Genomic DNA, 115,343 nt, shown 5'->3' with positions numbered 1-115,343 from the left:
GCGCTGATGGCCGTGCTGCTCGTGGTCTACATCGTGCTGATCGGCGTGCGCGCGGTGGCGTTCATCGCGACGGGGCTCGGCATCGGCATCGCGATCGGCGTCGCCCTGATCGTCGTCGCCGTGATCGGGGCGCTGCTGCTCGTGCTCGAGGTGCGGTTCGGGCTGCGCATCACCCGCCTCGGCGCCCGGCTCGAGCGGGAGGGCGGCACGCCGGACGACGTCGTCGAGGTCCGGCCGTCAGGACGCCCCACCCGCGCGGCGGCGGACGCGCTCTTCCCGGAGTACCGGGCCGCGGTCGAGGCCGCACCGGACGACTGGCGCGCCTGGTTCCGGCTCGGCGTCGTGTACGACGCGGCGGGGGACCGGAAGCGGGCGCGGGCGGCGATGCGGACGGCGCTCGCGCACGCTCGGTAGGCGCGCCCGGTCGGGACAGCGCTCGCGCGCGCCCGGTCCGGACGGCGCTCGCGCGCCCGTCAGAACGCCGCGTCGACCGCCGCCTCGGCGCGCGTTGCCCGGAAGGCGTACCCGGACTCGAGGAGCTTCGTCGGCACCATCTGCTGGCTCGACAGGAGCATCTCGTCCGCGGCGTCCCGGAGCAGGGCCTTCAGGGCGAACGCCGGGATCCGGAACAGGTACGGCCGGTGCAGGTCCTCGGCGACGCGCCGGGTGATCCGCTCGGCCACGGCGGGTTCCGGACCGGCGAGGTTGACCGGGCCGGACACCGCTGCGGCACCATCGGCCGTCGCGAGGTGCACGATCGCGCCGACCTCGTCCTCGAGCGCGATCCACGGCCAGAACTGACCGCCCGTGCCGAGCCGGCCGCCGAGTCCGGCCTTCGTCAGCGGCACGAGGGGTGCGAGCGCGCCGCCGCCCTTGCCGACGACGATGCCCGTGCGGAGCGTGACGACGCGCACGCCGTCGGGGGCCCGGTTCGCGGCGGCCTCCCACGCGGTGCAGACCTCGGCGAGGAACCCGGTGCCGGGTGCCGCGTCGTCCTCGAGCACGTCGGACGGGCGGTCCCCGTAGACGCCGGACGCCGACCCGGACAGGAACAGCCGCGGCGGGGTGCTCGCATGCCGCATCGCCTCGACCAGGGTGTCCGTCGCGTCGATCCGGGAACGACGGATCTCCTGCCGGTAGCCGTCCGTCCAGGGCAGCTTGCCGATGTTCGCGCCCGCCAGGTTGACGACCACGTCCGCGCCGTCCAGGACGGCCGGGTCGAGCGGTCGGCTCCCCGGTGCCCAGCGGAACTCGGTCGGTGTGTGCGGCTCCCGCCGCACCAGGGTGGAGACGTGGTGTCCGGCGTCACGGAGTGCGCGCACGAGCGGCGTTCCGATGAAGCCGGACGCACCGGCGATGAGGATCGAGAGCGGTTGTTCCGTCATGCTGCCAACGCTACTCAGCAGGCCGACGCCAGGCCCGGTACCGCCCCGTCGGTCGGGTCGCCGACGTCGGTGGAGGCGTCTAGGCTCGTCGTCGTGACCGACACCGCCACCACCGTTGCCACCCCGTACGAAGACCTGCTCCGCCGCGTCCTCGACGAGGGTGCCCCCAAGGGGGACCGCACCGGGACCGGTACGCGCAGCCTGTTCGGCGCGCAGCTCCGGTTCGACCTGTCGCAGGGGTTCCCGCTCATCACGACCAAGCGGGTGCACTTCAAGTCGATCGCGTACGAACTCCTCTGGTTCCTCCGCGGTGACGGCAACGCCACCTGGCTGCAGGAGCACGGCGTCCGGATCTGGAACGAGTGGGCCGACGAGTCCGGCGACCTCGGCCCGGTCTACGGCGTGCAGTGGCGCTCGTGGCCGACGCCGTCGGGGGAGCACGTCGACCAGATCGCCCAGGTGATCGAGCAGATCCGGACGAACCCGGACTCCCGTCGGCTCATCGTGTCGGCCTGGAACGTCGCGGACATCCCGGACATGGCGCTCGCCCCCTGCCACGCCTTCTTCCAGTTCCACGTGAACGACGGCAAGCTGTCGTGCCAGCTGTACCAGCGGAGCGCCGACATGTTCCTCGGGGTGCCCTTCAACATCGCCTCGTACGCACTGCTGACGCACATGGTCGCGGCGCAGACCGGGCTCGAGGTCGGCGACTTCGTCTGGACCGGCGGGGACTGCCACATCTACGACAACCACGTCGACCAGGTGCGCGAACAGCTCTCGCGGTCGGCGTACCCGCTGCCGACGATCGAGCTCGCGCCGCGCGACTCCATCGACGACTACCGGTACGAGGACTTCACGGTCGTCGGCTACCAGCACCACCCGGCGATCTCCGGCACGGTCGCGGTCTGATGCCGGACGGCGCCGCCTGGGTCCCGCTGGGCCGCGGTGTCGGCATGGTCTGGGCGCGCTCGACGTCCGGCGTGATCGGCGCCGACGGCGGGATGCCCTGGCACGTCCCCGAGGACCTCGCCCACTTCCGGCAGGTCACCGGCGAGGGCACCGTGGTGATGGGACGGCGCACGTGGGAGTCGCTGCCGGCGCGGTTCCGACCGCTGCCGGGGCGCCGGAACGTCGTGCTCACGCGCGACCCCGACTGGTCCGCCGACGGTGCCGTCGTCGTGCACGACCTCGCGACGGCGCTCGACACCGACGAGCCGGTGTGGGTCATCGGCGGTGGCCAGGTCTACGCCGCCGCCCTGCCGTTCGCGGACCGGGTGGCCGAGACCGTGATCGACAGCGACGTCGCCGGGGACACCGTCGCGCCGGACCTCGACGGCGCCTGGGAGCTCGTCGACGAGGGGCCGTGGCAGGCGTCCCGCGCCGACGGGATCCGCTACCGCTTCGTCGAGTGGCGCCGGCGCGCCTGAGCCGCACTGGGCCTCCCGGCAGGCCACCGTCCGCGCGGACGGCGGAACCGGCGCGCATCCCCGGTACGCTGGTGGCCGTGTCCCCGCGTGAGAATCCCTTCGGCCAGGTCCTCGTCGCCCTCGTGACCCCCTTCACCGCCGACGGTGAGGTCGACTGGCCGGGTGTCGAGCAGCACATCGACGACTGCATCACCGCCGGCGCCGACGGCATCGTCGTCACCGGCACGACGGGTGAGACGTCGACGCTCACCGACCCCGAGAAGCTCCGACTGGTCGAGGTCGGCAAGTCCGTCGCCGCCGGCCGCGCGAAGATCATCACGGGCGGCGGCTCGAACGAGACCGCGCACGCGATCCACCTGTACAAGCAGAGCGAGCGGGCCGGCGCGGACGGCGTGATGATCGTCACGCCCTACTACAACAAGCCCACGCAGGCCGGCGTGCTCACCCACTTCCGGATGATCGCGGACGCCACCGACCTGCCGGTCATCCTCTACGACATCCCCGGGCGCACCGGCATCCCGATCACGTACGAGACCATCGTGCGTGCCTCGAAGCACCCGAACATCCTCGCCGTGAAGGACGCCAAGGGCGACTTCGCCGAGGTGTCCCGGGTGCTCAACAACACCGACCTCATGTACTTCTCCGGGGACGACACGAACGTCCTCCCGCACCTGTCCATCGGTGCGACGGGACTGATCGGCGTCACCGCCAACATCACGAGCACGCCGTACCGCACCATCGTGGACGCCGTGAACGCGGGCGACCTCGCGACGGCGACCGCGGAGCACAAGCGCGTCGAGCCGCTCGTCCGCGCGGTGATGACGCACGTCCCCGGCACCGTCGCAGCGAAGTACATCCTGCACGGGCTCGGGCGCATCGGCAGCCCGCGCGTGCGCCTGCCGCTCGTCGGCCCGGAGGACTCCGAGGCCTACGCCATCGAGACCTCCCTCGAAGCGGTGCACGGGATCCCCGGCGCCGACTTCTCCAACTTCCGACCGGACCGCAACGCCGCGGCCGGCGGTGCGCTTCCGAAGGTGCCAGGCACCACCCGTTGATCGACCGCGGCGCGCAGGTGCGCGCCGCCGAAGCAGTCAGGACCGAATGCCCACGCAAGTCTCCGAACCCCAGCCCCTCGAGCCGGGCACCCTCCGCGTCACGCCGATCGGCGGCCTCGGCGAGATCGGTCGCAACATGACCGTCTACGAGTACGAGGGCAAGCTCCTCATCGTCGACGCCGGCGTGCTCTTCCCCGAGGAGCACCAGCCGGGCGTGGACCTGATCCTGCCCGACTTCGCGCCGATCCGGCACCGGCTCGACGACGTGCTCGGCGTGGTGCTCACCCACGGCCACGAGGACCACATCGGTGCCGTGCCGTACCTGCTGAAGCTCCGCGCGGACATCCCGCTCATCGGCTCCACGCTGACGCTGGCGCTCGTCGAGGCCAAGCTCAAGGAACACCGGATCAAGCCGTACACGCTCGTCGTGGCCGAGGACCAGACCGAGCAGATGGGTCCGTTCCACCTCGAGTTCGTCGCCGTGAACCACTCCATCCCGGACGCCCTCGCCGTGGCGATCACGACCCCGGCCGGCCGCGTGCTGCACACGGGCGACTTCAAGATGGACCAGCTGCCGCTCGACGACCGCATCACCGACCTCCGCGCCTTCGCGCGACTCGGCGAGGCCGGCGTGGACCTGTTCCTGCCGGACTCCACCAACGCCGACGTCCCCGGGTTCACCGCCCCGGAGCGCGACATCGGCCCGGTCCTGGAGAACATCATCATGCGGGCGCGCAAGAAGGTCGTCGTCGCGAGCTTCTCCTCGCACGTGCACCGCGTGCAGCAGGTCCTCGACGCCGCGGCCGCCGCCGACCGCAAGGTGGCGTTCATGGGCCGGTCGATGATCCGGAACATGACGATCGCCGCCGAGCTCGGGTACCTGCGGGTGCCGGAGAACGTGCTAATCGACACGAAGAAGGCCAAGAACGTCCCGGACGACCAGATCGTCTACATGTCGACGGGGTCCCAGGGCGAGCCGATGGCCGTCCTGGCACGCATGGCGAACCTCGAGCACCAGATCGAGATCGGCGAGGGCGACACCGTCATCCTCGCGTCCTCGCTCATCCCGGGCAACGAGAACGCGGTCTACCGCGTCATCGACGGCCTGACGAAGCTCGGCGCCAAAGTCGTGCACAAGGGCAACGCGAAGGTGCACGTCTCCGGGCACGCCTCCGCCGGCGAGCTCCTCTACTGCTACAACATCCTGCGCCCGCGCAACGTGCTCCCCGTGCACGGCGAGCACCGGCACCTCTACGCGAACGCCGACCTCGCGATCCAGACGGGTGTCCCGCCGCGGAACGTCATCCTCGGTCAGGACGGCATCGTCGTCGACCTCAAGGACGGCCTCGCCTCCGTCGTCGGGCAGCTCGACATCGGCTACGTCTACGTCGACGGGTCGACGGTGGGCGAGATCACCGACGCCGACCTCAAGGACCGCCGCGTGCTCGCCGAAGAGGGCTTCATCTCCGTCTTCTGCGCGGTCGACTTCGCGACGGGTCAGTGCGTGATCGGCCCGGAGATCCAGTCCCGCGGCTTCGCCGAGGACGACTCGGTGTTCGACGACGTCCGCCCGCAGATCGCGCGGGCGCTCGCCGACGCGGCCGGCAACGGCACCCGCGACCAGCACGCGTTCAGCCAGGTGGTCCGCCGCACGGTCGGCCGCTGGGTCAACACGAAGCACCGTCGTCGCCCGATGATCGTCCCGGTGATCATCGAGGCCTAGCCGCCACCAGAGCCGGCCAGGAGGCTCGGTGCAGGTCCGTGACGGACCCGCACCGAGCCTCCTGGCCGTCCAGGGCCGCGAGCGCGCCTCCGCCTGGTTGTCCGGGGAGCGGGCTAGGGTTCTGCCCATGGCCGGAGGCACCAAGTCGACCACGCGCTCGCGCGCGTCCACGTCGTCCCGCGGAGGTGGGACGCGCGGAACGTCGCGCACCCAGGCCACCACGAAGAAGCTCCCGCAGGCGCCTGCGGTCGAGTTCGGCGGCCCGAACCCCCTCGTGAGCGCCTGGATGGGCATGGCGCACGGCGTCGGGGCGATGTTCCGGCTGCTCGGCAAGGAGACGCTCGAGAAGGACCAGCGCCGCGACGGGTTCCCGTTCTTCCTCTTCGTCCTCGCCATCGCCGGCGCGGTCGTGGAGTGGCTGAACCCGACCAACGCGGTCTCGATCGCGCTCGACGCGTACACGTTCGGCGGCCTGTTCGGGCGGCTGGCGTTCGCGCTGCCCGTCATCATGGTCGTCTTCGCGGGGTGGTTGTTCCGCCACCCGGCGTCCGTGCACGACAACACCCGGATCGGGATCGGGCTCGGGCTGCTGCTCGTCTCCATCGCCTCGCTCTGCCACGTCTTCGGCGGCCAGCCGAGCGCATCCGACGGCATGCCGGCCCTCGCGTCGGCCGGCGGGGTCATCGGCTGGGTCGTGATCGGGTGGCTCGTGGCGGTCGCCACCGCGTGGATCGCGGTCCCCGTCGCGATCGTGCTGCTCGTGCTGTCGCTGTTCATCATCACCAAGACCCCGCCGAACAAGCTCGGGCGTCGGCTGCACGAGCTGTACGCGTACCTCTTCGGTGCCCCGGCGCCCGCCCCGGTCGACGACGACGCCGTGGCCGCCGAGCCGACGAAGCCCGTGCGCCGTGGCGGCAAGGGCAGGACCGACTCGCAGGGGCTGCAGCTCTTCGACGACCTCGGGTTCGCCGAGGACCAGCCCGACGGCGACGGCGACGAGCACATCCCGTGGTGGCGGCGCAACAAGTCCGGGCGTGAAGAAGACCCGGCGTACGACAGCCCGGTCATCCCCGCGGCCGGGACCGCTCCCGTCTCCCCGGCGCCCGCACCGAGTGCGGCGGCGTCGCCGAACGCCGGTGCCGCGGCCGGCCTCGTCGACCACACACCCGCCGAGCCCGCCTCGGTCAACCTCAACGACTCCGTCGAGCAGGACGTCGCCGCCGACCTCGACCGCGCCGAGCAGGCGCTCCGCGACTTCGGTGCCCCGGCGCCTGCGGCGACGGGGCCCGCCGGGCGGGACGAGCCCGCGGTGGTCGAGCCGATCCTCCCGGCAGCGGCCGCCGAGCCCGTCGACGACGCGGCGGACGCGTTCGTGCCGGAGCCCGCGGACGACCCGTCGAAGCCGTACCGCCTGCCGGCCGCGACCACGCTGAGTGCCGGGACGCCCTCCGTCGCGCGCAGCCAGGCCAACGACGACATCGTCGCGGCGATCACCGGCGTCCTCACCGAGTTCAAGGTCGACGCGAAGGTGACCGGGTTCTCCCGCGGCCCGACGGTCACCCGCTACGAGATCGAGCTCGGGCCGGGTGTCAAGGTCGAACGCGTCACGGCGCTGTCGAAGAACCTGTCGTACGCCGTGGCCTCGAACGAGGTCCGCATCCTCTCGCCGATCCCGGGCAAGAGCGCGATCGGCGTCGAGATCCCGAACTCCGACCGCGAGATCGTGTCCCTCGGCGACGTGCTCCGGTCGAGTGCGGCGACGAAGTCGAAGCACCCGATGACGATCGGCGTCGGCAAGGACGTCGAGGGCGGGTTCGTGGTCGCGAACCTCGCGAAGATGCCGCACCTGCTCGTCGCCGGGTCCACCGGTTCCGGCAAGTCGGTGTTCATCAACTCGATGATCACGTCGCTGCTGATGCGTGCGAAGCCGTCCGAGGTCCGCATGGTCCTCGTCGACCCGAAGCGCGTCGAGCTGTCGATCTACGCCGGTGTCCCGCACCTGATCACGCCCATCATCACGAACCCGAAGAAGGCGGCCGAGGCGCTGCAGTGGGTCGTGAAGGAGATGGACATGCGGTACGACGACCTGGCGTCGTTCGGCTTCCGCCACGTCGACGACTTCAACAAGGCCGTGCAGAACGACGAGATCGTGCTGCCCGCCGGCAGCGAGCGGAAGCTCAAGCCGTACCCGTACCTGCTCGTCGTGGTGGACGAGCTCGCCGACCTGATGCTCGTCGCCCCGCGGGACGTCGAGGAGTCGATCGTCCGCATCACGCAGCTGGCCCGTGCCGCCGGCATCCACCTGGTGCTCGCGACCCAGCGTCCCTCGGTGGACGTCATCACCGGGCTGATCAAGGCGAACGTCCCGTCGCGCATCGCCTTCGCGGTGACGAGCGTGACCGACTCCCGCGTCATCCTCGACCAGCCCGGAGCCGACAAGCTCATCGGGCAGGGCGACGGGTTGTTCCTGCCGATGGGCTCCTCGAAGGCCGTCCGCGTGCAGGGCGCCTGGGTACAGGAGAGCGAGGTCGCCGAGGTCGTGCAGCACGTCACCCGGCAGGCCCAGCCCGAGTACCGGCAGGACGTCGCCGCCGTGGTCGAGCGCAAGGAGATCGACGCCGACATCGGTGACGACCTCGAGCTCCTGCTGGCCGCCGTCGAGCAGGTCGTCTCCACGCAGTTCGGGTCGACGTCGATGCTGCAGCGCAAGCTCCGCGTCGGGTTCGCGAAGGCCGGCCGTCTGATGGACCTGATGGAGTCGCGCGACATCGTCGGTCCGTCCGAGGGCTCGAAGGCGCGCGACGTGCTCGTCACCGCCGACCAGCTGCCGAGCGTGCTCGCGAAGCTCCGCGGCGAGGAGCCCCCGGCGGCTCCCGCTGCCACCGGTGGCCAGGGCGCAGGACCCACGGAGGGCGGGCCGGCGTCCGCCACCGACGACGGCGACCGGTACGGCGCCGACCCGGTGGGAGACATGACGCGCGGGTACGATCAGGTCGAGGACGAACCGGACGAGGACGCCTGGGGCCTCACGGGCAGGGAGTGACACGATGACCGCCTCGGAAGGCACCAAGACGAACCGGTTCCCCTGGCGGGGACGGCTCGTGCGCAAGGGACCAGGACCGGCGTCGACGGCGAACATCGCCAACGTCATCACGGTCATCCGGATCCTGATGGCCCCGCTGTTCTTCGTGTTGCTGCTGGCCGACGCCGGGCACGACGGACCGACCCGCATCTGGGCAGCTGTCCTGTTCGTCGTGGCGATCGTCACCGACAGCGCCGACGGCATCATCGCCCGGCGCCAGGGACTCGTGACGGACTTCGGCAAGCTCGTCGACCCGATCGCCGACAAGGTCCTCATCGGCGGGGCGCTCGTCGCCCTCTCGATCCTCGGCGAGCTGCCGTGGTACGTGACCGTCCTGATCATGGTCCGCGAGATCGGCATCACGGTGTTCCGGTTCGCGGTGCTCTCCGACCGGGTGATCCCGGCGAGCCGCGGCGGCAAGATCAAGACCGTCCTGCAGGCCGTGGCGATCACGCTGGCGCTGTTCCCGTGGTGGAACATCGCCGGGGACGTCGCGCACTGGACGAACGGCATCCTGATGACCGCCGCCGTCATCGCCACGGTCTGGAGCGGCCTCGACTACCTGTGGCAGGCGTGGAAGCACAACCGGACCGCGGCGTGAGCCTCGCCACCGCCACGGTCGAGCTGCTCGCCGGACGGGGAGAGACCGTCGCGGTCGCCGAGTCACTCACGGGCGGGCTCGTCGTGGCGACCCTCGTGGGTGTGCCCGGTGCGAGCGCGGTCGTGCACGGTGGTGTGGTGGCGTACGCCACGCCCGTGAAGGCCAGCGTGCTCGGCGTCTCGGGGGAGCTGCTCGCGGCCAACGGCGCCGTCGACCCCACGGTCGCCGAACAGATGGCGAGCGGGGTCCGGACGGTGCTCGCGGTCGACGGTGTGCCCGCCACCTGGGGGATCTCCACGACGGGTGTGGCCGGGCCGGACCCGCAGGACGGCAAGCCGGTGGGCACCGTGTTCGTCGGGATCGCCTCGGCGACGACGGCCCGCTCGTTCGCGCTGCACCTCGACGGGGACCGACAGGCAATCCGTCAGGCCGCCGTCTCCGAACTCCTGACACGACTGATCGACCGGCTCGGAGCCGGGGAATAGCCCCGGTTTCCACTGGGTTACATCTCACGCAATCTCCAGCAGGACGGCAGCCCAGGTGGCTAGCATGCTGCAACCGGCAACGCTCATGTTGCCGAACCCGAACCAGTCAGCCCGACCGGTCCGGCGCGGAGACGACAGGAAGGAGGAGTTCTCATGGTTCTCGTTCGTCAGGAAATCGGCGACGTTCTGCGGGACTTCCGCTTGCAGAAGGGCCGGACCCTCCGTCAGGTCGCGTCCAAGGCCAGCGTCGCGCTCGGGTACCTCAGTGAGGTCGAGCGCGGGCAGAAGGAAGCCAGCTCGGAGATCCTCGCGTCCGTCGCGGACGCGCTGGACACCCCGATCTCCACGATCATGCGCGAGGTGGGCGACCGTCTCGCCGTGGTCGAGGGTCTCACCCCGGTCCCGGACACGCTCCCGGACGAGCTCGTCGCCGAGTTCGACAACGACCTCGCGGTGCGCTGAGCCGCACTGCACACGAACGCCCTCGTCGGTCCGCCGACGGGGGCGTTCGCCGTTCGTGACGACGCTTAGGGTGGTCTGATGCGTGTGAGTGAGTTCTGGCGGGCGGTCGACCAGGTCTTCGGTGCGGCCTACGGCGCCGTCGTGTCGCGCGACGTCGTGCTCGAGGAACTCGGCGGTCGTTCTGCCGCCGAGGCCCTGGCGGCCGGCGTCGACACCCGGAAGGTGTGGGACGCCCTGTGCGAGTCGCAGGACGTGCCACAGGACCGGCGACACGGCAAGGGACTGCTCGAGCCCCACGACTGAACTCGGTCCCCACCCGAACACGTGTTCGGCGTGTCGCTCGAACGCGTGTTCGAGGGGTGGTAGCTTCCTGCACAGCGGCGTGATCGACGGTTTCCTCCACAGACAGCGCGGCGACCGGCAGTGATGTCGGTGGCCCGCCCTAGGTTCGAAGCCATCGGGAACACGCCCGAAGCCTTGTCGAAGAACCAGCGGCCCTGCACCATCGGCCGCCGGGGGCGGGACAGCCTACAGGCGGCCGACATCGAGCACGAAGGAGCACACCATGCCATCCCCCGCAGACCGCGAGAAGTCCCTCGAGACCGCACTCGCGCAGATCGACCGGCAGTTCGGCAAGGGTGCGGTCATGCGCCTCGGCTCGGACGAGCGCGCCCCGGTCGCCACCATCCCGACCGGTTCCGTCGCCCTCGACGTCGCGCTCGGCATCGGCGGGCTCCCGCGTGGTCGCATCATCGAGATCTACGGCCCGGAGTCCTCCGGCAAGACGACCCTGACGATCCACGCCATCGCGAATGCGCAGCGCAACGGTGGCATCGCCGCCTTCATCGACGCCGAGCACGCGCTCGACCCCGAGTACGCCAAGAAGCTCGGCGTGGACATCGACGCCCTCCTCGTGTCGCAGCCCGACACCGCAGAGCAGGCACTCGAGATCGCGGACATGCTCGTCCGTTCCGGCTCGATCGACCTCATCGTGATCGACTCCGTCGCGGCGCTGGTGCCCCGCGCCGAGATCGAGGGCGAGATGGGTGACTCGCACGTCGGTCTCCAGGCACGCCTCATGTCCCAGGCGCTCCGCAAGCTCGCCGGTGGGCTGAACCAGACCCAGACCACGATGATCTTCATCAACCAGCTGCGCGAGAAGATCGGCGTGTTCTTCGGCTCGCCGGAGACCACGTCCGGTGGTAAGGCGCTGAAGTTCTACGCCTCTGTCCGACTCGACATCCGTCGCATCGAGACGCTCAAGAGCGGGACCGACGCCGTCGGCAACCGCACCCGCGTCAAGGTGGTCAAGAACAAGATGGCGCCGCCCTTCAAGCAGGCGGAGTTCGACATCCTCTACGGGGTCGGCATCTCGCGTGAAGGCTCGCTGCTCGACTTCGGCGTCGACCACGGCATCGTCAAGAAGTCGGGTGCCTGGTACACCTACGACGGCGACCAGCTCGGGCAGGGCAAGGAGAACTCCCGCACCTTCCTGATCCAGAACCCGGAGGTCGCTGCCGAGATCGAGGGCAAGATCCTCGCCAAGCTCGGCATCGGTGGTGCCAAGGCCGACGCGGCACCGGCGCCGGTCGAGTCCCTCGAGCCCAAGCTCGCCGCGCGCAAGGGCGCGTGACGGACCGCAACGACGGCGACGACCTCGCACCGGTCACCGACCTGTTCGGTGCGAGGTCCCGTCGTCGTGCGGCCGCGTCCGCACCTGACCCCGATCCGTCGGGGCGTCCGGCTTCGGCCCCTGAGTCGGAGCGTGCTGACGACGGCCGTGCTGATGATGGCCGTGCTGACGAAGGCCTCGACGCGGACGCCGGTCTCGACGCCGACGCCCCGGTTCCGCTGCACGGCACCCGGTCCGAGTCCAGCTGGCTGTCGCCGGTCGTCGGTGACGGCAGTGGGCGGAGTGCGCGAGCCGAGCAGGCCGGCTACGACGAGGAGCAGGCCGACGCCACGACCGCGTCGGTGTTCTCCATCGTCGGCGGTGACGAGATCGACCCGTCGGACGCACCGAGGCCCCTCGACGAGCAGCGTGCCGACGCCGAACGGCTCAGCATGCGGGCCCTCGGACGTCGGGGTGTGAGCGAGTCGGAGATGCGGACGATGCTCGCGGGCAACGACCTCGACCTCGGGGTCGTCGAGGACGAAGTCGAGCGGCTCACGCGGGTCGGTCTGCTCGACGACGTCGCCCTCGCGACGGACCTCGTCGACCGGCTGCACGACCGCAAGGGTCTCGGTCGGCAGGGTGTCGTCGCCGAACTACGGCGCCGCGGCATCGACCAGGCGGCGATCGACGCCGCGCTCGACGCTGCTGCCGACGACGAGGACGACGAGTTCGTCCGGGCGATCGAGCTCGCGCAGAAGCGCGCCGGGCAACTCCGCGGACTGGACCGGGCAACGGCCGAACGGCGGCTGTCCGGGTTCCTGATGCGGAAGGGCTACAACGGCGGCGTGGTGCGGGTCGCGGTGGAACGTGCGCTCGGCGGCGGACCACGGAACGGCCCTCCGCGCGGCACCGTGCGGTTCGAGTAGCGATCTACACTGGGACGACCATGGGAACCGTCGCAGCGAAGCCCCGCACCTACGAAGTCCGCACCTACGGCTGCCAGATGAACGTGCACGACTCGGAGCGGCTGAGCGGGTCGCTACAGGCCGCCGGGTACGTCGCCGCGGACGGCGACCAGGCGGACGTCGTGGTCATCAACACCTGTGCGGTCCGGGAGAACGCCGACAACCGTCTGTACGGCAACCTCGGGCAGCTCGCGGGCATCAAGCGCGAGCACCCGGGCATGCAGATCGCGGTCGGCGGCTGTCTGGCGCAGAAGGACAAGAACGTCATCCTCGAGAAGGCGCCGTGGGTCGACGTCGTGTTCGGCACGCACAACATGGGGTCGCTCCCGACGCTGCTCGAGCGGGCGCGGCACAACGGCGAGGCACAGCTCGAGATCCTCGAGGCGCTGGACGTCTTCCCGTCGACCCTGCCGACCAAGCGTGACTCCACGCACAGCGGCTGGGTGTCCATCTCCGTCGGGTGCAACAACACCTGCACGTTCTGCATCGTCCCGTCGCTCCGGGGCAAGGAGAAGGACCGCCGTCCGGGGGACGTCCTCGCCGAGATCCAGGCACTCGTCGACGACGGTGCGATCGAGGTCACCCTCCTCGGGCAGAACGTGAACTCCTACGGCGTCGAGTTCGGCGACCGTCAGGCGTTCGGCAAGCTCCTCCGCGCTGCGGGCCAGATCGAGGGCCTCGAGCGCATCCGGTTCACGAGCCCGCACCCGGCGGCGTTCACGGACGACGTCATCGACGCGATGGCGGAGACGCCGAACGTCATGCCGCAGCTGCACATGCCGCTGCAGTCGGGGTCCGATCGCGTGCTCAAGGCGATGCGTCGGAGCTACCGCAGCGAGCGCTTCCTCGGCATCCTCGACCGGGTCCGAGCGGCGATCCCGCACGCGGCGATCTCGACCGACATCATCGTGGGGTTCCCCGGCGAGACCGACGACGACTTCGAGGACACGCTGCGCGTCGTCGAACAGGCGCGCTTCGCGTCGGCGTTCACCTTCCAGTACTCCATCCGTCCCGGCACCCCGGCCGCGACGATGGGCGACCAGCTCCCCAAGGAGGTCGTCCAGGCACGGTACGAGCGGCTCGTCGCGCTGCAGGAGCGCATCACCGACGAGGAGAACCAGCGGCAGGTCGGACGGACCGTGGAGGTCCTGGTCGCCACGGGTGAGGGCAAGAAGGACGACACCACGCACCGGTTGTCCGGACGCGCGGAGGACTCGCGCCTGGTGCACTTCTCGGTCCCGATCGGGTCCGACGTCCCGCGTCCGGGCGACGTCGTGACCGTCGAGGTCACCCGCGCCGCGCCGCACTTCCTCATCGCCGACGGTGACGCTCCGCTCCGGATCCGACGGACCCGTGCCGGCGACGCCTGGGACCGTGCGCAGGCAGAGTCGTGCGGTGTCCCGACCCCCGCGGTACCCGGGTCCGGGCCGAAGCCGGTGTCGCTCGGGCTGCCCACCCTCCGTGTCGGGCGCTGACGCCGACCGCGTGGACGATCCCGCACTGATCGCCGTCGTCGGGGCCACCGGCACGGGGAAGTCCGACCTCGCGATCGCGATCGCCGACCGGTTCCGCGCGCACGGTCGGAACGCGGAGATCGTCAACGCCGACGCCATGCAGTTCTACCGCGGCATGGACATCGGCACGGCGAAGGTCCCGCCGGGTGAGCGACACGGCATCCCGCACCATCAGCTCGACGTCCTGGACGTCACCGACGAGGCCAGTGTCGCCGCGTACCAGCGCGACGCCCGTGCGACGATCGACGGGATCGTGGCGGACGGCGGTGTCGCCGTCCTCGTCGGGGGGAGCGGGCTGTACGTGTCGGCCGTGCTCCACGACCTGGACTTCCCCGGGACGGACCCGGAACTCCGCGCCGCCCTCGAGCGTGAGCACGCGGAGCACGGCTCCGGCGTGCTCCTGGCACGGCTGCGCGAACTCGACCCGGCGGCGGCCGCGGCGATCGACGCACGCAACCCGCGCCGGTTGATCCGAGCCGTCGAGATCGCGAGCCGGTCGGACCGCGTGACCCCGAGCCTCCCGTCCGCGCCGCGCGCATGGCGCCCGGCCCGGGTTCTGCACCTGCGTCGGGACCGCGCGCAGCTCGTGGCGTCCCTCCACGACCGGGCCAGCACGATGTTCCGGGCCGGACTCGTCGACGAGGTCGCCGCGCTCCGCGAGCGTGGGCTGGAGCAGGGACGGACTGCTCGGGCGGCGATCGGCTACGCGCAGGCGCTCGAGGTGCTGCGCGGCGACGCGACGCTCCCCGACGCCGTCGAGGCGACCGCGGTGGCGACGCGGAAGTACGCGCGTCGGCAGGTGTCGTGGTTCAAGCGGTACGGCGAGGCCGAGGACCTCGACGTGACCGGGGTCGACCGGCCGGGACTGGCGACGGTGGCCCGTAGGATCGTCCCGTGACCGAGCTGCACTTCACCAAGGGCCAGGGGACCGGCAACGACTTCGTCCTGTTCGCCGACCCCGACGCCACGGTCGACCTGACCCCCGAGCGGATCCGCGCGATCGCCGACCGCCGCTTCGGTGTCGGTGCCGACGGCGTCATCCGCGCGGTGCGGAGTGCGGCGATCCCGGAGGGACGGGCGATCCTCGCGGAGGACCCGGCGGCGACGTGGTTCATGGACTACCACAACGCCGACGGCACGGTCGCGGAGATGTGCGGGAACGGCATCCGGGTGTTCGCGCGGTACCTGACGGAGTCCGGTCTGGTCGAGCTCGGCGCTGGGGAGACGCTGTCGGTCGGCAGCCGGAAGGGCATCGTCGACATCCAGCGCCAGACGAACGGCTTCTCCGCGGACCTGGGCCGATGGGGTCTCGGCATCGAGGGCGGCGGATCGGACGACGTGCTGGTCCGGGCGAAGAACCTCGACCGCGCTCGGCCGGGGCTCGGCATCGACGTCGGCAACCCGCACGTGGTCGTCGCCGTCGCCACCGAGGACGAACTCGCCGATCTCGACCTGACCTACGTCCCCGTGCTCGATCCGGCGCCCGCTGCTGGTGCGAACGTGGAGTTCGTGCTGCCGGGGGACCCGCTCGTGCAGGACGGGATCGGTCAGATCACCATGCGCGTGCACGAGCGCGGGAGCGGCGAGACGCTGTCGTGCGGTACCGGGGCGGTCGCCGCGGCGCTCGCGACGCGGTACTGGGCCGGGGCGAGCGCGCCGGACACGTGGCGGGTGCGGGTGCCGGGCGGTGTCGTCACGGTGCGGATGTTCGCGGCGGAGGACGGCGAGCACGTGTCGCTCGCGGGGCCGGCGGAGCTGGTGTTCTCGGGGGACCTGACGGTCTGACGCTGCGGGGGCGCTGGGCGGGGGCGTGGGCGCGCGGGTGGGGCGCTCGCGCTGGGTGGGGCGTGGTAGGGCGGGGGCGTGGTGCGAGGTTGTTCGCGCGGTGCGGTGCTGCTGCGGCGCACGGGGCGATCTACCTCGCACCGCTTGAGCAACGGCGCACCGTGCGGAGGGCGGGCGAGCGGCGCGGGCGGGCCTTCACGTGGTGCGAGCTTGTTCGCGTGGTGCGGTGCTGCTCCGGTGCACGGGGCGATCTACATCGCACCGCTTGAGCGTCGGCGCACGGTGCGGAGGGCGGGCGAGCGGCGCGGGCGGGCCATCACGTAGTGCGAGCTTGTTCGCGTGGTGCGGCGCTGCTCCGGTGCACGGGGCGATCTACATCGCACCGCTTGAGCAACGGCGCACCGTGCGGGCGGCGGGGCGAGGGATGCTGGGGGCCTTCACGTGGTGCGGGCTTCTTCGCGTGGTGCGGTGCTGCTCCGGTGCACGGGGCGATCTACATCGCACCGCTTGAGCAACGACGCACCGTGCGGGCGGCGGGCGACGGCGTGCGCGCACCCGAGCGGGCGCGGCCGAGCGCACCCTGACTCCGGTGGTGCGGAGAAGCTGGCGTCGTGCCCGTTTGTTGCCGGGCACGGGGCGATCAACCGCGCACGGAGTGTGGAACCGCGCACGGTGCGCCGCGCCGCGCCGCGCCGCGCCGCGCCGCGCCGCGCCGCGCCGCCGCGCAGCGCCTCGGCAGCGCCGCCGCGGCAGCGGACCCCGTACCGTGCGGAAGCGCCCGCGCGCTACTCCGCCACGCGGTGCACCCGCAGGACGCGGAACCCCTTGTCCGTCGACGCCCGCGTGACGTGGAACGCCGTCCCGAGCGCCTCGTGGAGCCACCGCTGCAACGAGTCACCACCGAGGTCCTTCGACACGACGAGCCAGGCGTCGCCGTCCACCTCGAGCCGGGGGAGCCAGGTCAGCAGGATGTCGTGCAGCTCGTCCTTGCCGACCCGGATCGGCGGGTTCGACCAGATCGTCCGGAAGCGCAGGGCTGCCGGGACCTCCGACGGCAGCACGATCGACACGTTGGGTGCTCCGGCGGTGGCAGCGTTCTGCCGTGCCAGGTCGAGCACCCGCTCGTTGACGTCGACCCCCCATACCTGCGCCTCGGGGGACTGCAGCGCCATCGTGATCGCGATCGGACCCCAGCCGCACCCGACGTCGAGCAGGGCGCCGTCGTGCGCGGGCGGCGGCACGGAGTTCAGGAGCACACGGGTGCCGCGGTCGAGGCCGTCCGGGCTGAAGACCCCCGCGGCGGTGGTCAGCGACAGCGAACGACCAGCCAGGGTCACGGCGATCTGCCGCGGACGCGCCTGGCTCTCCGGAGTGGCCGAGAAGTAATGGTCGTTCGCCATGGAAGAACCGTACCGGCACACCCGTGTGTCCAGGACGCGCCGGAGGTACCCTGTGGACAGCATGACGGAACCCAACAACCAAGCTGAAGGCGACGGCGTCGTCGAGCGCGTGCTGCGCAACGCCGACTCGCGGGCCAGCTCGTCCATCTTCGCGCCGGCACAGGCGATCCAGACCCGCTCGGTCGACGAGCACGGCTGGGCCGGTGACGGCGACCAGTACGACCGCGACGACCGCGCAGCGCTGCGCCGCGTCGCCGGCCTCTCCACCGAACTCGAGGACGTCACCGAGGTCGAGTACCGGCAACTCCGGCTCGAACAGGTCGTCCTGATCGGCGTCTACGCCCAGGGCGACGCCGCCGATGCCGAGAACTCCCTCCGCGAGCTGTCCGCGCTCGCCGAGACCGCGGGCGCCGTGGTCCTCGACGGGCTGCTGCAGCGCCGACCCCACCCGGACCCGTCGACGTACCTCGGCAAGGGCAAGGCCGAGGAGCTCGCGATGGTCGTCAAGGCGACCGGCGCCGACACCGTGATCGCGGACACCGAGCTCGCACCGTCCCAGCGTCGTGCGCTCGAGGACGTGGTCAAGGTGAAGGTGATCGACCGCACGGCCGTGATCCTCGACATCTTCAGTCAGCACGCGAAGAGCCGCGAGGGCAAGGCGCAGGTCGAACTCGCGCAGCTCGAGTACCTCCTCCCACGCCTCCGCGGCTGGGGTGAGTCGATGTCCCGCCAGGCCGGTGGTCAGGTCTCCGGCGGTGCCGGCATGGGCTCCCGTGGTCCCGGTGAGACGAAGATCGAGCTCGACCGCCGCCGCATCCACACCCGGATGGCCAAGCTGCGTCGCCAGATCGCCGGCTTCCGCCCCGCGCGGGAGGCCAAGCGTGCCGACCGACACCGCAACGACGTGCCGAGCGTGGCGATCGCCGGGTACACGAACGCCGGCAAGTCCTCGCTCCTGAACCGCCTGACGAGTGCGGGCGTGCTCGTGCAGAACCAGCTGTTCGCGACGCTGGACTCCACCATCCGGAGGACGAACACCGGCAAGGGCCGCGAGTACACCTTCGCGGACACCGTCGGCTTCGTCCGCAACCTGCCGCACCAGCTCGTCGAGGCGTTCCGCTCCACGCTCGAGGAGGTCGGCGAGGCCGACGTCATCGTGCACGTGGTCGACGGGTCCCACCCGGACCCGGCAGCGCAGCTCGCCACCGTGCGGGAGGTCATCGGCGACGTCGGTGCACGCGACATCCCGGAGATCGTCGCCTTCAACAAGGCCGACCTGATCGACGAGGCGCAGCGGCTCGTGCTCGTCGGCCTCGCGCCCGACGCGGTGTTCGTGTCCGCACGCACCGGCGAGGGCATCCCGGCGCTCCTCGAGGCGATCGAGGCGCGTCTGCCGGAACCGGACGTCGACCTCACCGTGGTGATCCCGTACGACCGCGGCGACCTGGTGTCGTCCCTGCACGACGCCGGAGCCGTCGAGTCGGTCGACTACGTCGAGGCGGGCACCCGCCTGCACGTCCGGGTCTTCCAGCGGCAGGTCGCGGAACTCGACCCCTTCGTGGTCGCGCCCGTCTCCGCGTAGTCCCCACGGGCCTCCAGTCCGGTCCGTCGGCCTGGAGGCCCGGCTCGGTCCCGCCACGCGGCTCCGCCCGGGTGGGCGGTGCCGTTCGCATCCGCGGGAACCGCAAGCGGCCCGCACCACCTGCGCAGGTGGTGCGGGCCGCTTCGCCGTGCGATCGGTCGGCGGTCTGGCGCGTCAGATGCTGCGGAGGACGGCCACGACCTTGCCGAGCACCGTCGCGGCGTCACCGAGGATCGGCTCGAACGCGGAGTTCCGCGGGAGCAGCCAGGTGTGGCCGTCGCGCTGCCGGAAGACCTTGACGGTCGCTTCCTCGTCGAGCATCGCGGCGACCACGTCACCGTTCTCCGCGGTCTGCTGGGAACGGACGACGACCCAGTCGCCGTCGCAGATCGCCGCGTCGATCATCGACTCGCCGACGACCTTGAGCATGAAGAGGTCCCCGGTGCCGACGAGCTGTCGGGGGAGTGGGATGATCTCGTCGACGTGCTGTTCCGCGGTGATCGGGACACCGGCGGCGATGCGGCCGACGAGCGGCACGAGGGTGGTCGCGTCGACGTCGGGGCCGTCCGACTCCGGTGACGGTTCGTCGACGAGGACCTCGAGCGCACGCGGGCGGTTCGGGTCGCGACGGATCCAGCCACCGAGCTCGAGCTGGCCGAGCTGGTGGGAGACGCTCGACAGGGACGAGAGCCCGGCGGCGTCGCCGATCTCCCGCATGCTCGGCGGGTACCCGCGGCTGGCGATGGACGCACGGATCGCGTCGAGGATCGCCTGCTGCTTCGGCGTCAGCGGTTTCTGTCCCCGCAGTTCGTCCACCACGTCGTCTCGCCTCCTGGTCGGGACGCGGCACTGCGGGAATGTCGGTGGTCCCCGTCAGGCTTGTCCCAGTCAGTCGAAACAGTATCCGACCGCATTGCACCGGACAAACACCTGTTCGAGCGTGTCGCGCTGAAATCCCCCGGAAATCACTCCTGGGGGGTTGCGCGCCCAGCCGTTCGAACGTATGTTCGGTACATCGCTTCGGTTCACTCGAGCAGGAAGGCACCACGACATGAGCACCATCGCCATCGCAGACGTGCAGGGCACCGCTGTCCGCAGCCGGCTCCGCCTCACCCGTCGCGGCCGCGCCGTCTTCACGACCCTCGCCGCGCTCCCGCTCCTGGTCGCCGTCGGTCTCTTCGCGTTGAACGGTGGTCAGGCCTCGGCCGGCAACACCGCCGCGGACGTGCACTTCCAGACCGTGACGATCCAGCCCGGGGAGACCCTCTGGCAGCTCGCCGAGCAGACTGCTCCGAACGCCGACCCGCGTGACTTCGTCGCCGACGTCGTGAGCCTCAACGCGCTCGACGGATCCGGTGTGCAGGCCGGCGAGCAGATCGCCATCCCGGCCAAGTACGCCCCGACGAAGTAGTCAGCGGCCACCAGCGGTCCGATGCTGACGAGTGGCATAGCGCCCACCAGCGTGCGTGTCCCCAGGAGTGGTCCTGCGTCTCGCAGCCTCCGACGGGTGGCCTCGGCGGACACCGTCCGGACGGCCGGTCCGGTGGCGGCCCCACCGCTCTACGATGGATCGGTGGCATTCACGCTCGAAGACCTCCCGATCCGAGACGACCTGCGCGGGCAGAGCCCCTACGGCGCCCCGCAGAAGCACGTCCGCGTGCAGCTCAACGTCAACGAGAACACGCATCCCGTGCCGCAGGACGTCGCCGACGACATCGTCGCCTCGATCCGCCAGGCGCTCGTCACCGTGAACCGCTACCCCGACCGGGAGTTCACCGAGCTGCGGGCATCGCTCGCCGGCTACCTCGGGCACGACCTCACCCCCGAGCACATCTGGGCGGCGAACGGCTCGAACGAGGTCATCCAGCAGTTGCTGCAGGCCTTCGGCGGTCCGGGGCGGAGCGTCCTCGGGTTCCCGCCCACCTACTCGATGCACTCGATCATCGCCTCGGGCACCGGTACGCGGTGGATCGCCGCCGAGCGTGACGCGGAGTTCCGGATCTCGCCGGAGACGGCCGCTGCGGCCGTCCACGAGCACCGCCCGGACATCGTCTTCCTGTGCGGGCCGAACAACCCCACGGGGACGCCGCTCGACCTCGCGACGATCGAGGCCGTCTACGACGCCACCGACGGCATCGTCATGGTCGACGAGGCCTACGCCGAGTTCATGCCCGTCGGTCAGCCGACCGCGTTGACGCTGCTGCCGGGCCGCGAACGGCTCGTCGTCTCGCGGACGATGAGCAAGGCCTTCGCCTTCGCCGGTGCGCGGGTCGGGTACCTCGCCGCGCACCCTGCCGTGGTCGATGCCCTCCGGCTCGTGCGCCTCCCGTACCACCTGTCGGCGCTGACGCAGGCCGCCGCGGTCGCCGCGCTCCGGCACGCGCCGGAGATGCTCGCGATGGTCGACGACATCCGCGGGCAGCGCGACCGCATGGTGGCCGGGCTCCGCGAGATGGGCTACGCGCCGCACGACACGTGGTCGAACTTCGTCCTCTTCGGCGGGGTCGCCGATCCCCGTGCGGCGTTCGAGTCCCTGCTGGCGCGCGACGTGATCGTCCGCGACCTCGGGATCCCGAACCACCTGCGGGTGAGCGCCGGGACCGCCGAGGAGACGACCGCCTTCCTCGACGCCATGCGCGAGGTCGCCGCCGAACAGCCGCCGGTTAGGGTTGCAGCATGACCGCGCGCACCGCCACGATCAGCCGTACGACCAGCGAGTCGAGCATCGAACTCGAACTCGACCTGGACGGCTCGGGTTCGTCCGACATCGACACCAGCGTGCCGTTCTTCGACCACATGCTGACCGCGTTCAGCAAGCACTCGCTGATCGACCTCCGTGTGCGGTCCACCGGTGACACGCACATCGACGTGCACCACACCGTCGAGGACACCGGCATCGTGCTCGGGCAGGCCCTCAAGCAGGCCCTCGGTGACCGCGCCGGCATCGGCCGCTACGGCGACGCCCTCGTCCCGCTCGACGAGGCACTCGCGCAGGCCGTGGTCGACGTGTCCGGTCGTCCCTACCTCGTGCACTCCGGCGAGCCCGAGGGCTTCGCCTTCCACCGCATCGGAGGGCACTTCACCGGGTCGATGGTCCGCCACGTGTTCGAGGCGATCACCGTGAACGCCGGCATCACCGTGCACGTCCGCGTGCTCGCCGGCCGAGACCCGCACCACATCGCCGAGGCCGAGTTCAAGGCCTTCGCTCGGGCGATGCGCCGCGCGGTGGAGCTCGACCCCCGCGTGGACGGCATCCCCTCGACCAAGGGCGCACTGTGACCGCGCGGCCGAACGTCGTCGTCCTCGACTACGGGTCCGGCAACGTGCACTCGGCAGCGAAGGCCCTCGAACGCGCCGGGGCGGACGTGACGCTGTCCGCGGACAAGCGGACCGCGCTCGACGCCGACGGACTCCTGGTACCGGGCGTCGGGGCGTTCGGCGCCGTCATCGACCAGCTCGAGGGCGTCCAGGGCGGGGAGATCGTCGACCACCGGCTCGCTGGCGGCCGTCCGGTGCTCGGCATCTGCGTCGGCATGCAGGTGCTGTTCTCCCGCGGTGTCGAGCGGGGCGCGGACGTCGAGGGGCTCGGTCAGTGGCCGGGCACCGTCGAGCAGATCGACGCGCCGGTCCTGCCGCACATGGGGTGGAACACGATCGAGGCGCCGGAGGACTCGGTGCTCTTCGACGGTCTGCACGACGAGCGGTTCTACTTCGTGCACTCCTACGGCGTGACCGACTTCCCGCTCGAGGCGTACGGACCCTTCCGCGCGCCGAAGCTCACGTGGGCCGAACACGGGCAGCGGTTCATCGCGGCCGTCGAGAACGGTCCCCTCACCGCGACCCAGTTCCACCCCGAGAAGTCGGGTGAGCCGGGCATCCGGATGCTCCGCAACTGGGTCGGGTCACTCTGACCCGCACCGCACACCGCACCACGCGCACGACCGACACCGGCGGACGGAGCCGAGCCGAGCCTCCCGTCCGGCCACCGCACCACGCAACGAAACCGACAGGACCATGACCGACCTGAGCTCGACCCCGCCCCTCGTCCTGCTGCCTGCCGTCGACGTCGTCGACGGGCAGGCGGTCCGCCTCACCCAGGGGGAAGCCGGCAGTGAGACCGCGTACGGCGACCCGGTCACCGCGGCACGCACCTGGCGTGAGCAGGGCGCGGAGTGGATCCACCTCGTCGACCTCGACGCGGCGTTCGGGCGCGGCGACAACCGCCGCGTGATCGCGCAGGCCATCCGCGAGGTCGAGGGCGTCTCGGTCGAGCTCTCCGGCGGCATCCGCGACGACGCTTCCCTCGAGGCAGCGCTCGCGACGGGGGCTGCCCGCGTCAACCTCGGCACCGCGGCGCTCGAGAACCCGTCCTGGGCGGCACGGGTCATCGGTGAGTACGGCGAGCAGATCGCCGTCGGGCTCGACGTCCGGGGGACCACGCTGGCGAGCCGCGGCTGGACCGAGGACGCCGGCGACCTCTGGGAGGTACTCGACCGTCTCGAGGACGCGGGGTGCGCGCGGTACGTCGTGACCGACGTGACGAAGGACGGCACCCTGCAGGGGCCGAACGTCGACCTGCTCCGCCAGGTCTGTGACCGGACGGACCAGCCCGTCGTGGCGTCCGGCGGGATCTCGACGCTCGACGACCTCGTGGCGCTCCGGGAGCTCGTGCCGCACGGGCTCGAGGGCGCGATCATCGGCAAGGCGCTGTACTCGGGCGCGTTCACCCTGCCGGCCGCCCTCGACGTCGCATCCGCGTAGTCCGGTGGCGGGCATCTCGAACGGCCGGGGCTCCGGGCCGACCGACGCGGAACCGGCGCACGCGCACGCGACCGACTCGGCCGGGTTCCCCTGGGCCGGCCGGACGTTCGACGCGCACGACGACGCCTTCGCGGACGACGACGGCCTGGCCGACCCCGCACTCATCGCCGCCATCGCCGCCCTGCCGTCCGGCGCCTCCCAGGGAGAGGTCGTGGCGGCGCTCCGCACGGCCCGCCTCCTCGTCCCGCTCGTCGCCGAGGCGGGTGAGGTCGGTACGACCCCGGATGGCCGGCTCGTCGACAAGACGCAGGAGCTCTCGATCGTGACGGTCGCCGGCCCCGACGGCCGCACCGTGATGCCGGCGTTCACCTCCGTGGCCGCGATGCAGGCCTGGGACGTCACCGCGCGACCGATCCCCGTCGAGTCCCGCCGGGTCGCGATGGCGGCCGCGAGCGAGGACACGCAACTCGTCGTGCTCGACCCGACGTCGTCGAGCGAGTTCGTCCTGCGTCGACCGGCCGTCTGGGCGATCGGGCAGGACCTGCCGTGGACGCCCTGCTTCGAGGACCCGTCCGTCGCGGAGGCGTTCGCCGCGTCGGTCGACGGCGAGCCCGCCGTCGCACGGGTCGAGCTCGAACCGGGGGATCCGCTCGGACGCTTCGCCGGACCGGAGCTGACGGTGGGGCTCGCGCTGCGACCCGGCCTCGACCGTGAGCAGATCGGCGTGCTCGTCGGCCGACTGCAGCAGCGGTGGTCGACCGACCCGGTCATCGCCGAGCGGGTCGACAGCATGCGCGTCGCGCTCCGCGCCGCCTGACGGGTCCGTCCCGCCGGTCACCCGGCTCGGCGGTGCGACCCGGCCCGCGCCTCCACCGCCGGTACGATGACCAGGTGAGCACCAACCCGACGACACAGCCCGGCACCGGCGAGACCACCTACGGTCCGACCGGCCGGCCCGTTCGGGCGTTCCCCGTGCCGGAGGAGCTCGACGGTCACGGGCCCGCACGCATCATCGCCCTCTGCAACCAGAAGGGCGGGGTCGGCAAGACCACCACCTCGATCAACCTCGGCGCCGCGCTCGCGGAGTACGGGCGCAAGGTCCTCGCGGTCGACTTCGATCCGCAGGGCGCGCTCTCCGCGGGGCTCGGGGTCCGCACCCACGACATCCCCACCGTGTACGACCTGCTGATGGGCGCCATCAAGGACCCGAACCAGGTCATCCAGCCGACGAACACCCCCGGGCTGGACGTGATCCCGGCGAACATCGACCTGTCGGCGGCCGAGGTCCACCTGGTCAACGAGGTCGCGCGCGAGCAGATCCTCGCGAGCGTGCTGCGCAAGGTCGCCGGGGACTACGACGTGATCCTCGTCGACTGCCAGCCGTCGCTCGGCCTGCTCACCGTGAACGCCCTCACCGCGGCGCACGGCGTGCTGATCCCGCTCGAGTGCGAGTTCTTCGCCCTCCGCGGCGTCGCGCTCCTCATCGAGACGATCGACAAGGTGCGCGACCGGCTCAACCCGGCGCTGCAGCTCGACGGCATCCTCGCCACGATGTACGACTCCAGGACCCTGCACTCCCGCGAGGTCATGGAGCGCGTCGTCGACACCTTCGACGAGCGGGTGCTCGACACCGTGATCGGGCGGACCGTGAAGTTCCCGGACGCCACCGTTTCGGCCCGGCCGATCACGCATACCGCGCCGGACCACGCCGCGGCACACGCCTACCGGCAGCTCGCACGGGAGCTCGTCCAGCGTGGCGCCGTCGCCTGACGCCCCCACGCCGGAGCCGGCAGCGCCGGAGTCGGCAGCACTGTCGGCGTCGCCGAGCAGCGACCCGGCAGCCTCGGAGCCGGCAGCGCCGGAGCCGGCAGCACTGTCGGCGTCGCCGAGCAGCGACCCGGCAGCCCCCGAGTCGACGGGCTTCCGGGTCCGACTCCGGAACTTCGACGGTCCGTTCGACCTCCTGCTCTCCCTCATCACGAAGCACGAGATGGACATCACCGAGGTGTCCCTCGGCGCCGTCACCGGGGAGTTCATCGCCTACGTCCGCCAGGCGGAGTCCGCCGACGAACTCGACGAGGCGAGCGAGTTCCTCGTCGTCGCCGCGACCCTGCTCGACCTGAAGATCGTCGGGCTCCTGCCGCAGGGGGAGCTCGTCGACGCCGAGGACGTCGCGCTCCTCGAGGCACGCGACCTGCTCTTCGCCCGACTCCTGCAGTACCGCGCGTTCAAGCAGGCCGCCGACTGGTTCGGCGCGCGCTGGACCACCGAGTCGCGGCGCCACGTCCGGAGCGTCCGCCTCGAGGAACGGTTCCGTGCCCGCACACCCGAGCTCGTCTGGACACTGTCGGTGCAGGACTTCGCCGCGCTGGCGACCCTCGCGTTCGCCCCGCGGGAGATCCCGACCGTCGGACTCGACCACCTGCACGCCCCCCTGGTCAGCATCCGGGAGCAGGCAGCCGTCGTCGTGTCGATCCTCCGGACCCGGGCCGAGTCCGGTGATCCCGACGTCTCGTTCCGCGAGCTGGTCGCCGGGGTCGCGATCACGGGTATCGTGGTGGCTCGTTTCCTCGCGATCCTCGAGCTCTACCGGAACGCGTCGATCACCTTCGCGCAGGACGAACCGCTCGGGGAGCTCACCCTGCGGTGGACCGCGGAGCACTGGACCGACGAGAGCCTCGCCAACCTTGGAGCCGACTATGACGGATGACGTCCACGACGTGTCGAGCGCCGAACCCGGTGGCGCCGACGAGGTCGCCGACGCGCGCGCCGTCGAACAGGCCATCCGGGCCGACGCGGCCGCGTCCGCGTCGGCCGCGTCCGACGTGCCGGTCGACCGGCAGCTCGAGGCCATCCTGATGATCGCCGACGAGCCGCAGTCCCTCGTGGCCCTCGGGGCAGCGGTCGGCGCTCCCGTGCCCGTCGTCCGACAGGCCGTCGAACGGCTCGTCGCCGACTTCGACGGGGTCGACGGGACCGTCCGTCGCGGCTTCGAACTCCGCGAGGTCGGCGGCGGCTGGCGCTTCTACGTCCGCGCCGAACTCGACGACGTGGTCGAGCAGTTCGTCGAGTCCGAACGGCCGTCGAGGCTCTCCCAGGCCGCACTCGAGACGCTGGCCGTCATCGCCTACAAGCAACCGATCACCCGCTCCCAGATCGCCGCGATCCGGGCCGTCAACGTCGACGGGGTCGTCCGCACCCTGGTGGCGCGCGGACTCATCGAGGAGTCGTTCACCGACTCCGAGACCGGCGCCGTCAACTACGTCACGTCCGGGCTGCTCCTGCAGCAGCTCGGCATCAACTCGCTCGAGGAACTCCCGCTCATCTCGCCCCTCCTGGACGACGGTGCTGACGGGTTCGAGCAGAACGAAGGGATCCCCGATGGCCGCGTATGAGGACGGACGACACGGCGGCGCCGGTCGCGGGGGAGCAGGCGGCCGAGACGCCGGCCGATCCGGCGGCGGACGGACTGGAGGCTCGGGTCGCCCGGGCGGTGCCGGTCGCGGCGACGACGGGTACGGGAACCGCTCCGGGTCGGACCGCGGGTACGGTGCGCGGTCCGGTGGCTCGGACCGCGGCGGTGCAGACCGCGGTGGGTACGGAGACCGCTCCGGCTCGGACCGTGGCGCCGGTGGCCGGTCCGGCGCATCGGACCGTGGCGGGTACAGCGGCCGGTCCGGTGGGTCGGACCGTGGTGGGTACAGCGGCCGGTCCGGTGGGTCGGACCGCGGCGGGTGGGGCGGGCGTCCCACCGGGGGACAGCGTGACGACCGCGGCGGAGCTCGCCGTGACGACCGTGGCGGTCCCGACCGCGGGTACGGTCGTCGTGACGACGACCGGAGCGCCCCGCGGCGTGACGACCGTGGTGCCGGGGACCGTTCGTACGGTCGTCGTGACGACCGTGGGTCGGATCGTCCGTACGGTCGTCGTGACGACGACCGGAGCGCCCCGCGCCGTGACGACCGTGGTGCCGGGGACCGTTCGTACGGTCGTCGTGACGACCGTGGGTCGGATCGTCCGTACGGTCGTCGTGACGACGACCGGAGCGCCTCGCGTCGTGACGACCGTGGTGCCGGTGACCGTTCGTACGGTCGTCGTGACGACCGCGGGTCGGATCGTCCGTACGGTCGTCGTGACGACGACCGGAGCGCCTCGCGTCGTGACGACCGTGGTGCGGGGGACCGTTCGTACGGCCGCCGTGACGACCGCGGTGCCGGCGGGCGTGGGTACGGCCGTCCGGACGGCGACCGCGGGTACGGCCGTCGCGACGACGACCGCGCCGCACGACCGCGGCAGGACGACCGGGCGACGGGCGACCGCGCGTACGGCCGCCGCGACGACGACCGACGTCCGGCACCGACCGGCGACCGCAGGACCGACCGTCCCCGGTGGAGCAACGCCGAGCGGGACCAGCGGGACCGCCGTGACGACCGTCGTGACGGTGGCCGGCGGGACGGTGGACGCCGCAACGACGCCCGCGACGAAGCCCGCGGTGACGGGCAGGCGAGCCGCGTCTGGCACAACGGCCGCCGCTACGTCGGCGGGACGGCCACGGTCCGGAACCGTGCGACGACGCCTCGACCCGAGGGTGAGCGCGACGCTGCCGGGACGCCCGTCGAGGGCACACCCGAGCGCCCGATCATCCCCGACTGGGACGCTGCCGACGGTGCCGCCGCGACGCCGGCCGACCTCCAGCAGGAGGGCGAACGCCTGCAGAAGGTGATGGCCGCCGCGGGAGTCGCGTCCCGACGGGTCGCCGAGAACCTCATCGCCGAGGGCCGCGTGACGGTCAACGGCGCGGTCGTCGATGCGCTCGGCCGCCGGGTCGATCCCGAGCACGACGCGATCGCCGTGGACGGTGTCCCCGTCCAGGTGGACACGTCACGCCGCTACGTGCTGCTCAACAAGCCGACGGGCGTCGTCTCGAGCATGCTCGACGAGCGCGGGCGCGCGGACCTGTCCCAGTACGTCGAGAAGTACGAGGAGCGGCTGTTCAACGTCGGCCGCCTCGACGCCGAGACGTCGGGCCTGCTCCTGCTGACGAACGACGGGGCGCTCGCCCACGTGCTCGCGCACCCGTCCTTCGGCGTGACCAAGACCTACATCGCGAAGGTCGCCGGCAACGTCAACCCGGCGACGGTCCAGCAGCTCCTCGACGGCATCGACCTGGAGGACGGGCCGATCGCCGCCGACAAGGTCCGACTGCTCGAGTCGTCCCGCGGCGAGTCCCTCGTCGAGATCACGCTGCACTCGGGCCGGAACCGGATCGTCCGCCGCATGCTCGACGCGGTCGACCACCCGGTGCAGGAGCTGGTGCGCCGCTCCTTCGGTCCGCTGCACCTCGGGAGCCTGCCGAGCGGGCGCACCCGGGAGCTCAGCAACGTCGAGCTCGGCAAGCTGCTCGGCATCGCCCGGGGCGCGACGGCCCCGACCGGCCCCGACTCCGCGGAGACCAGCGACTGAGCACGGCCCTCATGGACGCTGGGCGGCGCGGTAGGCCTCGGCCCCCGCGCGCCAGCGTTCGGCCTCGACGTCGAAGTCCGGCACTCCGTCGAGGTCCGGCCCGCCGGCGGCGAAGTGCTCGGCGATCGCGTCGTTCGCTGCTCGACCGATTCCGGCACCGCGTGCGGTCATGATCTGCTCGTACCCACGCAGCGCTTCGTCGGTGTCGGTGCCGTCCCGGAGCGCGCGGACGACGGCGCCGGCGAGTTCGGCGCCGTCGAGCAGCGCGAGGTTCACGCCGTTCCCGCCGAACGGGGACATCACGTGCGCGGCGTCACCGAGCAGCGTGATCCCGGGGACGCGCGCCCACGAGGTGGGCGTCGGCAGCGCCGTGATCGGCCGGTTGGCCAGGGGTCCATCGCTCTCGTCGACCAGTCGGAGGAGCTCCGGGGCGAAGTCCGCGAAGCGTCGACGCAGTTCTGTCCGGACTCGTTCGGTGTCCGTCGCCTGCGTGGCGTCGGCGTCGAGTCCGGGACTGCCGACGAGCAGACCCCCACGGCCGTCGGCTGTCCCGAGGCCCGCCTCGGCGAGCCAGTCGAGGCCGATGCGCATGCCGAGGTAGCCCCGGATCACGTCGTCGCTGTTCCGCTGCAGGATGATCGTGCGGCCGTCGCCGTTGGCCCAGAGGTGTCCGTCGCCGACGAGCCGGGCGACCTCCGGGTGCTCCGTCGACGCGCGCTCGAAGAGCAGTTCCACGAAGCTCACGCCGGTGTAGCGGGGGAGCACGTCGGTCAGCGCTGCACGGACCCGTGACCAGGCGCCGTCGGCACCGACGACGACGTCCGCCTGTTCCACGAGGCCGTCGGCGAAGACGAGTTCGTGCGGCGTGCCGGGGACGACGTGGACGAGCCGGTGACCCCATCGGATCGTGCCCGGTCGGAGCGAATCGGCGAGCATCCCGCGGAGCTGAGCTCGGTCGATCTCGGGAGCGGCGAACTCGTCCGCCGCCGCGACGTGCTCCATCAGCATCGTGCCGTCCGGCGCGACCATCCGCTTCGACTGCCCCTCTGGCCGTGCGAGTGCCGCGAACTCGGCGACGAGGCCGGCGTCCTCGATCGCGATCTGTCCGCTGTCGGCGTGCAGGTCGAGTGTGCCGCCCTGGTTCCTGGCGGTGCTGGAGGCGTCGGCGTCGTACACGGTGACGTCGACCCCGGCGCGCTGCAGGACACGGGCGCAGAGGAGGCCTCCCGGCCCCGCCCCGACGACCGCGATGCGTGGTTGCTCGTTCATGGTGGTTCCTTCCATCGTTGCCGAACGATCGTTCGGTCAGCGGGAGCGTAGCTACCGAACGATCGTTCGGCAAGTAGGATGGTCGCCGTGCCCACCGAACCGCCGAGCCGTCGTCCTGGGAGCGAGACCCGTGCCGAGATCCTGCGCGTCGCGCTCGAGCTGTTCACCGCTCGCGGGTACGAGGGCACGTCCATCCGCGACATCGCCGAGGCGCTGGGGATCACCAAGTCCTCGCTCTACTACCACTTCGCCGGCAAGGAGGCGATCATCCGGGCGCTGGTCGACGACCGCCGGGACGAGCTCGACGCGCTGCTCGCCTGGATCGACGAGCAGCCACCGGGTCCCGACCTGCTGCGCCGCACCGCCCTGCGCTGGGTCGACGCGACCTCACCGCAGCGGATCCGCGGGATGCGGTTCGCCCACGCCAACCGGCCGATGATGCAGAAGCTCGCGGACGAGGGCGGCGACATCCGCACGTGGTTCGACGAGGTGGTCGCCCGCCTCGTCCCCGCCGACGCGCCCCGCACCGAGACGTTGCGAGCACGGATGGCGTTCGACACCGTCAGCGCGGCCCTCTTCGCCGCGCTCGGCACGGACGCGACCGAGGCGGAGGTACTTCAGGCCGCACGCGCGGCGACCATCGCCCTGACCGAACCGCGCTGAGCGCGTCGACGGCCGCGGGCGGCACCGCCCGCTCCGGCCCGGTCGGTAGGCTGACCGGGTGACCCAGACGCACCTCGCCGGCAGCACGTCGGAGCCCGACCGCCGGCTCCACGGCCCCGTGCGCGTCGTCGGCACCGGCCTCCTCGGGGCGTCGATCGGTCTCGGGCTCCGGCAGCGCGGCGTCGAGGTGATCCTCGACGACGTGTCGCCAGCAGCCCTGGCGCTCGCTGTCGACTACGGCGCAGGCCGACGCCCGGCGGCCGGCGACGCCCCCGAGCTCGTCGTCGTCGCGGTCCCGCCCGACGTCACCGCGCAGGTCGTCGAACGCGAACTCGCCGACCACCCCGACGCGGTCGTCACGGACGTCGCGAGCGTGAAGTCCGTCCCGCTCGACCAGCTCCGCGCCGTCGGCGCCGACGTCGCGCGGTACATCGGTTCCCACCCCATGGCCGGGCGGGAGCGCAGCGGTCCGACGGCGGCGCGTGCCGACCTGTTCATCGGGCGACCATGGGTCGTCGCCGGGCACGACGCCATCACCCACCGTCGGGCCGCCGTGGTCGAGGCGCTCGCGCTCGACCTCGGAGCGACCGTCGTGCCGATGGAGCCGGGTCCCCACGACCGCGCGGTCGCGATCATGTCGCACGTGCCGCAGCTCGTGTCCACGCTCATGGCCTCGCGGCTCCGCGACGCACCGGAGGAGGCGCTCGGGCTCGCGGGCGGGGGCATCCGGGACGTCACCCGGGTCGCCGCGAGCGACCCCGGCCTCTGGGTGCAGATCATCGGCGCCAACGCGGCCCACATCCGACCGGTGCTCGACGACCTGCGGGACGAGCTCACGCGGGTCATCGACGCCCTGGCCGACCCGGCAGCGCCCGGCGCGCCGCGCACGATCGCCGAGACGATGGCATCGGGCAACCGCGGGGTGGAGCGGCTCCCCGGCAAGCACGGCACCACCAGGCGGTACGCGCAGGTCGTCGTCCTGGTGGACGACCGGCCGGGGCAGATCGCCGAACTCCTGACGACCATCGGCGAGATCGGCATCAACCTCGAGGACATGCGCCTCGAACACTCACCAGGGGCACCGATCGGCATCGTCGAGGTGTCGGTCGTCCCGGAGCAGGAACAGCGACTCGTCGAGGAACTCGAGAGCCGCGGATGGAGGATCGCAGCAGCATGGGCGTGAACGACGACTCGGGCGTGAACGAGGACTCCGGCGTGACCGGCGGACCCGACGGTCCCGACACGGGGCTGCCGACCCCGGAGGGGCAGTCCGGCCCGATCGGCGCCGGCGCCGGCGGGCTCGACGGCGACGGCGGCGGTGAGCCCGGCATGACCCGCGACCCGATCCCCGCGGGCCTGACCGACGGCGCGTACGTCGCGAAGTTCGTGATCGCGGTCGACGGTCCCGCCGGCAGCGGCAAGTCGAGCGTCTCCAGGGCAGCCGCCCGGGCACTCGGGTTCGGCTACCAGGACACCGGTGCCGCCTACCGTGCGCTGGCATGGCACGCGCTGCAGCAGGGCGTGGACCTCGACGACGCCGACGCCGTCCTGGCGAGCTGGGACACCTTCGACTACGCGATCGGCACCGACCCGGACGCGTACTTCGTCCGGGTCGGGGACACGGACGTCACGGACGCGATCCGGACGCCGGACGTCACCGCGGCGGTCGCGCACATCGCGAAGCTCCCGGACGTCCGGCACCGGCTCGTCCAGCTGTTCCGGAACGTGATGCGACGGACCGACGCGCAGGGGATCATCACCGAGGGGCGTGACATCACGACCGTCGTCGCCCCCGACGCCGACGTCCGGATCCTGCTGACCGCCGACGAGCAGGTTAGAATGGCCCGACGCTCGGCAGAGGTCACGACCCAGTCGGCCGCCGAGACCTCGGCAGCCCTCGCCCGGCGGGACGCAGCCGACGCGAAGGTCGTCGACTTCATGAACGCCGCTGACGGCGTGACGACGCTCGACTCCACCGATCTCGACTTCGACCAGACCGTGCAGGCGGTCGTCGACCTGGCCCGCGCGGCCGGACACTGACAGCGGCCCCGACGGGCCCGGACACACGCGGCCGCAGGGCCGCCGGCAAGGAACCCACCATGGCGCAGCTGGACAACGGACCAGAGCACGACGACTTCCCGGAGTACGACGACGCCCTCGGCGACCGTCTGGCGAGTCTCGACGAGCAGGAGGCGGAGCAGCGGGCGACCGCGCTCCGCGCCGGCCTCGAGGACTACGACCTCGACGACGAGGACGTCGCGCTCCTCGAAGCGGGACAGCTCGGCGAGGACGGCGTCGCCTACCTGCCGGCGCTCCCGGTGCTGGCGATCGTCGGCCGGCCGAACGTCGGCAAGTCGGCACTCGTCAACCGCATCATCGGCCGCCGTGAAGCCGTCGTGCAGGACGTCCCCGGCGTCACCCGCGACCGCGTCAGCTACAAGGCCGAGTGGAACGACAAGCGCTTCACCCTCGTCGACACCGGCGGCTGGGAGCCCGACGCGAAGGGCATCAACGCCTCCGTCGCACTCCAGGCCGAGGTCGCGATCGACCTCGCCGACGCCGTCCTCTTCGTCGTCGACGTGACGGTGGGCATCACCGCGACCGACGAGCACGTCGTGAAGATGCTCCGCGGCACCGACAAGCCGGTCATCGTCGTCGCGAACAAGTCCGACGACGACCGCCGCGACCTCGACGCCTACGAGCTGTGGAACCTCGGCCTCGGCGAGCCGCACCCGGTGTCGGCCCTGCACGGCCGCGGTGTCGCGGACCTCCTCGACCTCATCATCACCACGCTGCCCGACGTGTCCGCGGTCGCCAAGCAGGAGATCGGCGGCCCCCGCCGCGTCGCCATCCTCGGGCGTCCGAACGTCGGCAAGAGCTCCCTGCTCAACAAGGCCGCCGGTGAGGAGCGCGTCGTCGTCAACGAGCTCGCCGGCACCACCCGTGACCCGGTGGACGAGCAGGTCGAGCTCGGCGGGCGCGTCTGGCGCTTCGTCGACACCGCCGGCATCCGCAAGCGCGTGCACCTCCAGCAGGGCGCCGACTTCTACGCCTCCCTCCGCACGACCGCCGCGCTCGAGAAGGCCGAGGTCGCCGTGGTCGTCCTCGACGTCACCGAGCCGATCTCGGTGCAGGACCTCCGCATCATCGACCTCGTCCTCGAGTCCGGCCGTGCCCTCGTGCTGGCCTACAACAAGTGGGACCTCCTCGACGACGAGCGTCGCCGCTACCTCGAGCGCGAGATCGAACAGGACCTCGCGCACGTCGCCTGGGCTCCGCGGGTGAACATCTCCGCGCGCACCGGCCGGCACCTGGAGCGGCTCGTCCCTGCCCTCGAGACCGCGCTCGAGTCGTGGGACACCCGCATCCCCACCGGCAAGGTCAACGCCTTCATCGCCGAACTCGTGCAGGAGCACCCGCACCCGGTCCGCGGTGGTCGACAGCCGCGCATCCTGTTCGGCACGCAGGCCGCGAGCCAGCCGCCGACGTTCGTCCTCTTCACGACGCAGTTCCTCGACCCGCAGTACCGCCGGTTCATCACCCGGCGCCTCCGCGAGGTCTGGGGCTTCGCGGGGACCCCGATCACCGTCAACATGCGTGTCCGCGAGCGCCGGAAGCGCACCTGATCCCACGCCGGGCGCTGTACGCTCCCGGCATGTCGCCCGGACACGGGACCACCCGCACGGGGTGGGTCGTCGTCGGAGCGGCCGCCGCCGTCTGTGCGGTGGCCGCTTCCTCGTGGGCGCTCGCGACGCCACCGGTGACCCACACCGCGACGAGCCCGACGCGGTCGGACGCCGCGACGCCGGCGCACACCGCGTCGGGCCCGCCGGCGGTCGAGCTGCCCTGGTACCGCACCGGGCCGCCCGTGGACGGCACGATCGTGCCGATCGGCGCCGACACGACCGGGCACGTCACGGTGGTGCGCTCCTGGGACCGATCGCTCCGCGTGACGATCACCGGGTTCCACACCGACCTGACGGACGCCGACATCCGTGTGCAGCTCACCGGCGGAGACGTCGTCGGCTCCGGGCCGCACACCACCTGGATCCCGGACGGCGACCCCGTCGAGGTCGGGACGATCCCGCACGGTGCCACCGCGGCGGTGATCGACGTTGGCATCCCGCAGATCCTGCCGCACGAGGTGCACTCGCTCGTCGTCCTCGACTGGAACACCACCACCATCATGGGTGGTGCGGAACTGCTGCCAGCCGGGTGACGCCCGAGACGCGACGGACGGGCCGCGAGACGGAACCGCCGGAGGCGACCCGTGCCTCCCGGGAGGCCCGTGGCGCGTGACGGGCGTCGGATGCGGCACCATGGACGGGTGACGCAGCACTCCCTGGCGGACCGGGCCGACCGGCTCTGGTGCCGCCTCCGGCTCGACCGACTGGCCGGCGGCCGCCAGGCCGACTACGTGATCCGCGAGGACATGCTCGCCCACCCCGCGACGGTGCGGTCGTTCCGCTGGATCCGGTGGCTGCTCGTGGCGGAGACCGTCGTCGGGCTCGCGGCCATCGTCGTGGCCACGCTGCTCACCCACGCCGGCGAGACCGTGCCGTGGGCCGTGTGGTTCCGTGCCACCGTGGTCCTGCTCATCACCCTCACGCTCTACGTCTTCGCCTGGCGCGCGCAGCTCGGGTACTACTGGGCGTACCAGCGGCTGCGGCTGTTCAGCCGGATCTTCCCCGTCGTGACCCTCGTCATCGCGGCGATCCCCGGGCTGTACCCGTTCTGGATGGTGATCGAGCAGATCGTGTTCTCGCTGCTGATGATCGGCATCGGCGACGTGCTGACGTCCGACCACATGCGCCAGACCTTCCCGCGACCGGTGCGTCCCACCGCCGGCTGACACCGCGGATTCCGGGACCGGCAGACCCAGGGACGGGCAGGTCCTGGCACCGTCAGGCGCGGCGGAGGATCGTGGGAGGCATGACCAACACGACGCTCCCCGGCGGCACCTTCCGCCTCGCCGACGACCTCGAACTCACGCGCGTCGGGTACGGCGCGATGCAGCTGTCCGGCCCGCACGTCTTCGGACCGCCCGCCGACCGCGACGAAGCCGTCCGGGTCCTCCGGACGGTCGTCGAGCTCGGCATCACCCACATCGACACCTCCGACTACTACGGCCCGCACGTCACGAACGAGCTCATCCGCGAGGCACTGCACCCCTACCCGGAGGACCTCCGCATCGTCACCAAGGTCGGTGCCCGACGCGACGAGCAGGGCGGCTGGCCGAACGCCCGCGAGCCCCACGAGCTCGTCGAGCAGGTGCACGGCAACCTCGAGCGCCTCGGTGTCGAGCGGCTCGACGTCGTCAACCTGCGGATGGGCGGGTTCGACGCGCCGCAGGCCGGCTCGATCGCGCCGCAGTTCGAGGCGCTCGCCGAACTCCAGCAGCAGGGCCTGATCAACCACCTCGGGCTCTCCACGGTCTCCGCCGAGCAGCTCGCCGAGGCGCAGACCATCGCCCCGGTCGTCTGCGTCCAGAACCTCTACAACGTCGCACGGCGCGAGGACGACGCCCTCGTCGAGCTCACGGCCTCGCAGGGCATCGCCTACGTGCCGTACTTCCCGCTCGGTGGCTTCTCGCCGCTGCAGTCCGACGCGCTCGACGCCGTCGCCGCCCGGCTCGAGGTCTCCCGCCTGACCGTCGCGCTGGCCTGGCTGCTGCAGCGGTCGCCCAACATGCTGCTCATCCCCGGGACGTCGTCGGTCGCGCACCTGCGCGACAACGTCGCGTCCGCCGGGTACGAGCTGCCGGCCGACGCGGTCGCGGAGCTGGACGCGATCGGCTCGGCCGCGTAGTCCGCACCGCCGGTCGGGTGCCGGACGGGAGGCTCGTGGCGGCGTCGCCACGAGCCTCCCGTCCGGCGGTCCCCGCCCTGGGACGGACTGTGGGGTCCCGTCCGTAGGCTCAGCGCATGACGATGCTCGGTGGTGTGCGGTTCGACCCGGAGGACCTCCCGGGGTTCGCGGGGGAGCTGTACGACCGGACCCGTTCCGGGGGGACGGTGCCGCGACCGGGCGAGCCGGCGTTCGCCGAGGCGGTGTCGGCGCTCGCCGGGTCCGCCGGGGGCGCGGTCGACCCGGAGGTGTTCGACCCCGCCGAGCTGCTCGGGTACGTGCTCGGGCTGGTCGGGGCCGAGGTGGCCCTGCCCGACGCCGCGTTCACGGAGCCGGTGGACGACCGGGAACGTCGCTCCCGTGTGGAGGAAGCGGTGCGCCGTCTGGTCGGGTACCGCTCCTAGTCACCGGTCCGGTGCGGGTCGTCCGCTCGGGACCGCTCCTGGTCAGGGACGCGCTCCGGTCGCAGCTGTCGCGCGCGGGCGATCGCCGCGGCCGCTCCTGCCGCGACCGAGACCGCGATCGGGAAGTCGATCGTCGGCGCGCCGGCCCACACGAGCGCGATGACCGTGGCGGTCAGGGCGCCCAGCACGCCGGCCAGCAGTGCGTGCGTCGTCACGTGGACCGCTCGCGACCCGGACTGCTGCAGCGCGAGGCCCGCGACGTGCGTGAACGGGAGCGCGACGACCGCACCGCCCATCGTGACGAGGCCGGCAACGACGACGACGATCGCCACCCACAGCACCACGGCGTTGCCCAGGACGGCGAACGCATCGGCACCGTTGCCGGCCCGCACCGCCCCGAGCAGGGTGATCCCGTACCAGGCGACCCCCGTCGCCGGCGTGGTGACCGCAGCCATCCACAGGTAGCTGCTGACCACGAGCCGACACGTCTCGGCGAACGTCCACGATCCCCTCATGCGGACCATCATCGCCTGATCGGCGGCGATCGTGCGTGCACACGGCCCCGTCAGCGGAACGCGACCGTCCACGGACGGGCCTGGAGCGGCCTCCTGGCGGGTGCCTAGGATGGGCGCCGGGGGGTGACCGGTGAAACTCAAGTTGACCATCGGCGACACGGCCGGAGCCGATCGCGACGTCGTGCTGACCGCGGACGTGACCGCGACGATCGGGAGCCTCGCGAACCGACTCGCCACCGGCAACCCGACGTCGGGTGCGCCGCTCACGCTCCGGGCGCAGTTCCCCGACCGAGCCCAGGCGCGCCTGCTCAACCCCTCGGCCACCGTCCACGAGTCGTCCCTGCGGTCCGGCTGCCGGATCGAGGTCGTCCCCGTGACCGAGCGTCGACGCGGGGACGACGTGGAGGACGCCCCGGCCGCGGTCGTCCAGGTCATCGACGGGCCGGAGGCCGGCAACGAGTACACGCTGTCCGAGGGGGTCAACCTCATCGGGCGCGACCAGATGGCGCAGGTCTACCTCGCCTCCGACGACCAGGTGTCCCGACGGCACGCCTCCGTGGTGGTGGGGGAGACCATCGAGGTCGTCGACGGCAACTCGGCGAACGGCGTCGCGGTCGACGGACGACTCGTCGCGCGGGCCTTCGTCGAGCCCACGACCACGATCCAGGTCGGGCAGTCGCGCCTGCGGATCGTGCCGCTCGCCCGCACCGGAGTCCCGGCGGTACCAGGTACCCCGGGTGCCGCGGGGGTGCCGAGCCACGACGCCTTCTCCCGGTCCCCGCGCGTCGACCCGGCGTACCGCGGGAAGTCGTCCACGCTGCCCGAGATCCCGGTGCCGGGGGAGAAGCCGCGACTGCCGATCCTGGCGATCCTGGCCCCGATCGTGCTCGGTGCCGTGCTCTTCCTGGTGACGAGACAGCCGTACACGCTGATCTTCATCGCCCTCTCCCCGGTCATCATGATCGGCACCTGGATCGACCAGCGGGTCCAGGTCAAGCGGCGGAAGCGCGACGAACGGCAGCGGTTCGAGGCGTCGCTCGCCGACGTCCGGACCCGGCTCGCCGCCGAGCGCGAGCGCGAGGTCGAGGCCCGCCTGACCGAGTCACCGGCGTCGGCCGTCGTCACCGCGGCGATGCGGGACCGCTCGGCACTGCTGTGGACGCGCAAGCCCGAGCACACGACGTTCCTCGAGGTCCGCTTCGGCACCGGGACGCAGCCGTCCCGGTCCACGATCACGATGCCGTCGAAGAACTCCGGCAGCGTCGACGACTGGAACCGCGCCGAGGAACTCGCCGACGAGTACCGCTCGGTCGGCCCGGTCCCGGTCATCGAGACCCTGGAACGCGCCGGGGCGATCGGTGTCGCCGGCACCGGGCTGGCCGCGGACGACGTCGCCCGCTCGCTCGTCGTGCAGCTCGCCGGGCTGCACAGCCCCGCCGACCTCGTCGTCACCGCGTTCGCCGGCGGGACGACCACCGACCAGTGGGGCTGGCTCAAGTGGCTGCCGCACGTCGACTCCCCGTACAGCCCCCTGCGGTCCGGCGGCCTCGTCCGCGACTTCGCCGGCGCCTCCACCCTGCTGGCCGAACTCGAGGGACTCGTGGCGCGGCGTCGGGACGCCGGCGCCGGCCGCGGGGAACAGGTCCGATCCCGGATCGACGAGCACCGCGCGCTCGACGAGGACCACGGCGAGTCCGTGGACCGCCTCCCCGCCGTGCCGGCGGTCCTCGTCGTCGTCACGGCCGAGGCCCCGGCGGACCGAGCGCGGCTCGTGGCGCTCGCCGAGGAGGGCCCGGACTTCGGCGTCTTCGTGCTCTGGCTCGCGCCGACGCTGCAGGCGCTGCCCGTCGTCTGCCGGACCTACGTCGCCCTGGACCGGTCGACCGGCACCGCCACGGTCGGCTTCGTGCGTTCCGGTCAGGCCGTCGTCCTCGAGGCGCTGGAGCGCGTCGACGGCATCGAGGCGGCGACGGCGGCGCGGGCCGTCGCGCCGGTGCAGGACTCCGGCGCGCGGGTGCTCGACGAGACCGACCTGCCGCACAGCGTGGCGTTCGTGGACCTGTACGAGGGCGACGTCGCGGACGACCCCGACGCGGTGGTCAGCCGCTGGGTCAAGAACGACAGCCTCGTGGCGGACTGGGTCCCCGGATCGGGGCGTGAGTCCAGCGGCATCCGAGCCGTCGTCGGGCAGGGGCCGAGCGAGCCGCTCGCCCTCGACCTCCGCGCGCACGGTCCGCACGCGCTCGTCGGCGGGACCACGGGGTCGGGCAAGAGCGAGTTCCTGCAGACCTGGATCATGGGCATCGCCGCGGAGTACGCCCCGGACCGGGTGACGTTCCTGCTCGTGGACTACAAGGGCGGGGCCGCGTTCGCCGAGTGCGTCGCACTCCCGCACACCGTCGGGCTCGTCACCGACCTCGGTCCGCACCTGGTCCGTCGGGCGCTGACGTCGCTCCGCGCGGAACTGCGGTACCGGGAGCACCTGCTCAACGAGCGCGGTGCCAAGGACCTCGTGACGCTGGAGCAGCGCGGCGATGCGGCAGCCCCGCCGTCCCTCGTCATCGTGATCGACGAGTTCGCGGCGCTCGCGACCGAGATCCCGGAGTTCATCGACGGCGTCATCGACGTGGCCCAGCGCGGCCGCTCGCTCGGACTCCACCTCGTCATGGCGACGCAGCGCCCGAGCGGCGTCATCAAGGACTCCCTGCGCGCGAACACGAACCTCCGCATCGCGCTCCGCGTGGCCGACGAGGTGGACAGCGCCGACGTGCTCGGCGTGCCGGACGCCGCGTGGTTCGACCCGGGGACGCCGGGGCGCGCCGCCGCGAAGACCGGACCCGGTCGGGTGACCGACTTCCAGACCGCCTACCTCGGCGGCCGTTCGGAGGACGTGGCGCACGAGCCCGACGTCGAGGTGCAGGACTTCCCGTTCGGCCCTGGTCCGATATGGCCGAGCGCACCGCGCCCGCCGCGCGACACCGCCCGGGCAAAGGACATCGAGCGGCTCGCCCGCACCATCGCCGCCGCTGCCGACCGGCGGTCCCTCGCGGTGCCGCGCCGCCCCTGGCTCGACCAGCTCGGCGCCGGGATCGACCTCGCCGACCTACCGACGTCCGGTGGCTCGGCGCTCGCCGTCGGCACGATAGACCTCCCCGAGGAACAGCGGCAGCAGCCGTACCTGCTCGACCTCGACGTCGTCGGCAACGTCGCGGTGCTCGGAACCGGTGGTGCCGGCAAGTCCGCGGCGCTCCGGACCGTCGCGATCGCCGCGTCCTCCGTCGCCGACCGACACCCGGTCCAGATCCACGCGCTCGACTTCGGTGGCGGCGGACTGGCGATGCTCGAGGGCCTGCCCACCGTCGGCTCGGTGATCAGCGGCCCCGACGACGAACGCATCACCCGGCTGCTCGTCGAGCTCGAGGGCGTGCTCGCCGACCGGTCCGTCCGGTTCGCCGCGGCACGGACCGCCACCCTGAGCGAGTACCGCGCCGTCACCGGGGCCGCTGAGCCTCGGATCATCGTGCTCGTCGACGGCATGGGCGCCTTCCGGAACGAGTACGAGTTCCGTCCCGGGTCGCTGCAGCTGTTCGACCAGGTCCTCGCGCTGGCGTCGACGGGACGCGCGCTCGGCGTGCACCTGGTGATGTCCGCCGACCGGGTGGGGGCGTTCCCCACGGGTCTGCAGGCCAGCATCGGCGAGCGGGTCGTCCTCCGTCTCGCCAGTGACATCGAGTACAACGCCGCGGACGTGCCGTCGGACGTCCTCGTCGAGGCGGTGCCCGGTCGCGGCCTCGTCGGTGAGCACGAGGTCCAGGTGGCGGTCCCCGCGGGCAGCGCCGACCTCGTCGTGCAGGCCGCCGCCGTCGATGCGCTCTCCCGGTCGCTCGTCGCCCGCGGCGTCCCGGCGACCCCGGAGATCCGGCGACTGCCGACGTCCGTCCCGGCCTCCACCCTGCCGAGCTCCGTCGCGGGCCGCCCGACGATCGGGCTCGCCGACGACACGCTGCTCCCCGTCGGCATCCCGACCGACGGCCTGTTCGTCGTGACCGGGCCGTTCGGCTCCGGACGCACCACCACCATGCGCACCCTCATCGACTCCGTCACGGCGACCTTCCCGGACCGCCCCGCCTACCTGGTGGTCGGGCGGCGGAGCGCGCTCCGCGACGCCACCGACTGGGCGGAGGTCGCGACGGACTCCGACAGCGCGGACGCGCTCGCCGGGCGCCTGGTGTCGACGCTCGAGTCGGGCAGCGGGACGGGGCCGGAACCGGTGATCGTCATCGAGAACGTCGGGGACTTCGAGGGGCTGCCAGCCGAGACCCAGGTCGCGCGCCTGATCAAGGCAGCACGTCGCGCCGGTGTGTTCGTGCTCGCCGAGGCCGACACCGTGACGGCGCCGAGCGCGTGGCAGCTCTTCGCGGAGCTCAAGACCGCCCGCGCCGGGATCGCCCTGCAGCCGGAGGAGACCGACGGACTGACGCTGTTCCGAACCGCGTTCCCGCGCTGCACGCGGTCGGACTTCCCGCTCGGGCGGGGGTTCATGGTCGACTCCGGGCGGGTCACACGCGTGCAGGTCGCGGAGGCCGTCCACAGCGGTTTGCCTCACGGTGGTGAGGAAAATACGCGTCTGTTAGCGTGACCAACGGGGTCGTCGGAGGGGCTGACGGCCGAGATCCACAACGAGGGGAAACACCATGCCGAACATCAACGTGTCCTACCAGGAGCTCAACAGCAACGCGGATCGGCTGCTGGCTGGTCGTGACGAGATCAACGCGACGCTGTCGAAGTTGCAGGCACAGATCGCCTCGCTCACGCGGGCGGGGTTCCAGACGGACCGCTCGTCGGGTGCGTACAACGACGCGTACCAGCGGTTCACGACGGGGGCGCAGAACGCCATCGGTGGGTTGGACGACCTGGCGCAGTTCCTGCGGACCACGGCGACCACGCTGGGTGACGTCGACCAGCAGCTGGCGTCGAAGCTCGGGCGCTGACCGTTCCGCTGTGGCCCGTGGACGGACCCGCTTCCGGCGCCGTCCACGGGAACGGGCGATGAACTCATCCTGGGGGTGACAGGTGAGCGGTGAGCTCAAGGTCGTCTACGCCGCGTTGGACGCGGCGTCGGCCAAGGTCTCCGCGGCAGCGGACGACGTTCAGATCGGTGCGCGCATCCGGCATGGCTCCGGCAACGCAGAGCTGGGATCCAGTGCGGTCGCGTCGGCGCTCTCGGCAGCGACGGCGCAGCAGGTGCAGCGTTCCGACCTGGTGGCGGACAACGTGCGCGTAGCGGCGAAGTTCCCGACGCAGGCGAAGCAGTCGTACGCCGAGCAGGACTCGGCGTTGGCCGGTGCGGCGGCGAAGTGATGACGTGGACGAAGGACGACCCGGCGCAGGGGAGCCCCGCCGCGATCCAGGGCCTCGCGCAGTTGCGGAGCGCACGTGCTGCCAAGATCCGGGATGCTCAGCAGTCGCTGCACGCGGCTGCTACGAGCTCTGGCGAGGAGTGGAAGGCGATGAGCCAGCCAGCGTTCGCCGCGAAGCTGTCGGCGGATGCGGCGGACGTGGAGTTGCTCGCGACCGGACTCGAGGCGCAGGCCTCGGCGTTGCAGACGTACGCGGGGCAGCTGTCTGAGCTCAAGGACCGTCAGCGCGTCCTCGAGCAGCAGCGCTCCAGCGCTCAGATGGACTTCGGGCTGACGCGGCTGCAGGTCGCCGCTTCCGATTCGGAACTCCCGCCGTTGTTGCGCGCCGAGTCGCCGGACCCGGACGTCATGAGCGCTGCGAAGCGGAAGGCCGCAGCGGCCCGGACCGCGCTCGAGGGAGCCGAGGCGAAGATGCGCGGGATCGACGCGCAATGGGACCAGCTCGTGGCAGACCGGCGGACCATCGATTCGACGTGCGTGGCGGCGCTCCAGGGAGACCAGGTCCTCGGCAAGCTCGCTGGTGTGACCAGCTCGACCATCGCTGGCAGCACGCCTGCGGCGCTGATGGCGCTGGTCGCGGGGATGAGTGCCATCGACCTCAAGATCTTGTTGCAGCAGCATCCCGAGCTGGCGCGTGCGCTCGACGAGGCGGCACCGTCGGACGTGGCGCAGTGGTGGGGGTCGCTTCCGCAGAGCGCGCAGGATGCGCTCGTCACGGGGCTCCCGGCGGTCATCGGAGCGCTCAACGGGATACCTGCGCTGGTACGCGTTGCTGCGAACAAGATCAATGCGCAGGCGCGCCTCGCCGCCATCGACGACGAGCTCGCCCGCCAGCGAAAGCTGGCTTCTGACACCGGCTCTCCGCAGCGCTTCGAAGAAAAGATCGCCGCGTTGGAAGACGAACGTGACTACCTTCGACTCGCGGTCGGCGCGCATCCCTCGGTACAGCTGTATCTGTACGACCAGGCGAAGGACCGGATCGTCGAGATGGAGGGCACCCCTTCTGCATCTACGACGACCGTCATCACGTACGTCCCAGGCACTTTTGCCTCCATGGACGGCTTCTTCAGCGGTGAGACCCAGAAGGTCGCAACGTACCTGCACCAGCACGACAAGAACGGCACGGTCGCGTTCGTCTACAAAGATGGTACGTTCCCGCAGAGTATTGGTGAAGCGAACGACGAGAGTTTCGGGCTGGCGGCAGGAGAGCGTCTTGCGCGATTCGAAGCCGGCTTGCAGGCTCAGTCGGATTTGAGCCAAGCACAGAGCGTCGGAATGGGGCATAGTTGGGGACTCGCCAATGTGACTTCATCAGAAACCGCCGGTGCGCACTACGCCAAGGTCTTGTCCTTGTCCGGAGCCGGCGCCCCACGTGCGTGGTCGAAAGCTCCAGGCACGGAATACAGGGATTTCTCGTACGACGACATCTTGCAGGACGCGCAGCACGTCTGGGGAGGTCATGTTTGGGAAGGGCGGAACCCACGTGAGATCGGTTTCGCGCATGGAGACTATTATCCGGCACCTTCGAGTATGCAAGATTTTCCCTTGAATGGAGTTGTGCCTTCGCTGCAGAATGGGATGGATCTCCACAACTTGATCGCAAATGATAGTGTTGATAATCGGCAGGCCTTGCGAGACATGCAGCAATTCATCCAGAGCGGCGTGAAGTGAAAGCATTAAAAATTGTCTCAGTCGTGACTGCGGCTGCTCTTTTGACAGGATGTGCTATGAAATCCACCGACGAGCCAAAGGATCCCAAGCAGCGCGTAGCAGCGGCGAAGGCGCGAACGCAAGAATTTGAACGGCGTATTGTGGCGTTCGTTCCGGAAGAGGAGGTGACCGGGGTCTCGCAACTGCAAAGTGGCTCGCTGCAGTCTTGCGCGTCGGGTGACATGTGGGCTGGCGGTGTGACGATCGAGTTAGAATCTAACGCTCGGCCAAAGGCTGCTTTATCCGCGCTCGGAGAGAAGGCTGAAGCCGCCGGCCTGGAAGTTGAGAGGGGCAAGTCCTACAATGGAAACGAGCGTTTGACTGTTACTGACGCTGCCGGAGTCTCGATTTTGCTTGACAGTGCTGATCATGCTATCGAGGGTGGATCGTTCTCCGAGTGTTTTTCTCTTCCACGAGACTTCTACAAAGGTGGGGAATTCTGAGTTTGTCGGACCCCGTTCATCTGAAAGTATTTACGAGCACTGCAGGTGAACCTGGGAATTTGTAGCCCTTAGATTCCAGGCGTCATGGTGCGCGAGAGGCAAGCCTTGATAACGACGTTCAGCTCGACAGGTAGGCGTTGGGTGGCATGGAGTTGTCTGAGGCGGTCGGAATAGTCGCTTCATGCGGTTTGACCACGACGACTACTATAAGGCTTCAACCGGTTGGAAAGACCTTGACGAGACTGCAGTTAGGCTTGGGCGTTCAGGCTGGCCTCCGGTGTCGACTCGCGCAACTTGGTGGCATCTGTCGACGAAGCGAACGTGCCTTGCTAGACGACCTGAGTAACTACATCTATAGGGCGAGCGAGAGATGAACTTCAAGAGCGTGCTCGCCGTGGTGGCCGTCTTGAGCTTGATGACTGGATGTGCGATGAGTGAGCAACAGCCGAAAGTCTCGCCAACGCAGTTGGCCGATGCAAAACACCTGACGCAGCGTTCTGAAGTGCAACTGGTCGATCTCCTCCCTGAAGAAGACGTTAGCGGTGTTGAACAGCTGTCCGAGGGAACAGTGCTGCGCTGCGGCGACGGTTTTCAGTGGAGCGGGAGAATCCGCGCCACTTTGAGCGACGGCGTCAACGCCGACACCGCACAGGAGCAGATTGCTGAAGCGGCGACCAGTCGCGGTGATGTTGTCAGTGAGGACAGAGTCTCGACCGGCGGGCGCAGGTACTCGATCAGGACCAAGGATGAGGTGGTCTTGCTCGTGACCGTCTGGGATAACGGCACAATGGTGAACATCACCTCCGCCTCCCCGTGCTTCCGATTGCCCGACAACTCGAAACGGCCACGATCTTAATGATGATCGGTTCGCACCTGGGTAATCGGGCGCTTCTGAGCAGGACTCCACGAGGACGCCCAGGGGATCGACCTCGTGCAGGCCGCCGACGACGCAGGCATGTCCGGAGTGGATCGGATCGGCACCGTGACGTCGCGCTTCGTGGTGTCGTCCTCGATGCTGCAGGAAGAGTTCGGCGACTGGCCGGGGCGGCCGTGAACTGATCAGGCGACCGTGGCGAGCGCGAACGGCAGCACGGCTGACGCCCCCGCCCGACGGAGTTCGCGTCCGGCGACGGTCATCGTCCAGCGGCTGTCGACGAGGTCGTCCACGAGCAGCACCGGCCCCTCGTGCTCCTGCAGCGCGGCGCCGAGCGATGGCCCGACCACGAAGCTGTCCCACACCCCGGCGAGCCGGTAGGCGCTGTTCGTCGCACCGTCGCCGCGCGAGGTGCCACCGTTCCGGTCGAGTGTCCCGAGGAACTGCAGCTTGCCGATCGACGCCAGCGCCTGGGCGACCGAGGCGACGAGCTGCGGCCGGGAGGCCGACGGCATCGCCACGACCCCGGTGGGCCGGATCTCCCACGGCCAGTCGCGCAGCGCGCGGATGCAGCCGTCGAGGAGCTCACGGGACACCGGCGCATCGGCAACGCCCGGCGCGAAGAGCGCCCGGAGCGGGCCACCCCACCCGAGGTCGGTCAAGCGGGCGACGGCGCGGCCTGCGGCCACGGTCTCGCCGGCGGGCAGTTTGCCCTTCACGGGTACGTCGAGCGCACTCATCCCGGAGGGCCACTGCGCCCGCGGCGGGATCTCGACGCCGACCTGGTCGAGGGCCGAAGCCGCCCCGGACGATGCTCCCTCCGGCACGTCGACCGGGTACCAGACGCCGGCGCAGTTGTCGCACCGTCCGCACGGCTCGGCCGACGGGTCGTCGAGGTCCTGCTGCAACAGCTGCATGCGGCACGCGGAGGTCGACTCGTAGTCGAGCATCGCCGCGGCCTCGGCGGCGCGAGCGGCAGCGACGCGTTCGTAGCGGGCGGCGTCGTACTCCCACGGCGTCCCGGTGGCGACCCAGCCGCCGGCGACGCGGCGGACGGCACCGTCGACGTCGAGCACCTTGAGCAACAGCTCGAGCGTGGATCGCTTGATGTCCACGAGCCCCTCGAGTGCGACGGTGGACATCGCGGAGTCCGTCGACAGCGCACCGAGCACGGCTTCGGCACGCGACGCGGTCGGCATCGAGGCGCTCGCGAAGTACTTCCAGATCTCCTGGTCCTCGTACCCGGGGAGCAACAGCACGTCGGCGTTGTCGGTGGCACGTCCGGCGCGGCCGATCTGCTGGTAGTAGGCCACCGGGGACGACGGGGCACCGACGTGCACGACGAAGCCGAGGTCGGGCTTGTCGAACCCCATGCCGAGGGCACTGGTGGCGACGAGGGCCTTCAGCTCGTTGCCCTTGAGCTGGTGCTCCAGCTGCTCGCGTTCCTCGGTGTCGGTCCGCCCGGTGTACGCCCGGACCGTGTACCCGCTCTCGCGGAGGAGCCGTGCGATGTCCTCGGCCGCCGAGACCGTCAGCGTGTAGATGATGCCGCTGCCCGGGAGGTCACCGAGGTGCGCCAGGAGCCAACCCAGTCGCGCGCGGGCGTCGGGCAGCGTCAGCACACCGAGCCGCAGCGACGCCCGGGCGAGGGAGCCGCGGATCGTGAACACCGGGTCAGCTGGGCCGGCGGTGAGCTGTTCGGCGACGTCCTCGACCACACGCTCGTTCGCCGTGGCGGTCGTCGCGAGCACGGGCACGCCGTGCGGCAGGGAGCGGATGAGTTCGGCCAGGCGTCGGTAGTCCGGCCGGAAGTCGTGCCCCCAGTCGGAGATGCAGTGCGCTTCGTCGACCACGAGCATCCCCATGCGTGCGATCAGCGCCGGGAGCTGTTCGTCGCGGAACTTCGGGTTGTTCAGGCGTTCGGGGGAGACGAGGAGCACGTCGACCTCGTCGCGGGCGAGAGCCGCCTGCGTCTCCGTCCACTCGTGCGCGTTCGCCGAGTTGATCGAGACCGCTCGGACACCGGCCCGCGCGGCAGCGGCCACCTGGTCGCGCATGAGCGCCAGCAGCGGCGACACGAGCACCGTCGGACCCCCACCCCGGCGACGGAGGAGCAGCGTCGCGAGGAAGTACACCGCCGACTTGCCCCACCCGGTGCGCTGCACGACGAGGGCACGCTGCCGGTGCTCCACGAGCGCGGAGATCGCCTCGAGCTGACCCGGGTGGAAGACGGCGTCGGGACGCCCCGTGAGCGCAGCGAGCGCCTCCTGCGCCTCGGCGGCGATCGCCGCCGACGGCGGAGCCGGAGCGACGGCCGGGGTGGACGGGTCAGAGCCGAGCACGGGGGTGGACATGTCCCCATGGTGTCAGCACCGACCGACGGAACGGGGGTCGCGCCTCCAGTCTGTGGAGAACGCGACGTGACCCGCTACTGGTAGGTGACGAGCGACGGCGTCGGCGAGACGTCCCGCATCGTCTGCTCCGGGGTGAGCATCGGGGTGTCCTCGTCGAAGAAGTTCTTCCAGCCCCAGTGCACGCCGGCCGGCGCGTCGACGTGCAGCGCCTTCCACGTCGCCTGCTTGTCCGGCTGCGACCCCTGTCCGTCCACGTGGATCAGCATGTCGAGCTCCGGGTGCGCCTCCAACGTCGCACGGTGCTGGATCATCGACAGCCGGAACTGGTGCAGCACGAGCGCCTTCGGCGGCAGCCCCTCGGACCGCACCAGCCCGGCGAGCCACGAGGACACCGCGTTCACCTCCGCGGCCTCGACGCTCCCGATCTGCTCGAGCGGCACCTGGTCCGCCGCGAGCCGCCACTCCGGGTCGAGCGCCAGCCACACGCCCGGGCGCTTCAGCAGCGACTCGTACCGCTTGGCCTGGGTCAGGAAGTCCGTCCGGCCCGGCTGCAGGTCGAGGATGACCGGCATGCCAGCGTCGTGTGCGGCATCGACGTAGGGTTCGAGCGTCGCGACCGGCAACTCGTTCGAGTAGTCGCCGTCAGCGCCGGGGGAGCCGGCGGCGACGGACGCGATCACCTCGAACGCGGGCGTCACCGGCTCGTCGGACACGCCGTCGTAGGACGACGCGAGCTGCCGGACGCGGGCAACCGACGCCGCTGGGTCCTGCTCACCGAGCACACCGAGCGACGGCGCGCCCGGGGCGCCGTACATCGCGACGTACCGATGGCCCGCGAACGGCCGCTGCCCGCCGTGCGGCAGCTGGAACCCGGTCTCCGCGGCGCGGACGGTCCACTGCGGATCCGGTAGCGCACCGAACGCGGACCCCACGAGCAGCGTCGAGGCGTCCCGGTGGTCGTGCAGGGCCGTCACGACGTCCGGAGCCGCCGCCGGGTCGGTCACGCCCTCCGGCATGGTCACCACGGGCGCGCCCGCCGCCTCCGCGGTCGCCACCGGAGCAGCATCTGCCGTCGCGTCCGCCACCACCACGGTCGCCGGCCGGGAGGCCCGGGTCGTCTCCGGCGCTCGTTCCGCCTCCGGTGCAGATCGCCGCCGGACGTCCGTGTCGACCCGGACGTCGCCCTCCGCCTGGTACCAGGTCGCGCCGAGACGGTCGAGTTCGCGGGCCACGGGATCCGTGGTGCTGTCGGTGCGGGTGCCCGTGGTCCTGGTCGTCAGCAGCAGGGGGACGTGGGACCGGCTGGCGGCGCTCGCCGCGTCGCGGATCACGTCGGCGTCCCCGGCCGGGGCGACGACGGCACCGGGGGCGGTGGCGAAGAGGGCACGACTCGCCCGGATCGACCGTTCGGCCGGGTCCTGCTGCGCGGCGACGACCACGGTGTCCCCGGCGGCCTTCGTGAGCGTCGGTCGGGAGTCCTGCTGCGCCGGGCCGGTGCACCCGGCGGCCCCGAGCACGAGTCCGGAGGCCACGATCGCGACGAGGGCACGGGTGGTTCGGGGACGCATCGGGCCACCCTACGAGGGTGCTTCTGGACGCCTCGTGATCGGGTGGTGGCGCGGCGGGGGTCCGGCGTCCGCTATGCTGGTCGGGCTGCTCCGCACTCGGTCGGGTGCGGGTGGCGGAGTCCTCCGGGACTCCGAGTTCTCCGGAGCTCGCGGGCTGTGGCGCAGCTTGGTAGCGCACTTGACTGGGGGTCAAGGGGTCGCAGGTTCAAATCCTGTCAGCCCGACCGAAGGGGCGAGTTAGTAATCGTCTCAAGAACTGTGCACAACGAAGAAGCCCACCGAGAATTTCGGTGGGCTTCTTCGTTGTCGTCGGGCTCGTGTTGGGATGCGCGGCACTTGTCGTTGCTGTTTCGCAACGCGCGAGGCGCACGCTCTCGGTCCCAGGCGCGACAAGTATCGCCACGTCCACATGGCATCGGCTGCGGCAACGCCGTCACGCTGTGCGACGCGTCTCGTGAGCCGTAACGACGGCACCCGCTCCAGCGGAAGGGGCCAGCGTAGGCAGCTCAGTGATCAGCCGTGTGTCCGACGTTAGCGAGCGGTGGCCATCGCCGATCGGATGGGCGTACCTCGCGGCAGTCTGCAGGAACGCTGAGGGAGGTCTTGCCTACGTCCGCTTCTTGACGGTGCGTGTTGCGCGTTGCGCTGTGCGAGCCGCCTTCTCTGCGGCTTTTTGCTGTCTGAGTTCGAGGTCCGGTGCGCCGCCGGGGAGGGTCCCCGTGTATGTGTTCGCGAATTCTCGGTCTCGTCGCTTCTGAACGGGAACGTTGCGTGGCGCCTTGCCGGCCTTCTCGCGTGCTTCTTCTCGCTCGAGTTTGCGGACGAAGTCGCAGATCATGCGGATGTTCATTGCAGCGAGCAAGAACGTCATGAAGATCTGGGCGGCCGCGAACCCTCGGACCTGGCGGCGGGAGTCGTCGTGGAGGCTGCCGTACTTGGTGCTCTTCGCCATGGAGTTTCCGCCCTCAGAGAGGTTGCGGGCGTAGCCGTGGAAGTTGCGCCATTCCTTGGACTTGTAGCGCAGCGCCTGCTGGACCGGGGGCATGTCGTCCTGCGTGAACAGCACGGAGTGCTGGCGGCAGATATCGGGGAGGTCGTCGCCGATCGGGAACCCGTCTTCGGCAGGGTCGACTTCGTCAAGCGTGCGCTTCTTCGCTTCGGAGACGCGTCGGCTGATCTGCTTGAGTGGGCAGATGATGGTGGGGCTGTCGCCGGACGCGGGGCACATCATCGGAACGCGGCCCTGCTCGTCGGGTCGAGCCTTCGGACGGGCCGCGTAGTCTTCCCGGGCGTCGTTGCGGACGTTGTAGGTCGCCTCGTCGATCTTGCCCTCCAGCACGTCCTTGCTGGCTGACTTGTACCTGCTGGGCATCGCGGGGCAGTAAATGCCACCTTCGACGAAGATGAGGCCGGCGTGTCCGCCGGCGGGGCCGAGGTTGTCGATGCGGTACTCGGTGCTGGCTTCCCAGCCGAGCTTGCGTGCTGGCTTGTAGAGCCGCTCTGGAAGTGCGTTGGCCCAGTACTCCTTGTCGGCATCCGCGATGCCGGGCAGGTGGCCCGCACCGACGATCGAGGCGAGGACGGCTGCCGCTGCTTCGGCGGTCCCGATACCCGGCATGCTCAGCGTTGCGGCCATGATGAGCTGCGGTGCAGACTTTCGGTCGCATTCTTCGAGGAAGACGCGTCGGGCCAGGGTCGCATTCCAACCCCAAAAGTACTCAGTTTCCTTGACGTACTGCGGTGCTTTGCCTGGTGCTGCGTCGAGACGCTTCTCGGTCTCTTTGACGTACCAGCCGGCGTGCGGTTCGACGGGGCCCGGGCGCGGCTTTCCTGCTGCCGCTTCTGAGCGCTCCTTTTCGATGCGCGCTTTGAGCTTGGTCTCGTTGTGGGTCATGCCCTTCTTTAGGGGCGAGGTGACGTGGGTGCCATCGAATGCGACGTCGATGTTCTTGCGCTTCGGCGCCCGACGCACTCGCCGGGGCTGCATGTAGAAGGTCATCTCAAGGAAGCGCGTTGTGAAGCGGTCGAGGCGCTCCATGCCGAGCTGCTCGCGGTCGAGGTCACGCTCGTCCCAGATCTTCTTGTTGATCTCGATGCTCTTCGCCTTGTACCGGTCAGTTGGTGTGCGCCCGATCTCGTCGGGTGTCGTCGGCTCCTTGATCGTGGGGTAGGGGTCGTAGGTCTTCAAGAAGCGGCGGAAGGCGTTGCCGACGTTCTGCTCCCAGTTCTCGATCTTCATAAGGGACGGCTTGCTCGAAGGATGCGGCAAGTTGAGGAGCTCCCGTGCGTCGTCGTCGAGGCCGCCATAGAACAGGGAACCCAGCTCGACCATGAGTTGGGGTTGATTCGCCATTGTCGCGAGCATCATGCCGGTGAGCAGAGCCAGCGGGGTGATCATTGCCGGAGCGCCACCGCGTCCCGGGTGCCAACCGTCGACGCGGACGTAGGCCTCGTAATCGTCGAGGACACCAGAGGCGAGGACTCGAGCTCGAGCGATCCAGGTGGTCTCGAAGTCGAAACGTCGGAAGCCCGAACGTGGGTCCGCGATCTCCTTGCCGCGAAGCGCGATGCCGGCAGCAAGGCGCTCGCGGGTGAGGATGTAGAGATCCCACTGCTCGACCGGTTCCTGCTTTGTGCGGCCGTCCCTCTTGACGTAGTCGGCTGCTGCACCGTTCGAGATGCCGTACTCGCTCATCGGGTCACCGCCTGGCGGCCGGCGCCGGTGATCGCCGCGAGGTTCGCCTCGATGGAGGTTGGACGGGCGTGATGGTAGTAGCGGGCGACGGTGCGCACGTGAATGCCAGCGAGGCGTGCGATGAGGTTGTCCGGCACACCTTCATCGATGAGCTTGACGATCCATCCGGAACGGAGGCGCTGCGGGGTCAGACGAACCTTTGCCGGGTGCGCCGTGACGAACGACGTGATGGGTCGGGGCGGGTACTCATCGAACTCGTAACCGTGGAAGAGCAAGCCATCGCGGCTCTCGCAAGCAAGGTCGAGTACCGGAACCCATTCGCGGCGGACGGGGACGCTTCGGGCCCGTTCGCCGCGCACGGAGACGAAACGGTCGCCTTCCGCGGTGTGAGTGATGTCCTGACGTTCGACGGCGATGAGCTCTGCCGGGTTCAGACCGGCGCCTGCGCCGAGGGAGAGGAGAACGGCGGCATTGCGACGGCTGAGTTCGGTTGGAAGACCCGTCCGCCAGCTGTTGAGTTCCGCGAGCTCGGCGCTGCTGTAGGGGGCCTTCGGGGGGCCGGCCTGGAGCGTGAGCCGGTGCGTCGGCTCACCCGTGAGCTTCGTGGTGAGGGTGCCCAAGATGCGTGTGACGTCGAATCGGGTGGACGGTGCGAGATGGCGGAGTTCGGTGGCGACGTACTTGCTGATGAGCTTGTCGCGGAGTACTCGTTCCGGAGACAAGTCGCAGCCGGAGCGCATCCACTCCCAGATGACGAAGCGGCTCACGAAGGTCAGCAGACGGCGGGTGTTCTCGAAGGTGGTGGGTTCCGCTGAGCGCACGAGCTCGCGAACGAAGGGTCCGACGACCGCGAAGGCGGCGCGGTTCTTGTCAGGCAGGAAGTTGGTGATGGCGGTGTCGATCTCGGCGGCGATGGCTGGGGTCGGGGTCTTGCGTCGATGGGGCTTACCGGTGATGGCGTGCTGTAAGCGGTTCGTGGTCCTGGTCACGATGGAGCTATGCCGGACCACCAAGGCGAGGCGGGAGCAGAGGCCCGCTTCCGCTAGGACACGGGCAACCTCCGCTAGGACACGTGCAAGAAGCTCCGGTACCGGTCGAGTGCGGCGTAGGTCTGCAGCCCGGACTGCGCAAGGAGGGCATCGACCGCAATGTCCTGCTCGAGGCGCTGACACAACCAGGTCGACCGCATCCTCGCTGGCCTGATGTCGAGGTCCGTGGCGGTGCGGCGCACGAAGTCCGCCACCTGACCAGAGCTTGCTGAGTGACGTCCCGGCCTGAACGCCCAGTCGTCGGGGTCGTGCTCATCCAGCGCCCGCCGGAGCACCGCCTGCCAATGATCGTTCACCGGAACTGTTCTGCGTCGCGCGTCACGCACTCGAACGGCGCTCCCATCGTCCGCGACGTCTCGCCGTCGCACTGCGAGGAGTTCGCGGGTGGCAAGTCCGGCGCCGAACCCCAGCGCGAGAAGCACCGCGGCATCGCGGCGGCCGGCGTCGGTCCCGCGGGTCCTGGACCAGGAGTACAGCTCTGCCCGCTGCTTGGCGTTGTAGGGCGGGGTCGGTGTCGACCTGCCGATGCCATGAAGCGGCGTCGTCGGTAACTCGGTGACAAGCACTTCGCTAACGCGAAGCAGCTTGCCGCGCACCGTGTTCTTCGTTCCCCGGCTCAGTCCCGGCATGCCATTGATGACGAAGCTCTCGATGCGGCTGCGGCGGAACATCGTCTGCCTGTCCAGGTCGAGCGCCTTCGTCTGCCAACACCAGAGCACGAACGGTGTCAGGAACGGGTACAGCGACCGAGGGGCGACGCCGAGTTCCGCACTTACATCATCCACCAACGCGGTGAGGAACGGTCCGATCGTGTCCCACCACGGCAACGCGAGCAGCGGTGTGTAGGTCGTGGGTGCGGGGGAGTCAGAGGTCACGAGCGTGCGCCTTTCATGATGAGACCTCCGGAACGGTAGTGATCCAGACAGCGCAAGTCGTCCTGTTTCTGGCCTCGGTTCAGCGCGCAGCGGGGTGGCAACACGAAACGTAGTTCGTCCGCGCATAGGCGTCCCGAGGCCGACATCCGGCCCCGGGAAGGAACCCCGTGCCGGAATACAACAGCGCGCTCGAGCAGCTGCACGCCCGATGGAGAGCATTTGCCGCTCTACCCGCAGCCAAGCTCACGACGGATCAGCGGCGAAGCGTGGACTTCTACCTTGCCGACATCCAGCGGGGCGACAGCGCCGAATCGCATGTGCGCCGCTGGATCACGATGGCCCACGAGCTCGACGAGTTCACCAGATCTCACGGGCGACTACCCCTGGCGAGCGCCTTGCGACCTCGGCCGCGAACGCCTGAGCAGCAACTTGTCGATCAACTCGCGTACCAGCGGCGCCCCTCGGCGCGTGCGGCGATGGTCGAGTATCAACGCGCACGCCTCGAAGCCCTCCCGGACTTTCGCTGGGAACCGCAGAACGATCGCTGGGATGCCTGGCTCGAGCAGCATCAAGCATTCTGGAACCGAGAGCAGCGGCCTCCTCGTCGACGAGCGTCCAACCCTCAGGAGGCGAGCATCGCGCGCTGGGTTGCACACCAGCGCGCATCGGACCGAGCAGGCACCCTGCCCGCCGAGCGACGTGCACGCCTCCTATCAGCACAGTTCAGAGTGTTGTGAGTCGAGTAGGTAGGGCAGCGTGGACGAGGTCAACACTTTCCTGGCGAGAGCCAGGAACGACCGCACACTGTGTCGGGCCGCCCGTCCGGATAGCGCCCGGTCAGCGCGACGATCAGCGGACTAGGTATGTGAGACGACTCTCGTACCGCGTCTCCCGCTGCATGAAGTGTCCGATCGCGAGTCCGGTCGGCGACCGGCTATCGGGCACCCACTGGCCACTGGCCTCGAGACACGCCCACGTCGGACTACCGCATTGCTCTCGCGGCCGCTCGTCTGAGCTTCGAGCCGCTGGCGTGGCGCAACGTCTACGCCTTCACGCGTACCGACAGGACCCTGATGCGGCTCGATATCAGTCGTGGGGAACCGACTACTCGCGGGCGGACGCCGAGCGTCTCGTCGGCGGCCAGCGCGAGGGCAAGCTTGCGTCGGCAGGAGATTTGCTGCAGCTCGCGGTGCGCGAGACCACTTCGGGAACGCTCCTCTGGGATCTCACACTGCATCGCCTCGACGAGCAGCCGCGTACTTTCGAGCTCGGCGTCACCCTAGCGCGAGTGTCGCAGGGTCAACGCGTCGCCTCGGAGGCGCTGACCGCGCGACTGGACTTCGTCTTCGACCATGAGGAGGCCCATCGAGTAGTGGCCTTCCAAGATTCGCACAACGGATCGGTCGCACGACTGCTCACGCGTGTTGGGTCCGACATGAGGCGCGGCAGGTCGACGCCGACTGGTTCGAGGGCGAATGGAGCACCCTCGACGGCTGGGCCCTGCTCGCCGGCGATCGGAACCCAACACGCTTCCAGTAGACGATGCGTGAACGCGCCGGAGACCGGCAATCGCCATGGGTGCGCGCCGATCACCTCTGGAGACAGGGAGTATCGCGCTTGTCCCGGTGCATTGCATCGGTCCCGTCGACGTGATCACACGAGCGGGGCGGTATGAACTAGCGCTGACACCAATACTGCGGATCAGGCGAGGAAGGCCCCGATTCAATGCTTCGGGGCCTTCATCGCTGTGCTAGAACTAGTCGCCCCAGGCGTCTGCCACGTCCTGCGCGTCGTTTGCCTTGCGGGCCGTGTCGACCTTTTTGGCCGCGGTGTTAGTGGCCATAGTGGCGCGGGTGAGAGCGGCAATCATGTCAGTGTGGTCCTCAGTGCGCGCAAGTTGTTCAGACGGGAACGGTTCCGGATGGGTGTTGAACCCTGCGTCTCGCATTGGCGCTTGTAGCTTGCTCTTCTCGGGGTATCCGAACAGCCCTTCTAGAGCTGAGGTGACGGCGTAGTTGCTCGTACCGAAGCTCTGCGCATAGCTTCCCCGCCACGGGGTCCCAGATTGGTCGCGCATCTGACCGGCGACTTCCTCGGCTGCCGAACGCAACGAGGCTCGTAGCTTCTGCATACCCTCGCTGCCAAGCTTGCGCACCTGATCAGGGTTCTTGTCGACGGCTTTGCGGGCGAGCGCTTCGACTCGTGCGGGTAGGGCTTCTGCTACGGCATCAATCAGCGCGCGCCCGACGGATCGTTCCGCCTGGTCTGCTTCGTCGTACTCGCGCTGTGCAGCATCCACAGCCTGTCGTGTTTCTTCGCTCATGGTCGCAGTCTAGGAAACACGAGCGACAGTCACACTGTGAGGAAGGAGGGCCAGGGACCCCGGTGACGGTGTCAGTGCCCCGATGGTCCGGAACCGTTACCGCGACCGCACCGCGAACGGACGAAAACCTGTGCCCCATGAGCAAGCTCATACTGAATGGACGGCACGCTCGCTGCAACTTCGACGCGACGGAAGCGCTCCCTCGGAAGGGTTGATCAGATGCCGGCCGGATCTCGCCGCACTCGCACCAGTAGCGGCCCTCCCGCAGATCAGCGATCTCCAGCGCCCGCACCCGACCGGTGGTTATGCTGCGCTGCACCGCAGGCAGGTTGGCGCCAGCGGGTCCGGGCACATCACATAGTTGCCACTCGGCGCCGGCAGTGACGGTTGCACCCCTTCGACAGCGGCCAAGAGCGTCCAGCACCTGCCACAACGAGCCGCACCCGGCCGTAGCGGCGCCGCTCACCTACGGCGTTGCAGGCTGCGCCGCCACCGCTTTATGGTGCGCGATTCCGACGGTTACTGCGCCCTACCTCTCCAGTCAGTACGACAGCTGTATTGCGTCCCCATCCGGAAGACCGGTGTTCATCAGGTCCTCGGCGTCAAGGATCAGCTCTGCGGAACGGTCAGTGATGAACTCGTGCCAGTTGTCCGTAAAAAGAGCATCCGGCAGCACTTGTGACTGCAGGATTAGCGGGAGCGGGCTTCCCATGAGCGCCTTATAGCCCGACGGGGCTTTGTCTGAGATTTCTCGATTCTCCGCCCTGTTGAGAAAGGCGAAGTTGGCCAAGCAATCGAGCCGATACCCGCCGAGGTCCACCTCGTTGTTTACGAGGTACGCCTTCGGGAAGCAGTGATGATACTCACGCCGGTTGGGTTCCGAGAGCACTTTGTCCAAATCTACCGGCGACCCACTCATGAAGCTGCGCGGATGATGACCAGCAAGCTGGAGGAGGAACGCCTTCGTGGCAACTGTGCCCGTATTGAAGGCGCGGTCACTGTAAAAATGACCATCCATAGTGGTTGGGACGTTGTCGAGTTCGCTTGGCTCTCCATCACGCAGCTTAAGAGCTTCCACGACGTCACTCTTGACGTTTCGCGAGGGATTGCCGCTGTATCGATGAGTGAACGACGTTCGCCAGAACCAGCGGAGCAGCGCATCTCGGTCCGCCGAGGGTACCGACTGCCCTTGCTTTTTTGAGAAGTAGGCAGTGAGGGGAATCAGTAACGCCGAATAGGGCAAGAAACGAAGATGGCGAACATGGAGGTTGCTGCGAAGGAAATCAATCGCTCCTTCCAGTGCCTTGCCGACCGTATCGAAGGCGCTTCGCACCTCGCCGCCGTTCACGTCGATGAGTGCTGTAGGAGACGGATCACCTCGAAGGACTGTGGCTGCGCAACGCAACATGAGGTCATTGTCTTCGCCAACTTCATGAAACCCGAACTCGTCGAAGCGCTCGGACAAATCCTCGAACTTGGTCTGTAGATCAAACTCCTCGCTCCAGGTCCAGGCCGTAAGGAGTTGGAACGTATCCAGCTTGATACCGAGCCGATTAACCCGCTCGAAGACGATGGCAACACTTGCCCTATCCTCTTCCGCAAAAGTTTCAACTGGGATGAGCGTGCCGGAGAATCGAGACTGCACCTTCACGATTTCTTCGAGCTTCGCGTCATCGTCGAGCGCCCGTTGAGCGCGCGAAAATCCCACCGGGTCGAAGAAACTCCTTAGTGCGAAGTGTCGGTTCGGGTCCACGGCGTCTTTCGCGAGGGCGACAAACTTGGAGTCTTGCGCGTCGGTCTGAGCCTCGAAATCGTAATAAATCGGCAACCAGACAGCAGGATCCTCGGCCTGCTCAGCAAGCTCGGTCTGGAACGTCGCGAAGATTGATGTAATGCGTTGCTGACCGTCGAGCACATAGTCGATTGGGTAGTCCTGCGCCGGAGCTGGCAGCTCAAAACCACCGAGGCTCTTCTCAGTCTTCAGAACACTCTTCGTGCGCCACAGCAGGATGGACCCGAAAGGGTAGCCCTTGTAGATGGAGTCCATCAGTAGGGCGGCCCGGTCAGGGTCCCAGACAAACGAACGCTGAAAGCCGGGCACCCGGATCTGTCCTTGCAATACCCGGGAAATCAGGTTTTGAATTTGCACTGGCTCGCTCATGCGTCCCCCTAGTCGTCGTCGATCAGTGCGACTCTATCCGAAGGATCCCCCTCTCCGCAGTCGTTTCGATGGCCGATCGGCTACGCGGCAGCAGGAAGCAGGCAGCTACGCCTCACTGTCATCGCGTCGACCTGGTTGGGTGGAGCCTATGTGGATGCCCGGACTCATCGCTGGGCCGGCAATGGTTGCGGTAGCGGTAACCGCGTTCTTTCGTCGGGACCCGATCGCGCAGTAGGAGGCTGCTCTCGATGGTCACCGAAGGCCGGCAGGTCCCGATGCGCTCAGCCGTCCCGCAGACCGGCGAGCAGGAGGAGTACGCAACCTTCCGCCGGCCGGTGAACCGCGGCGACATGCATACGATCCTCATCGCACCAGGCGTGGTGCAGGGCGATCCGGAGACACTCCGCACCTGACGGAAGCACCATAAGCGTCGTCTTCTATGCGGACGGTCTTCAGTGCAGCCGCGCGGTCATGAAGCGTCTCAGTAGACGATCGGCTATCGAGACGGGCGGAACGATGATCGGCCGCCGATTTTGAGGAGTTGCATGCGAGCATGCTGTCTCGGCTTCCGCCTCGCGTATTCGGCCTTGCGATTGGCGCGGGGGCGTTGACAGCAGGCCTCGTCATGACCCTTCTCGGCGTCGGCCTCGGTGAGGACTACCTCGGACTCGTGGCGGCCGGGTTGGTCATCGCTCCTTTTGGGTTGGTGGTCGCGGTCGCGGGAGCGATCGGCTTCGCACTTCATGGGCCCGTCCGGCCTAGACGTGAGTGATCGAAACGAACGCCCATGGCCGATAGCGGCCAGTAGAGGATCGGCTATCGCACGATCCGCAGTGCCCGAAGTTGGTCGATGAGGCCCGCGACATCGGGAGACATCGATTCGAAGATGCGGTAGAGGGTCTCGGATCGGTCGACAGGTCCGACCGCCCAGCACCGCTTCCCGAGGCCGAAGGCAATCCCCGCCTCGATGTGCGCAGCAGCGCCGGCCGGCAGCACCAGCACGAAGTGTTCGGCCGCGCGCAATGCGGCGAGGTCCTGTTCGAAGAGCTTCCGCACCGGCATCGAGTCGAGAGCGGCGTCATCCGCACCGCCCGGGACCGCGAGAACGGTGGCATCCTCGTCGTACTCCGCTCGCACGAAGGAGTACGAGGCAGCATCGGCCCGGTCGAGCGCCTCGACGACGTTGAGTACGGCTGCCCGGTTACGCCAGCTACCCGCGATGAAGAACTCACTCATGGCTCGACGGTAGTGCGCCAACCACGGTCTCAGCGTCCGTGCGAGAATCGTTCATTGGGGTGGATCAACGCTTTTCGGCGGGCCGGCGTCGGAGGCGGCGGTAGGAGTGACCCAGCTTTCCTGCGACCACGTGCCCGACTCGATCATCCCGATTACCGCCTCCAGGTGCGGCACGAGTGTCGATTGCAGGAAGGTCATGGGGATGGTGTGGCGGTCGTACCTCACTGCGGCATGCAGGTCGAAGTGACCTAAGGCATCAACACTCGGTCCTGAGTCGATGACGGCGCCGAAGCTGAATTCAGCGAAGGGCTCGCCGGCGGCGGGTGGAGCACCTACGACATCGTGCAGGAAACGCAAGTAGCCCCCTTCCTCCGTTGGCTGCCCGAGACGCACGTCAAGTTTTTCGAGAGCGAGGCTTTCCCCGGTTGGAACAGCAGTTACTGAGCCGCGATGCTTGTGGTCGTTGTCGAGGCGCGCAAGCAGCAGCAGCCAGTGGACAGCGTCCTCGCCCTGCGGAGGTTCGACCCATGGTTGCACTGTTCGGATTCGGTCCAGGAACTCGTCGGGCACAGACTCGAGGTTCTTTACGGCTTTCGCCCAAGCTCCTTCGGTTCTAGTGATCGGGAAGCCGACCAGGTTCGGCGCCCGGGGCACCGCGCCGTCTAGGTGCGCGAGGTCCCAGGTGACCGCGTCGAGTGCGGCTCTGGCGTTGTGGAGCGCGTCGCCGAGGAGTAGCGCCCACTCATCAGTGGGAACCATTAGGCCAGCTGGCGTCAAGAACTGGATCTCTGTGCGGCTATCAGAGACGCGGATGGGGGCGTTAATCCCGCTCGTCGAGTTCCAGATGTCTACCCGATTGATGAGCTCGTTGAAGAGCCACCACGATCGCTTCAACTTCAGCGTCGCCCACTTGCTCCGGGACACTCGCCGGCCGCCAGTTGATCCTTGCGAGAAACTTAACCGCATCGTCCCCTGTTCCATGGGGTCATGATCGCGCGATCGAGTGTCATTTGCTGTGAGGTCGTCGGTAAGCCGTCTCAGTAGCCGGTCCTTCGCCGGACGTGCGGACGAGACTGCCCGCGCTCCGCCGTCACGTGTCTCAGATGTGTGGGCAGCTTCGCTCCGTGTCGTCGGAATCGCTTCCTTCGGTGTCGGGACGTCGCGGGTGCGCGACACGGCCCGCGTGACTTGGGGTTCGGGTGCATAATGGTGGTGTCTTCGGACCCGGTAGTGGGGCTTGCCGGACCCAACCTCGACAGTTGTCGACAACAGTCCCTATCTCAGCTGGTCGCGCTTCTGCGCGCCTGAGGTAGGGAGTGTCATGACAGCACCAATCGGTTCCGGACCGGTCGTCGTCGGCGTCCTGCCCGGCCTCGCTCCGGGGGTCATCGAGGTTGCGTCGTCTATCGCGCGGCGCTTCGGTACGACGCTGGTGTGCGTCAGCGTGGATGCATCGCTCTTCGATGCCGGTACGCGCTCGGACGGGTCGGTGATGGTGGAACCGATCGACCCTGACACCGCTGACACGACACCGCAGGGCTTGTCGGACAGTGACAAGGCGGCAGTACGTGCTGCCGCAACGACCTACGGCGTCGACGTCACGTTCGTCCCGGGTGTCGGGGATCCGAGCCGGGCACTGTCGCAGGTGGCCGAAGACCGCGACGCGGCGATGCTGGTCGTCGGGGCCAGGACGGGAGCGGGTCGAATCGCGGAGTTCTTCACGGGGTCGGTCGCGGTACGGCTGACCCATCAGCAGCACCGTTCAGTGCTCGTAGTGCCCGTTGATCCGGTCGGGTTCGACGCCCCACTGCCGTGGGACACCCCGTGACCGGCCAGCTTGTTCTGCTCCGCCACGGACAGAGCACTGCGAACGCTGCCGGTACCTTCACCGGCTTGCGAGACGTCGCGCTGACCGAACAGGGCAGCGCCGAAGCGAATCGGACTGGGTTGCTACTTCTGCATGCCGGCATCCGACCGGACCTCGTGCTCACGTCGACGCTCGAGCGGGCGCTCCACACGGCGGAGCTCGTCACCGACGTCCTCGGACGTGATGCGCCGATCGAGTCGACGTGGCGGTTGAACGAGCGGAACTACGGCGCCCTCACCGGCATGTCCAAGCAGAATGCGCAAGCGGCGTTGGGGGCGGAGCAGTTCTTCGCTGTTCGTCGGACCCGCACGGGACGGCCACCACGCATGTCGATCCGCGCGTGGCTGGCGCTCCGGCGGACGCCGGCGCTTCGTGGACTGCCGTGGGCGGCACTTCGTCGAACCGAAACACTCTCCGACGTCATCCGCCGGGTCCAACCCGTCCTGTCGCACAGCATCACCCCGGCACTCCGCGACGGGCAGACAGTGCTCGTCGTCGCGCACGGCAACTCACTGCGGGCACTGTGTGCCTGCATGGACGGCCTAACTGACGGTGAGCTCGCGGACCTGAACCTCCCCACGGGCGAACCCCTGATCTACCGGTTCGACGGCGACGGTGGGTTCTGTCCGCGGGGTGGGGAGTACCTGCATCCGGCAGCACGAGCAGCAGCGGCAGCGGTCGCTGCGGAAGGTGGAACATGACCTCCCGAACGGACACGCACCTGCCCGATGGGCAGCTCCCGCCCGACCCAGACATCGACGCCAACGACCCGGAACGTATCGACCGGCCAGTGCATCTGCGGTGGCGGTACCTCGGTGTCGTCGCACTCGGCGGCGCCATCGGTACCGCCGCACGCGACGGACTCAGCACCGCGTTCCCCGCTCAGCAGGAGGTGTCCTGGGCGATCTTCTGGATCAACATCGCCGGCGCGCTCCTACTGGGTGTGCTGCTGGAACACCTCGCGCATCGCGGACCTGACGAGGGTCGCCGCCGGACACTGCGCCTGCTTCTGGGAACCGGTGTCCTCGGCGGGTTCACCACCTACAGCACCCTCGCGACCAGCACCGCGGTGTTGTTCCTCGCTGGCCGCGGGTTGGCCGGCACCGGGTACGCGCTCCTGACGGTCCTCGCCGGCGCGATCGCCACCGGTAGCGGCCTCGCGATCGCGGGTTTGGTCCGACCGAACGGGGCCACATCATGAGCGCCCTGGCCTTCCTCAGCGTCGCGGTCGCTGGCGGTGTCGGCGCGGCCGCACGGTTCTTCGTGGATGGTGCGATCAACCGGGGTCGGCAGTTCCGGCTCCCGGTCGGGACGCTGACGATCAACATCACCGGCTCGTTCCTGCTGGGCTTGATCACCGGCGCCGCCGGTCACCTCGGCGCCACCCCCGTCGCGGTGCTCGGAACAGGGCTCATGGGTGGCTACACCACGTTCAGCACCGCCAGCTTCGAGACCGTCCGCCTCGCACGCACTGGCCGCACCACCGCGGCTGCCGTGAACGGGCTCGGGATGCTCGTCGTCTCCGTCGCCGCAGCCGCCGGGGGCGTCACCCTCGGCACCCTCACTTGACCATCCGACTGGGAGACGAACAGCTCATGCACTTCGACATCACGATCGAGATCCCCCGCGGCAGCGGCAACAAGTACGAGGTCGACCACGCCACCGGACGGATCCGCCTGGACCGGGCGGTGTTCACCAGCATGGTGTTCCCGCAGGACTACGGCTCGATCGACGACACTCTCGGCGATGACGGCGACCCCCTCGACGCGCTCGTGCTGCTGCCCCGGCCCACGTTCCCCGGCGTCGTCATCGACGTCCGCCCGGTCGGGATGCTCCGCATGGTCGACGAGAACGGCGGCGATGACAAGATCCTCACCGTCCCCGCCGGAGACGTCCGCTTCGACCACGTCCAGGACATCTCCGACGTCGCCGAGCCGGTCCTGGCGGAGATCGAGCACTTCTTCGCCCACTACAAGGAGATCGAGCACGGCAAGCACGTCACCACCAACGGGTGGGCGAACCGTGTCGACGCCGAAGCCATCATCCGCGCCGCACAGGAACGGTTCACCCCGCACCCCTGACCGGCACCCGCGCACCCGACACCATCCAGTGCGCGCCCTGAACCGCCGTGGGGAGGCAACTGGCGCCCAGTGATCGCCAGGAGGTCGTCCCTCCGCCTCCCCGCGGCCCACACCCGCACGACCAACCCGAAAGGCGACAACCGCCGTGAACGACTACATCAGCAACGTCCACCACACCACCCACCATCAGGGCGAGTACGTGACCCACACCAGCCGCCCCGTCACCATCAGCAGCCTGCACGGCTCCCGGATCCTCGACTCCCGCGGCTACCCGACGATCCAGGTGCGTCTCGAGCTCGAGGACGGCACCGTCGTCACCGGTGACGCCCCCGCAGGCGCATCCACTGGCGCGCATGAGGCTGTCGAGCTTCGCGACGGCGGCAGCAGCTACGGCGGCCGCGACGTGAGCCAGGCACTGCACCTCATCACGACGGACGTCGCACCGATGATCACCGGCCAGTCGTGGACCTCGATCGGGCAGGCCGACGCCGCCCTCGCTGCCCTCGACGGCACCCCGAACCACCGCCGGCTCGGCGCGAACAGTGTCGTCGCGACCTCGATCGCGATGGCACGCGCTCTCGCCGCCGCAGCGGAGCTGCCGCTCTGGCGTTGGATCGCAGACGTCACCGGCAGCACGCCCCGCCTGCCCGTCCCGCACTTCAACGTGCTCAACGGCGGAGCGCACGCAGCGAACGCGCTCGACTTCCAGGAGTTCATGATCGCCCCGGTGAACGCCGAGACCATGACCGACGCGGTTCGGATCGGATCGGACGTCTACCACGCGCTGGCGGCACTGGTCCGGGAACGGTTCGGCAGTCTCGGTCTCGGGGACGAAGGCGGCTTCGCCCCGTCGATCGCCGCGCCCGAGGAGGCCCTCGACCTCCTCGTCGCCGCGATCAGTGCCGCCGGTTACGAGCCCGGCGTGGACACCGTCGCGATCGCACTCGACCCGGCGGCGAACGAGTTCGCGCTCGGTGACGGTAGCTACCGGGTCGTGGACCGCCGGCTCGACCGCGCAGGCATGGTCGACTACTACCGCGACCTCATCAGCCGGTATCCGATCCGGAGCATCGAAGACGGCTTCTCCGAAGATGACCACGGCGGCTGGAAGGCGATGTCGTTCGCGCTCGGCGACATGCTCCAGATCGTCGGCGATGATCTCTACGTCACCGATCCGCAGCGCATCCGCGACGGTGGGAAGGACGGGCTCTCGAACGCGGCGCTCATCAAGCCGAACCAGATCGGCACCGTCTCCCAGACCCTCGACGCGATCGGCGTCGCACGCTCGCTCGGGATGCGGAGCATGGTGTCGCACCGGTCCGGCGAGACCACCGACACGTTCATCGCGGACCTCGTCGTCGGCACCGGAACCGGACAGATCAAGTCCGGCGCACCCGCCCGCGGAGAACGCGTCGCCAAGTACAACCGGCTCACCGAGATCGCGGAGAACAATCCGGAGCTGCCCTACGGGCTGCGCTGACCCCGACCGGTCACCTCGTGGGCGACGCGCAGGAAAGCAGAACCAGCTGGCTGAGGCTCTCCCGACCAGATCGCCCGCAACGGCCGGGCAAGTGGCGGCCCAGCGAGCGGGACCCGCACCAGCGACCCGTCGTTGATGTCGGCGGCGACCGTGCGAAGGCTCATCACCGCCGGTGCAATTCCAGCCTGCGCGTTCGCCCGGATGATGCTCGTGGTCTCCAGCACCGCGGCCGGAACCGACATGCTCAAACCGGCCTCCCTGAGCCATGCGGCGAGGGTCGCGCGAGTTCCGGAACCTTCTTCCCGCAGGAGCAGAGCCGTCGCCGCCAGGACCTCCGCAGTGATCCCGGTCGACCGAGCCCAGGGATGTTCCGGCGCAACGACGACCGCGAGCTCATCGTCCGCGATCACCTGCGCGGACACACCTGCCGCCGTCACCGGGGTCTCCGTGAACCCGAGGTTCGCGCCACCCGACTGCACGAGGTCCGTCACCGCGGCGGAGTTGCCCGCGATCAGGCGCACCCGCACGTCGGGTTCGCGGCGGCGGAATTCGAGCAGCCAGCCCGGCAGCAGCAGCTCCGCGATCGTCTGTGACGCTGCGACGACGAGCGAACCCGTGGGAGTCCGCAGCGCAGCCACTCCTGCTTCGAGGTGGCGAGACGCGTCGAGGACCGGTCCGGCCAGCCCGACGACGAGCCTGCCGGTCTCGGTCAGCACCGACCCCGTGGTCGAGCGGTGCACCAACAAGTGACCGACCATGCGCTCGGCGACCCGGATCCGAGCAGACACTGCCTGTTGCGTGACGCCGAGCGCTCCAGCGGCAGCGGAGAGGGAGCCGGTCTCGGCGACGCGTGCGAGCACGTCGAGTGTGTCGAGGTCGAGGGTTCGGTCCGTGAGTCGCCGTAGTGCCACAATCATTGATTGTGCCCTGCCAAGAGGTTCCGGGTACCGCCAGAGGCAGGATTCGCGCAGGCTTGGCCCATGACAACGCTCCGCACGGACCCTGCACCCGCGAACGGTAGCCAGCTGCCCCAACGGCCGCAGACGGCGTTGTTCCGTGACCTGGAGCGGCCAGGCCTGATCGTGTCGAATCTCACACCGAACTGGTTCGCGTCGATCATGGGCACGGGGATCGTCGCTGTCGCAGCTGCGTCACTGCCGCTGCAGTTCCCCGGGCTGCGCCTCGCGGCGACGGTCGTGTGGGCGATCGCCGCGGTGCTCCTCGTCGCCCTCACGACCGCGACGGTGCTGCACTGGATCCGCTACCGGAGCACTGCAGCCGGGCACCAGCTCAACCCGGTGATCTCGCACTTCTACGGCGCACCACCGATGGCGTTCCTCACCGTCGGCGCCGGGACACTCCTGCTCGGCAAGGACTGGGTCGGCCTGCCCGCCGCCGTCACCATCGACTGGGTCCTGTGGACCATCGGCACCATCGGAGGACTGCTCACGGCAGTGCTCGTGCCGTACCTGGCGTTCACCCGCCACGAGAACAAGCCCGACTCCGCGTTCGGCGGCTGGCTGATGCCGATCGTCCCGCCGATGGTGTCCGCCTCCACCGGTGCGCTCCTGCTGCCGTACGCCCCCGCCGGGCAGGCGCGGGAGACGCTGCTGTGGTCCTGCTACGGCTTCTTCGGCCTCAGCCTCATCACGTCGCTGGTCGTGATCACGCTGATCTGGAACCGTCTCGCGCAGCACAAGGTCGGGGCCGCCGGCATGGTCCCGACTCTGTGGATCGTCCTCGGGCCGGTCGGACAGTCGATCACCGCGGTGAACCTCCTCGCATCGAACGCCCCCACCGTTGTCGATGCGAGTACCGCGCATGCCCTGCTGGTCGTGGCGCTGGTGTACGGGTTCGCGATGCTCGGCTTCGCGCTGCTGTGGACCGTCATCGCCCTCGCGATCACCATCCGCACTGCCCGCGAACACTTGCCGTTCGGCCTGACTTGGTGGTCCTTCACGTTCCCCGTCGGGACCTGCGTCACCGGCCTGAACGGGCTCGCCCTGCACTCAGGCCTGACCGTCGTTGCCGTCCTCGCCGTCATCTACTACGCCGGCCTCGTCGCCGCATGGATCACCGTTGCCCTTCGCACCTTTCACGGATCCGTCATCCGTGGCACCCTGCTGGCACCGCCACAGCCGGCATGAGTACCCCCGAGGAACTCGCTGACGTTCGATCGCTGAACGGTCTCGCGGAGACGTGGCGGACCGCGCCCGACGGCAGCCGACGGTTCGTCCCGAGCTTCGACCCACGATCCGGCGGCAGATTCAGCCGTGTCCTGGTCCTGATGCAGTCGCCTGGCCCCCAGACCATCGCCGCAGCGCACGCAGCGATCTGCAGCGAGGACAACCCGGGCCCGACCGCGGCCGCGTTCCGAGCAGCCCGTATCGAGTCCGGACTCGCACGCGGCGAGTACGTCCGCTGGAACCTTGTCCCATGGGAACTGCCCGACCGCGTGCGACTCGAGGACATCGACGAGGGGCGGCATGCCCTCGCCACACTGCTCGCGGCCCTCCCCGCTCTCACTGCGATCGTCACGTACGGGGCCGTTGCCCTCGACGGCGTCATGCGACACTTCACCCTGGACGAGCACCCCCGACTCCTTCCGGTCATCGCAGGACCACATCCGTCTCCCGCCAACGGCCGCCACCGATCGGAACAACACCTCCGTTCCGTGCAAGCACTCCGGCTCGCCGCGCGAGCGCGGCAGACGTAACAAATACGAACGATTCCGCTACAACTATCCGTACCGGCGCTCAGTCCGGGTGCGAGGCGCCGTGTCTTGTAGCGGAACCCAGTCCCAGAATCTACGTGCCGCCACTACCCCTCCTGGTCGAGTTTCGCTACGTTCTCTTCATGGGTCACCTTCTCGGGTATGCGCGCGTGTCCACCACAGACCAGGACGCGTCGCTGCAGATCGACGCGCTCAACGCCGCTGGCTGCTACCGCGTGTTCGTCGACACCATGTCCGGGTCGCTCCAACACCGGCCCGAGCTCGACAAGCTCCTCGACCAGCTCCGCCCCGGCGACACTCTCGTCGTCTGGCGACTCGACCGGCTCGGCCGGTCCATCCGGCACCTCATCGATCAGCTGCACGCTCTCGCCGAGCGCGGCATCGGGTTCCGGTCCCTGCAGGAGACCATCGACACCACCTCGCCCGGCGGCCGGCTCGTGTTCCACGTCTTCGCCGCATTGGCGGAGTTCGAACGGGACCTCATCAAGGAACGCACCAACGCCGGCCTCGCCGCCGCTCGAGCCCGCGGCCGCACCGGCGGCCGACCATCTCGGCTCTCCGCGGACCAGGTGCGCACCGCACGCCGGCTCTACGAACAGCAGGACATGACCGTCGCGCAGATCGGCGACGTGCTCGGCGTTAGCCGCACCACCATCTACCGTGCACTCGCGAAGCACGCCGAGCCCGTCGCGGCGCGACGAACCAAGCCTTCCCCAACGATGTAGCTGGCTATGGACGCGAGCGAGCGGTGGGGCATCCTTCGACTGCACGTCGAGGACGCCATCCCGCTCGCCACCCTGGCCCGCACCACGGGCGTCGCTGAGCGCACCCTGCAACGCTGGTTGGCCCGCTACCGAACCGGCGGATACCCGGCTCTCGCCGACGGCACCCGCACCGATCACGGCGCCCGACGGACGGCACCGGAACTGGTGCGCCTGATTGAGGGGCTCGCACTCACCAAGCCACGACCTTCGATCGCCACGATTCACCGCCAGGTCGACAATTACTGCACCAAACGAGGTCTCTCAGCGCCGTCGTACTCCGTTGTGCGGTCGATCGTGAACGGGCTTGATCCCGGGATGGTGACGCTCGCGCTTGAGGGGCCCGCGTCATATCGGGACAAGCACGAACTGCTGCTCCGACGTCGTGCGGATCGCCCCAACGCGATCTGGCAGGCGGACCACACGATGCTCGATCTGCTCATCGTCGGACCCGACGGCAAGCCCGAACGGCCGTGGTTGACGGTGATCCTCGACGACTACTCCCGCGCGGTCTGCGGGTACATGGTGTTCCTCGGCGCCCCATCCGCCGCGAACACCGCGCTCGCGCTCCGGCAAGCGATCTGGCACAAGCCGGAACCGGACTGGCCTGTCTGCGGGATCCCAGACGTGCTCTACACAGACCACGGGTCCGACTTCACCAGCCACCGAATCGGCGACACCGCCGCCGTGCTGCACCTCCGCATCATCCACTCGCAGGTCGCTCGCCCCCAGGGCCGCGGGAAGATCGAGCGGTTCTTCGGCACCATCAACACCGAGCTGCTCCCAACGCTCCCCGGCCACCTCGCACCCGGATCCTCGGCGCCGGCGCCGACGCCGGCGCTGGATCTCGCCGGTGTCGACAGTGCCATCAACACGTTCATCCGCCGCTACAACGCCCGCATCCACCGCGAGCTCCGGAAGAGCCCACTGGAAGCGTGGATCGCAGACGGGTGGCTGCCACGAATGCCGGACTCCCTCGAGCAGCTCGACGGGTTCCTGCTCACCGTCCCGACCACGCGTGTCGTGCAACGAGACGGCATCCACTTCGAAGGGCTCCGCTACACCGCAACCACTCTCGCACCCTTCGTGGGCAGCACCGTCAGCGTCCGGTACGACCCCCGCGACGTCACCGAGATCCGTGTCTTTCACCGCGACGCGTTCCTGTGCACCGCGATCAGTACCGCGCATCAGACCGAGACCATCAGTCTCAAGCAGATCCAGGCCGCCCGGAACGCGCAACGAAGAGCCCTGCGCGGGCAGATCCGCGAACGCATCGCGATCGTCCGCCCCACACCCGATGATCACACCCCACCAGCACCCGCACCGGCACCGGATCAACCGCGACTGATGACCTACGAGGAGGACCGGTCATGACGAGCCAGTTCATCATCACGAAGGAACACCGTCGGTTCGCGGAGTTCGCCGACGCCGTCCGGAAGCAGAACACCATCGGCGTCTGCTTCGGCCCCGCTGGCGTCGGCAAGACCCTCTCCGCACGCCGCTACGCCCACTGGGACAGCATCGGCCCGTTCATCGCCAGATGGGCCGCACGCAGCGAAGACGACACGAAGATCTACGCCGCCGCCCACCGAGCCCGCACCGTCTTCTACACGCCCGAGGTCTCCGCCACGATGCGCGCCCTGCAGGACGACCTCCGGCACGACATGCTCCGCACCGAACGCTGCATCGAGGAACACCTCCTGCTCCAGGGTCGCCACTTCGACCACGCACACGGCCCCAACCCGTCCCTGCTCGAGCTGATCATCATCGACGAGTCCGAACGCCTCACCGGCAACGCGATCGAGTGGCTCCGCGACCAGTACGACCGCACCGGCATAGCGATGATCCTCATCGGCATGCCCGGCATCGAGAAGCAGTTCAGCCACTACCCGCAGCTCTACAGCCGCCTCGGTTTCGCCCACCAGTACCGTCCGCTCGGCCACGACGAGCTGCTCTTCGTCCTCGAACGTCAATGGCGCAAGCTCGGCAAGACGCTCGACCCCGACGACTTCACCGACGCGCAAGCCATCGCCGCCGTCGAACGCATCACCCGCGGCAACTTCCGGCTCCTTGAGCGCCTCCTCCCTCAGATCCAACGCGTCCTGAAGATCAACGAGCTCGACGTCATCACCAACGACGTCGTCGAGGCCGCCCGCAGCACCCTCGTCATCGGCACCACCTGACCCGACACCGATCGCAGCGAAAACGACGACACAGAGCGAGGCTGCTCACACAGATGACTAGTCTGGTCCTGTTCTCGATGAGGGCCCCGTATTTGAACGTCGGTGCGGGCTCGTACTGTCGCCGTCATGGGTCGTCGTCGTTCGGATCGTTGGGTGCCCGGCTCGCCGTTCTCGCTTGAGGAGGATGCTCGCGGCGTAGAGGTGCGCGAGCTTCCCGAGCCGTTGCCTGTCCACGCGTGGTTCCAGTTGCCCGACCGGCTGATTCGTCGAAGTGACGCCCGGGCGTACCGCCTCACCCGAGACGCAGTTTGGGTGGAAGCAGGTTGCGGTGAGACCAAGCTGGCTGCGTGGGTTTGGCGCAGTTCGGTGAAGCACCGACGGCAGGTCAAAGCCTCACGGAACTGACCAATTGATCACCGTCAGTTGGGCAAGTTGTGGCGGAGGTCGTAGCCGGTGTCGGCGAGGAACTGCAGCCGGTCTCGCACTTCTTGCAGCGATGCCGCATCGTCGTCGTTCCGGAAGTCGGCGCGGAGGAGCGTGTTGGCGGTGATGATGTCGTCGGTCCGGTCCGTGTAGCCAGCGGCTGCTGCGGTGAGGAAGACCGTGGGGTCCGCGGGCCGGATGAGTTCGGTGCCGGCAAAGCCGATCGTGTCGGGTTCGAACCCGAGCGCGACCATGTCGACCTCCTCCTCGGTGAACGCGACGACTCGGTACGGCATCTCGCGCTTGCTAATGGCGGGGTAGCCGGGCCGGTCGGAGATGGCACGGCCGGAGATGCGGCAGCCAGCGCTGATGAGCCGTTCCGCCTGCTCGATCAGTGGAACGTCGGACGTCCACCTGGTCCTGACCGCTCCGGGTCCGGGGTAGCAGGCGATGGCGAAGTCCACGAGACCGCCGATGTACCGTGACTCCCACCCGATGTCAGTGCGGTGCACGCGTTTCCCGAGCCGTGCCAGCGCGTCATCGACCTGGCCAGGGGTGAGCCCAGCCCGCACCAGCCCGTCGAAAGTGGCACCGTTGACCGCGAGCATCCGCGCGACGGCGAACGTGAAGTAGATCGGTGCCGCGTCCTTCCAACGTTCCTTCGTGCCGAGGGCCTGCTTGCCGTCGATCCAGACGCGGCGCCGGTCGACGTCGACCAGCAGCACCGTCGCCGTCTGTTCCGCGAGCGCGATCTGCGTCACCGTTACGGTGCGCGGTGCCAAAAGGAGCAGGTCAACGTCCGTTTCCTCGCCGCGAGGCCGCTGCGTCAACGTTGGGAAGCGTGCGCGGCGGCCGTCGGGGAGGCGGATCGTGTCGTGCGACTCCACGACCGCGCGAAGCCCAGCGAGTTTCAGGACGGCGAGCGCGTTGGTGAGGTCGGTGGTGTCGCCAAGTCCGTACGGCATCGTGATCTGCGGCCGGCCGGCGTACGCAGCGGCGACCCATTCGAGTGGGGGGCCCATCAGCTGCGCTCGTCTGCGGTGTCGGGTCGGGTGAGGGCAATGAGCCGGCGGGTTTCTTCGAGGAACGGTTCCCACCCGGTGCGGGTGTCGCCGTGGGCTGGTTCGCAAATGTTGCCGGTGTCAGTGCTGCGGATGAGGACCTGCCGCAGCTCGGTGCTGGGTGGGTCGCGGAAGAACACGTGCCCGTGCGCGCCGGTGACGTCGTAGGCGACGTTGAGGAGGAACAGGTCGGGGCGGCAGGTCATTGCCGCCACCGTCGTCCGCGGAACAGGGCGATGATCGTCGTCAGCGGCCGGCCTTCCCGCATCCAGTCCAACGGGGTCAGGACCCGGTCGTCGACGGTGAGGAACTCCAGGGGTGTGGTCATGAACTCCGTCATCGCTGCTGCGTCGAGGAGCGGCTGCGGTGCTGCCGCGTAGAGGACGTCCAGGCCCGGCAGCAGCGACGACGGGTCGCCGAACTCGGGGAGGGCGGGCTTCACGAGTTGCCAGTCGGGGATGCGTTCTTCACCGTCGAGGTCGAAGCTCGTCAGCCGGTTCGCTTCGAACAGCTCACCGACCTCGTCGATGCTGACCTGCAGGGCCGCGGCGACCTCTGGCTCGGTGAGGGTCGTGTCGAGGAGGTTCCGGCGGATGCGGGCTTGCGTGGTCTGCCACCAGTCCTCGGGAACGTCCGCCGGACCGACCGCGCTGTGTCCGGGTGCGCGGGGTATCTGCCGGCCTTCGTCGGCATACGCGGACAGCTGTTCGCGGGTGACTTCACCGCGGGCGTACATCCACAGCTGCGACTGCCACGGCATGTCGTCCGGGAACCCTTCCAGATACCCGGAGTGGATGACCGCTCGGACGGCTTTCTCGCGCTTCGCGATCTCGGAGGCGGGGATGAGGAGGGTCTGCACGATCCGGTTCGCTTCCCGCACCGCCGGCACGGTCAGGTCCGACAGGACCGTGTTGGTCCTGTCGTAGAGCTCGTACCCGGGTTCGACGTCGATGGGGCGAACGAGGATCTGCGCCAGGTGCGCGTCCGGGTTCTCGGTGTCCTCGAGGAGCACGTGCCCCCAGAGGATCCGGTCGTTCGACAGGTGCATGGACACCAGACGCATCATCAGCAACTACCTCCAAAGGGCCAAACGAGAGCAGGGCGGGTCAGGGCTGCGGGAAGTCGGCGGAGGTGCGGCCGATGCGGTCGGGCGTGTATCGGAGGAGGAACCGCATGATGCGGTCCGCTTCGACCAACGCCGGCACCGTCGGGTCCTGAATGTCCGGGTCGACGTTGGTTAGGTGGAACCAGGGCGGCCCGTCGGCGTGGTCGATGAGGACCACTGCGGGGTTGTCGTCGGGATCGTTCGGCTTGGTGAACATGACGGAGCCGAAGAACCGGGTGTCGTCGTACGCCAGCGTCAGTGAAAGCAGCTGCAGCATCAGCTCACCCCGCCCTCACCGCTGCCGTTGGGGTGCCAGCGGAGGTCGTGGGCGAGGTCGGATCGGAAGTGCAGCAGCTGCCGCAACCCGTTCACCGCATCCGTGTTCGCGGCAACCCAGCTGTCGGCGTAGAGGACATGCGCGGTGATTAAGTCGTCCGTGCAGCATCCCTCAGCGCCGGTGAGGACGGTGGTGTCCTGTGGGATGACGACCGACACCGTCGCCTCGTTCACGGTGGCGGGCTCGTAGCCGAGCGCCTGCATGTCTGGATGCTCGGCGAAGAACGCGGTCAACCGGTCCGGTGCGACGAGGACGCCGGACTGCTGCGCCGCCCATCGGTCCGACATCACTCCACCCAGCGCAATCAGCTGGTCGGCTTGCTCGTCGATGGTGGTGTCGCGGCGCCAGCAGGTCCTTATTCCACCGACACCGGGATAGGCCGCCACGGCCCAGTCGCACAGGGCAGCCCGGTCGGCTGCTTCCCACCCGATCGGAGTGTGGAACACATGCGTCCCGAGAGCTGGCATCGCGGCGCGCACCTCGTCGAGTGAGATGCCGACGCGGTCCGCGATCGACTGTGAACCGCCGCCGTGGAGGGCGATAGTGCGGGCGATGGCGAACACGGTCCGCCACCCCGGTGTCGCGTCACGCTCCATCGACGACCCGTGCACCTGCTTGCCGTTCGCCCAGACGCGTTGCCGTTTCCCGTTCACGAACACCAGGTCCGGGTACCGGCGGGCGAGGGAGAGGACGCCGCCTTCTGATCCGCCGGGCAGGACGATGAGGTCCTCGGTCCGTTCGGCCGGGGTGCCGTCGTCGTTGATCGTCGCGGTCGGGTTCGGGGTCGACAGGAAGCCGGACCGGCCGTCATCGAACCGGAGCCGGTCGAACGCCTCCACACGAGCGGGCATCCCCGCAGCCTCGAGCGCGACCAGCGTCTGCGTGATGTCGATCGTCCACCCGAGCCCGAACGGCAACGACAGAATCGTCTGGTGATGCCGGATGTCCTGCACCCACTGACGGTCACCCATCAGCGCCGCCCCGGCTCGGCCTCGACGGCGGTCGCGCATCACGGTCAGCGAGCCGCGGGTCGTCTTCAGACAGTCGCTCGAGCCCGAGCCCGGACGCGTCCAGGATGGCGTTCTCGGACTCCTCGGTGGCAACGAACGACCCGATCTGCGCGTTGACCGCGACAAGCGTCCCGATCCGACTCCGCGCATCCAACACCACCGCAGCGACCTCATCAGCAGTGCAGTCAGAGGTCAGTTCTGGCTTCGATGGGTGCAGGGCAGGGAACTCGAGCTGCTGCACCGGCGGATGCCACTTCACCCCGGCGCGCAGCACACGGCCGTCCTCGTCGTTGCGGTAGAACATCGACCCGAACGGGTGCCCCATGTCGAGCGTGAGCTCCGCCCCGTAGAGGGTCCAACCGCTGGCCGCGTACGCGGCATCCCAGCGCTGAACGGTGAGAGCGCCGAGACCCATCTTCAGGCCCGGGATCAGGGACTGGTCGTCCTGCAATTCGGCGTAGAGGGCCTGCAGGTTCGGGGGACTCTGGTCGCGCAGGTCCGCTAGCGGAATGCGGGCCATGCCGCTGATGGCGGCGAGTTGCCGCGCACGGCGGCTCGGGTCATTGTCGGCGTTCGGCATACGGCTCCTTCTCGCTCGCCCACTCCGCATTCAGCAAGGGCAGCCGCTTCGCTGCCGGCAGCATCAGCGTTGGAGTTGGGGTGGACGATTTCGACGGTAGGGACGAAGCAACCGTGAGAGCCAGGGGTTCGAGCCGCTCGAGGCCAGGAACAGGAAAAGTCAGACAGCGTGCAAAGACGCTGCTGCCTCGCGCTCCAGACGCTTCTTCTCGTTCCGTCGCTCGGTCGCGGCGCGCTTCTTGTCGAGGGCGAGGCGGCGGGGGTCACCGAACTGGCCGGCGTTGTCGACTTGGCGGAGGGACTCTGCTCGCGCCCTGGCCCCGCACCTCCCACACTGCTCGCCAGCGAGGTGGTTCTTCGGCATGACGCTGAAGGCCCCGTGCTCGAAGCAGCGGATGCGGATGCTGGTCCGCTGGTCGACGAAGTCGACGTTCCGGTAGTCATACCGGGACCCGTGAACCTCGCGCGCTCGGTCGAGGAAGAGTTGCAAGCGGCGCGCGGCCGGTCCGCGACGCGTGGAGCAGTCGTGGCAGCCCTGCCCAGGAATCACTCGGCCCTGCACCGTTTTCGCCTTGTGGTCCTGCGGCGCCATCCGGAAGACACCGTGCTCCGGGCAGATGATCCGCACTCGTGTCTTGACGTTGACGAACTCGTCGGGCAGCAGCGAGTAGTCGTAGCGGCCGCCGTGCTCAGCGTCCGCAGCGGCGATGAACGCGTCGCAGCGGGCCAGACGGGTGGCAGTGATGTGGTCCAAGAGGAACTCCTTGCGATGACGGAGCCGCCTCTATGCCGCCGCCGACCGACAGACGGGCTCGAAAGGCCGTCAGCCGCGCTCACGGTTGCGGGGACCGGCCGCGGCTCGACTCTCACTCGACCGCAGAACACGAGAAGCCCTGATCAGCGCACCGGTGGAGTGCTGTGGATCAGGGATCCCAGATCCGTGATCACAGCTCGCCGTCGGCAGCCTGCACAGAGGGGGAGCGCACCACGAACCGGTGCCGACCACCTCCGCACGAAAGGGCCACACCATGGCTTCCCACCAGAACCGCAACCGACACGAGCGTCGCCGCGAGATGCAGATCGTCCTCGACTGGCTCGACCTCAACGGCCGCGGCATCGACAAGCTCTACGACCACCTCCTCGCCGGCCCGAACGGCACGCGGCAGTTCCGGGCCCACTACCGCGTCGAACCGTTCCTGGACGAACCGGACGTGTTCGCGTTCCAGATCGCCACCATCCGCAAGCTCCGCACCGACGCTGACTTTCAGCGCTGCGCCGAGCAGCACTTTCTCCTGCAGTACGACCGCGACGAAGCCGAAGCCGCAGCGCAGGCCGGGTTTAACGACGTCGCTGAGCTCCGCCGACAGCACTGGGGCGACGACCCGAACATTGTCGAGGCGGGACGGCGGCTGCTTTCGCTCCTGCGCGCCGGGGTCGCCACCCTCCAGCAGTACCGGGCCGCCGAGGACCAGTGGGGCAGCACCTGGACGGACCTCGCCACCTTTCGCGCACACGCCTCCGCAGACGCCTGAACGCGCGACTCCCAGCTGGCCCGGACGAGCCGGCATAGAGCCCTCGAAGCCAGCCGCACGGCAGACGAGCACCAAACCGCAGCGCTGTCACGACGAGACCACACCCCTGAACCGGTCCTCGGACAGTACAAGGGACGGTGCTCGTCCGCCAGGCACAACAGCTTCACTCCCAGCCGGTCAGAAGCGCACGGCATAGAGACACCAAGCCCAACGGAATGGGCGAGCACAGGCGCCAGCCACGAACCAGAAGGAGAAAGACCATGGCCGTCATCACCGACTGCACCAACCGCCGAGCGCACCGCCACACCCTGCGCGAGCTCCGGCCCCTCGACGCTCACGCCGACCGCGTCCCGCGGAACCTGATCGACAAGTACATCGAGCTCCACGAGCAGCCCGACGCCCGGAAGCAGCATCAAGCAGCGATGATGAGCACCCTCAACCTCCGCGACCTCGGAACCTTCCTGCTGACGTACCGCCCGATGCCGACCCCACCGCCGAAGAACACGTCCAACATCGAGCCGATCCTCGACATGTACAACGCCCGCGCCAAGGCAGCTGCAGCGACGCTCCTCGCCGACGAACACATCGCAGCCCACCAGCTCGGCATCACTCTCGACGCGCTCCGCAGCCAGCACTGGCACACCACGAACAGTCCGAGAGACCACACGGAAAAGCGGGGGGCTCTCGCACTGCTCCGCGCCGGCCTCCTGGGGCACGAAGCGCTGCACCACGCCCTTAGCATCTGCGGCGTCCACGGCTGGGACGACCTCACGACCTTCCGTGAGCCCGATGCTCCGCGCCGCACCAGCCGACGCCGTGACCGGAACGCCGCAACTTTCTATCAGCGCCTCCCGAAAAGCGGTGAAGAAGACGCGAACCCGACCATCCGGCCCCGCGGTTCGATCCCTCTAAACCACACGAAGCGCTCCGCCAACGCCACCCGCTGACACCGCAAGCCCACCACGAACACGCCGAACCAAAAGGACCATCATGAAGAACGACATCGCAGCGACCGCAGAGCACACGAACCTCAAGGACATCCCTTCGGTCCTCGAAACGCACGGAACCGCGTCCACGGCCAGTGCCGAGCGCCCCGCGTGGAACACGGAGCCCGGAGTGTGGGAAGTCACCTTCGCCACGACGACCTCGGCTGACCGCACCGCCGACCAGCCAACGCTAAGCGCCAGCGGGGCGACGGCAAGCATCCAGCGAGACGGCCGCCTCTACGCTCCCGCAACGCACCGCCGCCCCGCCACGGCGTTCGACGCCACCCACGTCACGCTGGCCGACCAGGTCAACCCGCGCCGGCACCACTTCAAGCAGTCCCACAACGAGAACCCCCTGAGCCCCGGCGCGAACCACCGAGTCATCCGGTGCCCGCTCCGTAACAACCTGCCGCGGGCGCTCTAGACCGAACACGACGAAGCCCTCCCCAAGCGGGAGGGCTTCGTCGTGTCTTGGATTTCAGCGGCTCCAGAGCATTCGCAAGCGGGAGCCCTTTCCCGCCAGATGCCCTGTCTCATGTCGAGGCGATGTCGTGCCGACTCTCCCTGCGATGGGCGCCGTTAGGCTGCTAGCTGAGGATAGGTCCGGTCTGGCCGGGCTTGAAACGGCGCTTGCTTGACGCGGAGGTCACTCGATGCCAACGATTGAACGACAGGTGCGTGCCGCCAGTGATGGTATTGAAAGCAACATCTCATTGATCAGCTCCGATCGTGGGTTCCTGTCGAAGAACGTGCTGCAGTACCTCCGCGACCTCATCGAGGCGTTGATCGTTTGGGCGCACACCGGCGATCCCGTACAACCCTTCACGTACCAGACGCAGTTTGAGCCGGCTCGCGATTTCGCGAAGGCGCAAGCGAAGTACCGGCCACTGACACGGTTTCACGCGATGCTGCAGGTCAGCGTGTCGCACTTCACGCTCGACGAGGACCCGTCCGAGCGCCTGATGCTGAAGTACTACGAGTTCTTGCTCCGTACGCGCCAGGTCGCCAAGGACAGCCTCGGCATCGAGATCCTACGAAACCTCGAGAGCTTCCCTCTCGACCTTGATCCGCTGCTGCGCGAGTACCACGAGAAGATCGCGGCCCGGATTGAGGAGCCAAGTCTCAACCCGCCGGGCGACCCACGTCGCGATCGGTACTACGTCATCAGCTCCCGACCGTTCTACGCGAACGGACGGATCTACTATGAGGTCACCTTCGCTCTAGCGCACAACAGGACGAGCAAATTCGACCGAATCATCGGCTTCACCAGCATCGAGGTGTCGGACTCGTATGCCGCGAACATGGAACTGCAGAGCAGTTCCATCGACGTCTTCGGGCAGCCGATGCCCATCGTCCTCATCCGGTCGTGGGAGGTGTCGATTCGCCCCTGCGAGTTCAACAACTTCGCTCGCATCTTCGGCCAGAAGGCAAAAGTGAGTGCCGGGCAGCTCGAGTATCGCAACCTGATGCTGTACCTTTCGACGACGAAGTTCAGTCTGCTCGACCTCATCGACATGCCCGACGCGGAGTTCATGCGCATTCGGACGGAGGCTACGGAAGGCATCAAGCGAACCGACGAGATCTTCACCATGCTCCAGAGCTCGCGCGACGTCATCCGCCGGGATTTGCCCGGCTCGCGGATTTTGCGCTACCTGCTGCTCACCATGAACAACAACGTGGTGCGGGCACAGTACCGGCATAGTCGCAGTGGGTGGTTGTCCAACCTCTTCCTCACCCCAGTGTCACGGCCGTTCGATCAAATGCCATTCTGCTCGTATCCGTGCGCGCACACGCCCCGCTTCCACGATGTGGCGACGGCGGTCGACAGTGCAGGACGCGAGCACGAGTTCCTGGCACGCCGCGTCATGAACAACGTCGAGCAGCACGGAGTCATCTACACACCCGAGGCCGAACTTGAGGACTTGGGCGACCTGGACCAACTCGTCGCGACTCACAACGCACTTCTGCCGCCGACGGACACGCACAAGCCGCGCATCATGGCTCACGACAAGGGACACGTCTTCATCACCGGGTACGAAAACGACTCGGTCACGATCATCAACAAGCTCCAGGCCATTGCCGCAAGCGGGCTCAGCAACCACGAGACGGACGCGAAGGCCTGGCTCGACGCCAACCCATCCGAAATCGATGACGATTTGAAAGCCGGTGCCCTCGCCCGGCTGTTCGCTGAATCCAAGGTCGCCCTCATCTATGGCGCCGCCGGCACCGGCAAGACTCGAATGGTCGAGCACATCGCCTCGTACTTTGACGGGGCTCGCCAACTCTTCCTCGCCAAGACGAACACCGCCGTCGACAATCTGCGGAGCCGAATCGCGACCAGCGACGCCTACTTCAGTACCATCGATAGCCACCTCGGGTCGGGGTCGACAGGCGCGCAGCACTACGACCTGCTTGTGATCGACGAGTGCAGCACCGTCGGCAACAAGGACCTGCTCAAGGTGCTCGACCGGACCTCGTTCGACCTTCTGGTGTTAATCGGGGACGTCTATCAAATCGAATCCATCGAGTTCGGCAACTGGTTCCGCACCATCCGCTCCTACATCACGCCGGGCTCGGTGTTCGAGCTGACCGAGCCATACCGCACGAAGGACAACGCGCTCCTGACGCTCTGGAACCGTGTCCGCGCCCTCGATGACAAGATCGAGGAGTCCATCTCCGGAAGCGGCTACGCTGGCCCACTCGACGCGTCTCTCTTCAGTCGTGCTGACCCGGACGAGATCGTGCTGTGCCTGAACTACGACGGCCTCTACGGCATCAACAACGTCAATCGCTTCATGCAGACGAGCAACCCGGCGCCCGCCGTGGTGTGGGGCGACTCGACCTTCAAAGTCGGCGACCCGGTGCTCTTCAACGAGACGGACCGCTTCCGTCCGGTGCTCTTCAACAACATGAAGGGCACGATCACCAAGATCGACCGCACACCGGGCCGGATCACCTTCGACGTCGACATCAAGCGCGCCGTCACGCAGGCTGACCTGTGGGGAACCGACCTGCGATGGGTGTCGGACAGCGTTGTCCAGTTCGATGTTTTCGAGCGCGCGAACACCGACGACGATGATGACTCCGCGACGACCGTGCTACCGCTCCAGATCGCGTACGCGGTCTCGATCCATCGCGCGCAGGGATTGGAGTTCTCCAGCGTCAAGGTCGTTATCACCGACGCCAACGAGAAGCGCATCTCGCACAGCACCTTCTACACAGCCATCACGCGCGCCCGTAAGTATCTCAAGATTTACTGGACCCCCGAGACGCAAAAGCGAATCCTCAGCCGCCTGAGCGTTGATGATAACACGAAGGACGAGATGCTGCTGCGTGCGAGGCGGGGTGTGGCACCTATCACTAAAAGGCCGCCGATGCGAAACTCGCGACAAGCGCCATGACGTGCACTCGTCGCAACATCTACTTTGGTAAGGAGAAGCGCACTTTCTGGTCCGGAATTTTGAAGTGATGCAAGAAACCGCCGTCGGTTTCTCGCTCATCTATGATCGTAGCATCTTCGATGGTCAGAACCGCCGTGCCGAAGCTTACCTTTTGTCCGCCGACCGTGACCTCGAGGGGCATTTCGATGAATAACGGGCTGGGAACCGTTTCGAGTCGAATTGAAAGCTCGACTCCCAAAGCATGTCCGTCGGGATAGGTTGCCGTAACCTCATTCCCTTCGAGAATGGATGCGACACGCTGCCATTCAGCGACTTGTGCGGCTGTGGTCTGAGTGAGATCTGGAACTCGGACGATTTGGCCGGTGTGTTGTTGTAGACGTGCGAGTGCATCGACCGGATGCGTAACTCCTTCGAGTATGCTACGAACCTCGTCGCCGAACCGAAAGTTCCAGTTGGGGTCCGGATGAGCGCTGCTCGGAGGAGCGCCTTTTCGCCGTACGAGGACAGTGTTCTCACTGGTCGCTGCAGCTAGTACTGCTAGTGCATGACGCACGTCCGTCGCGGGCTCATTCGAGTAGTCGCCGAAGCGGAATTGGCGCTTACCGCCTCCCGTCGTGGTGTACCGATCTTCAACGGTGAATACGTTGTTCTTTTGTTTGAGGACTACGCGGAGCCCCTTCCGTCCTTCGCTTCGCTCAGTCCGAACAAGTTCGGTCTCGGCGATGGCTTCTCCTCCTGCGGTGCGGACAGAAAGGATCAGATTCGGGTCGGCACCAAGGTCATCGTCACTAACGCTGACACGCACTGCCGCGTCCACGAGGGGCCCGCCGAGGCCGCCGGGAGCGTCAATGCTTCCCGTGAAGGAGCCGGTCGGAGACGCGAACGGCGCGCCGTAGTCGACGAAGTCTTGGAGTGAGGCTGCGAGATCGGAGCCGCTTTCTGCCTTCACAGTCCCCGTCACAACGATGGGGCGCTCGCTGATCGAAACCGCGCAGCGGGCGATGACGTCAACTGCTTGCCACTTTTTCCTCGTACCGTCGGACTGAATCCAGGTCATTACCAAATTCGGACGGTCCACCGTGCTCACCGGCTCTCCCTGTCCGAACCGGAACTCGTACCGGTAATGCGGGTCGCTATCGAGCACGTTGAGGGCTTTAGACAGCCGAGCGGAGACGGAGGGGGCATCCGGCGCCGCCGTGGCCTCTGCAGGGGCGAGCAGCGCCACGACAGATTCGTAGGCGGCCTCAATGCGACCACGGCCGCCCTCTAGATAGTAGTCAATCACCTCCGGATACTTGGCGGCCAGCCCCTCGATGTAGCTCAGCCCGTTCCAGACGACTGCTCGTCCGCTCGGGTCCAAGCTCTGGAGCCAAGCCTCAGCCTCAGGTGTGGGGTCCCACGGCGTCACGAGGTGCCACTCTTGAACGTCGAGCTCGGCCCATCGCGGGTCCGTGTTGAGCCGGGTCCAAGATTCTTCGACATTGTCGCGCTGGCTGGCCGACAGTGGCTGCGTGTAGCGCTTGACCTGGTAGACGACGTCGCCCCCATTCTCGGACGCGCCTCGTTCCAGAATGTCAATTCCGCCATCTCCTCTCGATGGCGTGATTCGAACAGAATTCGGACGCTCACGATTAATGAGCATCGCGACGACAGCTTCGACGTCATTGCCCTCGTATCGCTCCCAGGCGAGGCGTGTCATAAGGGTCTGCTCCTATCAGCTTTTCTTACTCCGGCTATTCGAGCGAGGAGTTACAATAGCGAACCCTGAACCTAATGGTCGAGTATCACCGATCTTAGCCTCGGATGCTGTGTCGCTATGAGGGAAGCCGGCGGTAGGTCCAAGGCCATCTTGAGGGAGCCGCTGGACCGTGTGGCTTGGATCAGAAGCCGCGCTGCGACAGCACCGTGGGTCTCGCCGCGCTGTCGAGACTTCGGTGGTGCTCCGCCGGTCGTGCTGTTGCCCGGGGTGGGTGCACGGGCTACCCGCCTTTTCTCCGGCTTTCCTCATTCAGTGGTGTACCGCTCACCCCATCCGGATCCTCCATCGCCGCTCAGATGGGTATGGATTTGCCACCGGTTCTCAGTCTCTATCAGCGTCGAGATCGGCCTGCAGGTCGCGGTAGCGAGCATCGCGTTCGTAAGACTCCGCGATGGAGCGAAGTACGCGGGCCGTGCGAGGCCATCGCGCCCGAACCAACGCGCTCCACGACAAATACTGGGCGGCGAGGTCTCGCTCCTGGCCGCCTCCGTCGTAGGGGCCTCTGCTGGTGATGCCGCGCGCGTTCGTCCGACCGATGGCAAGCCCGTTCTCTAAGTCTCGACTGCCAATCATTTCGATGACCTGCCGTACCGGTTCTGCGGGCCAAGCACCGTCGTCGCCGAGGGGTGTGTGCGCTAGAGCGTGCCCGATGGCCTCGTCGCCGATGTCGCCTCGATCGCTGTCGGATAGTTGCAGCCGCGCCTCCTTGACCCATTCCTCCGTAACAGCACCATCAATGCTGCCGTCGTTTTGGCGGCCGGGGAAACCCGTCCAGCTTTGCAGTACCCACCACGCTTGCGAGGCCGCGTCCTGCTTGGCTTTATCTGAATCCTGAGGTTTTTCGCTTTTGCCTCGATAAGCCTGTTGCACGAGCGTGACGAAGGTTGCTGGATCGTTGGCGAGGAAATGGTTGAGGGCGGTGGGCTCCCGAGTGTGCTCGAGCAGGCGGAAGAAGGCGAACTCCAGCCGTGCCACGTCAGCCTGAGGGTCAGCCTGAGCGTCAGCGAGGAAGTCAAGCAGTTCCCCCACGTAATAGCTGTCCATGTCCGACAGCTGGTCGCTGGACGGCGATTGCTGCAGAGCCTCGTCGAGAACGTTAAGGATGTACTTTGTTTCGAGCACGGGCTGGTCTGAGTCCTTGCCTCGGGGGCGATTGAGGGCATGGGCCGCAACGGGGATTGCATCCCACGCGCGACCGTGCGTGATGAGCTGGTCAAGGGCAAGTGGGGTGTCCGTGAGCTCGACCACGACGACTGCCGCGTTCGTCCAGTACTCGACTTCATCGTTGGTATCGGCACTTTCGTGAAGTACGTCCCAGAAAGCCTTGAGGGCGGGAGCCTGTCGGACGAGGAGCGCTCGAGCCTGACCGACAAGCTCTTGGTGAGCCAGGACAGAGTGAAGCCAGGTCGCATCCTGGTCAAGCATCGTCTTGTGCGCCCAGCTCGCTGCCGCTTCGCGCAGCGCCTGATCATCAGACCCGAGCCAAGGGAGCATTTCGGTGAGCCCGACTTGCGGTTGCGAGGCCAGAGTCCACCCAAGGTGACGCGGGACCGGGGCGCGACGAGCGAGGCGTGTGAGCTGAGCGGCAGCGTCGTCCCGTTCCAAAATGCCGCTGAGCGCCTCCTTCCGCCGCTGCTCAACCTCTACCTCGTGGCGCTCGAAGTCCCGCTTGTCAACGCCGGGGAGATCAGGGTGCCAACCGAAGAGAAAGCTGAAACGAAGTGGGTCCGAAGCTGGTTCGAAGAGTGCTGTAACAGCCTTCAGCTGAGCCAAGGTGCTGGGCGGCATAGCCCACTCGCTCGCGGCGTAGCGCTCGTGCCGAGTCGTTTCTGCCTGAAGCTTTTCCCAAACCTGCAGCCTTCCCTCGGAACTGAGGTCTTCGATCGCCTGGCTTTCCAAGAAAACGACGATTCGAGCTCGATCGTCCTCTGGAACTGTCGAGATGCTACCGACAAGCTCTGCAAGGCGGGCGGGAGAGCCTGCGGCAAGCCTGATGGCAGAGTCCACAAGCCGCCTTACCGTGGCGATCCAATCGGCCATCGACACCGACCGAGAACTCGGACTCCAGTCATCACGAAAGTGGGGCGATGCCGGAGGAATGACGACTCTGTGCCCAGAAGGCCAGAGGTCGAGGATGAGCCGCCATCCCACAGCATCCGAGATACGTTCGACAGCGGCGATCGCCTCCAGACGCACCTCGAGCGTGGCTGCGGTGTTCTGCACCCAGCCACAGAGGACAGCAGCCAGGCTTGCGCGCGGGCGGTTGGCAGTCCTGCCCCCCGGATCAAGGACCGCGAGGTGTGCCAGCACTTGCGCGCCTTGCATGAGATGCGAGGGCGACCAGCACACCGTTTCGATAGCCCACAGCAAAGAAGGATGTGGCGACGAAGACCCGAAGCCAGCCAGGCCGTCCTCTTCCTGAAACAGCCTCAGTACCACTGCGGACTCACTCGTGAGATCGTCCTCGAGGGCGGTCAAGAAAGCGTCTGGGGCAGCCTCGGCGAGCAGCGGGAGGACCTCAGCAAGCACCGGCCAGGTGCGGCCTGAGGCATCGGCGTTAGCGGTCTCCAGCAGGCGGCTGACGAGCGCCGCGGCGAGATCCGCCAACGAGCGGCTGCCGTCCGCGAACGTATCAACACCCATGGACCCCATGAGAGCGAACCCTCGAGCTAATCCTCGGCGCAGGACCGCGGAATGCGGGCGGCCTTCTCCATTCATCCTTGCGAGTAGACGCGCGCTCGCGTCCAGCTCGAGTATCGAGTCCTTCAGCAGCATCACGTTGCTCACCTGCTCAGCCCAGCGCGTAAGCGTCGACGGAGAGATTGAGTCGCGAAGTAACAGGAATGCTTCCTCGGGTGAGACGAAGCTCCATTGAGACCCAATCTTGCGCAGGACAGGGTCTCCTGACATGGATACTCGTTGGACGGTCTGCTCCACTTCCTGCCAGGAGCGCCCGGTCACCTGCTCGATGACGGCGAGGTCTGCGGCATTCTCGGTCCAGCTACCGATGATGGCGAGGGGCGCGAGGATCGAGGCGTCCGGCTGCTCGGCCCAGTTAGGGCGACGAATCCTTGGGTCGCGCGAGAGGTATCGCACGAGGGCTGGCATGCTTCGTCGACCTAGGACGGCGAGCCGATCGGCCCTGTTGAAAGGGACTATCGCCTCCCGGAACGCTTCGGCGGCCGCAAGCCGTTCGAGGCGAGGCAGTGGGAGGTCGACTGCCCGCCGGGTCACGGTCGATCCTTCGACGACGATGATCACGTGGTGTCCGCGGTTGATGGCGGTGTCGAGACTGGGGCCCTCGAAGAGAGGAATCAGAACCGATCGGCCGGGCTGCTCGACGACGCGGTCCCATACCTCTGATGACCGGATGATCAGGAGCGCCGGTGCGAGTTCCCCCGCCGAGCCAAACTGCGTTTGCAGGGCTGCGTGGATGAAGCCGAGCACGTCCTGATCCCACTCGGACTGGACCACCGTTAGCTGCGCCGGGGCCGACAACCGCTGCTTCAGTTTCTCGGCCTCGGTGAGTCGGCCAGCCAGGAAGAGCGTGATTGGTAACGCGGGATCAGTCGACGCCTTGAGACCGCCCCACCATGCGTCGATCGTTTGCGCGTCGCGCGGCCGCAGCCCAAGATGCTCCGAAATCCAGTGGTGGGCGGCCGGGGACGCCTGCAGCCAGCCCTCTAGATCATCCGCGTCGATCACGCGGACGTCGGCGAAGTGGCCCTCCGCCCGTCGTTCTACAGCCCATGCAGCGCCTCCGGCCCATCGCCGGGGAGTCACGAACACGAAGGTGCTGTCCGACGGAGTCTGTTCCGAGCGCTTTGCGTAGTCTTCTGACGCCTTGCCCTTCGGACTCTTGTCGACGCCGAACTCAAGTGCGAGGAGACCTGACGGGAGGAACGCGGAGCCGGACGACTCAGCCCTCCCGTCCCATCCGGGAAGTGCCACACCGTCGCCGGCTCGGACGGAGATGTTGGAGACGCCGGGGGTCTCCGCGAGCAGGCGACGGACGAGTTCTGGGAAGTGCTCCTGTGCGTCGCGTTGGCGAGCGGTTGCCCATTGACTGAGCTGGCTCGCTGTGACCAACTCTGGGTTGAACATGCGACGTTCGGTCTGCAGGGACGGTGTCGTCACTGCGCCTCGAGCTGCGACGAGGCGTTCGACGTCCGCGAGGCGAAACAGGTGGAAGCGAGAGCCAGGCAGGCGAGCGTCAGGGAGCTGTCCCACCTTGACCCAGTTGCGCACGGTGTTCTCATGCACGCCAAGTCGCTTCGCCGTCTCGCGAACGTTGAGGAACTCGTCAGAACTACCGTTCATGACGTGACAGTACCAGCTTGTGGACTTTGTGGACTTTGTGGACTCCCGAAATGACCCCTCTCCACGACAGCTGAGGAGAATCGCCATGCTGCCGCTGGCCGCGGAGTCATCTCGGCGCGGGCAGCTTTGCTGCGTCTGATGCTGCGTGGAAGGGGTAGTGGTCGCAAGCGTTGCCCCGTCGGGTGGTGCTAGTCGGATCTGACACCTGTCCTTCGCGGAGGTGCTCCTCTTCCGATGCCTGACGCCGATGGTGGGCGTCGCAGAAGACCTCGCCGGAGAAACGCCTGATCAAGAGGGTGTTGCTCGAGGGGACGCCACCGTCAGGGGATAGGCGACGGCTCGTCGGAGGATAGGACGCGCTGCGGCACCGCCGTGATCCTCGCCACTTCAGGCACTGGGAAGTTCTTAAGACAGCCCACCGAAGAGGTGTTTGAGGAACCTCGTCAGTGAAGAGAGGCTCGCAGCCGGAAGGCTGCGAGCCTCTCGTCGTTCTCCTCGGCAGGTTCCGGTCTGCTGAGCTGCCGCCTTGCGCGACCGTGTGGATCGGTTGGCCTTCTCAGCAGCTGCCTTCTCTCGTCGTGCCTCCGCTCGCTCCTGACGAACGTCGAGGTCCGGCACTCGTGTACTCGTTGCAGAATCCGCGGTGCCGGCGTCGCAGGATCGGGTGGACCCTCCGCTGATCGTCCCGCGCGCAGGAGCGGCAGCTCAGGGTGAACTGTCGCCTCGTGGCGCAATCGCCCGCTGAGGGATCGGTGACCGATGCACCGGCGCGGCCTTCAGTATCCGAGCGCTGGGCGCTCCGACAGCCGGGAGAAGCGGGGGCGCGGCGGTACCGGCTCGTCGTCATCCATCACTCGGACCTCCGTGAGCACCGTGACTTCACTCCAGCCGTACCAGCGGTGCGCGACGCCGTTCCGCTCGTCGACGACCAGCGTCACGCGGTCTGCCGGATCGCGCTCATGCTCGAAGGTCACGAGCAGCCAGTGCCCGTGGATCCGTTGCACCAGGACCGGGACGAAGCTCGCGGGCGAGCCCCACAGAGGCAGGAGTTCCGGGGTGAGCAGTCGGACCGGAGGAGCTACCGTGCCGCTGCGGGCGAAGCTGACCTCCGACGGCCCGTCGACCGAGTGGAGAATGCCCTCCGCGTACTGGTCACGGTGAGGGTCGCCCTGCTGATCGAACGTCCAGCTCTCCTCGCGCTCGTCGACGACGAGCTGGAACTGCCGCGGTCGCGCCGAGGTGCCCCGGAGCATGGTCACCCCGCGAGCGAGTCGTCGAGCAGGGCGCCGGAGCGCGGCGACCTCTGCCCGGAGGGTCGGGACGTCGGGTGCTGCCAGAACGGTGTCGAAACGCACACCCTGATTTTGCACGCACGGCGACTGCCGCAGCGAGATCAGCCTCTCCACAGCCGATCGATCACCGCGATAGCTCCCAGCCGGCGCACTCCAGCGGACCGGGACGGACGCTCGGTCCGCGCGGGAGGACGCCGAGCGCGACCCGAACCTCGAGCCCTACGAGTACCTCGCCGCGTTCTTCTCGACGGGAGACGAACGGCAGGGTGGAATGGTCCCTCCGAGCTCCCCGGAGCCGTCTCGATGGCCGGTCGATCACCCGGAATTCCGCCAGCACGAGGCCGTCGCTCGGATCTCGGGCGCTCCACGCCAGAATGAGCAGGTGATCGTCAGTGACCTCGCAACCCTTTCCATCGTGAGTGAGCACCGTACTGCTCGAGCGATTTCTGAGGCGATCGGGTTGGAACCATCTCGTTCGGCTGAGCGGGGGGAACCCACCCGTGCCGCCATGCGCGGGAACGTGCCGCCCGGTCGGGCCGCGATGCGAGCGGTCGCGTCCTGGAGTCTGGACGCAGACGAGAAAGCAGCCGATCCCGACGACGAAACCGGGTTCCGCACGCTCCGCCTGCTTCTGAACCAGATCAGTACCAAGACTGCCCAGATCGCCGAACTCAAGGTGGACTGCGACGTGTCCATCACCTGGACGGGTTCATCGGACAGCTGGCAGGGAGGCTTCGTCCTCGACGAGGACCTCCTTCGCGACCTCGGCAGCTTGGGCATACCGATCTGGGGCACCGTCCTCCTCGACGACGAAGTCGAGGAGGGGGACGAGACCGAAGACGAGCCGGCTGACGGCTGGACCCGATCTCGGCGCGGCTTCACCCAAGCGGTGGAAACCGCACGTCACCTCGCGAACGACGTAACCGGTGCCCCTGACGCCCCGTCTGCGCCGGGGCAGGAAGCCCCTCCTGGACTCCCACCTCGGTAGCGACTCGGACGCAGAGACCATCCGCCATCCAAGCCGCCTGCGCCCGGTTGGCGATCGGCCGACGGCCGGCCGCGGAGCATCGAGATCACCATCACCGAGACGCCGCGGCTGAACTGGGGCATCCGCGGACAGAACGCGGACGACCTCGGCCTCGGTCACCAGGTGGACGTCTGACAGACCACGGGCTGATCACTTGTCGCACATCGTCGTCTGCGGGCCACCGGCGAGCGTCAGGCGGACCCGATGAGCCAGCCGTTGTCCGCTGCGACACGGAGGGCCTCCGTCGCGTTCCGCGCACAGGTCTTGCCGATCGCCGAGGACAGGTGGTTCCGAACGGTCCCCTCCGACAGGTGGAGCACCGCAGCGATGCCGGCGACCGTCGACGCCGCGCGGAAGGCGACGAGCACGTCGGTCTCCCGCGGGGTGAGCGGCGAGGGGCCGGCGGCCAGGGACTCGGCGGCGAGGACCGGGTCAACGACACGGAAGCCCGCTGCGACCCGGCGGACGGCGTCGGCCAGCTGCTCGGCAGGGGTGTCCTTGACGACGAAGCCCGCGGCACCGGCTTCGAGCGCGCGACGGAGGTAGCCGGGGCGGCCGAACGTCGTCACGATGAGGGACCGGCAGGCCGGGTGTTCGCGGGCCAGGGTGGCCGCGGCGGTCAGGCCGTCGGCGCCGGGCATCTCGACGTCGAGCAGCGCCACCGCGGCTGCCGAGGCCCGTGCTGCCGCGAGGACCTCGTCCCCGCGGGCGACCTGCGCGACGACGTCGATGTCCGGCTCGAGCGACAGCAGGGACGCCAGTGCCCCGCGGACGAGCGCCTGGTCGTCGGCGAGCAGGACGCGGATGGGCTCGGTCACCGTGGTCTCCTCTCGACTCGCAGCAGGAAGCCGCCGAGGTCGCTCGTGCCCGTCGTCACCGACGCACCGACGGCGTCGGCCCGCTCGCGCAGTCCGCGCAGTCCGTTGCCGCCGACGCGCGGCGATCCGGCGGGTTCGGTGACGTCGGGCGCGCCGGTGCCGTCGTCCTCGATCGTCAGGGTCGTGCGGGTCAGCGTCACCCGGGCCCGGCTGGCCGCGGCGTGCCGCACGACGTTCGTCACCCCTTCGCGGAGCACCCATGCGAACAGACTCCGGGCGTCCTCGGCTGCGGCGTCTCCGGTCTCGGGGAGCTCCGCCGCCACCCCCGCGGTGTCGAGCGCCGTCCGCGCGGACACGAGTTCGGCGTCCAGGTCGGCCTGCCGGTAGCCGCCGACCGCCTGCCGGAGCCCCTGCAGTGCCTCGCGGGACAGGCGCTCGACGTCCTGCATCTCGGCCTTCGCCCGGACCGGGTCGACGTCGACCAGTCGGGCGGCGAGCGCGGACTTCATCGTGACGACCGTGAGCGAGTGCCCCAAGACGTCGTGCAGGTCGCGGGAGAACCGGGCACGCTCCTCGACGACCGCCAGGCGGGTGAGTTCGTCCTGCGCGACCCCGAGCTGGTCCTCGGCTGCGCGTTGTCGACCGAAGAACACCATCGAGGCGCCGATCGACACGGCGATGATCGGGGCGAACAGGATGCCCGAGCTCGACGCGATGTCCCACCCGACGACCGCTGCGACGACGAGCTCGGCCGCGACGACGGTGCCGAGGACCGCGACGGCGACCCAGAGCCGCGCGGTCACGAAGCCGGACAGGGCGACGATCAGCAGCCACGACCAGACCGCGGCCGGACCGACGGGCACGAGAAGGAGCCCGGCGTAGCCGGCGAGCACGGCCAGGACGACGACGCGTCGCCGGAGCCCGTGTCGCCACATCGCCTCCGGTGCGAACACGAACCCGACGTACAGCACGGCGAGCGCCAGGGTGGCGGACACGTGCTCCGCGACCGAACGGTCGTCCGTCCACACCGCGACGAGCAGCAGGGCCTGCCAGAGCAGGCCGAACGCGGCACCGCCGTACCAACGGCGGCGGGCGACGCGGACCTCCGCGTCGTCGGCGTCCGGTGCGGCGGCCCACGGGAAGGCACGGGCGGACGGCCGGGAGGCGCGGGGCGCGTCGCCCGCGCCGCGCGCCTCGGTCGTCGTGCTGGTGCTGCCCGCCCCCGACACCTCCGACAGGTTCGTCACGTCCGTCAGCGTAGGGCCGTCGGGCCCGGTCACCGGCGCGCCGCGTCGCGGCGGTAGCGCCACACGATCACCGCGGCGAGGACGACCGTCCACCCGGCGAGCACGAGGGCGGGCTCGGTCATGCCCGAGGACCCGGCCGCACCGGCGCCCATCTGGCCGACCCGGTTGAGCCAGTACGACGGCAGCAGGTGCGCGACGGTGCCCATCCATGCGGGCATCACCGACAGGGGGACCCACAGCCCGCCGAGGATCGACATGCCCATGAAGACCACCATGAAGAGGGGCTGCGCGTATGCGGGCTTCGCGAACTGTCCGACCAGGATCGCGATGAGCGCGAACGGCACGACCCCGGCCCAGATGCCGAGTCCGGCTGCGGCCCAGCGTCCCGGCTCGAGTGACGCGTGCAGCCCGAGGATCGCGACGGCGAACGTGATCGTGACCGAGAGCGCCGCGAACGCCATCGCCGCCACGAGCTTCGACGCGAGGAAGGCCCACCCCGACAGCGGTGTCACGCGGAGCTGACGGTTCCAGCCGATCGACCGCTCGGTGACCAGGGAGAACGCCTGGCTGAGCGCAGCCATCATCGCGCCGTACGCCGTCATCTGCAGCGTCGTGACGACGAGGAACGGCAGGTGCGTCACCGGGTCGGTCTGACCTCCGTACGCGGCACCGAACACCAGGAGCATGACGACCGGGATCGCGAACGTGAAGACCATCGCCTTGACGTTGCGGAGCTGCCGCCGCGTCTCGAGCAGGACGTAGCGCATCGGCAACCGCCCAGCGGTGGTGCCGGTGCGGGTGCCGGCAGTGGTGATCGTGGTCATGCGAGGACCCCTTCGGTCTCGGTGGTGCTCGGAGCGGTGGTGCCCTCGGCGGTGATCGCGAGGAAAGCGTCGTCCATGGTCGAGGCGACCACCTGCACGTCGTGTGCTTCCGGGAACGCGTTGAGCAGCGCCCTGAGCGTGACGTCACTGTGGTCGGTGCGGAGCGTGACGGCGCCGTGCCGCGCCTCCAGGCCCACGACACCCGGCAGACCGCGCAACGCGTCGCGCCGTTCTGCACCGACACCCGCGAAGCGGATGCTGCGGGTGGCCGCCATCGCCTTGATCGCGGCGGGCGTCCCGTCGGCGACGACCCGACCGGCGCGCATGATGACGATCCGGTCCGCGAACACGTCCGCCTCGTCCAGGTGGTGCGTCGCGAAGACGACCGTGCGGCCGGCGTCGGTGAACTCGCGCATCGACGACCAGAAGACGTGCCGGGCCTCGACGTCCATCGCCGCGGTCGGCTCGTCCAGCACGAGGAGGTCCGGGTCGGAGACGACGGCGACCGCGAAGCGGGCGCGCTGGAGCTGCCCGCCGGACAGCTTCGACACCCGGCGGGTCGCGATGTCCGTGCAGCGTGCGCGGCGCAGCGCCTCCGCGACCGGCATCGGGTGGCGGTGTGCCGCCGCGACGAGGGCGACCGCCTCGCGGACCGTGACGTCCGGGAGCAGCGCGCCGCCCTGCAGCATGGCGCCCACGCGGCCGCCGACGACCGCGGTGCGGGGGTCCGTGCCGAACAGGCGGGCCTGGCCGTCGGTCGGGGTCGCCAGGCCGAGGAGCAGGTCGACCGTCGTGGTCTTGCCGGCGCCGTTCGGGCCGAGGAGCGCGACGACCTCGCCCGCCCGGATCGTCAGGTCGACGCCGTCGACGGCGGTGACGGTCCCGAAGCGTTTCCGGAGCCCGCGGAGTTGGATGACCGGTGTCTCGTTCATGGCTCCACGATCCTGCGGCTCGGCGCGGGGCTCCGATGCGGGTCGTCACGATCTGCGGGTGACATCTGTCATGGGTCGATGCTCGTCGGAGGCGCGGGTGGCTGTGGCGCCGGAGAGCGCTCAGCTCGCGAGGAACTGTTCGGAGGTCCTCCAGACGCCAGCACCGGCGGTCCAGTCTTCATCCGGTCGTGCATGCGGCGGACAGGCGCAGGCGGACGTCAGGGTCGGCGGTGCGCGACACGGTGGTGCGACGACGGCTCGAACTGCTGCTCGCCGGCGCTGACGGTCGTACCCTCGGCCCATGGCAGCAACGTTCACCAAGGAAGAGCGCGCAGCGATGCAGCAGGCCGCGGCCGAACGGCGCCGTGCGGCCAAGCGCGAGAAGGACGCCGACAAGGTAGCGCAGGAGCTGCAGGACGCGCTCGACGCGATCGCCGCCATGGCGCCGGAGGACCGCGCGGTCGCCGAACTCGTGCACCGGGTCGTCGCGGCGACGGCGCCGCAGCTCGGGGTGCGCACCTGGTACGGGTTCCCGGCCTACACGCGGGACGGCAAGGTCGTGGCGTTCGTCCAGCCGGCCGCCAAGTTCGGGACGCGCTACTGCACGCTCGGGTTCCAGGACTCGGCAGCGCTCGACGACGGTGACATGTGGGCGACGTCGTTCGCGATCGTCGGCACCGGGGCGGACGTCGAAGCGCGGGTCGCGGCGCTCATCGCCCGCGCGACGAGCTGACCTCCACCGCGGTCACCCTGCTGAGGGCGTGCCGGTCAGCGAACGGTGGTGCCGTCGTCCCCGTCCCGCGGCTGTGTGCGTCGCGGACGGCGGCCGAACCAGAGGGCGCAGAACTGCACGGCGGCGAGGACCGTCCACGAGATCGCCATGGTGGTGTGGAACCCCGACGGCTCGACGATCGCGAAGACGACCCAGACCACGGCGAGGACGAGCCACGCCCACGCCACCCAGGGGAGGGGCCTCCCGACCAGCCGTTCGAGGAGGCTGCGCTGCTGCATCTCGCCCATGCGCGTGACACTACGCCATCGGTACCGCCCACCGCGGTCACGATGTGGTGACGTACCGCCCACCTCGTGCCCGCCACGTGTCAGGATGCGGCCATGGGGAGAGGCCGGACGATCGCCGTCATGACCGGAGCGTTGCTCGCGCTGGGGGTGGTGACTGGGTGCGCCGCACCGAGGTCAGCGGTGCCGGAAGCATCCGGAGAGACGCCCGAGTCGAGCGCACCCGCGTCGAGCGTCCCCACGCCGACGGGTGCCGCGGGGACGTACGCCCCCTCGGGCGACGGTGCCGGACCCGGCGCGGACTCGCCACCGCAGTACTCGCTCAACGAGCGGCACCACGACCGCACCGACCTGAGCCCCGAGGCCGCCGCGCGGCTCGCCGTCGCTCGCGCCGCTGCCGTGCGGGGGATCGCCGAGCTCCCGGCCCCGGTGGCCCTGTCCGGTGTCACGGAGGTCCTCGACCGGGTCGGCGCGCCGGACCCGTGGATCCAGGAGTCCGACGACCGGGTGGTCTTCGAAGCTCAGGTCGAGATGACCGGGTGCCTCGTCGGTACGGTGCAGCGGGACGGGAGCGCCACGGTGTCGGCAGCCGGGTGGGTGCTCGACGGCGGGTGTCACGCGCTCGACGGGCACTGATGTCGGGCCTGCTCTCGTTGCTGGACCGGTTCAACGCCGACCACCCCTGGTCCCACAACGACGCCTACGCGCCGGTCGTGCTGCGGCACGCGCGGCAGGTCCGACGTGCAGGCGGCACGACGGCGCTGGACGTCGGATGCGGCACCGGGAATCTCCTGCTCCGCCTCGCCGGGATCATGAGCGAGGTCACCGGTCTCGAACCGGACGCGGCGACAGCGGCACGTGCGCGGGACACGGTCGCGGGGCACCGGAACGCGGATGTCCGCGAGGAGGCCTTCGACCTCGCCGATCACGACCAGCGGCGCTACGACCTCGTGACGTTCGTCGCGGTCCTGCACCACCTTCCACTCACCGCAGCCCTGCGGGCGGCGCGCTCGTCGGTCCGTCCCGGCGGCCGGCTCGTCGTCATCGGCCTGGCGCGCGAGACCGCCGCGGACCTGCCGTGGACCGTCCTGTCGGTGGTCCTCACCGCGTTGGTCGGCCTGATCCTGCATCCGCGTGGGGTGTCGGGACCGCCGGAGTCGATGGCCGCCCCGACGGCGGAGCCACTGCTGACGTTCGAGCAGATCAAGGCGGTTGCTTGCGACGTGCTGCCCGGCGTGCGGATGCGGCGATCGCTGTTCTGGCGACACCTCCTGGTGTGGACGGCGCCCGACGACCGGTGACGACGAACCGTCGGATGCGGACGTCGACCGGAGCGTGCTCCCGTCTGTGCTCCGTCCGGCGTGGATCTGATCATCCCGCTGTGTTGCGTTCCGTGACCCTCGATGCGAGCACGGCGCTCGCCGTGTGCGACGCTGTGATGTGACCTCCGAAGCGCCGACCCCCACGTCCGACATCGCCCCCGAGTCCTGGCACGCCTGGCGCGAGGCCCGTCGGCAGCGCGTGACGGGTCCGCAGGGAGACCTCGCGCTCGTGCAGACCACGTGGCTGCCGGACGGTGCCGAGCCGGACCTCGAGCAGGCCCTCGTCGGGCAGCCGGCGTCCGTGACGGCGACGGCCGTGCACCGCAGGGACATCGACACCGGTGCGCCCGAGCACGGCTACCGGCTCTGGGACGCCGAGTCCCCGGCGAACCGTTCGTACGCCGGCACCCCGGTGTTCCCGTACGACCCGTCGTGGCGCATCGAGGCACGGTTCATCCCCGCGGAGCCCGGCCGGACCATCCCCTACGAGCACCTCCGCGACGCGGCCGGCAGCACGCGGGACCTCGTGGTGCCGGGCGACATCCGCGCGACGATCGACGGCCGCGAGTACACGCTGAGCGCCTTCGACGACGACGGCACGCTGCTCCTGGTGTTCGGCGACCCGACCAACGGCAGCGACGACGAGTCCGAGCGGACCTACGGCACCGGACGGTTCCTGTTCATCGAGCGTCCGGAGGGGTCGAGCACCGGCGAGGAGGCCGCGGTCGTGCTCGACTTCAACCAGGCCTTCGTCCCGCCGTGCGGCTTCAGCGACCAGTACAATTGTCCGCTGCCGCCGTTCCAGAACCGCCTGCACGTGCCGGTCCACGCCGGCGAACGGTACGTCGCGCACACCGCCTGAGCACCGGCGCTGCGCACACCGACGACCGCCGACACGCGTCCACCGCAGCACGCACGAAGCACGCAAGCACGCAAGCACGCAAGCACGCAAGCACGCAAGCACGCACGCCAGCGAGCGAGCACGCAAGAGAGCACGCAAGCACGCCGACACGCGTGCCGCCGCACGCACCACCCGAACCAGGAGCACCGTGAAGACCCGCACCCTCGCCCTCGTCGCCACCGGCATCGCGTTCAGCCTCGCCCTCGCGGGCTGCTCGTCCTCGAACGGCGGTTCGTCGTCCGGCAAGGACGCCACCGTGGTGGTGGGGTCCCTGTACGAGCCGACGAACCTGTCCAACGTGGACGGTGGCGGGCAGGGCGTCAACGAGGCGTTCCAGGACAACGTCTACGAGGGCCTGTTCCGCCTCGGCGATGACGGCAAGGTCACCCCGCAGCTCGCGACGAAGGTCGACACGTCCTCCGACGGGCTCACCTACACGCTCACGCTGCGCAAGGGCGTCCGCTTCCACGGTGGCGGCACCATGACGAGCGCCGACGTGAAGAGCTCCCTCGAGCGCGTCACCGCCGCGGACTCGCAGTCGTCGCGCAAGTCGAGCCTGTCGGTCATCGCGTCCATCGACACGCCGGACGCCGACACGGTGGTCGTGCACCTCTCGCAGCGCTCCATCTCGTTCGTCTACAACCTCTCCTACGTCTGGATCGTCCCCTCCAGCGAGAAGTCGCTCAAGACCGAGGAGAACGGCACGGGCCCGTACGAGCTGGCGAACCGCAAGCGCGGCTCCTCGCTGACGCTGAAGCCGTTCGCCGGCTACTGGGGCTCGAAGCCGGAGAACGGCGGCGTCGAGTTCGACTACTTCACGAGTGCCTCGACCCTGTCGAACGCGCTGGCGAGCGGCCGCGTCGACGTCATCACGAGCATCCAGTCCCCGGACGCGCTGTTCCGGTTCACCGCCGACGAGAGCAAGTACACGGTGAGCGAGGGCAAGTCGACCACCAAGGAGCTCCTTGCGTTCAACGACGCGAAGGGTCCCTTCACGGACGTGAAGCTGCGTCAGGCGATCTCCGCGGCCGTCGACCGCAAGGCACTGCTCAAGGCGATCTGGGGCGACTACGGCACGGTCAACGGGTCGATGGTCCCGCCGACCGACCCTTGGTACGAAGACCTCACGAGCGTCAACGCGTACGACCCGGCGAAGGCGAAGTCGCTCCTGGCCGAGGCCGGCAAGGCGGACGGCTTCACCTTCACGCTCGACACCCCGACGTACGACCCGCACCCCGCGGTCGCGCAGTACCTGCAGAGCGCGTTGCAGAAGGTCGGCGTGACGGTGCAGATCAACTCGATCAGCGCCGACGAGTGGTACACGAAGGTGTACCAGCAGCACGACTTCGAGGCGACGCTGCAGGAGCACGTCAACGACCGCGACGTCGTCTTCTACGGCAACCCCGACTTCTACTTCGGGTACGACGACCAGGACGTGCAGCAGGACATCGCGAAGGCGGAGGAGGCGACCACCGAGGACGAGCAGACCGCGCTCCTGAAGCAGGCGAACGAGCAGATCGTCGAGGACGCAGCGAGTGATTGGCTGTACCTCTACCCCCAGATCGTGGTGTCCGACAAGGACGTCACGGGCTACTGGAAGAACGGGCTGAACTCCCAGTTCCCCGTCTCCGGCATCACCGTCCGCTGAGCGACCGCACCGCATGACCGTCTACGTCCTCCGCCGCCTGGGCATCCTCGTGGTGTCCCTGCTGGTGGCACTCGTGGTGGTCTTCGCGCTCCTGCGCATCCTGCCGGGTGACCCGGCGAACGCGTTGCTCGCGGCGAACGCCACCCCGGACCAGATCGCGGCGGCCCGTCGGGCGGTGGGCTCCGACCTCCCGCTCGCCGAGCAGTTCACCACCTGGCTCGGGCAGATGCTGCGGTTCGACCTCGGCACGTCGTTCACGAGCGGCCTGCCGGTGCTCCCCGACCTCGCGCAGCGCCTGGTCGTCACCGTCCCGCTCACCCTGATCGCGTTCGTCGTCGCGGTGGTCGCCGCGTGCCTGGTCGGCTTCGTCGCGGCGGCCAGGGCGGACCGCTGGTACGGGGTCCTGCTCTCCGCCGTCACCCAGCTCGGTGTCGCGGTCCCGGTGTTCTGGATCGGCATCCTGCTCGTCCAGGTCGTGTCGCTGCAGTGGGGGCTGCTGCCCTCGAGCGGGTTCCCCCGCGACGACTGGACGTACCCGGGAGACGCGCTGCAGTCGCTGGCGCTGCCGATCGTCACCGTCGCCGTCGTGATGACCGCGTCGATCGCCCGGTACGTGCGGAGCGCGGTGCTCGACGTGCTCGGCGCCGACCACATCAGGACCGCCCGGGCACTCGGCGCGTCGACCGCGTCGGCGTTCCTGCGGCACGGCGTCCGGTCCGCCCTCGTGCCGGTCATCGCGGTGCTCGGCATCGAGCTCGCGAGCACCTTCCTCGGTGCCGTCGTCGTGGAGAGCGTCTTCGCGCTGCCCGGGCTCGGGAGCATGCTCGTGACCGGGATCGAGCAGCACGACTACCCGAGCATCCAGGGCGTGCTGCTGGTGTCCACCGTCGCGGTCCTCGTGATCGGCTTCGTCGCCGACGTCGTGCAGCGGATCGTGGACCCGCGCCTGCGGTCGAGCGTCTCGGGGAACCGATGACCGGCCGCCGCTCCGTCTCGCTGACGATCGGCGTCGTGTTCGTCGGGGTCGTCCTCGTCGCCGCCGTCGTGTCCCTGGTCTGGCTGCCGTACTCGCTCTACGACACGAGCGGTGGCCGGCTCACCCCGCCGGGCGCCGCGCACTGGCTCGGCACCGACACGCTCGGCCGTGACCTCGCCACGCAGCTCCTGGTCGGCGCCCGGATCGCGCTCACGACCGGGATCGGCGCGGTGCTGGTCGGTGGCGTCCTCGGCACGGCCGTCGGGCTCGCCGCCGCGTTCGCCCGACCGTGGCTCGACGACACGCTCTCCGCGGTGCTCGACATCGTCATCGCGTTCCCGACGCTCCTCGTCGCGATGCTCCTGGTGGCCGCACGCGGTGCGTCGCTCGGCACCGCGATCGTCGCGATCGGCATCGTGATGGCGGCGGTCGTCGCCCGGGTCGTCCGGATCCTCGCCCGACGGGTGCTCCGCCAGGACTACGTCACGGCGGCCCGCACGTCCGGCACGACCTGGGTCGGGATCGTCACGCAGCACGTGTTCCCGAACATCTGGCCGACGCTCGCGGTCAACCTCGCGCTGCAGTTCGGTCTCGCCGTGCTCGCCGAGGCGAGCCTGTCCTACCTCGGCCTCGGTGCGCCGCCGCCGAACGCCTCGTGGGGACGGATGCTGCAGGACGCGCAGCAGACCGCCGCCGAGGCACCCGCCGGCGTCCTCTCGCCCGGACTGGCGCTGGTGGTCCTGGTGATCGGTGCCAACCTGCTCGCCGACGGCCTGCGGGACGTCGGCGACCCGACCCGTCGCGGACGCGGACCGACCCGTCGCGGAAGCGAGTCGCCCCGTCGCGGACGCGGGCCGACCCGCGGTCGTGCGTCGCGCCTCCAGTCCGGACCGGCGGCCGCCGTCGTCCCGGACGCGGCGGCGCCGGATGCGACAGACACACCGGGGGCACCGGACAGGAGGCCCGCATGACGCCCGCCATCCAGGTCACCGACCTGCGGATCACCACGGCCGACGGCGCGGTGCTCGTCGACGGTGTCACCTTCACGGTCGAGGACGGAGCACGCCTCGGCATCGTCGGCGAGTCCGGCAGCGGCAAGTCGCTCACCGCGCTGGCGGTGATGGGGCTGCTGCCCGCAGGACTCGTCGCCTCCGGCTCCGTCCGCGTCGGCGACGTCGAGGTCGTCGGCGCCCCCGAGCGGACGCTGCGCACGATCCGCGGCCGCGTCGTCGCACCGGTCTTCCAGGAGCCGATGACGGCACTCGACCCGCTCATGCGCGCGGGGGACCAGATCGCCGAACCCCTGCGGCGTCACCGCGGGCTCCGCGGTGACGCGCTCCGCCAGGCGGTCCGTGCGGCCGTCGGCGACGTCGCCCTGCCCGACCCGGAACGCATCGAGCGGGCGCACCCGTGGGAGCTGTCCGGCGGGCAGCGGCAGCGGGTCGCCATCGCGATGGCGCTCGCGTGCCGGCCCCGCGTGCTCATCGCCGACGAGCCCACCACGGCACTCGACGTCACGGTGCAGGCGCAGGTGCTCGACCTGCTCGAGAACGCGGTCGCCGACCGGGGGATGGGCCTGCTCTTCATCAGCCACGACCTGCCCGTCGTCGCGCGGACCGTCGACCGGGTGCTCGTGCTCGAGCACGGCCGCACCGTCGAGGAGGGCACCGTGCAGCAGGTCGTGGCGCACCCCGCCGAGGCGTACACCCGGCGGCTCGTCGGCAGCGCCCGGTCACTGCAGGACGCACTCGACGCCGGACGGAAGCGCGCGTGATGGACCCGCTCCTCGCACTCGACGACGTCGCGTTCCGCTACCCGGGACGGCGATCCGGGCTCGCCCTCGACGGCGTCTCCGTCGCCGTGCGCCCCGGCGGCCACGTCGGCATCGTGGGGGAGTCCGGCGCCGGCAAGTCCACGGTGCTCCGGCTCCTGCTGGGACTCGCCGCTCCGGACAGCGGGACGGTGTCGTTCGACGGCGCCCCGCTCGACGTCCGCGACCGCCAGGCGATGCGCCGGTTCCGTGCCGCGGTGCAGCCGGTGTTCCAGGACCCGTACTCCTCGCTCGACCCCCGGCAGCGCGTGGACCGCATCGTCGGGGAACCGCTCCGGTCCCTCGGCGTCGCGTCCGGCTCCGAGGCGGCCGACCGTGTCGAGGCAGCGCTCCGTGACGTCGGGCTCGACGGCGACGCCGGCGGCCGCTACCCGCACGAGTTCTCCGGCGGGCAGCGCCAGCGCATCGCGATCGCCCGCGCCGTGGTCTCCGGGCCGCGGGTCCTCGTCGCCGACGAACCCGTGAGCGCGCTCGACCTGACGACCCGGGTCGCGGTGCTGGAGCTCTTCGAGCGGCTCGCGGCCGAGCACGGCATGACGATCGTGCTCGTCTCGCACGACCTCGCCGTCGTCGCCCGGCTGTGTGCGACGACGGTGGTGCTCCGGGGTGGCCGCGTGGTGGAGCAGGGCGACACCCGGCGCGTGCTCGCCGAGCCGGAGTCCGCCTACACCCGGGCGCTGCTCGACGCGGTGCCGCGCCTGCCGGTCTGACCGACCGGTCGCCGGTCGGGTCCCGCTGAGGGTTCCGACAGCCAGCCCCGCGGGGCACCACGGGAGTGCCATGCTGAGGCGAGGTGCGGGACCCGCCGCACGTCGCGCCTCCCGGGGGTGGTCATGCCGCAGTGGACCGATGGTCTCCCGCCCGCCGCCCACGCGCGCGCAGCTCGGCAGCGGGAGAGCGGCGTCGCCGGCTCCCTGCTCTCGGCCCCGGGTGCCGCGGCGATCGCGTCGGTGTCCCTGCAGCCCGTCGGCGAGGTGTTCGGCAGCCTGGTCGTGCAGCTCGGCTGGACCGGCGGCGGCTGCGGGATCTGGGCGATGTCCGCGCCGGGTGCGACGGGCTTCGGCTTCCCCGGCGGCGCACGCGGGCCGTTCTCCGGGTGGACGTCCCCGGTGCTCACCACGGGCGGACGTGGCGGCCGCAACGCCGGGTTCGGCGCCTACGTCCACGCGTTCGCGCACGCCTGGCACGGCGCCCACGACCGGATGGTCGCCGAGGCCGCGATGCTCGCCGCGGACGGTGTCGTCGGAGTGCGGATCACGCGGCGGCGTCTCGACGGCCAGATCTGGGAGTTCACCGCCGTCGGGACCGCGGTCCGCACCCTCGACGCGTCGATCAGCCCGCGCGCCGCGGCACCGGGCACGGTCCGGTCGTCCGGGGCGGCGGGGCCGTGGACCGCGGGGTTCTCCGCCGAGCACGTCACCGCCCTCCTGCAGTCCGGGTTCGTGCCCCGCGGCATGGCCCTCGGGCTCTCGGTGTCGACGAAGCACGAGGACCCGCTCCTGCGGCAGCAGCGGTCGACGTGGACGGGGAACACCGAGATCGACGGGCTGACCCACCTGCTCGAGGCCGCCCGCGACGACGCCCGACTCCAGCTCACCCGGCGTGCGACCGTCCTCGGCGCGTCGGACCTCGTCGTGACCGACAGCTCCGTCGGCGAGTTCGAGACGTCCTGCGGAGACGAGGCCGACCTGCACGCCGAGGCGCTGTTCGTCGGCACCGGGATCGCGAAGGGCCCCATGCACGCGTTCCGCGGTCGTTCCGCGGACGCCGCGGCCCGGAGCGACGTCCTGTCCGTCATCCCGCTCACCGACCCCGGCGTGCGCTCCGCCACCCGCCACCTGTGACCGACCGAGAGGCCCGACCATGAGCACCCCCGACCTCGGCAGCGTGCCGCTCCCCGCCGACGCCACCGCCCGGCTCGCCGACGGGGCCGGACGCCTGTTCACCTCGGACCTGTCGGTGAACGAGTTCCTGCTCGTCCGGCAGGCCGGCTTCCGCCCGGTCGGACTCGTCCTCGGGTCGAGCGTCTACCACGTCGGGATCCAGGCGGGGCGGTGGAGCAAGAACATGGAGCTCGACAAGCTCAGCCAGGCCATGTACCACGCCCGCGAGCTCGCGATGACCCGCATGGAGGCCGAGGCGGACCGGCTCGGCGCGGACGGCATCGTCGGCGTCCGGCTCGAGATCGAGTTCAAGGAGTACGGCAACGACCTCGCCGAGTTCATCGCCGTCGGCACCGCCGTCGTCGCGGACGCCCCGCCGCCCACCGGGACATGGCGGAACACGAAGCGCCTGCCGTTCACGTCGGACCTGTCGGGGCAGGACTTCTGGACCCTGATCCAAGCCGGGTACGCGCCCCTCGGGCTCACCATGGGCACCTGCGTCTACCACATCGCCCACCGGGGCATGATGTCGTCGATGACGACCTTCGGCATGAACACCGAGATCCCGCAGTACACGGAGGCGCTCTACGACGCGCGGGAGCTCGCGATGGGCCGCATGCAGACCGAGGCCGAGCACCTCGACGCCGAGGGCATCGTCGGCGTCCAGCTGCTCTCCCTCCCGCACCGCTGGGGCGGCCACACGACCGAGTTCTTCGCGATCGGCACCGCGGTGCGCAGCCTCCGACCCGACCACGTCATCCAGACACCGACCCTCGTCCTGCCCCTCACCGATCGATGACCGACGGAACCCCCGCGTCGCCCGTCCCGCTCGACGCGACCGCCGACCCGCAGACCCTGCTCGACGGGCTCGCCGACGCCGCAGCGCGCGCCCTGCCGAGCGCCGTCGTCGACCAGGCGCTCACCGTGGAGCGGAACCGGACGCTCGCCGACCGCCTGGCCGGCAGACCGGGAGCCGTCCGTCGTGTCCGCCTGGACGGCGTGGACGAGACGCTCACCCTCGAGCGCGACGGCCGGCACCTGCGGGCCGAGGCGGCGCAGATCTCCGGGGGAGTCACCATCGCGCGCCGACAGCCGCCGCTCGGCGCCTGGCTCGAACGGTTCGCGGCGGAGGTCGCGGGGATCACCGCGGAGGCGGCCGGCGACACCGCAGCGGTCGCCGCGTCGCTCGGGAGGCTCGGGATCCGCAGCGTCGATGCGTTCCGTGTCACGGACGCGGACGTCACCGGTGGTCTGGCCGCGCTGACCGCGGCGGCCGCCACGCGCCTCCCGTCCGACGCAGCGGCCACCGTTGGTCGCATCGCGGACCTGCTGACCGACGCCTTGGCGCGGGTCGGCAGCGGTGACGCGGAGGTCGTCGTCACCCGCACCGCGACCGCCTACCTGCCGGACACGCTGCGTGCCTACGCCGCGCTGCCCACCGACTGGGCCGCGACCCACCGGTTGTCGGACGGGTCGACGCCGCTCGACGCGCTGCGGCGACAGCTCGCCGCCCTCGAGTCCGCGGCGCAGGGGATGCGCGACGCCGCCGTCGAGCGCGATGCATCGGCCGTCGTCGTGAACGGGCGGTTCCTCGACGACCGGTTCCGCCAGGTCGATCCCGGGCTCGATCTCGGTTGAACGCCGCGCGGGGCGGCCGGACGTGCCGTCCTCGGAGCGGGGCTCCTCGTCAGGACACCCCGGCGGCGCCCGCCGACCGTGGTGTCCACGCGGTCCCGGAGCGGCCGGCGAGTTCGCGTGCGTCCGTGTCGCTCAGGAGTCGTCGGTCGTGCCCGGCGGTGAGGACGCTGATCCGGCAGGCCTCCTCGAGCTCGACGGCGGCGTCGAGGGCGTCGGCGAGGTCGACGCCGCTCACGACCTGACCGTGGTTCGCGAGGAGGACGGCGCGCGAGGGCGTCGGTTCGTCACGGATCAGCGCACCGATCTCCGGGTGTCCCGGCGCCCGGTAGGGCACGAGCGGGGTCTGCCCGACGCGCATGACGAAGTACGGCGTGATCGGTGGGACGGCGCTCGTCGACGACCACGGCGCCAGACACGACGCCGCGACGGAGTACGGCGAGTGCACGTGCACGCAGGCGCCGTGCGCCGGGTTCCTGGCGTACATGGCCAGGTGCATGGCGACCTCTTTCGACGGCTGTGCGCCACGCACGTGGGTGCCGTCGAGGGTGAGCTCCGCGACGCCGGACGCGTGCAGGTCGCCGAGGTCGGTGCCCGTGCCGGTCATGGCGATGCGCCCGTCGAGGACCACGCTGACGTTGCCGGAACTGCCCAGGGTGAGCCCGGCCGCGGCGAGCCGTCGTCCGGCGTCTGCGAGCACCTCGGTGACCTGGTCGAGCCAGCTGTCCGCGGTCACGCGAGTGCCTCCCATGCGGTGGTGAACATGTCCGGTCCGCCGAAGTTCCCGGACTTCAGGGCGAGCACCACGCGGTGCCCGGCGGCGGTGGCGCCCTCGGCCCAGCACACGCCGGGGGCGATCACGGGTCCGATGCTCAGACGATCGACGCCGAGGCCGGACACGACGGCGCCGGACGTCTCGCCGCCGGCGACGATGCACCGGGTGACGCCGGCGGACACGGTCCGGAGCACGATCTCGGCGAGCGCGTCCTCGACGAGACCGGGACGGTCGCCGTCGTCCGCGACGTCGGCCAGATCCCCGACGCTGTACACGACCGGTGTGCTGTCGGCGGGCTGCTCGAGGACCCAGGCGACCACCTCGTCGACCACCTGCGGCAGGCCGGTCGTCAGCCGTCCGACGTCGAGTCGACGGGCGGGCACTCCGGCCGCCACGGCGACGGCGATCTGCTCGCGGGTGCGGGCGGATGCACTGCCGCACACGACCAGCGCACGCCCGGGTGGCGTCGCGAAGGCCGTCGCGGTGTCGGCCCCGCCGACCGCGATCCCGGAGGCCAGACCGGAACCGCCGGACCGCAGCACGTCGTCGGCGGTCGCCGTGGCGATGGTGACGAGGTCGTCGTCGTCGATCGCGTCGACGACGACGTACCGAGCCGCGCGCTCGGCGATCGCCGCGGCGACGGCCCGGTGCCCCAGGCGCACGGTGCCGAGGTGGACCTCGCCGACCGGGTACCGCGTCTGCGGTCGGAGGAGCTCGGCGATGCGGGACCGTCTCATCGGCGTGAGCGGGTGGTGTCGCATCGACGAGTGTTCGAGCAGGTCCGACCCGACGAAGAGGTGCCCCTGGTAGGTGGTCCGGCCGTTGTCGGGGAACGCCGGTACGACCACGCAGTGGTCGGCGCCGGTCCGCGCGACGAGGGCGTCCAGGACCGGCCCGATGTTGCCCTCGTCGGTGGAGTCGAAGGTCGAGCAGTACTTCAGGAAGAACCGGTCGTGCCCTGCCGCGACCAGGCGGTCGAGTGCGGCCAGCGACTCCTGGACCGCCGTCGTGACCGGAGCCGTCCGCGTCTTCAGCGCGACCACCGCCACGTCGACGTCGGGGGAGGCCGGCACCGCGGCGCCGGTGAGCACCTCGGTCCGGTACCCCCGGGCGGCGTAGGCCGTCGCGATGTCGGTCGCACCGGTGAAGTCGTCGGCGATGACGCCCATCGTGGCCATGGCGTTCCTCCCGCGGGTCCGTGGTCCGACCCGAGCGTAAGCCGCGCGGTCGCCGCGTGCCCGACCGTCCACGTGGACGGCCGGGCATCGCGGCCCGTCCCCTACGATTGACGACGTGTCCAAGGTCCTGAGCAGTCTCCCCGTCGGCGAACGAGTCGGCATCGCGTTCTCCGGAGGTCTCGACACCTCCTGTGCCGTCGCCTGGATGCGCGAGAAGGGAGCGGTGCCCTGCACGTACACGGCCGACATCGGTCAGTACGACGAGCCGGACATCGACGCCGTCCCCGGTCGCGCCCACGAGTACGGTGCGGAGATCGCCCGTCTCGTCGACGCGAAGAGCGCCCTGGTCGAGGAGGGCCTCGTCGCCCTGCAGACCGGCGCCTTCCACATCCGCTCCGGCGGCAAGACGTACTTCAACACCACGCCGCTCGGCCGCGCGGTCACGGGCACCATGCTCGTCCGCGCCATGAAGGAGGACGGCGTCGACATCTGGGGCGACGGCTCCACCTACAAGGGCAACGACATCGAGCGGTTCTACCGCTACGGCCTGATGGCGAACCCGCGACTGCGCGTCTACAAGCCGTGGCTCGACTCGGAGTTCGTCCGTGAGCTCGGCGGCCGCACGGAGATGAGCGAGTGGCTCGTCGCCCGCGGGTTCCCGTACCGCGACGCCACCGAGAAGGCGTACTCCACGGACGCCAACATCTGGGGTGCGACGCACGAGGCGAAGAGCCTCGAGGAGCTCTCCAGCGGGCTCGACATCGTCGAGCCGATCATGGGCGTTGCCGCGTGGCGCGACGACGTCGAGGTCGCCACCGAGGAGGTCAGCGTCCGGTTCGATGCCGGTCGCCCGGTCGCGATCAACGGGGTCGAGTACGCCGACGCCGTCGCACTCGTCGTCGAAGCGAACGCAATCGGTGGCCGCCACGGCCTCGGCGCGTCCGACCAGATCGAGAACCGCATCATCGAGGCGAAGAGCCGCGGCATCTACGAGGCCCCCGGCATGGCGCTGCTCCACATCGCCTACGAGCGCCTGCTCAACGCGATCCACAACGAGGACACCGTCGCGTCCTACCACAACGAGGGCCGCCGCCTCGGCCGCCTGATGTACGAGGGACGCTGGCTCGACCCGCAGTCGCTCATGCTCCGCGAGTCCCTGCAGCGCTGGGTCGCCTCCGCCGTCACCGGCGAGGTCACGCTGCGACTGCGCCGCGGCGACGACTACACGATCCTCGACACCACCGGTCCGGCGCTGTCGTACCACCCGGACAAGCTCTCGATGGAGCGTGTCGGCGACGCCGCGTTCGGCCCGGACGACCGCATCGGCCAGCTCACGATGCGGAACCTCGACATCGCCGACTCCCGCGCCCGACTCGAGCAGTACGCGGCCGCCGGGCTCATCGGCGGCGCCACGGGTGACCTCGTCGGGTCCCTCGAGGCCGGCGAGTCCGAGGAGATCCTCGGCGGTGCGGTGGTCACCACCGACGCAGCCGACGCGCTGGGCCGCGCGACCGACGCGGCGTCCGAGGGCGCGGCGTTCGACTCCGGGACCGACTGAGCGGACTCCGCCACCCGACGGGCGGACCGTCTGCCGGACAGGAGGCTCGGTGCCAGCTGGCACCGAGCCTCCCGTCCGTCCGAGGGCGCGACGGTCCGCCCGGGCGCCGCTCGACTGCGTCTCGTGGACCATCTGGACGGGCGCGGTCTCGCTGCCGCGTAGCGATGGGGTCTCGACGACGGAAGCGAGACAACCATGTTCCGATACGAGCGCGGCCTCCAGTTCCAGGCGGTCCCCGAGAAGCCCGACGTGCTGCTCGCCAAGCGGTTCCAGGAGATCCTGGGCGGCCAGTTCGGTGAGATGACCGTCATGATGCAGTACCTGTGGCAGGGGTTCAACTGCCGCATCCCCGGCAAGTACAAGGACATGATCATGGACATCGGGACCGAGGAGATCGGTCACGTGGAGATGCTCACGACCATGCTCGCCCGGCTCCTCGAGGGGGCGCCGAGCGACGAGCAGGCGAAGGCGATGGAGGCGAACCCGACGCTCGCCGCGATCATGGGTGGGATGAACCCGCAGCACGCGATCGTGACGGGTGGCGGCCCGATGCCCACGAACAGCCAGGGCGTCCCGTGGACGGCCGGGTACATCGTCGCCAGCGGCAACCTGCTGACCGACTTCCGGTCGAACGCCGCCGCCGAGGGGCAGAGCCGCCTCCAGACGAGCCGGGTGATGCAGACCACCGACGACCCCGGCGTCCGCGAGATGCTCGCGTTCAACCTCGCCCGTGACACGTACCACCAGCAGCAGTGGATGCGGGGGATCGAGCAGCTCATCGAGGACGGCCTCGCCGACGACGAGATCGAGCACTCGAACAAGGAGCACGAGCGCGAGGACCAGACGAACACGTTCTGGAGCTTCTCGGAGGACAGTCGGGCGGCCGAGGGTGCGTGGGTGACCAAGGGCACCTACGACGGCCGACCGGTGGAGTTCATCGCCGACCCGCAGCCGTCCGCGGACCTGGGGGAGCTCCCGCCCGCCGACCCGGCGCTGTTCGGCACCGGCGCGAAGCCGGCCCCGACGACGGCCGGTGGCCTGAAGCAGGCCGCCGAGACGGTCATCGACAAGGCCAAGGACGCCCTGTCCTGACCCCGGAGGGACCAGACAGGAGGCTCGGTGCCGGTCCGGCACCGGGCCTCCCGCGCGTCACGGTGCGGCCGCGGTCGGGTCAGCCCGCCGCGAGCTCCTCGACGAGCGCGTCGAGCGCGTGCTCGAGTGCCGGCAGCGTGAGCGCCCCGTAGCCGAGGACGATGCCGTTGCCCACCGAACCCCGGGTCACGGCGTAGTCCGCGAGGTCGGACACCAGGACCCCGCGTGCCGCGAGCCGCGCCACCAGCTCCGTCGATGCCGGGGCACCCGGCCACGTGACCACCGTGTGCAGCCCGCCGTCCAGGGCACGGGCCTCCAGTCCGGGGACCGGCGGGAGCCTGCCGGCGGCGGGTCGCAGTCGGGCCGCGATCGCCGCGCGCCGGTGCGTGTAGTCCCGCCGCACCCGACCGAGGTGTCGGCGGAACGCCCCTGTGCGGAGCAGGTGCGCCAGGGCGGCCTGCACCGGTTCCGCGACGACGGGCCCCCGCGCGGTCCGTGCGCCGACCACGGCCTCGCTCGTCGCGGGGTCCTCCGGGAGCACGACGTAGGCGCAGCGCAGCCGCGGGTCGAGCGTCTTCGAGAACCCGCCGACGTGGAGCACCGCCGAGCTGAGCGCGGCGAGGGCCGGCACGGGGCGGCCACGGTGCCGGAACTCGGAGTCGTAGTCGTCCTCGACGACGAGCGTGTCGGTCGCGGCGGCCCACGCGAGGAGCTCCTGCCGGGCGCCGACCGGCATGACCGACCCGAGCGGGTACTGGTGCGTCGGCGTGACCAGCACCGCGTCCACCGTGACGGCGGCGAGTCCCGGCAGCCAGATCCCGTCCGCCAGGACGGGGACCGGTACCAGCACGCCGCCGGCGCTCGTCACCGCTCGGCGACCAGCACGGTAGCCGGGGTCCTCGACGGCGATGCGCGGGGCGCGGCCGAGCCGCGTGCGGAGCGCCTCGGTGACCAGGGACAGGGCCTCGGCGGTGCCGGCCGTGACGACGACACGGGACGGGTCCGGTGCGAAGCCCCGGCTCAGCCCGAGCTGGGCGGCGACCTGGTCCCGGAACGAGGGCAGTCCGAGCGGATCGGACAGCGTGTTCCGGAGCGGCAGGTCCGCGGCGGCTCGCCACGCGGCACGCCAGTCCCGCGGGGCGATGGCGGTCACGGCGGGGATGCCGGGTCGCGCGTCCACGACGTCCGCGGCGAGGTCTCCGCTCGACGGCAGGAGCGAGCGCGTCCCCGTCCGCGCGGGCGCGGTCGCCGCGTGCTCCACGGACGCGACGACCCGGGCCGCGGCACCGTGCCGGGTCCGGATGTAGCCTTCGCCGTCGAGCTGCTCGTACGCGGCGACCACGGTCCCGCGTGCCACACCGAGTTCCGCCGCGAGGGCCCGGGTGGACGGCAGCGCGTCACCGCCCCGCAGCGTGCCGTCGTGCACCATCGTGCGCACCCGCGCGGCGACGGCCGCGGCCTTCCCGAACTGGTCCACCGCGCACCGCCCGATCTGGACCACGCACTGGTCCACCGGTGACCCTAGCGTGACGGACATGCCCACCGCAGCCGTCCCGTCCATGTCCGTCCGTCGCAAGCGCGACCGTCAGCTGACCGACCCCGAGGCCCTCCGCGAGGTCCTCGCCGAGGGGCTCGTCGCCCACGTCGGGTTCGTCCGGGGCGGCCACCCGGTCGTCCTGCCGTTCCTCTGCGGTGTCGGCGACCTCGGTGACGGTCCCGTCCTGCTGTTGCACGGGTCGACCGGCGGCGGGCTGTTCCTCGACGCCGGGCCGGAGGGCGTGCCGGTGGCGGCGACGGTCACACACCTCGACGGCCTCGTCTTCGCGCGCTCGACCGCGGACAGCTCGGCGAACTACCGGAGCGCGATGGTCGCGGGGCGTGCCACCGTGGTCCCGCCCGCGCTCCGGGTCGAGGCGCTCTGGCAGGTCAGCGACCACCTCATGCCGGGGCGCCGTAGCGAGGTCCGCGAGATGACCGACCGCGAGGTCGCGCAGACACAGGTGCTCCAGGTCCCGCTCGAGCACGCCAGCGTGAAGGTGCGGTTCGCCGGGCCGGGCGAGGGCCAGGACGACGGCGAGGACCACGGGGTGTGGGCCGGCGTCCTGCCGCTCGCCGTCCGACCAGGGCGACCGGTTCCGGGGGACATCTCGGGGGACAGGACCGTGGACCCCTCGGTCGGACGCCTGGCAGCGCGGTTGGACGCGGTGGCGACCGCACGGGAGGCCCGGCTCGCCGCCGTCATGCGGCCGTCGGCCCGGTAGGGGGTCGGTCACGGGCACTCCGGACCCTGTCGGTTCCTGTGACGGCCCGCAGGGACTCCCCGCCGTTGCCCAGCTGGGGGCGGGTCCGTGACCAATACGTTATCCAACCGAGCCGCCGTCCCCGCGGGTCCGTCCGCATCGCTGCGTGGCGCCCGCGCTGGACCACCCGGCGGCTCGAGACCCGGAAGGAACCATGGGACGCCACGCCCTGCCTGCAGCAGTCGACGACCGTCAGCCCGCGCAGACCGCCGCAGCGGCACCGCCCGCTCCCGTTCCCGCGTCGACGCCGCGCGCACGAGGACGGCGATCAGCAGCCGGGCCCGTGGCCGCCCGCTCGACCTTCGTCCCGCGCACCGAGCCCGCGCGGGTGGTGGCACTCCGGTCCGCACGCCCGGTCGTGACCGCCGCGGCCGCCCAGCAGCCCGGTACCGCGTTCCAGAGCCGCTCCGGCGCCCTCCGTGCCGAGCGGGCGCTCGACCCCCGGCACGTCCGACGGTCCGTCAACGCCAAGCGCGCCGCGATCCTGCTCGCCCCGGCGCTCGCCTTCACCTCGGCACTGACGATGTCGATGCCCGCGAACGCGGCGACCCCGGACGCACCCGTCCTGCCGACCACGACGACGTCGCTCGCCGTGCAGAACTACACCGTCGCGCACGACGTCGAGGTGCCGATCAACACCACGGACGGCATGAGCGTGACGACCAGGACGGTCGTGTCCTACCCGACGCTCGTCACGCGCTTCGGCGTGACCACCGCCCAGGCCCAGGCGGCACTGTCCACCGCGCTCTCGGCCGGTGGCGCACGTGCCACGGTCCTGTCCACGGCGTTGCAGTACCTCGGCGACCCGTACGTCGAGGGCGGCGCGAGCCACTCCGGCATCGACTGCTCCGGCCTCACGATGGTGGCCTACCAGGCGGTCGGCATCCAGCTCGCCCACTACGTCCCGACGCAGGACGCCGTCGCGACGACGATCCCCGAGTCCGAGGCGCTCCCCGGCGACATGGTGGTCTACGACAACGAGGACCACGTCGGGCTGTACCTCGGCGAGGGGCTCGTGCTCCAGGCACCGCACCCCGGCGAGGTCGTCGACATCGTGCCGATGTACGCCGCAGCGCACCACTTCGCCCGCCTGCTGCCCGCCGGGTCCTGATCGCCCCGCGCGTCCCGTACCCTGGAACGATGGCCGCAGACACCCGCACCCCCTTCGAGGAACAGCGCGCAGCACGCTCCGCCCGTCCCCAGGTGCGTCCGCGGACCGAAGGGTGGACGCAGGCGACCGACGGCGAGGGGCGCCCGCTCCTGCAGTTCGCGTCGCCGAAGCGTGGCAAGCCGCCGGAGCACCTGGCGGACCTGACCGTCGCCGAGCGCGAGGCGAAGGTCGTCGAGCTCGGCCTGCCGAAGTTCCGTGCCAAGCAGCTGTCGACGCACTACTTCACGCACCACACGTCCGACCCCGAGCGGATGACCGACCTCCCTGCCGCCCAGCGGGAGCAGCTCGTCGCGGGGATGCTGCCGCCCCTGCTGACGGAGACCCGGCGCCTGGCGACGGACAAGGGCGACACGATCAAGTTCCTCTGGAAGCTCCACGACGGGGCCCTCGTCGAGTCGGTGCTGATGCGCTACCCGGGCCGCATCACGCTCTGTGTCTCGTCCCAGGCCGGGTGCGGCATGAACTGCCCGTTCTGCGCGACCGGGCAGCAGGGACTCACCCGGAACATGTCGACCGCCGAGATCATCGAGCAGATCGTCCGGGCCAACGCGGCCATCGCGGCGGGGGAGCTCGGGGGCGACCCGCGCAAGGGCGGCAAGGACCGCGTCGACGCAGAACGGGTGACCAACATCGTGTTCATGGGCATGGGTGAGCCGCTCGCGAACTACAAGCGCGTGATGGACGCCGTCCGGACCATGGTGGCGCCCCAGCCGCACGGCCTCGGGATGAGCGCCCGTGGCATCACGGTGTCGACGGTCGGGCTGGTACCGGCGATCAACAAGCTCGCCGACGAGGACATCCCGATCACCTTCGCGCTGTCGCTGCACGCCCCCGACGACGAACTGCGCGACGAGCTCATCCCGGTGAACTCGCGGTGGAAGGCCGACGAGGCGATCGACGCCGCGTACAACTACTTCGCCAAGACCGGGCGGCGCGTCTCGATCGAGTACGCGCTCATCAAGGACATGAACGACCACGCCTGGCGTGCGGACCTGCTCGCGGAGAAGCTCAACAAGCGCGGCAAGGGCTGGGTGCACGTCAACCCCATCCCACTCAACCCGACCCCCGGCTCGGTGTGGACCTCGTCGGAGGTGCACGTGCAGGACGAGTTCGTCCGCCGGCTCAACGCCGCCGGCATCCCGACCACCCTCCGCGACACCCGCGGCAAGGAGATCGACGGAGCTTGCGGCCAGTTGGCCGCAGCCGAGTAGTCGGCGCTCCCACCAGGGGCACGGTGCGTTCGCGCACCGTGCCCCTTCGTGTCGGCGGGGTCCGCGCCGTCCTGTTGCTGGCGGGTGCTCGGCCCGTCCGAGCAGGCCGATCGCCGGGGTCCGAGGGTGCGACACGCCCGGGGGGAGCAACGGTTGGCGAGGCCCGCGGGGCGTGTGTAGAGTAATCACTCGTTGCCGCTGAGGCGGAGAACGGAACGGCCGAGACAGACACCAGAGCGCGAGCTCAGGAGTCGCAGTCCGGACGGGGTCCCGCTCAGGCAACCAGCCCCGGAGTCCTGCTCCGGTGGCACACACCAAGTACGAATGCCTCTCTGGCGGAGCCTCTTTCGGGGTCGAGCGGGGAGTGCGTCTGGT

The 115,343-nt window shown here is 69.5% G+C and carries 109 protein-coding genes and 1 tRNA gene; 77 read left to right on the top strand and 33 right to left on the bottom strand.

The window, feature by feature from the left end; genetic code table 11:
* Positions 1–6 precede the first annotated feature (6 nt).
* Positions 7–414: a tetratricopeptide repeat protein gene (locus tag FS641_RS11990; RefSeq protein WP_144764592.1), complete on the top strand. Its 408-nt coding sequence runs from the start codon at positions 7–9 to the stop codon at positions 412–414.
* Positions 415–473: 59 nt separating this feature from the next.
* Here the strand turns inward: FS641_RS11990 and FS641_RS11985 are convergent, their stop codons facing one another.
* The gene (locus FS641_RS11985; protein ID WP_144764088.1) at positions 474–1,385 is read right to left on the bottom strand and encodes a TIGR01777 family oxidoreductase; all 912 of its coding nucleotides are present in this window, start codon (positions 1,383–1,385) and stop codon (positions 474–476) included.
* Positions 1,386–1,478: 93 nt separating this feature from the next.
* On the opposite strand from FS641_RS11985, the gene FS641_RS11980 reads away from it, so the two are divergent.
* The 14 genes from FS641_RS11980 to dapF all read left to right on the top strand — a co-directional run bounded on the left by FS641_RS11980 (position 1,479) and on the right by dapF (position 16,099).
* The gene (locus FS641_RS11980) at positions 1,479–2,294 is read left to right on the top strand and encodes a thymidylate synthase (RefSeq protein ID WP_144764086.1); all 816 of its coding nucleotides are present in this window, start codon (positions 1,479–1,481) and stop codon (positions 2,292–2,294) included.
* Complete coding sequence (locus FS641_RS11975) at positions 2,294–2,812, top strand: dihydrofolate reductase (protein ID WP_144764084.1); 519 nt, start codon at positions 2,294–2,296, stop codon at positions 2,810–2,812. Before FS641_RS11980 ends, FS641_RS11975 begins: the two co-directional genes overlap by 1 nt.
* A 77-nt stretch (positions 2,813–2,889) precedes the next feature.
* Complete coding sequence (gene dapA / locus FS641_RS11970; RefSeq protein WP_144764082.1) at positions 2,890–3,867, top strand: 4-hydroxy-tetrahydrodipicolinate synthase; 978 nt, start codon at positions 2,890–2,892, stop codon at positions 3,865–3,867.
* Between the two features lie 46 nt (positions 3,868–3,913).
* The gene (locus FS641_RS11965) at positions 3,914–5,590 is read left to right on the top strand and encodes a ribonuclease J (RefSeq protein WP_144764080.1); all 1,677 of its coding nucleotides are present in this window, start codon (positions 3,914–3,916) and stop codon (positions 5,588–5,590) included.
* A gap of 127 nt (positions 5,591–5,717) precedes the next feature.
* Positions 5,718–8,633 (top strand): DNA translocase FtsK, encoded by a 2,916-nt coding sequence (locus tag FS641_RS11960; RefSeq protein WP_144764078.1) that lies wholly within the window; start codon positions 5,718–5,720, stop codon positions 8,631–8,633.
* A 4-nt stretch (positions 8,634–8,637) separates the two neighbouring features.
* The gene (gene pgsA / locus FS641_RS11955) at positions 8,638–9,273 is read left to right on the top strand and encodes a CDP-diacylglycerol--glycerol-3-phosphate 3-phosphatidyltransferase (RefSeq protein WP_144764076.1); all 636 of its coding nucleotides are present in this window, start codon (positions 8,638–8,640) and stop codon (positions 9,271–9,273) included.
* Complete coding sequence (locus FS641_RS11950) at positions 9,270–9,758, top strand: CinA family protein (RefSeq protein WP_144764074.1); 489 nt, start codon at positions 9,270–9,272, stop codon at positions 9,756–9,758. Before pgsA ends, FS641_RS11950 begins: the two co-directional genes overlap by 4 nt.
* 153 nt (positions 9,759–9,911) lie before the next feature.
* Positions 9,912–10,220 carry a helix-turn-helix domain-containing protein gene (locus FS641_RS11945; RefSeq protein WP_058725115.1) on the top strand — a complete coding sequence of 103 codons (309 nt, stop codon included), beginning with the start codon at positions 9,912–9,914 and terminating at the stop codon, positions 10,218–10,220.
* A gap of 78 nt (positions 10,221–10,298) precedes the next feature.
* A complete protein-coding gene (locus tag FS641_RS11940; RefSeq protein WP_144764072.1) occupies positions 10,299–10,523 on the top strand; it encodes a DUF3046 domain-containing protein in 225 nt (74 codons plus the stop codon).
* Between the two features lie 262 nt (positions 10,524–10,785).
* On the top strand, positions 10,786–11,853 hold the full coding sequence (gene recA / locus FS641_RS11935) for a recombinase RecA (RefSeq protein ID WP_144764070.1): 1,068 nt from the start codon (positions 10,786–10,788) through the stop codon (positions 11,851–11,853).
* Positions 11,850–12,761: a regulatory protein RecX gene (locus FS641_RS11930; RefSeq protein WP_144764068.1), complete on the top strand. Its 912-nt coding sequence runs from the start codon at positions 11,850–11,852 to the stop codon at positions 12,759–12,761. Before recA ends, FS641_RS11930 begins: the two co-directional genes overlap by 4 nt.
* Before the next feature lie 20 nt (positions 12,762–12,781).
* A complete protein-coding gene (gene miaB / locus FS641_RS11925; RefSeq protein WP_144764066.1) occupies positions 12,782–14,275 on the top strand; it encodes a tRNA (N6-isopentenyl adenosine(37)-C2)-methylthiotransferase MiaB in 1,494 nt (497 codons plus the stop codon).
* Positions 14,276–14,285: 10 nt separating this feature from the next.
* Complete coding sequence (gene miaA / locus FS641_RS11920; protein WP_144764064.1) at positions 14,286–15,212, top strand: tRNA (adenosine(37)-N6)-dimethylallyltransferase MiaA; 927 nt, start codon at positions 14,286–14,288, stop codon at positions 15,210–15,212.
* The gene (dapF, locus tag FS641_RS11915; RefSeq protein ID WP_144764062.1) at positions 15,209–16,099 is read left to right on the top strand and encodes a diaminopimelate epimerase; all 891 of its coding nucleotides are present in this window, start codon (positions 15,209–15,211) and stop codon (positions 16,097–16,099) included. The genes miaA and dapF overlap by 4 nt, the downstream gene beginning before the upstream one ends.
* Positions 16,100–16,884: 785 nt before the next feature.
* On the opposite strand, the gene FS641_RS11910 is transcribed toward dapF, so the two are convergent.
* Positions 16,885–17,499, bottom strand: a complete 615-nt coding sequence (locus FS641_RS11910; protein WP_144764056.1) for a class I SAM-dependent methyltransferase — start codon at positions 17,497–17,499, stop codon at positions 16,885–16,887.
* A gap of 61 nt (positions 17,500–17,560) precedes the next feature.
* Between FS641_RS11910 and hflX the strand changes: the two genes are divergently transcribed.
* Entirely contained in the window at positions 17,561–19,081 is a 1,521-nt protein-coding gene (gene hflX, locus FS641_RS11905) for a GTPase HflX (protein ID WP_144764054.1), read from the top strand.
* A gap of 174 nt (positions 19,082–19,255) precedes the next feature.
* On the opposite strand, the gene lexA is transcribed toward hflX, so the two are convergent.
* The gene (lexA, locus tag FS641_RS11900; RefSeq protein ID WP_144764052.1) at positions 19,256–19,900 is read right to left on the bottom strand and encodes a transcriptional repressor LexA; all 645 of its coding nucleotides are present in this window, start codon (positions 19,898–19,900) and stop codon (positions 19,256–19,258) included.
* Between the two features lie 232 nt (positions 19,901–20,132).
* Between lexA and FS641_RS11895 the strand changes: the two genes are divergently transcribed.
* The 10 genes from FS641_RS11895 (at position 20,133) to FS641_RS18445 (ending at position 29,305) form a co-directional block, all read left to right on the top strand.
* Positions 20,133–20,492, top strand: a complete 360-nt coding sequence (locus FS641_RS11895) for a LysM peptidoglycan-binding domain-containing protein (protein ID WP_144764050.1) — start codon at positions 20,133–20,135, stop codon at positions 20,490–20,492.
* Positions 20,493–20,654: 162 nt separating this feature from the next.
* Positions 20,655–21,761: a histidinol-phosphate transaminase gene (locus FS641_RS11890; protein WP_144764048.1), complete on the top strand. Its 1,107-nt coding sequence runs from the start codon at positions 20,655–20,657 to the stop codon at positions 21,759–21,761.
* A complete protein-coding gene (hisB, locus tag FS641_RS11885; protein ID WP_144764046.1) occupies positions 21,758–22,360 on the top strand; it encodes an imidazoleglycerol-phosphate dehydratase HisB in 603 nt (200 codons plus the stop codon). Before FS641_RS11890 ends, hisB begins: the two co-directional genes overlap by 4 nt.
* Complete coding sequence (gene hisH, locus FS641_RS11880) at positions 22,357–22,992, top strand: imidazole glycerol phosphate synthase subunit HisH (RefSeq protein WP_144764044.1); 636 nt, start codon at positions 22,357–22,359, stop codon at positions 22,990–22,992. Before hisB ends, hisH begins: the two co-directional genes overlap by 4 nt.
* Before the next feature lie 103 nt (positions 22,993–23,095).
* Complete coding sequence (priA, locus tag FS641_RS11875; protein WP_144764042.1) at positions 23,096–23,842, top strand: bifunctional 1-(5-phosphoribosyl)-5-((5-phosphoribosylamino)methylideneamino)imidazole-4-carboxamide isomerase/phosphoribosylanthranilate isomerase PriA; 747 nt, start codon at positions 23,096–23,098, stop codon at positions 23,840–23,842.
* A gap of 4 nt (positions 23,843–23,846) precedes the next feature.
* The gene (locus FS641_RS11870) at positions 23,847–24,659 is read left to right on the top strand and encodes an SseB family protein (RefSeq protein ID WP_144764040.1); all 813 of its coding nucleotides are present in this window, start codon (positions 23,847–23,849) and stop codon (positions 24,657–24,659) included.
* A 74-nt stretch (positions 24,660–24,733) separates the two neighbouring features.
* A complete protein-coding gene (locus FS641_RS11865) occupies positions 24,734–25,612 on the top strand; it encodes a ParA family protein (protein WP_144764038.1) in 879 nt (292 codons plus the stop codon).
* A gap of 40 nt (positions 25,613–25,652) precedes the next feature.
* Complete coding sequence (locus FS641_RS11860) at positions 25,653–26,552, top strand: segregation and condensation protein A (protein ID WP_395879556.1); 900 nt, start codon at positions 25,653–25,655, stop codon at positions 26,550–26,552.
* Entirely contained in the window at positions 26,542–27,237 is a 696-nt protein-coding gene (gene scpB / locus FS641_RS11855) for an SMC-Scp complex subunit ScpB (protein ID WP_144764036.1), read from the top strand. The genes FS641_RS11860 and scpB overlap by 11 nt, the downstream gene beginning before the upstream one ends.
* A gap of 1,327 nt (positions 27,238–28,564) precedes the next feature.
* Positions 28,565–29,305: a pseudouridine synthase gene (locus tag FS641_RS18445; protein WP_260855824.1), complete on the top strand. Its 741-nt coding sequence runs from the start codon at positions 28,565–28,567 to the stop codon at positions 29,303–29,305.
* A 9-nt stretch (positions 29,306–29,314) separates the two neighbouring features.
* Here the strand turns inward: FS641_RS18445 and FS641_RS11845 are convergent, their stop codons facing one another.
* The gene (locus FS641_RS11845) at positions 29,315–30,574 is read right to left on the bottom strand and encodes an NAD(P)/FAD-dependent oxidoreductase (protein ID WP_144764032.1); all 1,260 of its coding nucleotides are present in this window, start codon (positions 30,572–30,574) and stop codon (positions 29,315–29,317) included.
* Between the two features lie 87 nt (positions 30,575–30,661).
* Between FS641_RS11845 and FS641_RS11840 the strand changes: the two genes are divergently transcribed.
* The 8 genes from FS641_RS11840 (at position 30,662) to FS641_RS11805 (ending at position 37,488) form a co-directional block, all read left to right on the top strand.
* Positions 30,662–31,237 carry a TetR/AcrR family transcriptional regulator gene (locus FS641_RS11840; protein ID WP_222122091.1) on the top strand — a complete coding sequence of 192 codons (576 nt, stop codon included), beginning with the start codon at positions 30,662–30,664 and terminating at the stop codon, positions 31,235–31,237.
* A 58-nt stretch (positions 31,238–31,295) separates the two neighbouring features.
* Positions 31,296–32,420: a prephenate dehydrogenase gene (locus FS641_RS11835; RefSeq protein ID WP_144764029.1), complete on the top strand. Its 1,125-nt coding sequence runs from the start codon at positions 31,296–31,298 to the stop codon at positions 32,418–32,420.
* A gap of 146 nt (positions 32,421–32,566) precedes the next feature.
* Positions 32,567–33,277, top strand: coding sequence for a (d)CMP kinase (cmk, locus tag FS641_RS11830; protein WP_144764589.1), 711 nt, complete (start codon positions 32,567–32,569; stop codon positions 33,275–33,277).
* A gap of 59 nt (positions 33,278–33,336) precedes the next feature.
* Positions 33,337–34,863, top strand: coding sequence for a ribosome biogenesis GTPase Der (der, locus tag FS641_RS11825; protein WP_144764027.1), 1,527 nt, complete (start codon positions 33,337–33,339; stop codon positions 34,861–34,863).
* A 29-nt stretch (positions 34,864–34,892) separates the two neighbouring features.
* A complete protein-coding gene (locus tag FS641_RS11820) occupies positions 34,893–35,456 on the top strand; it encodes a hypothetical protein (RefSeq protein ID WP_144764025.1) in 564 nt (187 codons plus the stop codon).
* 108 nt (positions 35,457–35,564) lie between these two features.
* Positions 35,565–36,089: a hypothetical protein gene (locus FS641_RS11815; protein WP_260855801.1), complete on the top strand. Its 525-nt coding sequence runs from the start codon at positions 35,565–35,567 to the stop codon at positions 36,087–36,089.
* Positions 36,090–36,169: 80 nt separating this feature from the next.
* Entirely contained in the window at positions 36,170–37,045 is an 876-nt protein-coding gene (locus FS641_RS11810; RefSeq protein WP_144764021.1) for an oxidoreductase, read from the top strand.
* Between the two features lie 116 nt (positions 37,046–37,161).
* Entirely contained in the window at positions 37,162–37,488 is a 327-nt protein-coding gene (locus FS641_RS11805) for a hypothetical protein (protein ID WP_144764019.1), read from the top strand.
* Here the strand turns inward: FS641_RS11805 and FS641_RS11800 are convergent.
* Positions 37,485–38,003: a hypothetical protein gene (locus tag FS641_RS11800; RefSeq protein ID WP_144764017.1), complete on the bottom strand. Its 519-nt coding sequence runs from the start codon at positions 38,001–38,003 to the stop codon at positions 37,485–37,487. The genes FS641_RS11805 and FS641_RS11800 overlap by 4 nt on opposite strands.
* Positions 38,004–38,133: 130 nt before the next feature.
* Between FS641_RS11800 and FS641_RS11795 the strand changes: the two genes are divergently transcribed.
* The 6 genes from FS641_RS11795 (at position 38,134) to FS641_RS11770 (ending at position 46,432) form a co-directional block, all read left to right on the top strand.
* Positions 38,134–42,642, top strand: a complete 4,509-nt coding sequence (locus FS641_RS11795) for an FtsK/SpoIIIE domain-containing protein (RefSeq protein WP_144764015.1) — start codon at positions 38,134–38,136, stop codon at positions 42,640–42,642.
* A gap of 55 nt (positions 42,643–42,697) precedes the next feature.
* On the top strand, positions 42,698–42,994 hold the full coding sequence (locus FS641_RS11790) for a WXG100 family type VII secretion target (protein ID WP_144764013.1): 297 nt from the start codon (positions 42,698–42,700) through the stop codon (positions 42,992–42,994).
* An 82-nt stretch (positions 42,995–43,076) separates the two neighbouring features.
* The gene (locus FS641_RS11785; protein ID WP_144764011.1) at positions 43,077–43,364 is read left to right on the top strand and encodes a hypothetical protein; all 288 of its coding nucleotides are present in this window, start codon (positions 43,077–43,079) and stop codon (positions 43,362–43,364) included.
* Positions 43,364–45,094, top strand: coding sequence for a hypothetical protein (locus FS641_RS11780; RefSeq protein WP_144764009.1), 1,731 nt, complete (start codon positions 43,364–43,366; stop codon positions 45,092–45,094). The genes FS641_RS11785 and FS641_RS11780 overlap by 1 nt, the downstream gene beginning before the upstream one ends.
* A gap of 56 nt (positions 45,095–45,150) precedes the next feature.
* Positions 45,151–45,576, top strand: a complete 426-nt coding sequence (locus tag FS641_RS11775) for a hypothetical protein (RefSeq protein ID WP_144764007.1) — start codon at positions 45,151–45,153, stop codon at positions 45,574–45,576.
* Between the two features lie 370 nt (positions 45,577–45,946).
* Complete coding sequence (locus FS641_RS11770; protein ID WP_144764004.1) at positions 45,947–46,432, top strand: hypothetical protein; 486 nt, start codon at positions 45,947–45,949, stop codon at positions 46,430–46,432.
* A gap of 203 nt (positions 46,433–46,635) precedes the next feature.
* Here FS641_RS11770 and FS641_RS11765 read toward each other — a convergent pair whose 3' ends face one another.
* Positions 46,636–48,804, bottom strand: a complete 2,169-nt coding sequence (locus FS641_RS11765) for an ATP-dependent DNA helicase RecQ (RefSeq protein WP_144764002.1) — start codon at positions 48,802–48,804, stop codon at positions 46,636–46,638.
* 74 nt (positions 48,805–48,878) lie between these two features.
* Positions 48,879–50,372, bottom strand: a complete 1,494-nt coding sequence (locus FS641_RS11760) for a hypothetical protein (RefSeq protein ID WP_144764000.1) — start codon at positions 50,370–50,372, stop codon at positions 48,879–48,881.
* Positions 50,373–50,522: 150 nt separating this feature from the next.
* Here FS641_RS11760 and FS641_RS11755 point away from each other — a divergent pair.
* A tRNA-Pro gene (locus FS641_RS11755) sits at positions 50,523–50,596 on the top strand.
* Positions 50,597–50,979: 383 nt separating this feature from the next.
* On the opposite strand, the gene FS641_RS11750 is transcribed toward FS641_RS11755, so the two are convergent.
* From FS641_RS11750 to FS641_RS11740, 3 genes are all read right to left on the bottom strand, one after another.
* On the bottom strand, positions 50,980–53,067 hold the full coding sequence (locus tag FS641_RS11750; RefSeq protein ID WP_144763998.1) for a hypothetical protein: 2,088 nt from the start codon (positions 53,065–53,067) through the stop codon (positions 50,980–50,982).
* Entirely contained in the window at positions 53,064–54,056 is a 993-nt protein-coding gene (locus FS641_RS11745; RefSeq protein WP_144763996.1) for a site-specific integrase, read from the bottom strand. Before FS641_RS11745 ends, FS641_RS11750 begins: the two co-directional genes overlap by 4 nt.
* A gap of 74 nt (positions 54,057–54,130) precedes the next feature.
* On the bottom strand, positions 54,131–54,991 hold the full coding sequence (locus tag FS641_RS11740) for a hypothetical protein (protein ID WP_144763994.1): 861 nt from the start codon (positions 54,989–54,991) through the stop codon (positions 54,131–54,133).
* 167 nt (positions 54,992–55,158) lie between these two features.
* Here FS641_RS11740 and FS641_RS11735 point away from each other — a divergent pair, with 167 nt between their 5' ends.
* Together FS641_RS11735 and FS641_RS18590 are read left to right on the top strand one after the other, a co-directional pair.
* Positions 55,159–55,728, top strand: a complete 570-nt coding sequence (locus FS641_RS11735; RefSeq protein WP_144763992.1) for a helicase associated domain-containing protein — start codon at positions 55,159–55,161, stop codon at positions 55,726–55,728.
* 161 nt (positions 55,729–55,889) lie between these two features.
* Positions 55,890–56,666 (top strand): GNAT family N-acetyltransferase, encoded by a 777-nt coding sequence (locus FS641_RS18590; protein ID WP_144763990.1) that lies wholly within the window; start codon positions 55,890–55,892, stop codon positions 56,664–56,666.
* A gap of 81 nt (positions 56,667–56,747) precedes the next feature.
* Here the strand turns inward: FS641_RS18590 and FS641_RS11725 are convergent, their stop codons facing one another.
* Positions 56,748–57,314: a hypothetical protein gene (locus tag FS641_RS11725; protein ID WP_144763988.1), complete on the bottom strand. Its 567-nt coding sequence runs from the start codon at positions 57,312–57,314 to the stop codon at positions 56,748–56,750.
* A 541-nt stretch (positions 57,315–57,855) separates the two neighbouring features.
* Entirely contained in the window at positions 57,856–59,475 is a 1,620-nt protein-coding gene (locus FS641_RS11720; RefSeq protein ID WP_144763986.1) for a DUF262 domain-containing protein, read from the bottom strand.
* Positions 59,476–59,723: 248 nt separating this feature from the next.
* On the opposite strand from FS641_RS11720, the gene FS641_RS18125 reads away from it, so the two are divergent.
* On the top strand, positions 59,724–59,888 hold the full coding sequence (locus tag FS641_RS18125; RefSeq protein WP_186317724.1) for a hypothetical protein: 165 nt from the start codon (positions 59,724–59,726) through the stop codon (positions 59,886–59,888).
* 403 nt (positions 59,889–60,291) lie between these two features.
* Here the strand turns inward: FS641_RS18125 and FS641_RS11715 are convergent, their stop codons facing one another.
* The gene (locus FS641_RS11715; RefSeq protein ID WP_144763984.1) at positions 60,292–60,711 is read right to left on the bottom strand and encodes a hypothetical protein; all 420 of its coding nucleotides are present in this window, start codon (positions 60,709–60,711) and stop codon (positions 60,292–60,294) included.
* A gap of 51 nt (positions 60,712–60,762) precedes the next feature.
* Complete coding sequence (locus FS641_RS11710; RefSeq protein WP_144763982.1) at positions 60,763–61,692, bottom strand: hypothetical protein; 930 nt, start codon at positions 61,690–61,692, stop codon at positions 60,763–60,765.
* Positions 61,693–61,948: 256 nt separating this feature from the next.
* On the opposite strand from FS641_RS11710, the gene FS641_RS11705 reads away from it, so the two are divergent.
* From FS641_RS11705 to eno, 6 genes are all read left to right on the top strand, one after another.
* Positions 61,949–62,539 (top strand): universal stress protein, encoded by a 591-nt coding sequence (locus FS641_RS11705; protein WP_228506158.1) that lies wholly within the window; start codon positions 61,949–61,951, stop codon positions 62,537–62,539.
* Entirely contained in the window at positions 62,524–63,279 is a 756-nt protein-coding gene (locus FS641_RS11700; protein WP_186317723.1) for a 2,3-diphosphoglycerate-dependent phosphoglycerate mutase, read from the top strand. Before FS641_RS11705 ends, FS641_RS11700 begins: the two co-directional genes overlap by 16 nt.
* Positions 63,276–63,779: a CrcB family protein gene (locus FS641_RS11695; RefSeq protein ID WP_228506157.1), complete on the top strand. Its 504-nt coding sequence runs from the start codon at positions 63,276–63,278 to the stop codon at positions 63,777–63,779. Before FS641_RS11700 ends, FS641_RS11695 begins: the two co-directional genes overlap by 4 nt.
* Entirely contained in the window at positions 63,776–64,147 is a 372-nt protein-coding gene (locus FS641_RS11690) for a CrcB family protein (RefSeq protein WP_055960823.1), read from the top strand. The genes FS641_RS11695 and FS641_RS11690 overlap by 4 nt, the downstream gene beginning before the upstream one ends.
* A gap of 26 nt (positions 64,148–64,173) precedes the next feature.
* Positions 64,174–64,659: an inorganic diphosphatase gene (locus FS641_RS11685; protein ID WP_055960822.1), complete on the top strand. Its 486-nt coding sequence runs from the start codon at positions 64,174–64,176 to the stop codon at positions 64,657–64,659.
* A 145-nt stretch (positions 64,660–64,804) separates the two neighbouring features.
* Positions 64,805–66,139 carry a phosphopyruvate hydratase gene (gene eno / locus FS641_RS11680; protein ID WP_083393829.1) on the top strand — a complete coding sequence of 445 codons (1,335 nt, stop codon included), beginning with the start codon at positions 64,805–64,807 and terminating at the stop codon, positions 66,137–66,139.
* Here the strand turns inward: eno and FS641_RS11675 are convergent.
* A complete protein-coding gene (locus FS641_RS11675; RefSeq protein ID WP_208385475.1) occupies positions 66,124–67,056 on the bottom strand; it encodes a LysR family transcriptional regulator in 933 nt (310 codons plus the stop codon). The genes eno and FS641_RS11675 overlap by 16 nt on opposite strands.
* A gap of 165 nt (positions 67,057–67,221) precedes the next feature.
* Here FS641_RS11675 and FS641_RS11670 point away from each other — a divergent pair, with 165 nt between their 5' ends.
* The 5 genes from FS641_RS11670 (at position 67,222) to FS641_RS11650 (ending at position 71,817) form a co-directional block, all read left to right on the top strand.
* Positions 67,222–68,286, top strand: a complete 1,065-nt coding sequence (locus FS641_RS11670) for a TDT family transporter (RefSeq protein ID WP_260855800.1) — start codon at positions 67,222–67,224, stop codon at positions 68,284–68,286.
* Positions 68,283–68,855 (top strand): uracil-DNA glycosylase, encoded by a 573-nt coding sequence (locus FS641_RS11665; protein WP_144763978.1) that lies wholly within the window; start codon positions 68,283–68,285, stop codon positions 68,853–68,855. Before FS641_RS11670 ends, FS641_RS11665 begins: the two co-directional genes overlap by 4 nt.
* Positions 68,856–68,995: 140 nt before the next feature.
* Entirely contained in the window at positions 68,996–69,598 is a 603-nt protein-coding gene (locus FS641_RS11660; protein WP_055960814.1) for a recombinase family protein, read from the top strand.
* 6 nt (positions 69,599–69,604) lie between these two features.
* Positions 69,605–71,008, top strand: coding sequence for a Mu transposase C-terminal domain-containing protein (locus FS641_RS11655; RefSeq protein ID WP_071301383.1), 1,404 nt, complete (start codon positions 69,605–69,607; stop codon positions 71,006–71,008).
* Positions 71,005–71,817 (top strand): AAA family ATPase, encoded by an 813-nt coding sequence (locus tag FS641_RS11650; protein WP_055960810.1) that lies wholly within the window; start codon positions 71,005–71,007, stop codon positions 71,815–71,817. Before FS641_RS11655 ends, FS641_RS11650 begins: the two co-directional genes overlap by 4 nt.
* Before the next feature lie 419 nt (positions 71,818–72,236).
* On the opposite strand, the gene FS641_RS11645 is transcribed toward FS641_RS11650, so the two are convergent.
* The 7 genes from FS641_RS11645 to FS641_RS11615 all read right to left on the bottom strand — a co-directional run bounded on the left by FS641_RS11645 (position 72,237) and on the right by FS641_RS11615 (position 77,086).
* Complete coding sequence (locus tag FS641_RS11645) at positions 72,237–73,001, bottom strand: hypothetical protein (protein WP_144763976.1); 765 nt, start codon at positions 72,999–73,001, stop codon at positions 72,237–72,239.
* 260 nt (positions 73,002–73,261) lie between these two features.
* The gene (locus FS641_RS11640) at positions 73,262–73,507 is read right to left on the bottom strand and encodes a hypothetical protein (protein ID WP_144763974.1); all 246 of its coding nucleotides are present in this window, start codon (positions 73,505–73,507) and stop codon (positions 73,262–73,264) included.
* Positions 73,504–74,355: an antitoxin VbhA family protein gene (locus tag FS641_RS11635; RefSeq protein ID WP_144763972.1), complete on the bottom strand. Its 852-nt coding sequence runs from the start codon at positions 74,353–74,355 to the stop codon at positions 73,504–73,506. Before FS641_RS11635 ends, FS641_RS11640 begins: the two co-directional genes overlap by 4 nt.
* 52 nt (positions 74,356–74,407) lie before the next feature.
* On the bottom strand, positions 74,408–74,683 hold the full coding sequence (locus FS641_RS11630; RefSeq protein WP_144763970.1) for a hypothetical protein: 276 nt from the start codon (positions 74,681–74,683) through the stop codon (positions 74,408–74,410).
* Positions 74,683–75,660 carry a hypothetical protein gene (locus FS641_RS11625; protein ID WP_144763968.1) on the bottom strand — a complete coding sequence of 326 codons (978 nt, stop codon included), beginning with the start codon at positions 75,658–75,660 and terminating at the stop codon, positions 74,683–74,685. The genes FS641_RS11630 and FS641_RS11625 overlap by 1 nt, the downstream gene beginning before the upstream one ends.
* Positions 75,661–75,706: 46 nt before the next feature.
* Complete coding sequence (locus FS641_RS11620) at positions 75,707–76,333, bottom strand: hypothetical protein (RefSeq protein ID WP_144763966.1); 627 nt, start codon at positions 76,331–76,333, stop codon at positions 75,707–75,709.
* A gap of 159 nt (positions 76,334–76,492) precedes the next feature.
* Positions 76,493–77,086 carry a hypothetical protein gene (locus tag FS641_RS11615; RefSeq protein ID WP_144763964.1) on the bottom strand — a complete coding sequence of 198 codons (594 nt, stop codon included), beginning with the start codon at positions 77,084–77,086 and terminating at the stop codon, positions 76,493–76,495.
* Between the two features lie 274 nt (positions 77,087–77,360).
* On the opposite strand from FS641_RS11615, the gene FS641_RS11610 reads away from it, so the two are divergent.
* The 4 genes from FS641_RS11610 (at position 77,361) to FS641_RS11595 (ending at position 82,251) form a co-directional block, all read left to right on the top strand.
* On the top strand, positions 77,361–77,864 hold the full coding sequence (locus FS641_RS11610; RefSeq protein ID WP_144763962.1) for a hypothetical protein: 504 nt from the start codon (positions 77,361–77,363) through the stop codon (positions 77,862–77,864).
* A gap of 260 nt (positions 77,865–78,124) precedes the next feature.
* Positions 78,125–78,811, top strand: coding sequence for a hypothetical protein (locus FS641_RS11605; RefSeq protein ID WP_144763960.1), 687 nt, complete (start codon positions 78,125–78,127; stop codon positions 78,809–78,811).
* Positions 78,812–78,854: 43 nt separating this feature from the next.
* Positions 78,855–79,274, top strand: coding sequence for a hypothetical protein (locus FS641_RS11600; protein ID WP_144763957.1), 420 nt, complete (start codon positions 78,855–78,857; stop codon positions 79,272–79,274).
* Positions 79,275–79,503: 229 nt separating this feature from the next.
* On the top strand, positions 79,504–82,251 hold the full coding sequence (locus FS641_RS11595) for an ATP-dependent RecD-like DNA helicase (RefSeq protein ID WP_144763954.1): 2,748 nt from the start codon (positions 79,504–79,506) through the stop codon (positions 82,249–82,251).
* Between the two features lie 19 nt (positions 82,252–82,270).
* Here the strand turns inward: FS641_RS11595 and FS641_RS11590 are convergent, their stop codons facing one another.
* The 3 genes from FS641_RS11590 to FS641_RS11580 form a co-directional block, all read right to left on the bottom strand.
* Positions 82,271–83,950: a restriction endonuclease gene (locus tag FS641_RS11590; protein WP_144763953.1), complete on the bottom strand. Its 1,680-nt coding sequence runs from the start codon at positions 83,948–83,950 to the stop codon at positions 82,271–82,273.
* A 381-nt stretch (positions 83,951–84,331) separates the two neighbouring features.
* Complete coding sequence (locus FS641_RS11585) at positions 84,332–88,330, bottom strand: helix-turn-helix domain-containing protein (RefSeq protein WP_186317722.1); 3,999 nt, start codon at positions 88,328–88,330, stop codon at positions 84,332–84,334.
* Positions 88,331–89,106: 776 nt separating this feature from the next.
* A complete protein-coding gene (locus FS641_RS11580) occupies positions 89,107–89,583 on the bottom strand; it encodes a hypothetical protein (RefSeq protein WP_222122090.1) in 477 nt (158 codons plus the stop codon).
* 421 nt (positions 89,584–90,004) lie between these two features.
* Between FS641_RS11580 and FS641_RS11575 the strand changes: the two genes are divergently transcribed.
* Positions 90,005–90,610 carry a DUF4279 domain-containing protein gene (locus tag FS641_RS11575; RefSeq protein ID WP_186317721.1) on the top strand — a complete coding sequence of 202 codons (606 nt, stop codon included), beginning with the start codon at positions 90,005–90,007 and terminating at the stop codon, positions 90,608–90,610.
* 230 nt (positions 90,611–90,840) lie between these two features.
* On the opposite strand, the gene FS641_RS11565 is transcribed toward FS641_RS11575, so the two are convergent.
* Genes FS641_RS11565 through FS641_RS11550 form a run of 4 tightly spaced genes read right to left on the bottom strand, consistent with a single transcriptional unit; the run spans position 90,841 to position 94,470 of the window.
* Positions 90,841–91,467, bottom strand: a complete 627-nt coding sequence (locus FS641_RS11565; protein WP_144763945.1) for a DNA-binding response regulator — start codon at positions 91,465–91,467, stop codon at positions 90,841–90,843.
* Positions 91,464–92,714, bottom strand: coding sequence for a sensor histidine kinase (locus FS641_RS11560; RefSeq protein ID WP_144763943.1), 1,251 nt, complete (start codon positions 92,712–92,714; stop codon positions 91,464–91,466). Before FS641_RS11560 ends, FS641_RS11565 begins: the two co-directional genes overlap by 4 nt.
* Positions 92,715–92,743: 29 nt before the next feature.
* Positions 92,744–93,538 (bottom strand): ABC transporter permease, encoded by a 795-nt coding sequence (locus FS641_RS11555; RefSeq protein ID WP_260855799.1) that lies wholly within the window; start codon positions 93,536–93,538, stop codon positions 92,744–92,746.
* Entirely contained in the window at positions 93,535–94,470 is a 936-nt protein-coding gene (locus FS641_RS11550) for an ABC transporter ATP-binding protein (protein WP_144763940.1), read from the bottom strand. Before FS641_RS11550 ends, FS641_RS11555 begins: the two co-directional genes overlap by 4 nt.
* 301 nt (positions 94,471–94,771) lie before the next feature.
* Between FS641_RS11550 and FS641_RS11545 the strand changes: the two genes are divergently transcribed.
* Positions 94,772–95,203 carry a hypothetical protein gene (locus FS641_RS11545; protein WP_144763938.1) on the top strand — a complete coding sequence of 144 codons (432 nt, stop codon included), beginning with the start codon at positions 94,772–94,774 and terminating at the stop codon, positions 95,201–95,203.
* Positions 95,204–95,238: 35 nt separating this feature from the next.
* Here the strand turns inward: FS641_RS11545 and FS641_RS11540 are convergent, their stop codons facing one another.
* Positions 95,239–95,490 carry a hypothetical protein gene (locus tag FS641_RS11540; protein ID WP_144763936.1) on the bottom strand — a complete coding sequence of 84 codons (252 nt, stop codon included), beginning with the start codon at positions 95,488–95,490 and terminating at the stop codon, positions 95,239–95,241.
* A 180-nt stretch (positions 95,491–95,670) separates the two neighbouring features.
* On the opposite strand from FS641_RS11540, the gene FS641_RS11535 reads away from it, so the two are divergent.
* From FS641_RS11535 to FS641_RS11485, 11 genes are all read left to right on the top strand, one after another.
* Entirely contained in the window at positions 95,671–96,123 is a 453-nt protein-coding gene (locus tag FS641_RS11535; RefSeq protein ID WP_144763934.1) for a hypothetical protein, read from the top strand.
* Positions 96,123–96,788 carry a bifunctional 2-polyprenyl-6-hydroxyphenol methylase/3-demethylubiquinol 3-O-methyltransferase UbiG gene (locus FS641_RS11530; protein ID WP_144763932.1) on the top strand — a complete coding sequence of 222 codons (666 nt, stop codon included), beginning with the start codon at positions 96,123–96,125 and terminating at the stop codon, positions 96,786–96,788. Before FS641_RS11535 ends, FS641_RS11530 begins: the two co-directional genes overlap by 1 nt.
* Before the next feature lie 139 nt (positions 96,789–96,927).
* Positions 96,928–97,671: a DUF1684 domain-containing protein gene (locus FS641_RS11525; protein WP_144763930.1), complete on the top strand. Its 744-nt coding sequence runs from the start codon at positions 96,928–96,930 to the stop codon at positions 97,669–97,671.
* A gap of 187 nt (positions 97,672–97,858) precedes the next feature.
* Complete coding sequence (locus FS641_RS11520) at positions 97,859–99,358, top strand: ABC transporter substrate-binding protein (protein WP_144763928.1); 1,500 nt, start codon at positions 97,859–97,861, stop codon at positions 99,356–99,358.
* A gap of 13 nt (positions 99,359–99,371) precedes the next feature.
* Positions 99,372–100,334: an ABC transporter permease gene (locus tag FS641_RS11515; RefSeq protein ID WP_144763926.1), complete on the top strand. Its 963-nt coding sequence runs from the start codon at positions 99,372–99,374 to the stop codon at positions 100,332–100,334.
* Positions 100,331–101,305 carry an ABC transporter permease gene (locus FS641_RS11510; RefSeq protein ID WP_144763924.1) on the top strand — a complete coding sequence of 325 codons (975 nt, stop codon included), beginning with the start codon at positions 100,331–100,333 and terminating at the stop codon, positions 101,303–101,305. Before FS641_RS11515 ends, FS641_RS11510 begins: the two co-directional genes overlap by 4 nt.
* The gene (locus FS641_RS11505; RefSeq protein WP_144763922.1) at positions 101,302–102,108 is read left to right on the top strand and encodes an ABC transporter ATP-binding protein; all 807 of its coding nucleotides are present in this window, start codon (positions 101,302–101,304) and stop codon (positions 102,106–102,108) included. The genes FS641_RS11510 and FS641_RS11505 overlap by 4 nt, the downstream gene beginning before the upstream one ends.
* Entirely contained in the window at positions 102,108–102,875 is a 768-nt protein-coding gene (locus tag FS641_RS11500) for an ABC transporter ATP-binding protein (RefSeq protein WP_144764583.1), read from the top strand. Before FS641_RS11505 ends, FS641_RS11500 begins: the two co-directional genes overlap by 1 nt.
* Before the next feature lie 123 nt (positions 102,876–102,998).
* On the top strand, positions 102,999–104,009 hold the full coding sequence (locus tag FS641_RS11495) for a heavy metal-binding domain-containing protein (protein ID WP_144763920.1): 1,011 nt from the start codon (positions 102,999–103,001) through the stop codon (positions 104,007–104,009).
* Positions 104,010–104,028: 19 nt separating this feature from the next.
* Complete coding sequence (locus FS641_RS11490; protein WP_144763918.1) at positions 104,029–104,847, top strand: heavy metal-binding domain-containing protein; 819 nt, start codon at positions 104,029–104,031, stop codon at positions 104,845–104,847.
* Positions 104,844–105,686, top strand: a complete 843-nt coding sequence (locus tag FS641_RS11485) for a hypothetical protein (protein ID WP_144763916.1) — start codon at positions 104,844–104,846, stop codon at positions 105,684–105,686. The genes FS641_RS11490 and FS641_RS11485 overlap by 4 nt, the downstream gene beginning before the upstream one ends.
* A 49-nt stretch (positions 105,687–105,735) precedes the next feature.
* Here the strand turns inward: FS641_RS11485 and FS641_RS11480 are convergent, their stop codons facing one another.
* Positions 105,736–106,419, bottom strand: coding sequence for a class II aldolase/adducin family protein (locus FS641_RS11480; protein ID WP_260855798.1), 684 nt, complete (start codon positions 106,417–106,419; stop codon positions 105,736–105,738).
* Positions 106,416–107,636, bottom strand: a complete 1,221-nt coding sequence (gene otnK / locus FS641_RS11475; protein ID WP_144763912.1) for a 3-oxo-tetronate kinase — start codon at positions 107,634–107,636, stop codon at positions 106,416–106,418. The genes FS641_RS11480 and otnK overlap by 4 nt, the downstream gene beginning before the upstream one ends.
* Positions 107,637–107,751: 115 nt before the next feature.
* Here otnK and argG point away from each other — a divergent pair, with 115 nt between their 5' ends.
* Together argG and FS641_RS11465 are read left to right on the top strand one after the other, a co-directional pair.
* A complete protein-coding gene (argG, locus tag FS641_RS11470; RefSeq protein ID WP_144763911.1) occupies positions 107,752–109,194 on the top strand; it encodes an argininosuccinate synthase in 1,443 nt (480 codons plus the stop codon).
* Positions 109,195–109,389: 195 nt separating this feature from the next.
* Positions 109,390–110,286, top strand: coding sequence for a manganese catalase family protein (locus FS641_RS11465; protein WP_144763910.1), 897 nt, complete (start codon positions 109,390–109,392; stop codon positions 110,284–110,286).
* A 79-nt stretch (positions 110,287–110,365) separates the two neighbouring features.
* On the opposite strand, the gene FS641_RS11460 is transcribed toward FS641_RS11465, so the two are convergent.
* Entirely contained in the window at positions 110,366–111,799 is a 1,434-nt protein-coding gene (locus FS641_RS11460; RefSeq protein ID WP_186317720.1) for a PLP-dependent aminotransferase family protein, read from the bottom strand.
* A 22-nt stretch (positions 111,800–111,821) separates the two neighbouring features.
* On the opposite strand from FS641_RS11460, the gene FS641_RS11455 reads away from it, so the two are divergent.
* From FS641_RS11455 to rlmN, 3 genes are all read left to right on the top strand, one after another.
* Positions 111,822–112,547: a pyridoxamine 5'-phosphate oxidase family protein gene (locus FS641_RS11455; RefSeq protein WP_222122089.1), complete on the top strand. Its 726-nt coding sequence runs from the start codon at positions 111,822–111,824 to the stop codon at positions 112,545–112,547.
* A gap of 322 nt (positions 112,548–112,869) precedes the next feature.
* Positions 112,870–113,697 (top strand): C40 family peptidase, encoded by an 828-nt coding sequence (locus FS641_RS11450; protein ID WP_186317719.1) that lies wholly within the window; start codon positions 112,870–112,872, stop codon positions 113,695–113,697.
* Between the two features lie 29 nt (positions 113,698–113,726).
* A complete protein-coding gene (gene rlmN / locus FS641_RS11445) occupies positions 113,727–114,968 on the top strand; it encodes a 23S rRNA (adenine(2503)-C(2))-methyltransferase RlmN (RefSeq protein ID WP_144763908.1) in 1,242 nt (413 codons plus the stop codon).
* Positions 114,969–115,343: the final 375 nt, after the last annotated feature.

Origin of the sequence: Curtobacterium sp. 9128 (assembly GCF_007673775.1) — a bacterium.
GTDB lineage: Bacteria > Actinomycetota > Actinomycetes > Actinomycetales > Microbacteriaceae > Curtobacterium.
The sequence above is the reverse complement of the archived record's forward strand: the minus strand, read 5'-3'. Positions and strand labels throughout refer to the sequence as shown.

Excerpts from the sequence above, each read along its gene's own strand:
- FS641_RS11975 (WP_144764084.1), top strand. The coding sequence starts at position 2,294 with ATGCCGGACGGCGCCGCCTGGGTCCCGCTGGGCCGCGGTGTCGGCATG.
- recA (WP_144764070.1), top strand. The coding sequence starts at position 10,786 with ATGCCATCCCCCGCAGACCGCGAGAAGTCCCTCGAGACCGCACTCGCG.
- FS641_RS11800 (WP_144764017.1), bottom strand. The coding sequence starts at position 38,003 with ATGAGGGGATCGTGGACGTTCGCCGAGACGTGTCGGCTCGTGGTCAGC.
- FS641_RS11665 (WP_144763978.1), top strand. The coding sequence starts at position 68,283 with ATGAGTACCCCCGAGGAACTCGCTGACGTTCGATCGCTGAACGGTCTC.
- FS641_RS11675 (WP_208385475.1), bottom strand. The coding sequence starts at position 67,056 with ATGATTGTGGCACTACGGCGACTCACGGACCGAACCCTCGACCTCGAC.
- FS641_RS11465 (WP_144763910.1), top strand. The coding sequence starts at position 109,390 with ATGTTCCGATACGAGCGCGGCCTCCAGTTCCAGGCGGTCCCCGAGAAG.
- FS641_RS11790 (WP_144764013.1), top strand. The coding sequence starts at position 42,698 with ATGCCGAACATCAACGTGTCCTACCAGGAGCTCAACAGCAACGCGGAT.
- FS641_RS18445 (WP_260855824.1), top strand. The coding sequence starts at position 28,565 with ATGGCCGCCGCGGGAGTCGCGTCCCGACGGGTCGCCGAGAACCTCATC.
- FS641_RS11810 (WP_144764021.1), top strand. The coding sequence starts at position 36,170 with ATGACCAACACGACGCTCCCCGGCGGCACCTTCCGCCTCGCCGACGAC.
- FS641_RS11690 (WP_055960823.1), top strand. The coding sequence starts at position 63,776 with ATGAGCGCCCTGGCCTTCCTCAGCGTCGCGGTCGCTGGCGGTGTCGGC.
- FS641_RS11960 (WP_144764078.1), top strand. The coding sequence starts at position 5,718 with ATGGCCGGAGGCACCAAGTCGACCACGCGCTCGCGCGCGTCCACGTCG.
- FS641_RS11595 (WP_144763954.1), top strand. The coding sequence starts at position 79,504 with ATGCCAACGATTGAACGACAGGTGCGTGCCGCCAGTGATGGTATTGAA.
- FS641_RS11820 (WP_144764025.1), top strand. The coding sequence starts at position 34,893 with ATGTCGCCCGGACACGGGACCACCCGCACGGGGTGGGTCGTCGTCGGA.
- FS641_RS11540 (WP_144763936.1), bottom strand. The coding sequence starts at position 95,490 with ATGGGCGAGATGCAGCAGCGCAGCCTCCTCGAACGGCTGGTCGGGAGG.
- FS641_RS11780 (WP_144764009.1), top strand. The coding sequence starts at position 43,364 with ATGACGTGGACGAAGGACGACCCGGCGCAGGGGAGCCCCGCCGCGATC.
- FS641_RS11770 (WP_144764004.1), top strand. The coding sequence starts at position 45,947 with ATGAACTTCAAGAGCGTGCTCGCCGTGGTGGCCGTCTTGAGCTTGATG.
- FS641_RS11515 (WP_144763926.1), top strand. The coding sequence starts at position 99,372 with ATGACCGTCTACGTCCTCCGCCGCCTGGGCATCCTCGTGGTGTCCCTG.
- FS641_RS11530 (WP_144763932.1), top strand. The coding sequence starts at position 96,123 with ATGTCGGGCCTGCTCTCGTTGCTGGACCGGTTCAACGCCGACCACCCC.
- FS641_RS11550 (WP_144763940.1), bottom strand. The coding sequence starts at position 94,470 with ATGAACGAGACACCGGTCATCCAACTCCGCGGGCTCCGGAAACGCTTC.
- FS641_RS11655 (WP_071301383.1), top strand. The coding sequence starts at position 69,605 with ATGGACGCGAGCGAGCGGTGGGGCATCCTTCGACTGCACGTCGAGGAC.
- FS641_RS11895 (WP_144764050.1), top strand. The coding sequence starts at position 20,133 with ATGAGCACCATCGCCATCGCAGACGTGCAGGGCACCGCTGTCCGCAGC.
- FS641_RS11585 (WP_186317722.1), bottom strand. The coding sequence starts at position 88,330 with ATGAACGGTAGTTCTGACGAGTTCCTCAACGTTCGCGAGACGGCGAAG.
- FS641_RS11910 (WP_144764056.1), bottom strand. The coding sequence starts at position 17,499 with ATGGCGAACGACCATTACTTCTCGGCCACTCCGGAGAGCCAGGCGCGT.
- FS641_RS11555 (WP_260855799.1), bottom strand. The coding sequence starts at position 93,538 with ATGACCACGATCACCACTGCCGGCACCCGCACCGGCACCACCGCTGGG.
- FS641_RS11750 (WP_144763998.1), bottom strand. The coding sequence starts at position 53,067 with ATGAGCGAGTACGGCATCTCGAACGGTGCAGCAGCCGACTACGTCAAG.
- FS641_RS11455 (WP_222122089.1), top strand. The coding sequence starts at position 111,822 with ATGCCCACCGCAGCCGTCCCGTCCATGTCCGTCCGTCGCAAGCGCGAC.
- FS641_RS11805 (WP_144764019.1), top strand. The coding sequence starts at position 37,162 with ATGACGATGCTCGGTGGTGTGCGGTTCGACCCGGAGGACCTCCCGGGG.
- FS641_RS18590 (WP_144763990.1), top strand. The coding sequence starts at position 55,890 with ATGAAGTGTCCGATCGCGAGTCCGGTCGGCGACCGGCTATCGGGCACC.
- FS641_RS11965 (WP_144764080.1), top strand. The coding sequence starts at position 3,914 with ATGCCCACGCAAGTCTCCGAACCCCAGCCCCTCGAGCCGGGCACCCTC.
- FS641_RS11765 (WP_144764002.1), bottom strand. The coding sequence starts at position 48,804 with ATGTCCACCCCCGTGCTCGGCTCTGACCCGTCCACCCCGGCCGTCGCT.
- FS641_RS11695 (WP_228506157.1), top strand. The coding sequence starts at position 63,276 with ATGACCTCCCGAACGGACACGCACCTGCCCGATGGGCAGCTCCCGCCC.
- FS641_RS11495 (WP_144763920.1), top strand. The coding sequence starts at position 102,999 with ATGCCGCAGTGGACCGATGGTCTCCCGCCCGCCGCCCACGCGCGCGCA.
- otnK (WP_144763912.1), bottom strand. The coding sequence starts at position 107,636 with ATGGCCACGATGGGCGTCATCGCCGACGACTTCACCGGTGCGACCGAC.
- FS641_RS11775 (WP_144764007.1), top strand. The coding sequence starts at position 45,151 with ATGAAATCCACCGACGAGCCAAAGGATCCCAAGCAGCGCGTAGCAGCG.
- cmk (WP_144764589.1), top strand. The coding sequence starts at position 32,567 with ATGACCCGCGACCCGATCCCCGCGGGCCTGACCGACGGCGCGTACGTC.
- FS641_RS11610 (WP_144763962.1), top strand. The coding sequence starts at position 77,361 with ATGGCTTCCCACCAGAACCGCAACCGACACGAGCGTCGCCGCGAGATG.
- FS641_RS11630 (WP_144763970.1), bottom strand. The coding sequence starts at position 74,683 with ATGCTGCAGCTGCTTTCACTGACGCTGGCGTACGACGACACCCGGTTC.
- FS641_RS11660 (WP_055960814.1), top strand. The coding sequence starts at position 68,996 with ATGGGTCACCTTCTCGGGTATGCGCGCGTGTCCACCACAGACCAGGAC.
- FS641_RS11990 (WP_144764592.1), top strand. The coding sequence starts at position 7 with ATGGCCGTGCTGCTCGTGGTCTACATCGTGCTGATCGGCGTGCGCGCG.
- FS641_RS11490 (WP_144763918.1), top strand. The coding sequence starts at position 104,029 with ATGAGCACCCCCGACCTCGGCAGCGTGCCGCTCCCCGCCGACGCCACC.
- FS641_RS11600 (WP_144763957.1), top strand. The coding sequence starts at position 78,855 with ATGAAGAACGACATCGCAGCGACCGCAGAGCACACGAACCTCAAGGAC.
- FS641_RS11845 (WP_144764032.1), bottom strand. The coding sequence starts at position 30,574 with ATGAACGAGCAACCACGCATCGCGGTCGTCGGGGCGGGGCCGGGAGGC.
- hflX (WP_144764054.1), top strand. The coding sequence starts at position 17,561 with ATGACGGAACCCAACAACCAAGCTGAAGGCGACGGCGTCGTCGAGCGC.
- rlmN (WP_144763908.1), top strand. The coding sequence starts at position 113,727 with ATGGCCGCAGACACCCGCACCCCCTTCGAGGAACAGCGCGCAGCACGC.
- FS641_RS11710 (WP_144763982.1), bottom strand. The coding sequence starts at position 61,692 with ATGGAACAGGGGACGATGCGGTTAAGTTTCTCGCAAGGATCAACTGGC.
- FS641_RS11685 (WP_055960822.1), top strand. The coding sequence starts at position 64,174 with ATGCACTTCGACATCACGATCGAGATCCCCCGCGGCAGCGGCAACAAG.
- FS641_RS11505 (WP_144763922.1), top strand. The coding sequence starts at position 101,302 with ATGACGCCCGCCATCCAGGTCACCGACCTGCGGATCACCACGGCCGAC.
- FS641_RS11590 (WP_144763953.1), bottom strand. The coding sequence starts at position 83,950 with ATGACACGCCTCGCCTGGGAGCGATACGAGGGCAATGACGTCGAAGCT.
- FS641_RS11500 (WP_144764583.1), top strand. The coding sequence starts at position 102,108 with ATGGACCCGCTCCTCGCACTCGACGACGTCGCGTTCCGCTACCCGGGA.
- priA (WP_144764042.1), top strand. The coding sequence starts at position 23,096 with ATGACCGACCTGAGCTCGACCCCGCCCCTCGTCCTGCTGCCTGCCGTC.
- FS641_RS11940 (WP_144764072.1), top strand. The coding sequence starts at position 10,299 with ATGCGTGTGAGTGAGTTCTGGCGGGCGGTCGACCAGGTCTTCGGTGCG.
- hisB (WP_144764046.1), top strand. The coding sequence starts at position 21,758 with ATGACCGCGCGCACCGCCACGATCAGCCGTACGACCAGCGAGTCGAGC.
- pgsA (WP_144764076.1), top strand. The coding sequence starts at position 8,638 with ATGACCGCCTCGGAAGGCACCAAGACGAACCGGTTCCCCTGGCGGGGA.
- der (WP_144764027.1), top strand. The coding sequence starts at position 33,337 with ATGGCGCAGCTGGACAACGGACCAGAGCACGACGACTTCCCGGAGTAC.
- FS641_RS18125 (WP_186317724.1), top strand. The coding sequence starts at position 59,724 with ATGGTCACCGAAGGCCGGCAGGTCCCGATGCGCTCAGCCGTCCCGCAG.
- FS641_RS11945 (WP_058725115.1), top strand. The coding sequence starts at position 9,912 with ATGGTTCTCGTTCGTCAGGAAATCGGCGACGTTCTGCGGGACTTCCGC.
- FS641_RS11760 (WP_144764000.1), bottom strand. The coding sequence starts at position 50,372 with ATGCGTCCCCGAACCACCCGTGCCCTCGTCGCGATCGTGGCCTCCGGA.
- FS641_RS11640 (WP_144763974.1), bottom strand. The coding sequence starts at position 73,507 with ATGACCTGCCGCCCCGACCTGTTCCTCCTCAACGTCGCCTACGACGTC.
- FS641_RS11485 (WP_144763916.1), top strand. The coding sequence starts at position 104,844 with ATGACCGACGGAACCCCCGCGTCGCCCGTCCCGCTCGACGCGACCGCC.
- FS641_RS11720 (WP_144763986.1), bottom strand. The coding sequence starts at position 59,475 with ATGAGCGAGCCAGTGCAAATTCAAAACCTGATTTCCCGGGTATTGCAA.
- FS641_RS11510 (WP_144763924.1), top strand. The coding sequence starts at position 100,331 with ATGACCGGCCGCCGCTCCGTCTCGCTGACGATCGGCGTCGTGTTCGTC.
- FS641_RS11545 (WP_144763938.1), top strand. The coding sequence starts at position 94,772 with ATGGCAGCAACGTTCACCAAGGAAGAGCGCGCAGCGATGCAGCAGGCC.
- FS641_RS11725 (WP_144763988.1), bottom strand. The coding sequence starts at position 57,314 with ATGAGCGAAGAAACACGACAGGCTGTGGATGCTGCACAGCGCGAGTAC.
- FS641_RS11605 (WP_144763960.1), top strand. The coding sequence starts at position 78,125 with ATGGCCGTCATCACCGACTGCACCAACCGCCGAGCGCACCGCCACACC.
- FS641_RS11650 (WP_055960810.1), top strand. The coding sequence starts at position 71,005 with ATGACGAGCCAGTTCATCATCACGAAGGAACACCGTCGGTTCGCGGAG.
- FS641_RS11620 (WP_144763966.1), bottom strand. The coding sequence starts at position 76,333 with ATGCCGAACGCCGACAATGACCCGAGCCGCCGTGCGCGGCAACTCGCC.
- scpB (WP_144764036.1), top strand. The coding sequence starts at position 26,542 with ATGACGGATGACGTCCACGACGTGTCGAGCGCCGAACCCGGTGGCGCC.
- FS641_RS11985 (WP_144764088.1), bottom strand. The coding sequence starts at position 1,385 with ATGACGGAACAACCGCTCTCGATCCTCATCGCCGGTGCGTCCGGCTTC.
- FS641_RS11580 (WP_222122090.1), bottom strand. The coding sequence starts at position 89,583 with ATGCTCCGGGGCACCTCGGCGCGACCGCGGCAGTTCCAGCTCGTCGTC.
- miaB (WP_144764066.1), top strand. The coding sequence starts at position 12,782 with ATGGGAACCGTCGCAGCGAAGCCCCGCACCTACGAAGTCCGCACCTAC.
- FS641_RS11715 (WP_144763984.1), bottom strand. The coding sequence starts at position 60,711 with ATGAGTGAGTTCTTCATCGCGGGTAGCTGGCGTAACCGGGCAGCCGTA.